The organism is Novosphingobium sp. PhB165, assembly GCF_004341845.1.
Classification (GTDB): Bacteria; Pseudomonadota; Alphaproteobacteria; order Sphingomonadales; family Sphingomonadaceae; genus Novosphingobium.
On sequence record NZ_SLVB01000006.1, the window covers coordinates 56262 to 167952 of the forward strand.

General features: G+C 65.9%; 108 protein-coding genes and 1 pseudogene (1 of these 109 running past the window's edge). 45 read left to right on the forward strand and 64 right to left on the reverse strand.

What is annotated here, in order from left to right; genetic code table 11:
- Positions 1-3: 3 nt before the first annotated feature.
- Positions 4-432 (reverse strand): TIGR01244 family sulfur transferase, encoded by a 429-nt coding sequence (locus EDF56_RS17290; protein ID WP_132390544.1) that lies wholly within the window; start codon positions 430-432, stop codon positions 4-6.
- Between the two features lie 296 nt (positions 433-728).
- Here EDF56_RS17290 and EDF56_RS26640 point away from each other — a divergent pair, with 296 nt between their 5' ends.
- From EDF56_RS26640 to queC, 6 genes are all read left to right on the forward strand, one after another.
- Positions 729-1481 (forward strand): cold-shock protein, encoded by a 753-nt coding sequence (locus EDF56_RS26640; protein WP_132390546.1) that lies wholly within the window; start codon positions 729-731, stop codon positions 1479-1481.
- Positions 1482-1627: 146 nt separating this feature from the next.
- The gene (locus EDF56_RS17300) at positions 1628-2818 is read left to right on the forward strand and encodes an aspartate aminotransferase family protein (protein ID WP_132389741.1); all 1191 of its coding nucleotides are present in this window, start codon (positions 1628-1630) and stop codon (positions 2816-2818) included.
- Positions 2818-3744 (forward strand): ornithine carbamoyltransferase, encoded by a 927-nt coding sequence (gene argF, locus EDF56_RS17305; protein WP_132389743.1) that lies wholly within the window; start codon positions 2818-2820, stop codon positions 3742-3744. The genes EDF56_RS17300 and argF overlap by 1 nt, the downstream gene beginning before the upstream one ends.
- On the forward strand, positions 3741-4649 hold the full coding sequence (locus EDF56_RS17310) for an Hsp33 family molecular chaperone HslO (protein ID WP_132389745.1): 909 nt from the start codon (positions 3741-3743) through the stop codon (positions 4647-4649). The genes argF and EDF56_RS17310 overlap by 4 nt, the downstream gene beginning before the upstream one ends.
- A 55-nt stretch (positions 4650-4704) precedes the next feature.
- Positions 4705-5160 carry a hypothetical protein gene (locus EDF56_RS17315; protein WP_243652665.1) on the forward strand — a complete coding sequence of 152 codons (456 nt, stop codon included), beginning with the start codon at positions 4705-4707 and terminating at the stop codon, positions 5158-5160.
- A gap of 39 nt (positions 5161-5199) precedes the next feature.
- Positions 5200-5898, forward strand: coding sequence for a 7-cyano-7-deazaguanine synthase QueC (gene queC / locus EDF56_RS17320; protein WP_132389747.1), 699 nt, complete (start codon positions 5200-5202; stop codon positions 5896-5898).
- Between the two features lie 163 nt (positions 5899-6061).
- Here queC and EDF56_RS17325 read toward each other — a convergent pair whose 3' ends face one another.
- From EDF56_RS17325 to EDF56_RS17415, 19 genes are all read right to left on the reverse strand, one after another.
- Positions 6062-7105 carry an OmpA family protein gene (locus EDF56_RS17325; RefSeq protein WP_132389749.1) on the reverse strand — a complete coding sequence of 348 codons (1044 nt, stop codon included), beginning with the start codon at positions 7103-7105 and terminating at the stop codon, positions 6062-6064.
- 191 nt (positions 7106-7296) lie between these two features.
- The gene (locus tag EDF56_RS17330; RefSeq protein ID WP_132389751.1) at positions 7297-7755 is read right to left on the reverse strand and encodes a DUF2793 domain-containing protein; all 459 of its coding nucleotides are present in this window, start codon (positions 7753-7755) and stop codon (positions 7297-7299) included.
- Positions 7756-7801: 46 nt separating this feature from the next.
- Positions 7802-9994 carry a phage tail protein gene (locus EDF56_RS17335; protein WP_132389753.1) on the reverse strand — a complete coding sequence of 731 codons (2193 nt, stop codon included), beginning with the start codon at positions 9992-9994 and terminating at the stop codon, positions 7802-7804.
- A 9-nt stretch (positions 9995-10003) separates the two neighbouring features.
- Positions 10004-10396 (reverse strand): C40 family peptidase, encoded by a 393-nt coding sequence (locus EDF56_RS17340; protein ID WP_132389755.1) that lies wholly within the window; start codon positions 10394-10396, stop codon positions 10004-10006.
- Positions 10393-11217 (reverse strand): DUF2163 domain-containing protein, encoded by an 825-nt coding sequence (locus EDF56_RS17345; protein ID WP_132389757.1) that lies wholly within the window; start codon positions 11215-11217, stop codon positions 10393-10395. Before EDF56_RS17345 ends, EDF56_RS17340 begins: the two co-directional genes overlap by 4 nt.
- The gene (locus EDF56_RS17350) at positions 11214-13559 is read right to left on the reverse strand and encodes a DUF2460 domain-containing protein (protein WP_132389759.1); all 2346 of its coding nucleotides are present in this window, start codon (positions 13557-13559) and stop codon (positions 11214-11216) included. The genes EDF56_RS17345 and EDF56_RS17350 overlap by 4 nt, the downstream gene beginning before the upstream one ends.
- Positions 13560-13579: 20 nt before the next feature.
- Entirely contained in the window at positions 13580-14155 is a 576-nt protein-coding gene (locus EDF56_RS17355; protein WP_132389761.1) for a tail tape measure protein, read from the reverse strand.
- Positions 14145-14342, reverse strand: coding sequence for a phage tail assembly chaperone (locus EDF56_RS17360; protein ID WP_132389763.1), 198 nt, complete (start codon positions 14340-14342; stop codon positions 14145-14147). Before EDF56_RS17360 ends, EDF56_RS17355 begins: the two co-directional genes overlap by 11 nt.
- Positions 14339-14650: a gene transfer agent family protein gene (locus EDF56_RS17365; RefSeq protein WP_132389765.1), complete on the reverse strand. Its 312-nt coding sequence runs from the start codon at positions 14648-14650 to the stop codon at positions 14339-14341. Before EDF56_RS17365 ends, EDF56_RS17360 begins: the two co-directional genes overlap by 4 nt.
- Positions 14647-15054 (reverse strand): phage major tail protein, TP901-1 family, encoded by a 408-nt coding sequence (locus tag EDF56_RS17370; protein ID WP_132389767.1) that lies wholly within the window; start codon positions 15052-15054, stop codon positions 14647-14649. Before EDF56_RS17370 ends, EDF56_RS17365 begins: the two co-directional genes overlap by 4 nt.
- Before the next feature lie 194 nt (positions 15055-15248).
- A complete protein-coding gene (locus EDF56_RS17375; protein ID WP_132389769.1) occupies positions 15249-15638 on the reverse strand; it encodes a DUF3168 domain-containing protein in 390 nt (129 codons plus the stop codon).
- A gap of 3 nt (positions 15639-15641) precedes the next feature.
- A complete protein-coding gene (locus EDF56_RS17380) occupies positions 15642-15824 on the reverse strand; it encodes a hypothetical protein (protein ID WP_132389771.1) in 183 nt (60 codons plus the stop codon).
- The gene (locus tag EDF56_RS17385; RefSeq protein ID WP_132389773.1) at positions 15821-16369 is read right to left on the reverse strand and encodes a hypothetical protein; all 549 of its coding nucleotides are present in this window, start codon (positions 16367-16369) and stop codon (positions 15821-15823) included. Before EDF56_RS17385 ends, EDF56_RS17380 begins: the two co-directional genes overlap by 4 nt.
- 121 nt (positions 16370-16490) lie before the next feature.
- Positions 16491-17630: a phage major capsid protein gene (locus tag EDF56_RS17390; RefSeq protein WP_132389775.1), complete on the reverse strand. Its 1140-nt coding sequence runs from the start codon at positions 17628-17630 to the stop codon at positions 16491-16493.
- A 66-nt stretch (positions 17631-17696) separates the two neighbouring features.
- A complete protein-coding gene (locus tag EDF56_RS17395) occupies positions 17697-18032 on the reverse strand; it encodes an HK97 family phage prohead protease (RefSeq protein WP_243652703.1) in 336 nt (111 codons plus the stop codon).
- Positions 18033-18181: 149 nt separating this feature from the next.
- Entirely contained in the window at positions 18182-18490 is a 309-nt protein-coding gene (locus EDF56_RS17400; RefSeq protein ID WP_132389779.1) for a DUF6127 family protein, read from the reverse strand.
- Positions 18487-19659, reverse strand: a complete 1173-nt coding sequence (locus EDF56_RS17405; RefSeq protein WP_132389781.1) for a phage portal protein — start codon at positions 19657-19659, stop codon at positions 18487-18489. The genes EDF56_RS17400 and EDF56_RS17405 overlap by 4 nt, the downstream gene beginning before the upstream one ends.
- A gap of 295 nt (positions 19660-19954) precedes the next feature.
- Positions 19955-21283, reverse strand: coding sequence for a terminase family protein (locus EDF56_RS17410; protein ID WP_132389783.1), 1329 nt, complete (start codon positions 21281-21283; stop codon positions 19955-19957).
- Positions 21276-21782, reverse strand: a complete 507-nt coding sequence (locus EDF56_RS17415) for a hypothetical protein (protein WP_132389785.1) — start codon at positions 21780-21782, stop codon at positions 21276-21278. Before EDF56_RS17415 ends, EDF56_RS17410 begins: the two co-directional genes overlap by 8 nt.
- A 189-nt stretch (positions 21783-21971) precedes the next feature.
- Here EDF56_RS17415 and EDF56_RS17420 point away from each other — a divergent pair, with 189 nt between their 5' ends.
- The 3 genes from EDF56_RS17420 (at position 21972) to EDF56_RS17430 (ending at position 24093) form a co-directional block, all read left to right on the forward strand.
- Positions 21972-22610, forward strand: a complete 639-nt coding sequence (locus EDF56_RS17420; protein WP_132389787.1) for a YqaA family protein — start codon at positions 21972-21974, stop codon at positions 22608-22610.
- A gap of 71 nt (positions 22611-22681) precedes the next feature.
- The gene (locus EDF56_RS17425; protein ID WP_132389789.1) at positions 22682-23221 is read left to right on the forward strand and encodes a nuclear transport factor 2 family protein; all 540 of its coding nucleotides are present in this window, start codon (positions 22682-22684) and stop codon (positions 23219-23221) included.
- A gap of 323 nt (positions 23222-23544) precedes the next feature.
- Complete coding sequence (locus tag EDF56_RS17430; protein ID WP_132389791.1) at positions 23545-24093, forward strand: NAD(P)H-dependent oxidoreductase; 549 nt, start codon at positions 23545-23547, stop codon at positions 24091-24093.
- 24 nt (positions 24094-24117) lie between these two features.
- On the opposite strand, the gene EDF56_RS17435 is transcribed toward EDF56_RS17430, so the two are convergent.
- From EDF56_RS17435 to EDF56_RS17450, 4 genes are all read right to left on the reverse strand, one after another.
- A complete protein-coding gene (locus EDF56_RS17435) occupies positions 24118-25578 on the reverse strand; it encodes a PQQ-dependent sugar dehydrogenase (protein ID WP_165912233.1) in 1461 nt (486 codons plus the stop codon).
- 192 nt (positions 25579-25770) lie between these two features.
- On the reverse strand, positions 25771-27009 hold the full coding sequence (locus EDF56_RS17440; RefSeq protein ID WP_132389795.1) for an aminotransferase class I/II-fold pyridoxal phosphate-dependent enzyme: 1239 nt from the start codon (positions 27007-27009) through the stop codon (positions 25771-25773).
- Positions 27010-27020: 11 nt separating this feature from the next.
- Positions 27021-27260 (reverse strand): acyl carrier protein, encoded by a 240-nt coding sequence (locus tag EDF56_RS17445; RefSeq protein WP_132390550.1) that lies wholly within the window; start codon positions 27258-27260, stop codon positions 27021-27023.
- 114 nt (positions 27261-27374) lie between these two features.
- The gene (locus tag EDF56_RS17450) at positions 27375-27737 is read right to left on the reverse strand and encodes a response regulator (RefSeq protein ID WP_132389797.1); all 363 of its coding nucleotides are present in this window, start codon (positions 27735-27737) and stop codon (positions 27375-27377) included.
- A 79-nt stretch (positions 27738-27816) separates the two neighbouring features.
- On the opposite strand from EDF56_RS17450, the gene EDF56_RS17455 reads away from it, so the two are divergent.
- Genes EDF56_RS17455 through EDF56_RS17475 form a run of 5 tightly spaced genes read left to right on the forward strand, consistent with a single transcriptional unit; the run spans position 27817 to position 31123 of the window.
- Positions 27817-28092, forward strand: coding sequence for a DUF3572 domain-containing protein (locus EDF56_RS17455; RefSeq protein ID WP_279389721.1), 276 nt, complete (start codon positions 27817-27819; stop codon positions 28090-28092).
- Positions 28089-28769: an HAD family hydrolase gene (locus tag EDF56_RS17460; protein WP_132389801.1), complete on the forward strand. Its 681-nt coding sequence runs from the start codon at positions 28089-28091 to the stop codon at positions 28767-28769. The genes EDF56_RS17455 and EDF56_RS17460 overlap by 4 nt, the downstream gene beginning before the upstream one ends.
- Entirely contained in the window at positions 28766-29239 is a 474-nt protein-coding gene (locus EDF56_RS17465; protein WP_132389803.1) for a RidA family protein, read from the forward strand. The genes EDF56_RS17460 and EDF56_RS17465 overlap by 4 nt, the downstream gene beginning before the upstream one ends.
- Positions 29220-29990: a glycerophosphodiester phosphodiesterase family protein gene (locus EDF56_RS17470; RefSeq protein ID WP_132389805.1), complete on the forward strand. Its 771-nt coding sequence runs from the start codon at positions 29220-29222 to the stop codon at positions 29988-29990. Before EDF56_RS17465 ends, EDF56_RS17470 begins: the two co-directional genes overlap by 20 nt.
- Positions 29987-31123, forward strand: a complete 1137-nt coding sequence (locus tag EDF56_RS17475; RefSeq protein WP_132389807.1) for a GNAT family N-acetyltransferase — start codon at positions 29987-29989, stop codon at positions 31121-31123. The genes EDF56_RS17470 and EDF56_RS17475 overlap by 4 nt, the downstream gene beginning before the upstream one ends.
- A gap of 36 nt (positions 31124-31159) precedes the next feature.
- Here the strand turns inward: EDF56_RS17475 and EDF56_RS17480 are convergent, their stop codons facing one another.
- A complete protein-coding gene (locus tag EDF56_RS17480) occupies positions 31160-31495 on the reverse strand; it encodes a sel1 repeat family protein (RefSeq protein ID WP_132389809.1) in 336 nt (111 codons plus the stop codon).
- A gap of 329 nt (positions 31496-31824) precedes the next feature.
- Between EDF56_RS17480 and dksA the strand changes: the two genes are divergently transcribed.
- The 4 genes from dksA (at position 31825) to EDF56_RS17500 (ending at position 35088) form a co-directional block, all read left to right on the forward strand.
- A complete protein-coding gene (dksA, locus tag EDF56_RS17485; protein ID WP_132389811.1) occupies positions 31825-32283 on the forward strand; it encodes an RNA polymerase-binding protein DksA in 459 nt (152 codons plus the stop codon).
- A gap of 272 nt (positions 32284-32555) precedes the next feature.
- Positions 32556-32924 (forward strand): PilZ domain-containing protein, encoded by a 369-nt coding sequence (locus EDF56_RS17490; RefSeq protein ID WP_132389813.1) that lies wholly within the window; start codon positions 32556-32558, stop codon positions 32922-32924.
- 121 nt (positions 32925-33045) lie between these two features.
- The gene (locus EDF56_RS17495; protein WP_132389815.1) at positions 33046-34629 is read left to right on the forward strand and encodes an ABC transporter substrate-binding protein; all 1584 of its coding nucleotides are present in this window, start codon (positions 33046-33048) and stop codon (positions 34627-34629) included.
- A gap of 69 nt (positions 34630-34698) precedes the next feature.
- On the forward strand, positions 34699-35088 hold the full coding sequence (locus EDF56_RS17500) for a DUF4112 domain-containing protein (protein WP_132389817.1): 390 nt from the start codon (positions 34699-34701) through the stop codon (positions 35086-35088).
- Between the two features lie 464 nt (positions 35089-35552).
- On the opposite strand, the gene arfB is transcribed toward EDF56_RS17500, so the two are convergent.
- The 4 genes from arfB to pabB are packed head-to-tail and all read right to left on the reverse strand — an operon-like array spanning position 35553 to position 39624.
- Entirely contained in the window at positions 35553-35969 is a 417-nt protein-coding gene (gene arfB, locus EDF56_RS17510) for an alternative ribosome rescue aminoacyl-tRNA hydrolase ArfB (protein WP_132389821.1), read from the reverse strand.
- The gene (locus EDF56_RS17515) at positions 35966-36619 is read right to left on the reverse strand and encodes an RNA pseudouridine synthase (RefSeq protein ID WP_132389823.1); all 654 of its coding nucleotides are present in this window, start codon (positions 36617-36619) and stop codon (positions 35966-35968) included. Before EDF56_RS17515 ends, arfB begins: the two co-directional genes overlap by 4 nt.
- A gap of 1 nt (position 36620) precedes the next feature.
- Positions 36621-37790: a pyridoxal phosphate-dependent aminotransferase gene (locus EDF56_RS17520; RefSeq protein ID WP_132389825.1), complete on the reverse strand. Its 1170-nt coding sequence runs from the start codon at positions 37788-37790 to the stop codon at positions 36621-36623.
- Between the two features lie 13 nt (positions 37791-37803).
- Positions 37804-39624, reverse strand: a complete 1821-nt coding sequence (gene pabB / locus EDF56_RS17525; RefSeq protein WP_132389827.1) for an aminodeoxychorismate synthase component I — start codon at positions 39622-39624, stop codon at positions 37804-37806.
- Positions 39625-39806: 182 nt separating this feature from the next.
- Between pabB and EDF56_RS17530 the strand changes: the two genes are divergently transcribed.
- Positions 39807-41405 carry a helicase HerA-like domain-containing protein gene (locus EDF56_RS17530; protein ID WP_132389829.1) on the forward strand — a complete coding sequence of 533 codons (1599 nt, stop codon included), beginning with the start codon at positions 39807-39809 and terminating at the stop codon, positions 41403-41405.
- Positions 41406-41409: 4 nt separating this feature from the next.
- Positions 41410-44082, forward strand: a complete 2673-nt coding sequence (locus EDF56_RS17535) for a M1 family metallopeptidase (RefSeq protein ID WP_132389831.1) — start codon at positions 41410-41412, stop codon at positions 44080-44082.
- A 336-nt stretch (positions 44083-44418) separates the two neighbouring features.
- Here the strand turns inward: EDF56_RS17535 and EDF56_RS17540 are convergent, their stop codons facing one another.
- From EDF56_RS17540 to EDF56_RS17560, 5 genes are all read right to left on the reverse strand, one after another.
- Complete coding sequence (locus EDF56_RS17540) at positions 44419-45837, reverse strand: ATP-binding protein (protein WP_243652666.1); 1419 nt, start codon at positions 45835-45837, stop codon at positions 44419-44421.
- Between the two features lie 81 nt (positions 45838-45918).
- Complete coding sequence (locus EDF56_RS17545; RefSeq protein WP_132389833.1) at positions 45919-46653, reverse strand: response regulator; 735 nt, start codon at positions 46651-46653, stop codon at positions 45919-45921.
- A gap of 26 nt (positions 46654-46679) precedes the next feature.
- A complete protein-coding gene (locus EDF56_RS17550; RefSeq protein WP_132389835.1) occupies positions 46680-47354 on the reverse strand; it encodes an EF-hand domain-containing protein in 675 nt (224 codons plus the stop codon).
- Between the two features lie 251 nt (positions 47355-47605).
- A complete protein-coding gene (locus EDF56_RS17555) occupies positions 47606-48022 on the reverse strand; it encodes a cupin domain-containing protein (protein ID WP_132389837.1) in 417 nt (138 codons plus the stop codon).
- A 68-nt stretch (positions 48023-48090) separates the two neighbouring features.
- Complete coding sequence (locus tag EDF56_RS17560; RefSeq protein WP_132389839.1) at positions 48091-49923, reverse strand: aminopeptidase P family protein; 1833 nt, start codon at positions 49921-49923, stop codon at positions 48091-48093.
- Positions 49924-50230: 307 nt separating this feature from the next.
- Between EDF56_RS17560 and EDF56_RS17565 the strand changes: the two genes are divergently transcribed.
- Complete coding sequence (locus tag EDF56_RS17565) at positions 50231-52327, forward strand: S9 family peptidase (protein WP_132389841.1); 2097 nt, start codon at positions 50231-50233, stop codon at positions 52325-52327.
- 7 nt (positions 52328-52334) lie between these two features.
- Positions 52335-52733 carry a thioesterase family protein gene (locus EDF56_RS17570; RefSeq protein ID WP_132389843.1) on the forward strand — a complete coding sequence of 133 codons (399 nt, stop codon included), beginning with the start codon at positions 52335-52337 and terminating at the stop codon, positions 52731-52733.
- On the opposite strand, the gene EDF56_RS17575 is transcribed toward EDF56_RS17570, so the two are convergent.
- Both EDF56_RS17575 and ald read right to left on the reverse strand, forming a co-directional pair.
- Positions 52720-54450 (reverse strand): diguanylate cyclase, encoded by a 1731-nt coding sequence (locus EDF56_RS17575; protein WP_165912234.1) that lies wholly within the window; start codon positions 54448-54450, stop codon positions 52720-52722. The genes EDF56_RS17570 and EDF56_RS17575 overlap by 14 nt on opposite strands.
- 85 nt (positions 54451-54535) lie before the next feature.
- On the reverse strand, positions 54536-55651 hold the full coding sequence (ald, locus tag EDF56_RS17580; protein ID WP_132389847.1) for an alanine dehydrogenase: 1116 nt from the start codon (positions 55649-55651) through the stop codon (positions 54536-54538).
- A gap of 135 nt (positions 55652-55786) precedes the next feature.
- On the opposite strand from ald, the gene EDF56_RS17585 reads away from it, so the two are divergent.
- The gene (locus EDF56_RS17585) at positions 55787-56242 is read left to right on the forward strand and encodes an Lrp/AsnC family transcriptional regulator (protein ID WP_132389849.1); all 456 of its coding nucleotides are present in this window, start codon (positions 55787-55789) and stop codon (positions 56240-56242) included.
- A 49-nt stretch (positions 56243-56291) separates the two neighbouring features.
- On the opposite strand, the gene EDF56_RS17590 is transcribed toward EDF56_RS17585, so the two are convergent.
- Entirely contained in the window at positions 56292-58046 is a 1755-nt protein-coding gene (locus EDF56_RS17590; protein WP_132389851.1) for a cation:proton antiporter, read from the reverse strand.
- Between the two features lie 235 nt (positions 58047-58281).
- Between EDF56_RS17590 and EDF56_RS17595 the strand changes: the two genes are divergently transcribed.
- The gene (locus EDF56_RS17595) at positions 58282-59916 is read left to right on the forward strand and encodes a M20/M25/M40 family metallo-hydrolase (RefSeq protein WP_132389853.1); all 1635 of its coding nucleotides are present in this window, start codon (positions 58282-58284) and stop codon (positions 59914-59916) included.
- Between the two features lie 352 nt (positions 59917-60268).
- On the opposite strand, the gene EDF56_RS17600 is transcribed toward EDF56_RS17595, so the two are convergent.
- Positions 60269-62725, reverse strand: a complete 2457-nt coding sequence (locus tag EDF56_RS17600; protein ID WP_132389855.1) for a DNA translocase FtsK — start codon at positions 62723-62725, stop codon at positions 60269-60271.
- A gap of 121 nt (positions 62726-62846) precedes the next feature.
- Positions 62847-63419 carry a thiamine phosphate synthase gene (locus EDF56_RS17605; RefSeq protein WP_132389857.1) on the reverse strand — a complete coding sequence of 191 codons (573 nt, stop codon included), beginning with the start codon at positions 63417-63419 and terminating at the stop codon, positions 62847-62849.
- On the opposite strand from EDF56_RS17605, the gene EDF56_RS17610 reads away from it, so the two are divergent.
- Entirely contained in the window at positions 63418-64080 is a 663-nt protein-coding gene (locus EDF56_RS17610) for a YggS family pyridoxal phosphate-dependent enzyme (protein WP_132389859.1), read from the forward strand. The genes EDF56_RS17605 and EDF56_RS17610 overlap by 2 nt on opposite strands.
- A gap of 153 nt (positions 64081-64233) precedes the next feature.
- Here EDF56_RS17610 and EDF56_RS17615 read toward each other — a convergent pair whose 3' ends face one another.
- Together EDF56_RS17615 and pyk are read right to left on the reverse strand one after the other, a co-directional pair.
- Positions 64234-64863: a LysE family translocator gene (locus EDF56_RS17615; RefSeq protein WP_132389861.1), complete on the reverse strand. Its 630-nt coding sequence runs from the start codon at positions 64861-64863 to the stop codon at positions 64234-64236.
- Positions 64864-64872: 9 nt separating this feature from the next.
- Complete coding sequence (gene pyk, locus EDF56_RS17620) at positions 64873-66357, reverse strand: pyruvate kinase (protein ID WP_132389863.1); 1485 nt, start codon at positions 66355-66357, stop codon at positions 64873-64875.
- Positions 66358-66434: 77 nt separating this feature from the next.
- Between pyk and EDF56_RS17625 the strand changes: the two genes are divergently transcribed.
- Entirely contained in the window at positions 66435-66746 is a 312-nt protein-coding gene (locus EDF56_RS17625) for a DUF1244 domain-containing protein (RefSeq protein ID WP_132389865.1), read from the forward strand.
- Positions 66747-66789: 43 nt separating this feature from the next.
- Here EDF56_RS17625 and sugE read toward each other — a convergent pair whose 3' ends face one another.
- Positions 66790-67107 (reverse strand): quaternary ammonium compound efflux SMR transporter SugE, encoded by a 318-nt coding sequence (gene sugE / locus EDF56_RS17630; RefSeq protein WP_132390554.1) that lies wholly within the window; start codon positions 67105-67107, stop codon positions 66790-66792.
- A gap of 328 nt (positions 67108-67435) precedes the next feature.
- Between sugE and EDF56_RS17635 the strand changes: the two genes are divergently transcribed.
- Positions 67436-67672, forward strand: coding sequence for a DUF2312 domain-containing protein (locus EDF56_RS17635; RefSeq protein WP_132389867.1), 237 nt, complete (start codon positions 67436-67438; stop codon positions 67670-67672).
- A 112-nt stretch (positions 67673-67784) separates the two neighbouring features.
- Here the strand turns inward: EDF56_RS17635 and EDF56_RS17640 are convergent, their stop codons facing one another.
- Entirely contained in the window at positions 67785-68507 is a 723-nt protein-coding gene (locus EDF56_RS17640; protein WP_132389869.1) for a CPBP family glutamic-type intramembrane protease, read from the reverse strand.
- A 218-nt stretch (positions 68508-68725) separates the two neighbouring features.
- Here EDF56_RS17640 and EDF56_RS17645 point away from each other — a divergent pair, with 218 nt between their 5' ends.
- The 5 genes from EDF56_RS17645 to ruvA are packed head-to-tail and all read left to right on the forward strand — an operon-like array spanning position 68726 to position 71548.
- On the forward strand, positions 68726-69490 hold the full coding sequence (locus EDF56_RS17645) for a YebC/PmpR family DNA-binding transcriptional regulator (RefSeq protein ID WP_132389871.1): 765 nt from the start codon (positions 68726-68728) through the stop codon (positions 69488-69490).
- Between the two features lie 13 nt (positions 69491-69503).
- Positions 69504-69854 carry a DUF3147 family protein gene (locus EDF56_RS17650; protein ID WP_132389873.1) on the forward strand — a complete coding sequence of 117 codons (351 nt, stop codon included), beginning with the start codon at positions 69504-69506 and terminating at the stop codon, positions 69852-69854.
- 4 nt (positions 69855-69858) lie between these two features.
- On the forward strand, positions 69859-70335 hold the full coding sequence (ruvC, locus tag EDF56_RS17655) for a crossover junction endodeoxyribonuclease RuvC (RefSeq protein ID WP_132389875.1): 477 nt from the start codon (positions 69859-69861) through the stop codon (positions 70333-70335).
- A gap of 34 nt (positions 70336-70369) precedes the next feature.
- On the forward strand, positions 70370-70879 hold the full coding sequence (locus tag EDF56_RS17660; protein ID WP_243652667.1) for a nucleoside deaminase: 510 nt from the start codon (positions 70370-70372) through the stop codon (positions 70877-70879).
- Positions 70880-70939: 60 nt separating this feature from the next.
- A complete protein-coding gene (gene ruvA / locus EDF56_RS17665; protein WP_132389877.1) occupies positions 70940-71548 on the forward strand; it encodes a Holliday junction branch migration protein RuvA in 609 nt (202 codons plus the stop codon).
- A gap of 41 nt (positions 71549-71589) precedes the next feature.
- On the opposite strand, the gene EDF56_RS17670 is transcribed toward ruvA, so the two are convergent.
- Positions 71590-71970, reverse strand: coding sequence for a GIY-YIG nuclease family protein (locus EDF56_RS17670; protein WP_165912235.1), 381 nt, complete (start codon positions 71968-71970; stop codon positions 71590-71592).
- Between the two features lie 95 nt (positions 71971-72065).
- On the opposite strand from EDF56_RS17670, the gene ruvB reads away from it, so the two are divergent.
- Positions 72066-73106 (forward strand): Holliday junction branch migration DNA helicase RuvB, encoded by a 1041-nt coding sequence (ruvB, locus tag EDF56_RS17675; protein WP_132389879.1) that lies wholly within the window; start codon positions 72066-72068, stop codon positions 73104-73106.
- 494 nt (positions 73107-73600) lie between these two features.
- Here ruvB and EDF56_RS25995 read toward each other — a convergent pair whose 3' ends face one another.
- The 3 genes from EDF56_RS25995 to EDF56_RS17690 all read right to left on the reverse strand — a co-directional run bounded on the left by EDF56_RS25995 (position 73601) and on the right by EDF56_RS17690 (position 78391).
- Positions 73601-74161, reverse strand: coding sequence for a hypothetical protein (locus tag EDF56_RS25995; protein WP_165912236.1), 561 nt, complete (start codon positions 74159-74161; stop codon positions 73601-73603).
- A gap of 483 nt (positions 74162-74644) precedes the next feature.
- The gene (gene acnA, locus EDF56_RS17685) at positions 74645-77317 is read right to left on the reverse strand and encodes an aconitate hydratase AcnA (protein WP_132389883.1); all 2673 of its coding nucleotides are present in this window, start codon (positions 77315-77317) and stop codon (positions 74645-74647) included.
- Positions 77318-77497: 180 nt separating this feature from the next.
- Complete coding sequence (locus tag EDF56_RS17690; RefSeq protein WP_132389885.1) at positions 77498-78391, reverse strand: DMT family transporter; 894 nt, start codon at positions 78389-78391, stop codon at positions 77498-77500.
- Between the two features lie 200 nt (positions 78392-78591).
- Between EDF56_RS17690 and EDF56_RS17695 the strand changes: the two genes are divergently transcribed.
- The 3 genes from EDF56_RS17695 (at position 78592) to EDF56_RS17705 (ending at position 80917) form a co-directional block, all read left to right on the forward strand.
- The gene (locus EDF56_RS17695; protein ID WP_132389886.1) at positions 78592-80118 is read left to right on the forward strand and encodes a L,D-transpeptidase family protein; all 1527 of its coding nucleotides are present in this window, start codon (positions 78592-78594) and stop codon (positions 80116-80118) included.
- A 186-nt stretch (positions 80119-80304) separates the two neighbouring features.
- Positions 80305-80586 carry a hypothetical protein gene (locus EDF56_RS17700; RefSeq protein ID WP_132389888.1) on the forward strand — a complete coding sequence of 94 codons (282 nt, stop codon included), beginning with the start codon at positions 80305-80307 and terminating at the stop codon, positions 80584-80586.
- A gap of 31 nt (positions 80587-80617) precedes the next feature.
- Complete coding sequence (locus EDF56_RS17705; RefSeq protein ID WP_132389890.1) at positions 80618-80917, forward strand: hypothetical protein; 300 nt, start codon at positions 80618-80620, stop codon at positions 80915-80917.
- A gap of 10 nt (positions 80918-80927) precedes the next feature.
- Here the strand turns inward: EDF56_RS17705 and EDF56_RS17710 are convergent, their stop codons facing one another.
- The gene (locus EDF56_RS17710) at positions 80928-81380 is read right to left on the reverse strand and encodes a YaiI/YqxD family protein (RefSeq protein WP_132389892.1); all 453 of its coding nucleotides are present in this window, start codon (positions 81378-81380) and stop codon (positions 80928-80930) included.
- 101 nt (positions 81381-81481) lie between these two features.
- Between EDF56_RS17710 and EDF56_RS17715 the strand changes: the two genes are divergently transcribed.
- A complete protein-coding gene (locus EDF56_RS17715; protein ID WP_132389894.1) occupies positions 81482-81943 on the forward strand; it encodes a nuclear transport factor 2 family protein in 462 nt (153 codons plus the stop codon).
- Between the two features lie 382 nt (positions 81944-82325).
- On the opposite strand, the gene recQ is transcribed toward EDF56_RS17715, so the two are convergent.
- Positions 82326-84110, reverse strand: a complete 1785-nt coding sequence (gene recQ, locus EDF56_RS17720; protein WP_132389896.1) for a DNA helicase RecQ — start codon at positions 84108-84110, stop codon at positions 82326-82328.
- A 150-nt stretch (positions 84111-84260) separates the two neighbouring features.
- Here recQ and EDF56_RS17725 point away from each other — a divergent pair, with 150 nt between their 5' ends.
- Entirely contained in the window at positions 84261-85106 is an 846-nt protein-coding gene (locus EDF56_RS17725) for an SDR family NAD(P)-dependent oxidoreductase (RefSeq protein ID WP_132389898.1), read from the forward strand.
- A 39-nt stretch (positions 85107-85145) separates the two neighbouring features.
- Here the strand turns inward: EDF56_RS17725 and EDF56_RS17730 are convergent.
- Positions 85146-86334 (reverse strand): annotated as a pseudogene (locus EDF56_RS17730) (cation:proton antiporter).
- Positions 86335-86780: 446 nt separating this feature from the next.
- Between EDF56_RS17730 and EDF56_RS17735 the strand changes: the two are divergent.
- Positions 86781-87083 carry a hypothetical protein gene (locus EDF56_RS17735; RefSeq protein ID WP_243652668.1) on the forward strand — a complete coding sequence of 101 codons (303 nt, stop codon included), beginning with the start codon at positions 86781-86783 and terminating at the stop codon, positions 87081-87083.
- Between the two features lie 13 nt (positions 87084-87096).
- Here EDF56_RS17735 and metH read toward each other — a convergent pair whose 3' ends face one another.
- From metH to EDF56_RS17760, 5 genes are read right to left on the reverse strand one after another with little or no spacing between them, the layout of a single operon-like run.
- Positions 87097-89721 carry a methionine synthase gene (gene metH, locus EDF56_RS17740; protein WP_132389900.1) on the reverse strand — a complete coding sequence of 875 codons (2625 nt, stop codon included), beginning with the start codon at positions 89719-89721 and terminating at the stop codon, positions 87097-87099.
- A gap of 16 nt (positions 89722-89737) precedes the next feature.
- Positions 89738-90274, reverse strand: a complete 537-nt coding sequence (locus EDF56_RS17745) for a GNAT family N-acetyltransferase (protein ID WP_132389902.1) — start codon at positions 90272-90274, stop codon at positions 89738-89740.
- 16 nt (positions 90275-90290) lie between these two features.
- Positions 90291-91340: a homocysteine S-methyltransferase family protein gene (locus tag EDF56_RS17750; protein ID WP_132389904.1), complete on the reverse strand. Its 1050-nt coding sequence runs from the start codon at positions 91338-91340 to the stop codon at positions 90291-90293.
- Positions 91341-91359: 19 nt separating this feature from the next.
- Complete coding sequence (gene metF, locus EDF56_RS17755) at positions 91360-92271, reverse strand: methylenetetrahydrofolate reductase [NAD(P)H] (RefSeq protein WP_132389906.1); 912 nt, start codon at positions 92269-92271, stop codon at positions 91360-91362.
- Positions 92268-93284 carry a metalloregulator ArsR/SmtB family transcription factor gene (locus EDF56_RS17760; protein ID WP_132389908.1) on the reverse strand — a complete coding sequence of 339 codons (1017 nt, stop codon included), beginning with the start codon at positions 93282-93284 and terminating at the stop codon, positions 92268-92270. The genes metF and EDF56_RS17760 overlap by 4 nt, the downstream gene beginning before the upstream one ends.
- Before the next feature lie 168 nt (positions 93285-93452).
- Between EDF56_RS17760 and EDF56_RS26000 the strand changes: the two genes are divergently transcribed.
- Both EDF56_RS26000 and EDF56_RS17765 read left to right on the forward strand, forming a co-directional pair.
- Positions 93453-93629, forward strand: coding sequence for a hypothetical protein (locus EDF56_RS26000; protein ID WP_165912237.1), 177 nt, complete (start codon positions 93453-93455; stop codon positions 93627-93629).
- Positions 93630-93862: 233 nt separating this feature from the next.
- Positions 93863-95518, forward strand: coding sequence for an NAD+ synthase (locus EDF56_RS17765; protein ID WP_132389910.1), 1656 nt, complete (start codon positions 93863-93865; stop codon positions 95516-95518).
- A gap of 49 nt (positions 95519-95567) precedes the next feature.
- Here the strand turns inward: EDF56_RS17765 and EDF56_RS17770 are convergent, their stop codons facing one another.
- Complete coding sequence (locus EDF56_RS17770; protein ID WP_132389912.1) at positions 95568-97133, reverse strand: peptidase S10; 1566 nt, start codon at positions 97131-97133, stop codon at positions 95568-95570.
- 170 nt (positions 97134-97303) lie between these two features.
- Between EDF56_RS17770 and gltX the strand changes: the two genes are divergently transcribed.
- Entirely contained in the window at positions 97304-98635 is a 1332-nt protein-coding gene (gene gltX / locus EDF56_RS17775) for a glutamate--tRNA ligase (RefSeq protein ID WP_132390562.1), read from the forward strand.
- A 172-nt stretch (positions 98636-98807) separates the two neighbouring features.
- Here gltX and EDF56_RS17780 read toward each other — a convergent pair whose 3' ends face one another.
- From EDF56_RS17780 to EDF56_RS17790, 3 genes are all read right to left on the reverse strand, one after another.
- Positions 98808-99590 carry a 3-hydroxybutyrate dehydrogenase gene (locus tag EDF56_RS17780; protein WP_132389914.1) on the reverse strand — a complete coding sequence of 261 codons (783 nt, stop codon included), beginning with the start codon at positions 99588-99590 and terminating at the stop codon, positions 98808-98810.
- Positions 99591-99616: 26 nt separating this feature from the next.
- Positions 99617-100771, reverse strand: a complete 1155-nt coding sequence (locus tag EDF56_RS17785) for a patatin-like phospholipase family protein (protein WP_132389916.1) — start codon at positions 100769-100771, stop codon at positions 99617-99619.
- An 86-nt stretch (positions 100772-100857) separates the two neighbouring features.
- Positions 100858-103608 (reverse strand): [protein-PII] uridylyltransferase, encoded by a 2751-nt coding sequence (locus EDF56_RS17790; protein ID WP_132389918.1) that lies wholly within the window; start codon positions 103606-103608, stop codon positions 100858-100860.
- Positions 103609-103792: 184 nt separating this feature from the next.
- On the opposite strand from EDF56_RS17790, the gene lgt reads away from it, so the two are divergent.
- From lgt to EDF56_RS17805, 3 genes are read left to right on the forward strand one after another with little or no spacing between them, the layout of a single operon-like run.
- On the forward strand, positions 103793-104692 hold the full coding sequence (lgt, locus tag EDF56_RS17795) for a prolipoprotein diacylglyceryl transferase (RefSeq protein WP_132390564.1): 900 nt from the start codon (positions 103793-103795) through the stop codon (positions 104690-104692).
- A gap of 7 nt (positions 104693-104699) precedes the next feature.
- Complete coding sequence (locus EDF56_RS17800) at positions 104700-105752, forward strand: SAM-dependent methyltransferase (RefSeq protein WP_132389920.1); 1053 nt, start codon at positions 104700-104702, stop codon at positions 105750-105752.
- Between the two features lie 36 nt (positions 105753-105788).
- Positions 105789-106298 (forward strand): hypothetical protein, encoded by a 510-nt coding sequence (locus EDF56_RS17805; RefSeq protein WP_132389922.1) that lies wholly within the window; start codon positions 105789-105791, stop codon positions 106296-106298.
- Between the two features lie 27 nt (positions 106299-106325).
- Here the strand turns inward: EDF56_RS17805 and EDF56_RS17810 are convergent, their stop codons facing one another.
- The 5 genes from EDF56_RS17810 to EDF56_RS17830 all read right to left on the reverse strand — a co-directional run.
- Positions 106326-108092, reverse strand: a complete 1767-nt coding sequence (locus tag EDF56_RS17810; RefSeq protein WP_243652669.1) for a bifunctional metallophosphatase/5'-nucleotidase — start codon at positions 108090-108092, stop codon at positions 106326-106328.
- Between the two features lie 191 nt (positions 108093-108283).
- A complete protein-coding gene (locus EDF56_RS17815) occupies positions 108284-109096 on the reverse strand; it encodes a TauD/TfdA family dioxygenase (RefSeq protein ID WP_132389924.1) in 813 nt (270 codons plus the stop codon).
- 70 nt (positions 109097-109166) lie between these two features.
- Positions 109167-110270, reverse strand: coding sequence for an acetamidase/formamidase family protein (locus tag EDF56_RS17820; RefSeq protein ID WP_132389926.1), 1104 nt, complete (start codon positions 110268-110270; stop codon positions 109167-109169).
- A gap of 41 nt (positions 110271-110311) precedes the next feature.
- Positions 110312-111094 (reverse strand): 4,5-DOPA dioxygenase extradiol, encoded by a 783-nt coding sequence (gene ygiD / locus EDF56_RS17825; protein ID WP_132389928.1) that lies wholly within the window; start codon positions 111092-111094, stop codon positions 110312-110314.
- 267 nt (positions 111095-111361) lie between these two features.
- Positions 111362-111691: the 3' portion of a VOC family protein gene (locus tag EDF56_RS17830; RefSeq protein WP_132389930.1), read on the reverse strand. 156 nt of this gene lie beyond the right edge of the window; only the last 330 of its 486 coding nucleotides appear in the window; the start codon falls outside the window, past its right edge — the gene reads right to left on this strand; its stop codon occupies positions 111362-111364.

The following is a 111691-nucleotide window of genomic DNA, read 5'->3' on the forward strand; positions in this document are numbered from 1 at the left end:
GGGTCAGCTGCCGGCGGCGAACATTTCGATCAATTGGCGAACGGGCGTGACATCGTAGCCGGCGGCCGCGGCTTTCGACGCGATTACGGCAGGATTGTCGCCCGCCTTTGCCCGGGCCAGAGCCCACAGCAGGGTCGAGCGGGTGCCCGAACGACAATAAGCCAGTACCGGACCGTCCACGCCATCCAGCGCTTCGATCATGGCGTCGACTTGCGCCTGGCTGAAGCCGGCATGCGTCACCGGGATCGCCACGTAGTCGATGCCGGCGTCCCGCGCAGCAGCTTCGATATCGGGCCCCGGAACCTGATCGTCGCTTTCGCCTTCGGGGCGATTGTTGATGATTCGCACGATTCCGAGGGCCTTGGCCTCGGCAATGGCTTCGATCCCGATTTGCGGGCTGGCAAAGACGGTTTCGGAGACCTGGCGGAACATCATGAACTCTCCCTCGCGACGGCGATCGGGAGGCGGGTGAGCCCGAAATTCCCCGGCGTCAAGAACATACTTTCGGGCAAGATACGAAGCGCCGACAATCGAAATGCGGCCTTTCGGTTACACGTCGGCAAATTCGCGCGTAATTGTGTTCGCCATGGGCATACGACTCGTGTATGACCCGACATTGCAGGGTGTAGGGAGAGTTGCGTCTCTTCCACTCGTCTGGCAGCCGGTACGGTTCGTCCACGTGCCCGGCTGAATGCTTTTTGTGGCGCAGCGAAGGTACGTTCGTAGACATGGGTTTTGACAGAGGTCGTCGCGGAAGGGGACGCGACAAGCGGGATCGGTTTGGAGAGGACGAGTTCGACCCGTTCTTTGCCGGACAAGATCGTTTCGGTGGCGGTGACCGTTTCGGCGGCGGCGGCGATCGCTTCGGCGGTGGTGACCGTTTCGGTGGCGGTGATAACGCTGGTGGTGGTCCCCGTGGTGGCGGCTTCGGCGGCCCGCGTGGCGGCGGCGGTGGTGGCTTCGGTGGTCCCCGCGGCGGCGGCGGTATGCCGGCTCAGGTCGTTGGCCAGGGCAAGGGCGTCGTCAAGTTCTTCAACGGAGCCAAGGGCTTCGGCTTCATCCAGCGCGACGAAGGCGGCGACGATGTGTTCGTGCACATCAGCGCAGTCGAACGCGCGGGCCTTGAAGGTCTTGCTGAAGGTCAGCAGCTGGAATTCCAGCTTGTGGATCGCGGTGGCAAGATCTCGGCAAGCGATCTCGTGGTCATTGGCGACGTGATTGCGGTTGAGAAGCGCGAGCCCGCGCCGCAGCGTCAGCTGACCGGCGAGAAGGCCAGCGGCACTGTCAAGTTCTTCAACTCCATGAAGGGCTTCGGCTTCATCACTCGCGACGATGGCCAGCCTGATGCCTTTGTGCACATCAGCGCGGTTGAGCGTTCGGGCCTGTCGGGCCTCAACGAAGGTGATCGCGTGGAGTTCGACATCGAGGTCGATCGACGAGGCAAGTACTCGGCGGTCAACCTGGCGGCGCTCCAGGGCTGATCAAGCCTGCAAATCCTCCGGTGGGTTAATCGGAGGACTGCACAAGTATCGCAGCGCTCAAATGGCGGTCCGCATAGGGCCGCCATTTGTCGTTTGCCGATTCCAGATATTTTTCGCTTCACTGATTTATTTCGAGGAATAACGTCATGTCGATCACTCCGCTGATGCCTGTGTACCCCCGGTGCGGCGTTCGGCCCGTTCGCGGCGAACACTGCCATCTCATCAGTGAAGACGGTCGCCGATTCCTCGATTTCGCAAGCGGCATTGCGGTCAATCTGCTCGGTCATTCGCACCCCGGCCTCGTCGGCGCGATTCAGAAGCAGGCCGAGACACTGATGCACGTTTCCAATCTCTACGGTAGCCCGCAGGGTGATGCGATCGCCAAGCGTCTTGTCGATCTGACCTTTGCCGACACCGTGTTCTTCACCAATTCGGGTGCGGAAGCCGTCGAGTGCGCGATCAAGACGGCGCGGGCTTACCACCAGCATGTCGGCAACGATGAGAAGTACGAGCTGATCACGTTCAACAACGCCTTCCACGGGCGGACGATGGCGACGATCAGCGCTTCCAACCAGGAAAAGATGCACAAGGGCTTCCTGCCCCTGCTGCCCGGCTTCAAGTACGTCGAATTCGATGATCTTGAGGCTGCCAAGGCCGCGATTGGCCCCAATACCGCAGGTTTCCTGGTCGAACCGATCCAGGGTGAAGGCGGTATCCGTATCGCGTCGCCCGAATTCCTCCAGGGCTTGCGCGCGCTGTGCGACGAACATGACCTGATCCTGATTCTGGACGAAGTGCAGAGCGGCGTCGGTCGCGCAGGTACGCTTTATGCCTATGAGCAGTACGGCATCGTTCCCGACGTTCTGTCTACTGCCAAGGGCATTGGCGGCGGGTTCCCCGTTGGCGCTTGCCTGGCAACGGAAAAGGCCGCGCGCGGCATGGTCATCGGCGCCCACGGCTCGACCTACGGTGGCAATCCCTTCGCCATGGCGGCAATCGGCGCGGTGCTGGATGCTGTCGCCAACGAAGATTTCCTCGCCGAGGTTCGCAGCAAGGGCGAGCGGCTGATGGCGCGCCTTGAGCAGTTCATCGGCAACTATCCGGAGCTGTTCGATTCGGTTCGCGGCCGGGGGCTGTTCATCGGCCTCAAGCTCAAGGTCGAGCCGCGCGCTTTCGTCGCCCACATGCGCGACAATCACCAGTTGCTGACGGTCTCTGCCGGAGACAACGTGGTGCGCATCCTACCGCCGCTGGTCATCGATGACAGCCACATGGACGAATTCATGGAGAAGCTTTCTGCCGCTGCGGCAAGCTACCAGCCGGAAGAGGTTGCGTAATGGCACGCGATTTCCTCGGCCTCGGCGATGCGGGCGGCGACATGGTCGCCGCGATGATCAATGATGCGATTGACCGCAAGGCGGCGCGCAAGGGCTGGCCCAAGGGCCGCCCGGATGCCGATGCCCCTCTGGCAGGTCATGTGCTGGCCATGATCTTCGAGAAGAATTCGACGCGTACCCGCGTTTCGTTTGACATGGCCATGCGCCAACTCGGTGGCAGCGCGCTGATCATGGAGGCAGGGAGCACCCAGATCGGCCGTGGCGAAACGATTGCCGACACCGCACGCGTGCTCAGCCGCATGGTCGATGCGATCATGATCCGCACCGACGATCACGCGAAGATCGAGGAACTGGCCCATTACGCCGATGTTCCGGTCATCAATGGCCTGACCGACCTTTCGCATCCCTGTCAGATCGTCGCGGACCTCCTGACCATCGTCGAACATGGGGCCTCGTTGCCGGGCCTTCAGATGGCCTGGCTGGGCGATGGCAACAATGTCGCCAACTCGCTGATCGAGGCGGCCGGACTGATGAAGTTCACCATCCGCATCGGCGGTCCGGCGGGCTACGAGCCCGACGAAGCCTTCGTTGCCCGCGCACGTGCCGCCGGCGGCGAGGTCATTCTGACCAGCGATGCCGAAGAGGCCGTCGCAGGCGCGCAAGTCGTGGTCACCGATACCTGGGTCTCGATGGGACAGGCCGGCGGTGAGAAGCACATTGCCGCCATGCAGCCCTATCAGGTCAATGCCGCGCTCATGGCCAAGGCTGCGCCGGGAGCGAAGTTCCTGCACTGCCTTCCCGCGCATCGCGGTGAGGAAGTGACGAACGAAGTGATCGACGGGCCGAATTCGGTCGTGTGGGACGAGGCGGAGAACCGCATCCACGCGCAGAAGTCGGTCCTGCTTTGGGCGCTGGGCAAGCTGTGAACGAAGACATCCTCATCCGAACCGACGATACCGGCTTCGACCGGGCACTGGCTTTCACTGTCCCCTCGCGCAATGCGCGTGGGCGGGTCTTGAGGCTTGGCCCGGTGCTGGAGACGGTGCTTTCGGCACACGCCTATCCCAAGGTGGTCAAGCACGTCCTTGCCGAAGCACTCGTCCTGACGGCGCTGATGGGTTCGTTGCTCAAGGATGAGGATGCGCAGCTGACGTTTCAGGCGCAAGCCGAAGGCGGAGCCGTGGACTTGCTGGTCTGCGATTACCGCAATGGCGAGGTGCGCGGCTATCTGCGCCACGACCCGGATCTGGCCGAACGCCTTGACGAGGACTGCTCGCTGGAGGCCATCTTCGGAAAGGGCTTCCTGGCAATCACCTTCGACCTTGCAGTTTCCGGCACGCGCTATCAGGGCGTCGTCCCGCTTGAAGGCGCTTCGCTGGCCCACGCCTGTGAGAGCTACTTCGCGCAATCCGAACAGGTGCCCACCCTGATCCGTATCTCAGTGCGTTCCAATGGACCGCGCTGCGTGGCGGGCGGGCTTCTTGTCCAACATCTTCCGGATGGGGAAGAGGGCAAGGAACGCCTGCATGCCAAGGACCAGCATCCCGATTGGGAGCATGTCGCGGTCATGGCGGGAAGCGTGCGGAGCGAGGAACTGGTCGATCCGGTGCTCAATCTGGAGCAGCTTGTCTGGCGCCTTTTCCATGAGGAGGACGAGGTTCGGGTCGAGCCGCTGCTCCTGCTCCAGCGCGGGTGCCGCTGCACCGTGGAGTACTACCGGGAAATCCTCTCGCGCTTCCCCGAGAGCGAGCGTGTCGATATGCGCGACGAGACCGGCCAGATCCCGGTAGATTGCGCTTTTTGTTCGAAAATCCTGCATATCCCGGCCTGATCGACTCATACTCGCTGGTTGTGAAAGCCGATCGGGATGTTCTAAGGCTTACCCCATGGACAAAACGGACGGCCCGATGTCGGAGAAACATGCTGCTTCCAACCTGAAAAGGGTGGCCAAGGCAGGTCTTATCGGATTGGCGTGCATCGGTCTGGCAGCCGTGTCGTTGCCGGCCGCGGCGCAGAAGAAACCATTGGCGATGCTCGACCAGCTCGAACGGGGAACCTGGGAGTTTCGCGGCCTCAGAGACGGTGCGAGAAAGCTTTGCGTGCGCAACGGGCGGGACCTTATCCAGCTGCGCCATCCCGGTGAGGATTGCCATACCGTGGTGGTTGACGACAGGGCCAACGAAGTCACCGTCCAATACACATGTACAGGTCGGGGCTTTGGGCGCACGCATGTTCGACGCGAAACCAATGCCTTGGTCCAGATAGACAGTCAGGGCATCGCCAACGGTCAGCCATTTGCCTTCGTGACGGAAGCCCGCCGGGTGGGCGACTGCGGCGGCTGACGGTTGTCATCGCGCCTGCGAAGGCTTAGCGCGGAGACCATGCAAGACTCTTCCCCAAATCCGTCGGCGCGCAAGGCGGTTGTCCTTCTCTCCGGAGGCCTCGATTCGATGGTTTCCGCAGCTCTTGCCCGTGAGGCTGGATTCGCGCTCAATGCCCTGACGATCGACTATAATCAGCGCCATCGCCGGGAAATCGACGCTGCACGGCAGATCGCGGAAACGCTGGGAGCCGAGCGTCACGTCATCCTGCCGCTTGATCTGCGCCAGTTCGGCGGTTCGGCGCTGACGGACGATATAACGGTTCCCAAAGAAGGGCTGGAACCGGGCATTCCGGTCACCTACGTCCCGGCTCGCAATCTGGTGTTCCTGTCGCTGACTTTGGCCTGGGCCGAGGCGATCGGTGCAGCGGACATCTTCATCGGTGTGAATGCGCTGGACTATTCCGGCTATCCCGACTGTCGCCCAGAATTCATTTCGGCTTTCGAAAACATCGCCACTCTGGCGACGAAGGACGGCGATGAAGGCACGAAGTTCAAGATCCACGCGCCGCTCCAGTTCCTGGGCAAGGCGGACATTGCCCGCGAGGCGGACCGTCTTGGCCTTGAGGCCGGGATGAGCTGGTCGTGCTACGATCCGCAGCCCGATGGCAGGGCTTGCGGGCTATGCGACAGCTGCCGTCTCCGCAAGGCAGGGTTCGCGGATGCAGGGCTTATCGATACGACACTTTACGCGGCCTGATTTCCGCCCTCGGTTTTAGAAAAAAGAAACGCCCCGCTCGCTTGAGTGGGGCGTTTCTTTTTGCCCTGTCATCCAGCGGGAAAGTGTCCGCAGATGAAGTGCGGGCAAAAGAAAAGGGGGCCGGATTGCTCCGACCCCCCAATCTTGTCCGTTGCCGGATCGCTTACATGCCCGAACCCGGACCGTAAGTGATTTCGACGCGACGGTTCTGCAGTTCGCGAACACCGTCTGCGGTGGGAACGCGCGGTTGCGTTTCACCGAAGGCCTGGCTCGAGATTGCGCCGTCGGGGATGCCGTGGCTGGTGAGGTAGGCGCGGACCGAGTCGTTACGACGAGCCGAGAGGCCCATGTTGTACTTGGCGCTACCCGAACGGTCGGTGTGACCGGCCAGCATGATCGGCACGCTGTTGCAGTTGCCGTAAGCCGTGATCGCGCTGTCCAGAATGGTGCCGGCCTCAGGCGTGATGTCGGCCTTATCCCAGTCGAAGAACACGATGTACGGGCCCTTGTTGCACACCACAGGCGGCGGCGGGGGCGGGGGCGGGGGCGGCGGGGGCGGCGGCGGCGGCGGGGGCGGCGGCGGCGGAGCAGCCGGTTCGCCGAAGTTGTAAGCCAGCGTCGCCATCAGCGAGTGCGAGCGCCAACGGGTCTTGAGATCGTCGCCAGCAGTGGTGACAACCTTGACCTTGTCGACGTTCATGAAGCGATACTTCAGGCCGATGTCCACATTCCGGCTGAGCGGAGCGCGGATGCCTGCCAGTGCCTGCCAGGCGAAACCGGTGTCGGAATCGTCGACATTGTCGAGATCGACGCGAGCAACGCCCGCACCGCCGCCGACGAAGCCCTGAAGGCCATCATCCTTGCCGAAGTCGAGCAGGCCGTTGACCATGAACGACAGGTTGCTGGCGTTACCGGTACCCTTGAGCGGACCAGCTGCGTCCGTGTAGGTGCCGATCTTGGCCTGGCGATAGCTGGCTTCGGTTTCCAGACGGAAAGCACCGAAGTCATAGCCGATCACGCCACCACCGTCGAAGCCGGTCTTGAAGTCGTAATCGCCAGCGTGGCTGACGCCATTGATCGTCGCGTTAGCGTCTTCGACGATCATGCCGCCGAAGTCGAGTTCCAGATACCAAGCGTCGTCGCGCGCGAACGCGGGCGTGGCGATAGCTGTCGAAGCCAGCGCCAGTCCGATGACGAGTTTCCTCATACGTTTCCCCTACTAAGAGATTTGGAGCCACCGAGTGCCGTAAGTGTCTACCCCCTCAACAAACAGCGTGCAAGCGCACAATGACGACATGTGTTGCAAGAATGTCGCGTTTTCGGGGCCTTGGTGCCGTCTTGTGACTCCGTTCTTCGAAATCGACGGCATCGAATTGACCCTTATTGCATTGGCGCTGGTCACACCGAAGGCAGGATACCCACGGCTTGCAGGGACGCCACCAGATTGGCGATGGCAGCCCGAGCCTCCCCATCAACTGTTGAGCCACCAACTGGTTCCGTGGGCGGAGAAGCTTTTCTCCAGGAGCCCGAAAACAGCCGATCCTGCCCGGTGGAGCGGTCGAATACACGCATTCCGTCACGCGGCGTTATGAAGGTCCATCCGCCGCTCTGATAACTGGCCAGCATGCCGTCGTTACCGGCCCAATCGCCCGAGGCCTTGCTGGCGACGATCCAGGTATCGCCATCGGTCGGATTTTTCGGCGGCGAGACGCTTTCGCCGCCAATGGCGCAGTGCAGAAGCACATCGGTGCGAACAAAGGCCTCGTTGACGAAAGTCTCCTTGCGGGTCTGGGCCGTATAAAGCAGCGGCAGGGCGAATCGCGGCGTGGTGCTGTCGAATGCGATGGGGTCGGTCATGAGCTGATTTTCCGCACTGGTGGATGGAAGATAGTCGCGCGCAGGGTCAGTTCAGCACGCACAGGTCCAGGCTGGCGGACCGCGCATAAGTGCCCACCTGGGCGACGCGGAGCCATTGTCCGGGAGACTGCGCCGCCAGCCCGGCGCGCATATCGGGAGCGAGGTCGGTCGACGGCGCGCTGGTTGTCCACATTGCGAGCGGCGCATCGACGGGACCGAATGTGACCAGATAGCTCTCCGCCTCTTCGACCAGCGGAACGTCGACGCCGTCTTGCCAGAGCTGGATGCCGCGCGCGCGGCGTGTCCATTCCAGCCGCCAGCTCCCATCCGCAAGCACGGTCCGGCGAGGATGGACCGGCGCGAGCGGACGGAGAGTGAGACCGGACAGCGCAATCGGCGCGCGCACCCCATCGGCATCGCCCCGGCCGATTGCGACGACGCTGCGCGCGGCGGCCGTTCCCAGCAACGCCGGATCGAGCGCGACGGCGCGGCCGTCCACCAGCAAGAAACCCTCGCCCAGCGCATGACCGGCGATCCCGTCTTCCGTGCCGCCGCAGCCGCGCGCGAAGCCTTCGAGCTGCCATGAACCGTCTCCCAGCGATGTCGCCTGCGCGAACTGGATCAACTCCCCGCCTACCAGCGCGAGATTGGCGCCCTCGGCCAGTTGGCGCGCATTGACGGAGGCAAGCTGCATCGCGGGATCGGCCATCCTGACGACCAGCCGTGACGTGCGATCGAAGATGAGCGGGCTCTGGGCTCCCAGCGCGGTCAGCGTCGTGCCAATGGCGCTGCGGGTGCGTCCGCTTGGCCCCATCGACTGCAACTGGCCGTCGCCCCGGTCGGCGTAAAGCGCTGCTCCGGTCCAATTCGCCTGTGCCGAGGAAAGGGCGGCGAAGGGGCGGGCAATGCCGGCAGTACCCGAGGCCGGATCGTAAGGCAGTTCGAAAGCGGTGAGGAGGGTCTCGGCCAGCGGCAGGTCGGCTTGCGGATGGCTCCGGCCCGGATCGGTGGCGAGCGCGGGAACCATTGCCGTTCCCGATGGGGCAACGCGTTCGGCGGCGATCTCGACGCCGGTGTCCCGCCACTCCCATTCGCGCACACGCCAGGTCCCCGCGATGCCGGGGAGGGTGACAAGGGAGCCGGGCGCGACCGCCGCGTCGAGTTCGCCGGTGCGCCAGGAGAGGGTGTCGCGGCTCCAGTCGAGCCGTCGCGAGGTCCGCTCGACCAGAGCCCGGGCATCGGCAGCCTCAAGCGCGGCGGGAAGCTCGATCACGCGCGGCTCTCCCGGCGACGGCCGCCCGGTGGCGTACTGGATCCCGGGCAGATAGTCGCGCGCCGGTTCGTAGTAGCGCAGCGCGGCCAGCGGCTGCTCGGTGACGGGCGCGCGGCTGCGGGAGAACCCGGTGGCGGCGCCGAATTCACCGTCCTCCACCGCCGTCGTCGCTTCGCCCAGCGCGATGGGGGATGATTGCAATCGATCGCGGCCGATCACGATGGTCGTTCCCGCGCAATCGACATCGAGCGGATAGACCGGATCGAGCGCCGAAAGCGCATCGACCAGCGGTCCCTCGTTCGAGAAGCCTAGGAAGCCGTCCAGCGGGACAGCGGCATCCGTATCGTCGATCACCTCGCCCAGGATCGCTGCCAGATCGAACCCTTCGTCGGCGATCACTTCAAACGTCAGCGAGGGGATGTGATTGTAGAAGTCCGACAGGTCGAGGTCCTCGAACACCACATAGGCAAGGTCGCGGTGTGCCGGGCAGCGGCTTCCTTCGGCGGTGAGCAGCAGCGGATCGGGATCCTGATCGCCCGCGCCGGTGTGGATGCGCAGGGTTCCGGTGGTCTTGAGATCTCCCGCCTCGCCCCGGAGAAGCTTGCCATCGGCCCAGATCCGGCCAAGATCGAGGATCGGCCGGCTAGACAGCGCGACCGCGAAACTGGCGGTATAGCTATAGTTGGTGACCGATGCTGCGCCCTTGCCGCCCCCCAGCACTTCGCTGTGCTCGACAAGGTCGGCGGCCCAGATCATCTGCCCGGCAACGCGCATGCGCCCGAAGTGGCGGGCGATCGGTTGGCCATAGCTCGATGTGGTGACGTCCAGCTCCTTGAGCCGCGCGCCTTGCCGGTTGGGCGATCCGAACAGCGCGGCATCGACCTGGCTGCCGACCAGCGAGCCCACCGCGCCGCCGATCGGCCCGCCGACCATGGTTCCGACTGCACTGAAAACGAGGGTTGCCATGTCGATTCCTCAAGGATGAAGGCGCCAATGGCCGAGGGTCGGCCATTCGGGCGGCAAGGGGCCATGGACGACACGGCGCAGCCCGGCATGGGCATGGACGATGGTGTCGCTACCGGTCGCAATGGCGATGTGATGCTGGTAGGGGCCGGGGCGAAGCAGCAGGATATCGCCGGGTTCGGTTTGACCCCGCGCCGGATGAAGGCCCGCCGCGACAGCGATTCCCGCAATTGCGTCGGCGTCACCACCCCGCATCGGATAGCCGTTCGGCAGCCGTACGGACTCTCCCAGCGCGGCTGCGAGAACGCCCAGACAGTCGAGGCCCAGCCGGGGATCGCGTCCGTGAAGCCGAAACGGCACCCCGACCAGACTGCGGGCGGCGTCCGCCAGTTCCGCGCCGGTCACGAAGCTGGCGTGGGATAACTGGTGAGCAGGTCGTTGCCCGGAAGGTAGGGCTCGCCGCGAAAGTTGGCGGCATTGCCGAAGCGAGCGGCGCACGTGTCCAGCGTGTGGTCACAGCCTTCACGGACGAGCGCGCGCGCGCCGACCGGGATTCCGCTATCGAGCGGCGTGTCGAGCACCAGCGCACCATCGCCCTCGACCGCCATGATCCCCATGGCCTCGCCCGCCATGGGCCCGTCGAGCCAGCGCAGTGTCCCGCCGGAATGGCGTGCCGGAGAGGTCGCCGCATCGACGCGAACTGCATTTACGGCGATATCGAGGCTCGCCACGCGCATTTCATCGGTGAACCCCGCTGCGCCGAGATTGCAGCCCGGACCGCAGAACGCGGCACGGCAGGCCGGGCTTGTGCGTGGTACCGGATCGCGTTGCAGTTCGGCCTTGCGCGAGACGAGTTCGGCCGAGAACTGACCATCTTCGGTGCTGATCGAGCCGAGTGTCCCGGCATAGAGCAGCAGCGATTCACCGGTTTCCCAGTCGATCAGGCCGATCCGCACGGTGGCGCCGTCAAAGCGTCCGGCGGTCAGATCGGCGGCGGAGATCGCCTCGTGCGTGAGTGCGCCCTGCACTTCGGCGCTGTCGGCTTCGAAGCCTGCCGACTTACGGATCGAGGAGGGGACCATCCCCGGCGAGGCAAGGTGGAGCACGCCGTCGAACCACAAGTCGGCGTCGTGCGCAGTGAAGCCGAGCGTCACGCCATCGCGGCGCAGCAGGCGCCAGAAAGTCGCGACGGTTTCAAGGTCGGATGAAAACCAGGTTCGCGTCATGATGCCTCCCGGATCTCGACCACCGGCACGCTGGGTGCTTCGCCCGCCGCGAAGGCGGCGCCGGCGATTTCAAGGCTGTCCTCCGCGAAGCGGACCGGCACGTCGAATTCGAAGCCTGCCTTCACGACCGCCCCTGCCCGTGGCGCCGTGTTGAAGCGGACCACGCCAAGGTCGCCGAGCGTCCAGTTGCCCGCCTGCAAGACCCCGTCGACGGAAACGAGCAGGGTTTCGAAATCGGGGCGCGTGATGCGCCGGACTTGCGCGGCCTCGTCGCTGCCGTAGCGTTTCACCAGCGGGAAATCGGATTGGAGGCCGTCGCCGGTTCCCAGTTCCTGATCCGCCGCCGTGCGCATGCCGATCATGCCGTTCGAGCTGAAATCGCTCGGATCGCGCAAGCGAAAGCCCCGCGCGGGGCCTCTGCGGGCGCGGAAGAAGGCGATCAGCACGCCCAGTTCGGCATCGGAGCGGACGCCGGGCCCGACATCGAAGCGCAGCCGCGCGTTCGACCACAGGCTGTTGCGGCGTTCGAAGCCCGAGGCGGTGACCGAGATCGTGGTCGAGAACTCGGGAATTACGGTGGCATCCCGGCCCAGAGCGATGGGGTAGGGCACATCGTCGAAGGCCTGCATGGCGTCGGCTCCTGAACTGTCGGTCGGAATGGGCGGCAGGCGGACGAAGCCGTCGCGACAGACTTGCGGCAGCGCCCAGACCACGATTTCGTGGGGCTTGCGGCCCAGCGCCTCGTCGATCCCGGCGTCGATGCGGCGCCATTGATCGGCGCTTGCGGCATCGGGCACGAAACCGGCGAGATAGTCCTGCGCTTCGGGTGGGTAGCCGAGGCGCTGGTCGATGGTTTCATAGGCGTTCCGGCGCGCGGCATCGGCCCCTGCGGTCAGCCAGTCGTAATCCTCGACCTGAAGCCGGTCGAAGGCGGGAGCGGCCCAGCCCAGCGGCAGGTTGGCACGCCGGAGTTCGGGCATGGCGGGATCGAGTAGCGTTGGCGTGAATACCAGTGCCAGCGCCTCGGCCGGCTTGCCGGCCGCGGCAGTGCGGACGGCAGCGACAAGATCGGCCGTCGATTTCGCCAACAACGCGCCCGCCGCATCGAGCAGCCCCTGTTGCGCCGCGTCGAGGGAGCCGCGCATATCGGTGATGGCCGGTGGCGATCCCCCGAATGCGGCGCGGGCGGCACTGTCATAGAGGCAGATCCTCCCATCCGCGAATGTCCACCACCAGGGTTCGCCAACCTGAAAACGGACCGGCGCACCGGCCCCGGTCATCAGCCCGACAAAGGCCGCGCCGACGGACTGGAGCCAGCTCATGGCCGGTGCGCAGGCGGGTGACAGCAGCGTCGAAGGCGGGTCCCAGCCGGTGCGGGCGGGATTCCCGTTGAGGTCGCGCTGTTTCCAGCTTTCCGGTGCGTGCTGGTCGAGCACTTCGTAGGAGAGCGAGGCGACAGGGCTGAGCCCTCGGGCGATGCATTCGGCGAAGAACGCACGGTGCCATGCGCGGGTCGGCGTATTGAGCGGATCTCCCGCGCCGCCGACGAAGTAGCCGCCCCCGGTGTATGCGAGCCGGAAGTAGTGGCTCATCCCGACATAGTGGACAATGGAACCCCGATAGCCGAGCTGGATCGCGCTGCGCACCAGCCGGGCGGGCGTCTGCACGCCCTCGTCATCGAAGCCCGTGGCGATGGCGAGGCCGTGCGGGGGCACGATCACATCGCCGATCTCCAGCATGGCGCGGGCGCCGTCGGCGCGGATTTCGCTGAGTTCGAACCAGCCCTCGGCTTCGGCGGCCAGCGGATCGGCGCTGCCATCGTAGCCGGGAGGGGCGAACGAAATGAACATCCGGTCGATATCGCGCGGCCAGACCGGATCGGCCTCTGACGGTAGCATGAAGCCGCCGTCCAGCGCGGAGAACCGCAAGGTAACGATCGCATCGTCGCCGCTGCCCTTGGCGTAGTTCCAGAGGCGCACGTACCAGGTGCGCGCATTGCCCGCCTGATCGCGGCCCTCGACGGTCAGCGTCGGGCCGTAGACGTCGCTGAGTGGCAACACGCCCGAGGAGCGCCAGCGGAAGCTCAGCGAGGTGTGCGAATAGTCGCGGTCGGTCCGGTAGGACAGCAGCGGATGATCGTACTTGTCCGCGCTCTCCCAGATCAGCCCGCCGAGGTCGCCCTTGCGCAGGAACGAGGCGTCCACGCGCAGCGAATCCGGGCCGGTGGAGACGACGGCGGCCATCATCGGGCGTGGGAAATTGACGGTCCAGAAGCGCGGGTCGAAGCGCTGGATCCAGTCGCTTGCCTGCCCCTCGCGGGTCTTCGCGAGCCAGAATGCCATGTCGGGTCCTTCGATGCGGATCAGCGGGTGGAGATCGCGCGGCGCACCGCGCTGGCGACCTGGCGCGAGGAGCGCCGGAGCGACTGCGGCACGCTGCTTCCACGCGGTCCGGTGAGGTTGATGGCGACTTTGACGTCGCGATTGCTTGAGGCGCCGGTGCCGGTCTCGATCCGCCCGGCCGAGGTCGGCACGAACATCTCGGGTCCGCGTTCGCCCACCACGTAGCCGCGCCCCGGCGAGACATTGCCGCCGGTGGCGCGGCCCGGTAGGCCGAGCAGGCCGGAGAACAGCCCCGACAGGCCTGACGTGGTGCCGGAACCCGTGGACGTGCCGCCGCCGAGCGAGCCGAACAGCCCCTGCATCGATTGGGCGGCGATGCCCGAAAGGGCGCTTGTCGCCACTCGCTTGAGATCGTCGAAGCCAAGGTTGCCGCGCTGGATCGCGCTGGTCAGGCCCTTTTCCAGCGCCTGTCCGGCCTGGGTGAAGCCGCCGACGAGATTGCCGTCGATGCTCGATCGCATCGTGGCGATATCGCGGGTGAAGCCATCGGTACTGGCTCGTACGTTCACCAGCAGGCTATCGATTTCATCGCTCATGATCGCGCTCCATCAGGGTTTCGAGCAAGGCCCGGTCGATTCCGGCGGGTTGGTCACCGCCGGACAGGCCGAGTGCGGCGGCGAGTTCGGCGGGAGTGGCATCCCAGAATTCCGGCGGTCGCCACCCCAGCGTCCGCGCCGCGAGAGCACAGAGCGCCAGCGCGGCATTCGCAAAATCGCAGTTCACGCGGTGCCCTTGAGGATCTGCCCGAGCAGCATGCGCAGCGGCGCGGCGCAGGCGGCGAGGCCCTGCGTCACCACGGCCTCACCCACCATATTGCGAGTCAGCCCTTCGCGGCGGGCGAGGCAGTGCCAGAACAGAGCGGCCAGTTCGGCAAGGCGAAGCTGGCCGGCGCCCGCCCGCTCGACGAGGGCGAAGAGCGGGCCGAGTTCGTCCTCGGCCGCGACCAGCGCGGTGAACGTGGGGCGCAGGAGATGCGCGGTGCCGCCGATCTCCAACGTGGCCTCGCCGCGCAGCGGGTTGACCTGAGTCATGCCGGGATGACCGAGCCCGAGCTTTCGAGCTGGATGGTGTAATTGCGCTCGCCATTGAAATCGCCGGCATAGTCGAGCCGCTGGACGAGGAACTTGCCGCGCAGGCGGTCGCCGTCCTCGAAGCTCAATTCGTAATCGTCGAGCGTGCCGGCCAGGGCATTGGCGCGGATTTTGGCCTCGGCGGCGCTGCCGAGGAAGATCCCCGCGGCGCTCACCGAAACCGAGCGGGCACCGGCACCCGAGAGCAGCTCGCGCCAGCCTCCGCTGTCCTTGCTGGTGATGACGACGGTGTCGCCGGTGACCGACATCTGCGTGGTGCGCAGGCCGGCGACGGTTTGATAGGCGGCGGGGGTGGCGCCATCGGAGATCTTGAGCAGGAAAGCGCTGCCGTTCTGGGCGGGCATGGTGTGGCTCCTTGTGGTGGGGCGGTGTTACGGGGGGCTTCGACAAGCTCAGCCTGAGCGGGGCGGGAGAGGGCTTAGACAGGCTCAGCCTGAGCGGACGGGGAGGGGCGCTTCCTGCCTCGTTCATGGAGGGGCCCACTGACTCCGCTCATCCTGAGCTTGTCGAAGGATCACCCCCAAGCTGTCGAAAAGAGTCAGCCCGCCAACAGGCGAAAACGATATTCGAGCAGGATCGCCCGGCGACTTTCACCACGCTGTTCGGCACGGGCGCGCAGGAACACGATGCTGACGACCTCGAAGTCCGGCTGATCGCGCGGCAGGCTTTCCACCCGCGCCTCGATGCCCGCGACAAGGCTGGCCGCCGTATCCGGCGTGTCGCCCCGACATTGCAGTTCGAGCGCCACGCGAACCTCGCGGCCCGGCGTGGTCTTGCAACTCCAGTCAGTGCTGGCGCTGGAAGCGATGGCCAGCCAGGGCAGACTGGTGCGCGAGGGCGCCTCCTCCACCACGGCGTTGAGTTCGGCGCCGAGCACGGGATCTGCGGCAAGCCAGTCGATCAGCGCGGCGCGCAGGGCGATTTCCATGGGCTATCCTTTCGCGAAAAGCGGCCAGACGAGATCGGCCCGGCGCCAGCGGCTCTCATCCTCGCGTGCGGTGAACTCCTGCGTTTCGGCGTGTGCGGCGGCCAGAGCGGCGGCGCGGGCGGTGAGGCGCTGGGCGAGGTCGTCGAAGGCCTTGTCGGCGTCGGCCGCGATCATCGGCGTGCTCATGCCAGCCGCATCCGGCGCCATGGCCGCCACAGTGCGGCGACGGAGGCGGGCGGCAAGGGTGCCGCGCCTGCACTCTCGCGCTCGCGATGCTGATGCGCGGCGAAGCGGATGATCCCGTGGCGCAGCGCGTTGGGCAGGCCGTCCCAATCGGCGGCGAGCCCGGCGGTGAAGCGCACGGCCACCCGCGTCGCGCCCGAAAGTATCGGCAGGCGTACGCAGCCGCTGCCATCGGCGCAGAGGTCGACTTCGTAGGTTCCGGCCGGCAGCGCAAAGCGAGTGCCATCGGCGTCGATGCTATCGACTGCGGTGATCGCCTGCACCGGACGGGTCGCAAGCGTGTTCCAGCCCGGACGGGCGGGCAGCACTTCCTCGCACTGCGCGGTGAAGGGTAGCTGTGCGGTAAAAGCCTCGAAGATGTCGAGCGCGCTGGCGAGCAGGCCCGAAAGCGGTGCGTCGTCGCGCGCGGTGGTCACGCCGAGCCACTGCTTGAGCTCGGCAAGCGCCGAGGAGGGCAGCACGGCCGGCGTAAGGATGACCCGGTTCATGGGCTACTCCGATCAGGATGGAATGGGGTGCAGGAGGCGGCGCGCTGCCGCCTCCTGCGAGAAAGCGGCGCGCCAGGGAGGGGCTCCCCCGACAAAGTCCGCTTTCATGAGGCCGCCTTCGTCAGGCCGAGATCTTGAGCAGCTTGATCGCGTCCGAATCGAGCACCTGCCCGCCGATCCGCTTCGTCGCGTAGAAGTTGACGAAGGGCTTGTTGGTATAGGGATCGCGCAGGATCGAGGTGGTGCTGCGTTCCGCGATCAGATAGCCCGCGCGGAAGTTCCCGAAGGCGATGGGGAAGGCACCGGCCGCCACATCGGGCATGTCCTCGGCTTCGACGACCGGATAGCCGAGCAGGCGGTTCGGCTGGCCGTCCATCAGGCCCGGCTGCCAGAGGAACGAGCCGTCCGCCGCCTTCAGCTTGCACACCACCGCCAGCGTGGCCGAGTTCATCACCCAGCTTGCGCCCTGCCGGTGACCGCCCTTGAGCGAATGGACAAGGTCGATCAGCTTGAGTTCGGGCGCGGTGTCGAAGCCGGTGGCATTGCCCGAAACCATGAACTGCAAGGTGCCGAACGGGCGCACCGCATCGGTGGTGGCGGCGCTCGGCGCGGCAAGGAAGCCCTTGGGCTGGTTGGTGCCGGTGCCGTTGATGAAGGCAGCGCCTTCGGCACGGGCGAATTCCATCGCGATCTCGTCCGCCAGCCACGACTGGATGTCGAACATGGCATCGTCGAGCATGGCCTGGCTGGCGGCCGGATTGGCATAGAGTTCGCCGGTGGGCGGGGCGATTTCGGCAAGGCTCGGCGTGGCGGTTTCGGGGCGCGTGGCGGTCTCGCTGACCCAGCCCGAGGCGGTGCCCCCGGTGTTGATGAGCTTGCGATAGCCTGCCGTGCCGGTCTGGACGACTTGCGCGATCGAGCGGATCGGGCTGATATTCTTGAGGCGGCTGGCGATCAGCGCATCGATCTCGCGCGGGACCGCATAGCCGCCGTCCGAGGCGACCATGCCCGACATCGACTTGAGTTCGGTCTCGCGGCCCATACGCAAGTAGCCGTCGACGAAGCCCTTCACTTCGATGCTGGCGGTGCTGGTTGCCCCTGCGATCAGCGGGCGGGCAGCGGCGCGGCTGACGCGGTCGAGCCGAGATTTCACATCCTCGACATCGCCGCGCAGGGCGTCGACGGCGGCATCGGTGGCGTCCTGACGGGCGACGAGATCGAACGAGGAGTCGAGTGCTTCAACCGGGGAAGTGGATTCCATGGGGCATTCACCTTTCGCGATGGTGCCGCCGGTGCGGCGGCGGAAAGCAGGAGAAATTGGGGAAGGTCAGGAAACGAGATGGACCCGCGCGCCGTGCTGCATCGGGTGAGTGACAAGGCTGACTTCGAACAGTTCGAGGTCGAGCAGGTCGCGGCCTTCGGCCCCCGTGCGGCTGGAAAGCGCGCGATAGCCGAACGACAGACCAGTCACGCTGCCGCGCCGGAGTGCGAGGCCCGCCGCGCCGTCGGGATTGTCGATCGCCGCGATGACGCGCAGGCCGCGTGCATCCTCGGCGGCGGTCTCGACCCAGCCCACGCGCAAGTCCGACCGGTGCTGCCAATAGAGTGGAAGCGGATCGCGGCGCTCCGCCAGCGTGCGGGCGAAAGCGCCGGGCCGGATCATGTCGCGCCCGGCGTCGCGGGTGTCGAACAGTGCGGCGTAGCCTGCGAAACGGAGGGGAAGGCGAGGTTGCTGGACCCGCTCATCCTGAGCTTGTCGAAGCCGCTCATCCTGAGCTTGTCGAAGCCGTTCATCCTGAGCTTGTCGAAGGATCATCGCAGCAGCCCCGTCGTGCCGCAGCGCACGGCAAGACCAAGCAGCAGCGCGGCCAGCACTGCGCGCACCATCCAGCCGATCGCGGCAGCCTGCGCGCTGGCCTTGGCGTCGCGCCAGGCCTGCAGCAGTTCGCGCAGTTCGGAGAGGTCTCCCGGCGCGGTGGCGTCATCGAGGCCGATGCGCATGAGCATGCGGCGCGCGCCGACCTCGCTCGCTTCCTCGACGATGGCGCGCAAAGTCACCAACTCGCTGCCTTCGGCGGCCGCCTGCGCCAGCAGACCGGCCAGCATGTCCTTTTGGTTCATGATTTGTTCTCCTGATCCTGGGACGTGGATGTGCGCTCGGGCAGGCCGAGCAGGGCGCGCTTCTCGGCGTCGTCGAGGAAATCGGCGGCGCTGACTTGCGCCCAGAGCCGCTCACGGTCCTCTGACAGCGCGGGCACCCGGTCGAGGTCGATGGCGAGCGCGGCATCGGGGAACCACGGCGAGAGACCCTCGCAAAGCGCGGCAAAGATCTTGCTCGCCAGCGGCAGCAGCGTCAGTCGCCAGAGCGCGCGGTTGGCCTCGCGGTAATTGGCGTAAGTGGCGTCGCCGGGCAGGCCGAGCAGCATCGGCGGCACGCCGAAGGCCAGCGCCACGTCGCGCGCGGCGGCGGCCTTGAGCGTGGCGAAGTCCATGTCGGCGGGTGTCAGCGCGATGGCCTGCCACTTCAGTCCGCCTTCCAGCAGCATCGGCCGCCCGGCATTGGTCGCGCCGGCATAAGCGTGGGTCAGTTCGGTCCTGAGGCGGTCGAACTGCTCGGTGGTCAGCGTGTTGCCGCCCTCCGCCTCGTAGACCAGCGCGCCGGAGGGGCGGGCGGCGTTTTCCAGAAGCTGGCGGTTCCACTGCGCGGCGGCATTGTGCGTGGCAATCGCCTCGTCGGCGGCGGCGAGGCAACCGGCGCCGTAATGGTCGTCCGCCGGGTGGAAATGGCGGATGTGAATCACATTGGGCGCGGCGTCCTCGTCCAGCAGCGGGATGGCGAGACGCTGTCCGGCGACGTCATAGGCGTATGCGGAGGGCCAGCCGTCCTCGCCGGCGACAATCGTCACGCGCTCGGGCCGCAGGGCGAACAGTTCGACGGGCCGACCGCGCGCGTCCTTGAGCACCTGCACATAGGCATTGCCGTGGAGCAGCAGGTGGCAGGCCAGCGTTTCCAGCAGCGACTGGCCGGCGCTGGTCTCGCTCACGAGGGCGAGCAGCTTCGGGTCAGCCAGCTTGAGCGGCGCGCCGCCGATCCCCTCGGCCACAAGACGCACGGCGCGCTGGGCCACGGGGTTTTCGAGATAGGCGCGGCGCACGGCCGAACTGTATTCGAAAGGAGCACGCCCGCCGCCGCAGTCGGCGAAGAACCATGGCGAAGCCGGCCCTCGCGCCAGGGGCACGCGGGTACTCTCGCCCTTGAAGGCGGCGACGAGCGTTTCGATGAAGGACACTAGGGGTTCCTTTCAATGGGTGTCTGGTGGAGCGGTTGAGGCCGCTGAATGGGGTCAGGCGGAGGCGCGGAGACGCGGAGAAGAGAAGTGAGATTTGGCGCGCAAAGGCGCGAAGGCGCAAAGGTGTCGTTCTGCGCCGCAGGCGCCCGTATCCCGGAAATGCTGCGGCAATCGCACGGTAAACAAATGAAAGCGGCTTCGCCGCAAACGCGACACCTTTGCGCCTTCGCGCCTTTGCGCGAACTCTCTGTTTGTTCTTCTCCGCGTCTCCGCGCCTCCGCGCGAACCGATCTCTTCAGGGCAACCTGACTTGCGGGTCCGACGCCTTGCCCAGCATCAGCTCGTGCAAAGCCCAGACCAGCGCATCGGCACGGTCAGGCGAGCGCCCCGGACCTTGGTACGAACCACCGGAAACAAGACCGCACATCTCGTCCTCCAGCGCCGGAAACAGCCCGGCATGACGCACCCGCCCGGCCTCGTAGAGCGCGGCGACCGGCTCGGCGCGGGCGACTTTGCCCCGGCTGGCGTGAACCAGCCGCAGCGGCAGTGAAATCTCCGCCGCCCGCAGGACCGAGGCGACCATGGCCCCACCCTGATTGGCTTCCGCCACCACCCGGTCGGCACGCCAGGCCGCCGCCGCTTGCGCCACGGCGCGGGCCCAGCGCTCGGGTCCGGCCTTTTCGACCGAGGCGTCGGCAAGCACATGCGCGATACCCTCGCCGGAAAGCCCGACGACAACGATCCCGCAGGCATCGCCGCCCGCTGAAGCCGGCGGATCGACGCCGACAACCACCCGCCCGCATTCCGGCGCGGAATCCTCGCGGCATTGCTCCAGCAGCGCGCGGCTCCAGAGCGCGCCCTCGATGTCGGCGATCAGTTCGCCGTCGATCTCCTGCCGCCCGAGCAGGCTCTGCCCGAACGACCGGCGCATCGCGGCAAGGAAACGCGCGGGCAAGTTGGCGGCATTGTCGAACGTGCTCCCCCGCGTCACGATCACATCGCCAGATGCCGCTTCGGCCATGAGCCGCATGACCAGCGGCATGCTGCGCGGCGTGGTCGTGGCAACCACACGCGGATCGCGGCCCAAACGCAGGCCCATGAGCAGGTTGTCCCAACTCGAAAGGGCCCGCTGCGCCGCATTGTCCCACTTGGCGATCTCGTCGCACCAGGCGTGGCTATGCTGCGGGCCGCGCAGCGATTCGGGCTCGGCCGCCGAATAGAGCGTGGCCTGCGCCCCGTTCGGCCATGTCAGCCGCCGCAGCGAAGGCTCGAACCGGGGCCGCCGCCATGGCGCGCCCACCGAGAGCAGCCCGCTCTCGCCTTCGACCATGACCGCGCGCGCCTCGCCCAGATTGGCGGCGACGAGCGCGATCTGCGCGCCGGGATCCGCCTCGGCAATGCTGCGCACCCATTCGGCGCCGCAGCGGGTCTTGCCGAAGCCGCGCCCGGCCATGACCAGCCAGACCCGCCAGTCGCCTGCCGGGGCAAGTTGCGAGGGACGTGCCCAGACCGCCCAGTCCCAGCGCCATTCGCGGCGCTCGGACCGGTCGAGCCGGGCCATGAAGCCCTCGATCTCGTCGTCCCCGGCTTCGGCCAGCCATTGCAGCGGATCGGCCTCAGCCATTGTCCGCGCCCTCCTGTTCGGCACTGCGGCGCGCGGTGACTTGCTCGCGCAGTTGCGTCAGCTTGGCCTGGATCGAGGCCCGCACCGCGCCCAGATCCTCATCCTCGCGCATGGCCCTTTCGCGCGCCACGGTCTCGCGATGGAGGCCGAGCAGGCGCAGGGCATTGGCATTGTCGAACTTCACTTCGCCGTCCTTCGGCTCGCCGAAGCGCAGGCGGTGGAGCAGTTCAAGCTCAAGGTTTTCATAGCCTTCGAGCAGCGCACCGCGCCATTCGCGGGCAAAATCGGGTTCCAGCCTGCGCACCTTGTAAGGACGGCTGGGGTGGACACCGGCCGTGGCGGCCGCGGCACTGACATTCGAGGTTTCGGCCAGCGCGGCGAGAAATTCGGCGCGCCAGTGGCGGTTGGACTTGTCCTCACCCTTGGCGAGGGCGGCGCTGATCTTCGTCCGGCGCTTGCCCAAGGCAGCACCGGACGCAGCCCTTGTCGGCTCGACCATCTGGGACATCCCTGCTGTTGACGGAAAATCGCGCGTTCCGTTGTCGCCCTGGCGACTCGAAACTTTGCGATGTTCCTGATATGTACCAATCTGGCGTAACGCTGTCAATAAGAAATAACCAAATAGGTTATCGCTTGCCGCATGACGGCACCCCCACTAAGCACGCGGCACGATTTGCCGGAGAATTCGATGCTGCGCCGCCTTTACGACTGGACCATGGCCAAGGCCGCGCACCGCCACGCCGAATGGTGGCTGGCGCTGTTCGCCTTCATGGAAGCCAGTTTCTTCCCGGTGCCGCCGCATCCGCTGCTGGGCCTGATGTGCCTGGCCGAACCGAAGAAGGCGATTCGCTTCGCGCTGATCGCCACGGTGGGCTCGGTCGCGGGCGGCTTGCTCGGCTATGCCATCGGCCACTTCGCCTATGCAGCCTTCGGCGAAACGCTGCTGCGCGCGTTGGGCCTTGCGGCCAGCTTCCCCAAGGCGGCCTGCTATCTGCGCGAATATGGCGCAGAGATCATCATCGTAAAGGGCGCCACGCCGATCCCGTTCAAGCTGCTGACGATCACGGCGGGCTTCATCGGCATGAACCTGCTGGTCTTCCTCGGCGCCTCGGTAATCTCGCGCTCGATCAGCTTCCTGATCGTGGGCGTGCTGTTCCGCCTGTTCGGCGCGCCGATCAAGGCGGTGATCGACAAGCATCTCGGCAAAGTGACGGCGGCTTTCGTAGTGGCGGTGGTCGCCGGTTTCCTCGCGGTCTCGTTCCTCGGCGGCGGCAGCAAGCAGACCAGCCAGAAGTGCGACATGATCGCGGCTGCGAACAAGGCCTGATCGGCTTTATCGGGTTCGGGATTCTCGGCTAACCTCGCGCGGAACTAAGGCCTGCGCGAGGGAGAAACGCCGTGACCGACCCTGCTTCACGGTTGACCGAACTGGTCGATCGTCATGACATCCATCAGGTCATGCTGCGCTATGCGCGCGGGCTGGACCGGCTCGACAACGCGCTGGTCCGCTCGTGCTACTGGGACGACGCGATCGAGGATCACGGCCATTTCGTTGGCACGCCGGGCGATTTCATTCCCTGGGCCGACGGCACCACCCTGCGCTTCGCGGCGACGCAGCACGCGATCCTCAACCATTTTTGCGACTTGCAGGGCGACGAGGCCTTTTGCGAGACCTACTACCACTTCTCCGGCGTCGCGGCGGATGGGCCGCATTTCATGTCGACCGGGCGCTATGTCGATCATTTCCGGAAGCGGGACGGCGAATGGCGGATCGCCAATCGGGTGACCATCGTCGAAGGCGTCTACGACGTGCCCCGCGCGGCCTTCGCACCCGACCCGGCGAGCGCCTATACCGCCGAGGCGCCGTGTCAGGCCCGTCGGGACCGGAACGATGTGAGCTATCACCGGCCGCCGGTTCCGCGCCGTCCTGCCGGGTGATGGAAGATTTCGCGCGGAGGCGCGGAGACGCGGAGAAGAACAAGATCAGGATCACGCAGAGACGCAGAGGCGCAGAGATGTCGTGTCTGCGGCGAAGCCGCTTTTTCTATCGACCTCGCCACTTGCTGGGGGTCGGGGTGACAGAAATATGCCTGCGGCGCAGGCAGACATCTCTGCGTCTCTGCGTGCACCATCTCACTTTTCTTCTCCGCGTCTCCGCGCCTCCGCGCGAAACTCTCAAGCCCTATGTTTGCAGGGACTTCAAAGTGACTCCTTTTGCATCGATACTCACTGCCGGCAGCTAACAGCCGTAAGGAGTCGTCATGTCGAAGATCGCCGTTGTCGTCGGAAGCCTGCGAGCCGAATCCTTCAACCGCCAGTTTGCCAAGGCGCTGGTCCGCCTGCCGGCAGGCGCCGGCCATGAATTTACGTTTGCGGATATCGGCTCGCTGCCGCTCTACGATCAGGACCACGACGGCGATCAGGCCGAATCGGTCAAGGCGCTGAAGGCACTGATCAAGGGCTCGGACGGCGTGATCTTCGTGACGCCGGAATATAACCGCTCGATCCCCGGCGTGCTCAAGAACGCCATCGACAACGCCTCGCGCCCTTATGGCCAGAACGCCTGGGCCGGAAAGCCGGCGGGCGTGATCGGCGTTTCGATCGGCGCGATCGGCTCGGCGCTGGCGCAACAGCACTTGCGCAATGTGCTCGCCTACCTCGACATGCCCACCCTCGGCGCGCCCGAGGCCTTCATCCAGTGGAAGGACGGCCTCGTGACGGCGGACGGCACGATCGGCGAACAGTCCGCAGGCTTCGTGAGTAGCTGGCTTGAAGCATTCCTCAAGCTGGTGGATCGCCACAAGGACTGACGATCCCTTCGGGTGAGTGCCCCGTCAGGCCGCGCTCACCCGGAACAGGTCTCCATCGCTGTCGAGAATATAGAGCGTCCCTTCGGCATCCAGCGCGAAGCCGATCGGGTGATCGATGGTGCCCACATCGGGCTTGAAGTCTTCGTTTCGCACTTCAAGCGCGCTGGACTGGACGGTGGTTCCGGCGACGAACTTTGCCAGCGGGATCGACCAGATCCGACCGTCCGCATCGGCGAAGACGTACTGATTGGCGATTCCGGGGATCGAGCCCGTGTAGGCAATTCCGCCGACAATGCCGCGACTCTGCCGCTTATCCGAACCAAGCGGGATTGACAGCGAAGGCATGACAAGTCCCGATAATGCAGCGCCGCCCGCATTCACTTCCTGCGTGCCCTCATAGAAGGGCCAGCCGAAGTTCAGGCTTGTAAGCGAGGCGGTGAGCGAGAGTTCGTCGAACACGCTGCCGCCGCGATCGGAGACGGCAAGTCTCCCGTCGGGCAGCGTTGTCACTCCCGAAGGGGCGTGCAGGCCGTTGCCAACGGTATTGCGCAAATACAGATCCGGGGGAACGCTCGCCCCGGCATAGGGATCGGGGTTTACCACGAAGCGGATAAGCTTGCCCGCGTTCGAGGAAGAGGACTGGGCCAGAGTGCCGGCCGGATCGCCGATGGCCACGAAGGCCGCACCATCCGGACCTGTTCCGATGGCTACACTCGTGCCGTTGGAAATATCGGCGAGATCGCCATAGGACGGTGAATACCAGCAGCTTACACAGGCCACCGACGCGCGGCCCGATTGCGCAGTGAGAGCATAGAGCGACTTGCTGGCTCCGGATGCAGCCGCGCGCGTCAATCCAAGCAGCGTCAATCCCGGAACCGGAGCGCTGACGCTGTTCTTGAAGACGTAATATTGAGACGCGGCACCAGTGGTGCCGTTGATCTTCAGGATCTCGTTTGCTTTCAGGGCGACGGCGATATCGGAGCCCGAACCGAGGCTTGCGATGCCGACCGGATCGACAAGGCCCGTGGCGACGCGTTTGACCGTGATACCTTCACGGTCGTTGGTCACGGTGATCGCGAGGGCGAGCGTGCTGTCCAGCTTGCCGTCGCTGGCCTTGAGCGTCACTTCGTAGACATTGTCGCCATTGGCGTCGCCCGGAAGGTCATAGTTGGGCGGCTGGACGAAGGACAGCGCGCCACCCGCCCCGAGCGTGAAGGCGGCCGCATCGGCGCCGCCTGCGATGGAATAGGTTACGCTGTCGCCTTGGGCGTCGTTGGCGCTGGCCGTATAAGCGGTTCCGGCGGTGTTTTCGACGACGCTGGCAGTACCGGCCGACGTGAATGTCGGCGCGGTGTTCGTGGTGGCACTGCCGCCGCTGCTGCCCCCACTATCGCTGCCGCCACCGCAGGCACTCAGCATCAAAGTGAGCGCAATTGCCGTTGCAGCGCTTCGGCCCGCCCAGCCGAAACCAGTTTGAAAGCGCATTGTCGTCATTCCCCAAGTCGCATCGCAGGATGACTAAGCTTTTGCGAATCCAAGGCAAGTGGAAGCACGACATGTCAGAATTTTAACGCGCGGCCTCGGATGCAGCCTTTTGAGGACAAAGAAAAGCCCGGGCACAGCGAAGCAAAACGCCGCGCCATGCCCGGGCCCTAGCCCGACTTGCTCAGGAGCGTGTCAGCCGAGAATGCCGGCCGTCTTGCCCGCGCGGGTGAACATGCCGATGATCTGCTGGACCTGCTCGGCCGAGTGTTCGGCGCAGAGCGAGCAGCGCAGCAGCGTCATGTTGGCAGGGGTTGCCGGCGGACGCGCGAGGTTCACGTAGAGGCCCTCGTGCAGCAGCGCTTCCCACATCATCGCGCCGCGTTCGAGGTCGGGCATGATGACCGCGATGATCGCGCTCTGCGGCTCCTCGGTGCCGAGCTGGAAGCCGGCATCGGTCAGGCCCTTGTGCAGGACCTTGGAGTTTTCCCAAAGGTGCGCGCGCTTGTCGGCCGCGTGCATCAGCTTGCGCACCGAAGTCGCGGCGGTGGCGACGACGCTGGGCGGCAGGCTGGCGGTGAAGACGTAGGGACGGCAGACCAGGCGCATGATCTCGAACTTCGAGTGGTTCGAAACGCAGAAGCCGCCGACGGTGCCGACCGACTTGGAGAACGTGCCGATCACGAAGTCCACGTCGTCAAGGCAGCCCTGATCCTCGGCCACGCCGCGCCCGTTGGGCCCGATGAAGCCCATCGAGTGCGCTTCGTCCACCAGCACCATGGCGCCGTACTTCTTGGCGACCGCGATCATCTCCTTGAGCGGGGCGATATCGCCCAGCATCGAGTAGACGCCTTCCAACACGACCAGCTTGCCCGCGCCCTCGGGGATGCGGCGCAGGCGCTTTTCCATGGCCTCGATATCGTTGTGCTTGAACGGCACGACTTCGGCATCGCCCATCTTGCAGCCGTCCCAGATCGAGGCGTGGCTGTCGATGTCGAGGACGATGTAATCGCCCTTGCCGGCGATGGTCGAGATGATGCCGAGGTTGGCCTGATACCCGGTCGAGAACACCATGGCGTGCTTCATGCCGTAGAAATCGCATAGCGCTTCCTCGACCGCCTTGTGCCCGGCGTAAGTCCCGTTGAGGACTCGGCTGCCGGTGGTGCCGGCGCCGAAGTCGTCCAGCGCCTGCTTGCCGGCCGCGATCACGTCCGGATCGAAGGTCATGCCCATGTAGTTGTAGGTGCCGAGCAGGATCGTCTCGCGACCGTTGCACAAGGCGACGGTGGGCGAGATCACCTTTTCCATGACGAGGCCGAAGGGATCGGTCACGCCGGTGGAGAGCAGGCCCTGGCGCATCTCGATCAGGGGATCGAACTTGCTGAACAGGTCGGTGTGCGCCTGCGTTTCGTTTTCACTGAGCATGTCGGTCATCGCGGAATCCTTCAGCCGTTAAGCTTGACCACGGCGTCGACGAGCTGGCCGTAGTTTTCGATCTCGGCCTGCTGGTTCATCGAGATGATGATGTCGAATTCGTCCTCGATCGCGGCGACGAAGTCCATGACGGTCAGGCTGTCGAACTCGAGGTCGTCGGTGAAGCGGGTCGCGTCGGCGATCTCGACGCCCTTCTTGTTGAAGGGTTCGATCAGCGCGGCGATGCGGGCCGAGGTCTCTGCGCGGTCCATGGTCATTTCAACTCCGGTAATTTCGGGCGGCGCTCTGGCCGACAATTGCGGCGCAAAAGCGGCGCCGGGGGGTAAAGTCAAGCTTGGCGGGACTGGCAGTGTGGCGGACTTGCATCACACCAGCGCCCGCACGGCCTGCATGAACGGGCCGATCGACACCGGCTTGGCGAGATATCCTTCGGCCCCGGCCTCGCGGATGCGTTCCTCGTCGCCCTTGCCGGCATAGGCAGTGACGGCAAGCACCGGGATTGTCCGCAGCACGGTATCCTTCTTGGCGGCCTCGATCAGGTCGAGCCCGGAGACATTGGGCAGCTGAATATCCATGATGACGAGGTTCGGCACGAATTCCCGCGCCCGTTCGAGCGCGTCCAGCCCGTCTGCCACGGGTTCCACGGAATAGCCCTGACTCCGAAGCACGTCGCAAAAGAGCTTCCGGTTGAGGTCGTTGTCCTCGACAACAAGGATTCGCTTTGCCATTCCGCGCCTGAACCCCATCTTGCGGCAGAGTACCGCTCCAAGATGCGTACCGCTCTAGGACAGGCAAGCGAGGCTGACAATTCTCGGAAGTTCACCTTCCTCACCGCAGGACCCACAGGCGCTGGCGCTGACCGCGCTCGGCTGGGTCCTGACCGATGGCGACCGCGCCTCGCGTTTCCTTGCATTGACGGGGCTGACGCCCGATCATCTGCGCGCCTCGCTGGGGGAGATCGGCACGCTGACGGCGGTGCTCGATTTTCTGTGCGCGCATGAGCGGGATCTTGTCGCGGCGGCCGAAGCGCTGGATGTAAGGCCCGAGGAACTGGCAGCCGCGCGCGAAAGGATCGGCCGATGACCCGCCCGCTGCTCATCACCGATTGCGACGAAGTGCTGCTCTACATGGTCTCGCACTTCCGCGACTGGCTGGCCGAGGACGAAGGCGTGTCGTTCGACATGTCGCGTGGTGATTTTTCCAGCGCGATGCGCCGCACCGTCGATGGCGAAGTGCTGGCGCAGGCCGAGATGTGGTCGCTGCTCAACAAGTTCTTCGACGGCCAGATGCATCGCCAGACGGCGGTAGAGGGCGCGGTCGAGGCGATTCGGGCGATTTCCGAACAGGCCGACGTCGTCGTGCTCACCAACCTCATGGATTTCCGGCAGGAGGCACGCCAGCGCCAGTTGGCCGATCACGGCATCGACCTCAGGGTCTTTACCAACCAGGGGCCGAAGGGGCCGGCGCTCAAGGCGATCCTTGAGGAATATGCGCCCAGCCGCGCGGTCTTCGTGGACGATCTGGCCCAGCACCATGGCTCGGCCGCCGAAGTGACGCCGGGAATCGGCCGCCTCCACCTTTGCGCCGAGCCGCTGCTGGCGCCGCATATCGCCTGCGCCCATGCGGCCGGGCACGCGCACGCCCGTATCGACGACTGGCAGCGTGCCGCGCCCTGGCTGCTCGACTGGCTTACCCGGCCCGACACCGACCACAACCAAAACCACGCCCCATCAAACCGACAGGGAACTGCTTCACGATGACCGAGATCGAAACCCGTCTTGCCGACCTGGGCCTGATCCTGCCCGAGCCTGCCGCCCCCGTTGCGGCCTATGTGCCGGTGGTGATCGCAGGCGGCCTTGCCCATGTCTCGGGCCAGCTTCCTTTCGTCGAGGGCAAGCTCGTCACCGGCCGTCTGGGAGAGGACGTCACCCTTGAAGACGGTATCGAGGCGGCGCAGGCCTGTGCGGTGATGATCCTGGCCCAGCTCAAGGCCGCGCTCGGCTCGCTCGACCGGATCGAGCGCGTGGTCAAGCTGGGCGCCTTCATCAATTCGACCGGCGACTTCACCGATCAGCCCAAGGTTGCCAATGGCGCTTCGGAACTGATGGTCGCAGTCTTCGGCGAGGCCGGTAGGCATGCCCGCAGCGCGGTCGGCGTGCCGGTTCTGCCGCTGGGCGCTGCCGTCGAAGTCGACGCGATCGTGTCTCTTCGTGCTGCTCGCCTCGATTGATCGATGGCTGGCGCCGCCCCCCGACCCCAAGCGGGTCGGGTGGGTCGGCGCGCATGACTTTGCGCACCGGGGCCTGCATGACGCGGGTGTCCCGGAGAATTCGCTTGCCGCTTTCGAGGCTGCCCTGCGCGGCGGTTTCGGCATCGAACTCGATGTGCAGCGGGCGAGCGACGGAACCGCGGTGGTGTTCCATGACGACGTTCTCGACCGCCTGACCGGGGAGAGCGGCCCGGTTTCCCGGCGCAGCGCCGCGCAACTGGCGACGATTCGCCTGACCGGCAGCGAACAGACGATTCCCAGCCTGCGCCGCGTGCTCGACACTGTCGCCGGGCGCGTGCCGGTGCTGATCGAGGTGAAGTCGGGGCTGGGGACGCGGGTTACCGCGCTGTGCCTGGCGGTGCGCCGCGTGCTCGAAGGCTATGCTGGCGATCATGCGGTGATGAGCTTCGATCCGCGCGTCCTGCACTGGTTCCGCGTTCACTCGCCGCACACGGTGCGCGGGCTGGTCGTCAGCGAGGGCGAGGATCGCGCCTTGCCCGGCACGATTCGCCGTCACCTCTCGCTGTGGAAGGGGCGGCCGGACTTTCTCGCCTACGACGTGCGCGACTTGCCCAGTCGCTTCGCACGCGGCCAGCGCGAGCGCGGGCTGCCCGTGGCGAGCTGGACGATCCGCACCGACCAGCAGCAGGAACGCGTACGGCTCCACGCCGATGCCGCGATCTTCGAACAGGATGGTGAGCCGGCGGCATGAGCGAAGGCGAATTCACGGCCCGGATCAACGGCGGCGTGGACACGCTGCCCGCCGCCGAATGGGATGCGCTGGGTCACCACGGCAATCCCTTCGTCAGCCATGCGTTTCTGGCCGCGATGGAGGCTTCGGGCAGTGTCGGCGGGCATAGCGGCTGGACGCCGGTGCCGATCACCATCGAGGGCCCTGACGGGCGGCTGGCGGCGGCGCTCCCGGCCTATCTCAAGGAGCATAGCCAGGGCGAATATGTGTTCGACCATGCCTGGGCCGATGCCTGGCACCACGCGGGCGGGGCCTATTATCCCAAGCTCCAGATTTCGGTCCCGTTCACACCCGCGACCGGCCCGCGCCTGCTGACGCCGCATCCCGAACTGATGCTGCCGCTGCTGCGCGCGGCCGAAACGCTGTGCCGTGAGAACGGCCTGTCCTCCGCCCACGCGACGTTCATCGAACCCGCGCAGGTCCCCGTGTTCGAGGCTGCCGGATGGCTGCTGCGCGAGGATATCCAGTTTCACTGGGAAAACCGCGACTACACAAGCTTCGACGAATTCCTCGGCGCGTTGTCCTCGCGTAAGCGCAAGGATATCCGCAAGGAGCGCGAGAAAGCGCAGGAGGGCGTCGAGATCCGCGCGCTCACCGGCGCCGATCTGGGCGAGGAGCACTGGGACGCCTTCTGGGGCTTCTACCAGGACACCGGCGCCCGCAAGTGGGGGCACCCCTATCTCACGCGTGAGGCGTTTTCGCTGCTGGGCCAGACCATGGCGGACCGGATCCTGCTGGTCCTGGCCTATGCCGACGGGCGGCCGATTGCCGGCGCGCTCAATTTCATCGGCAGCGAGGCGCTCTATGGGCGCTATTGGGGCGCGCTGGTCGACAAGCCCTTCCTGCACTTCGAGCTGTGTTACTATCAGGCCATCGACGCGGCTATCGCGCTGGGCCTGTCCCGCGTCGAGGCCGGGGCGCAGGGCGGCCACAAGCTCGCGCGCGGCTATGAGCCGGTGCGCACGGTGTCGGCGCACTACATCGTGCATGCCGGGCTACGCGAGGCGATTGCCGACTATCTCGAACAGGAGCGGGCGGGAATCGCGCAGGACCAGATCTGGCTGGGCGACCGCACCCCGTTCCGCAAAACCTGAGAGGAAAATTCCCTCTCAGTCACAAGAACTTGCCGTTCAGGCCGCCTTGCGCGTGCTGGCGGCCAGCCACTGCCGGGCGCGGCGCTGGGCTTCGGCGATTTCGCGTGCGGTCATCTCATCGGCGATTTCGGCGCGGCATCCGGAGGCGTCCTCGTGGCCGGCAACGGCGGCGAGGTTGAACCACTTATGCGCCTCGATCAGATCGCAGGGAATGCCCTGGCTGCCGGTCGAGTAGGCGACGCCGAGATCGAAGTAAGCGGAAAAGTCCCCCTGCGCCGCAGCGGCAAGGCGATCGGCCATCAGCAGGCCTTCGGCATTGATGTCGGCCTCACACGCGGTGATGCCCTGAACATTGATCCAGACCGTTTCCATCGTCTGCTTCCCCCCAATTGTCAGGCCCCTGACGTCCGATCGTTTCAGTGACCTTTCGATAGACGCAAGCTGACGTATTCGTGGTCAACAAAGCGTTAACGATAAATCGAAAATCTTGACTGGCGCGGCGTGCCGCCAATTCGTCGCCCAATTCGCAGGGATGCCGAACGGGCGTTCCGTACTTTTTGTGGACGGTCTTGGTTATGACCTTGTGTAGGCCGATGGGCGGCCCTATAGGCCCCGCACCACGGTTTGCCGGGAGGTCACTGGAAAAATCCGGGGCCGCAGGGCGTAGGCGAGCCGGGGGGATTCGTGCGGAGATTCTCTGGATGGCAACGGCCCTAGCTGACGAAATTGATGTCCTCGCCAAGGCCAAGCGCTTGCTTGGCGGTTCTTATGTTCCCGCTGAGAACGAGCCTTACATGTGCGAGGCTCAGCAGGATTACTTCCGGCGATTGCTGCTGGCCTGGAAAAAATCGATCCTTGATGCTTCTGCCGGTACGCTGGCCCAGCTTCAGGACGGTCCGATCCGGGAGCCCGACCTCAACGATCGCGCATCGAGCGAGACCGATTGGGGAATCGAGCTGCGCACCCGCGATCGCCAGCGCAAGCTGATCGCCAAGATCGATTCGGCACTGCGCCGGATCGAGGAAGGTGAATACGGTTATTGCGAAGTGACGGGCGAACCGATTGGCCTCGGACGCCTTGAAGCACGCCCGATCGCCACGATGACGGTTGAAGCGCAAGAGGCACACGAGCGCCGCGAGAAAGTTTCGCGCGACGATTGATGCGCCAAATCGGGCGGCCCGATGCGCGTCCGGCGCAGCGGGCCACCTGTTTATCTGCTTGGTCGCGCCGTTTCTCGTCGCTGTTCCCATCGACCCATGTCCACATTTTAACCGTGCTCCGGCGCGGCAGCGGCCATATGGATGGGGGCATTAAGGCTTTCTTGGTGACTGCCCCCTAGAACCCAGGGGCAATCGTGTTAGGTTTGTCGGGTATTTGCGCCCGTCCTGCCGTGCACGGCCCGACGGACGCCTCGAATTCCGGACGAGAGTACATGAGCGAAGGTGAGAATCGACAGATCGCACGCGACAGCCTGTTCCTGATGGCTGACCTGCGCGTCGACGGACTGGACGGCGAATGCCGGATCAAGGTTCGCAATCTCTCTGCCGGGGGCATGATGGGCGAAGGCGCGGTTCGCGTCGTTCGCGGTTCGGCAGTCAAGGTCAATATCCGCAATATCGGCTGGGTTCCCGGCGCGATCGCCTGGGTTCAGGACAACCGTTTCGGCGTTGCTTTCGGCACCGAGATCGATCCCAAGCTGGCGCGCGTAACGGTCGGCGCGGCCGAGGATGCCACGCCGCGCTTCGTGCGCACGCATGAGGCACTCTACTCCCCCGATACCGCCGCCATGCGCAAGATCTGAGCCGTTCGGCCCGCATCGTTGCTGCGGGAAGCAGGGCGGATGTCCCTCGGGGCGTGCTTTTTCCCGGGCAAGGGCGCAGCAGCCATTTGCGACCCTGCCGAAATCGACTAGTCCGAACCCCATGAGCGTTTCGCGCAAAGGCTTCCCCGCGTTCGGCCTTCTGGCTGCGCTGGCGCTTGCCGGTTGCGGATCGTCGAGCAATTCAGCGCTGAACGTGGCGGTCGTCGGCAAACCGGGCGATCCCTTCGAGACCGGCTTGCAGCTTCCCCTCGCCGGCCAGCTCACCCGTGCATCGACCACCGAAGGTCTGGTCTCGTTCGACGAGAAAGGCCGCGTCATCCCGGCGCTGGCCGACCGCTGGATCGTGACCGATGACGGCCTGAGCTACATTTTCCGCCTGCGTGACGGCAATTGGCTGACCGGCGACCCGCTTTCCGCCGCATCGGCCAAGCACGCGCTCGATTCGGCGCTGGAGGCGCTCAAGGATACGCCGCTCGCGCTCGATCTGTCGGCCATCGACGAAACGCGGGCGATGGCGGGGCGAGTCATCGAAATCCGGCTGGCCCGGCCGATGCCGTACCTGTTGCAGCTTCTTGCCCAGCCCGAACTCGGCCTTGTGCACAAGGAGCGCGGGGCGGGCCCGATGCGGCTGGAGCGCGAGCAGTTCCTCGCGCGGATGGTCCCCATCGATCCTTCGCACCTTGGCCTGCCGGCCATCGAGAACTGGGCGCGGCGCACGCGCCATGTCAACTTGCGGGCGCTGGATGGACCGGGCGCGGTCACCGCCTTCAACGACGGCGATGTCGACATCGTCATGGGCGGGGAAGTTCAGGATTTCCCGCTCACCCGCTCGGTCGGGATCCTGCGTGGGACGATCCAGCTCGATCCCGTCGTCGGCCTGTTCGGGCTTCAGGTGATGAACGATCGCGGATTTCTGGCCGATCCGTCCAACCGCGAGGCGATTGCCATGGCGATCGACCGCGACGCCCTGATCGCGCCGTTCGGGCTTGGCGGCTGGACCGCAACGACCCGCATGGTCACGCCCAGCCTCGACGGCGACCTTGGCACTATTGGCGAGCGCTGGGGCAATCAGTCGATCGACGAACGTCGCGCTGTGGCGGCGGGCAGGGTCCGGCATTGGGAATCCAGCTCGGGGGAAGCCAGCTCGCCGGTAATCGCACCGGCCCCGGCGGAACCGTCGCGGTCGGCGCGCAAGATCTTCCAGCATGCGCCCAAGGCTCCGACGCCGGCCGATCTTGCCGAACAGGCGCCGCGTCTTGCGATCTGGCTCCCCGTGGGTCAGGGCGCGGACACGCTGTTCGACAAGCTTGCCGGAGACATGGCCACGATCGGCATTCGTCTGGTGCGCGTGGGCGATCAGGCTTCGGCCGACCTCGCGCTGGTTGACGATGTCGCGCGTTATCCGCGCGCCGCGTGGTTCCTCAATCGTCTGTCGTGCCATGCCCGGCGGGGCCTTTGCTCGGCCGATGCGGACGCGCGCGCGGCCGAGGCGGCGGTTGCCCAAAGCCCGCAGGACCGCGCGGCGCTGCTGGCCGAAGCGGAGGCCGAACTGACCGCCGCGAATGTGTTCATTCCCTTCGGCACGCCGATCCGCTGGTCCCTGGTGCGCGGCAGCGTCGATGGCTTCGCGCCCAACACCTGGGGTTGGCACCCCTTGATGCCGCTCTCCTGGCTGCCCAAATAAGCAGGACGGCAATCGTGCCGTTCGAGGAGATTGGCGACTTTGGCGACTGGACAGGCTTCTGCCCGCCGCATGGATATGGACCTTCCGCTGGGGTCCGATCCGGTTTCGATCAGCCGCCGCGTGGAGATGATGGAGCGCGTGCTCGAAGGCGCGTTCACGCTTCCCGGCATTCGCCGCAAGGTCGGTCTTGATGCGGTCATGGGGCTTGTGCCCGTGGCTGGAGACGTCGTTTCCGCGCTGCTGGGCATGTATATCGTCTGGGAGGGACGCAATCTCGGCATGTCGAAATGGCAGCTTGCGCGCATGAGCGCCAACGTCGGCATTGACGCACTGCTCGGGGCGATTCCCGTGGCGGGCGACCTGTTCGACTTCGTGTTCCGCTCGAACAGCCGCAACCTGAAGCTCATCCGCAAGCATATCGCGAAGAATCATCCGCATGCGCAAGTGATCGAGGGGTGACGAGAGTCCCGCTCTGGTTGCCGGCACTGGTGTTGCCGCTGGCGGCGTGTGGGTCCTCGGCCCCCGTTCCCGCACCGGTCACTTCGGATGAGGCGCGCGCTCTGGATCAGGCGGCGGAAATGCTGGATTCGCGGCCGTCCGAAGCGCCTTCGGAAGCGGCTGCGACGGCCGAGCCTTAAGCGTGCCGCTTTGACCTCAATCCCGCTGACTTTCGCCTCCCCCTCAGGCTGAGCCCGTCGAAGCCACATGTGGCGAGGTGCGAGGTTGCTATCCTTCGACAAGCTCAGGATGAGCGGGGGCGGGGAAATGGGCGACCAGACACCTGCCTCAGCGAAGTGCCGCAATCGCTTCCGTCGACATTCTCCTCCCGCTCAGGCTGAGCCTGTCGAAGCCCCATGCGGCGCGAGGTTGCCTATCCTTCGACAAGCTCAGGATGAGCGGGGGATGGGGAAATGGCGAAGCGCCTAGTCGAAGCTGACTTTGCCGCGCCCGGCCTTGACCGATCCGCGCAGCTTCTTGCCCTTCAGGCGCTGCTCCTTGCCCACGCGGTTGAGGCGGCTCTTGGCGCGCTTTTCGGGCAGTTTGTGCGCATCGCGCAGCATTTCGGCGAGCCGCTCGCGCGCGTCGGCGCGGTTGGCTTCCTGCGTGCGGAAGCGGCGGGCGGTGAACATCAGTTCCCCGCCCGAGGTCATCCGGCTACCCGCCAGTTCCTTCAGCCGCGCGAACACCGGCGGAGCCAGACGCAGCGCGTAGACGTTGAGCCGCAACTGAACCGCCGTCGCCACTTTGTTGACGTTCTGGCCGCCCGGCCCGGAGGCGGCGATGAAGCTCTCGCTCGCCAAGGCCTGCGCGCGACCGACGGTCTCTTCAACCTCGCTCATTCATCGCTGAAGCCGAGCGCGGCGAAGTCCGCCGGCAGCGGTGCCACGGCCACGACCGGTTCCTTGTCGCCGCGCGGCACGGTGAGGCCTGCCGCGTGGAGCATGGTGCGCGGCGCGCCCTTGCTGGAACCGTAAACCGGATCGCCCAGCAGCGGGTGGCCAAGGCCCGAAGCGGCATGGACGCGGATCTGGTGCGTGCGGCCGGTCTCGGGGCGGAATTCGACCAGCGTGAGGCCGTTCCGCTCGTCCAGCTTGCGCCAGTGGGTGACGGCAGGCTTGCCCTTTTTGGCCGGGATCATGCGCCAGCCGTCCTTGGCCGTGCTCACCTTGGAGAGGTTGAGCGCGATCGTGCCTTCCTCTTCGCTAAGCGTCCCGGCAATGATCCCGAGGTAGCGCTTCTTGACCGTCTTCTCCTCGAACGCGGCGGAGAAGCGCTTCAGCGCCTTGGGATTGCGGGCCAGCAGGAGGCAGCCCGAGGTATCGCGGTCAAGCCGGTGCACCGGCATCGGCAGGCGCTGGAAGCCGAGCGTCAGCTCATCGAGCCGGTCTTCGAGGCTGGGACCGCCGGCGCGCGGGCGGTCGAGCGGAAGGCCGCCGGGCTTGTCGATGACCAGCGCCTCGCCGTCCTCGAAGAGGATTTCCAGTTCCATGTTACGTCAATGCTTTCTCTATGCGCCGTAGCGCTTCTTCGAGCCGCGCGTCGTCTGCGGCGAAACTGATGCGGAAGCCGTCGCGGCCGCCGAAGGCCGAAGCCGGGACCAGCGCCACGCCGTGTTCCAGCAAATGCAGCGCCAGCTTCATGTCGTCGCCGCCGAAGCGGTCCATCAGCGGCGAAGCGTCGATCATGCAGTAGAAGGCGCCATCGGGCGTGGGTGTCGACAGACCGGGAATCGCGTTGATCGCCGCGACGACCTTATCACGCCGAACTCGGAAACGCTCGCGCCAGTCGGCCAGAAAATCCTGCGGTCCCGCGAAAGCGGCAACGGCGGCGGCCTGGCTGATCGAGCAGGGATTGCCCGAGGAATGCGACTGGAGCTTTTCCATCGCCTTGATCAGCCATTGTGGCCCGGCGGCGACGCCGATGCGGAAGCCGGTCATCGCGTGACTCTTGGACACGCCGGAGACCGTCAGGATGCGGTCGGCAAGGTCCGGGCAGAGGTTGGCGAGCGTCGCGTGCGGGCGGCCGGTATAGTTGATCGGCGCGTAGATATCGTCGGACAGCACCATCACGCGCGGGTGGCGGCGCAGCACTTCGCCGATGCCGCGCAGCATGTCCTCAGGATAGTAGGCGCCGGTCGGGTTGCCGGGGCTGTTGAGCAGCACCCAGAGCGTGCGCGGGCCGATCTGCGCTTCCAGATCTGCGGGCGTGAAGCGGAAGTTGTCCTTGGCGGCGGTCAGCAGTGGCACGACCTTGCCGCCCGCGAAGCGAATGATCTCGGGGTAGCTGACCCACCACGGCGAGGGTACGATCACTTCGTCGCCTTCGCTTACCGTCGCCAGCATGGCGTGGAAGATCGCCTGCTTGCCGCCCGCGCTCACCGTCACTTGCGAAGTCGGAACCTCGATGCCGAGATCGCGGGCGAAGTGCAGCGCGGCGGCCTGCTTGAGCTGCGATGTGCCGCCGACCGCCGTGTAGCGGGTCTGCCCGCCGTCGAGCGCGGCCTTGGCGGCTTCGATCACGTGCGGGGGCGTCGGGAAATCGGGCTCGCCGACCGAGAGCGAGATCACGTCGATCCCGGATTCGCGCAGTTCGATGGCGCGGTCGGTCATCGCGGTCGTCCCGGACGGGGCGATGCGGGAAAGGGCAGCGGATGTATGCATCAGGCGGGCAGCATCACTTGAGGAGTTGGGCAGGCATAAGGCCGCGCAGAGAATTGCCGATCAGGAAGCCATCGGCGAGATCGTCCAGCGTTAGCTCCGCTTCGACAGCACGGCCCTGCTCGATCAGCGAGCGGCGTAGCACGCCGGGCAGCAGGCCCAGCGCGATGGGCGGCGTCAGCAGCATGCCTTCGCGCTCCACGAAAACGCTGGTGAAGCTGCCTTCGGTGATGAGCCCGTCATCGCGCAGGAACAACACTTCCTGCGCGCCGGCGGCCTTCGCCACGGCAAGGCCCGCTTCGTAAAAGCCGCGGTCGCTGGTCTTGTGGCGCAGCCGCCAATCGCCGCTGTCGACCGGCAGCGGCAGCACGCCGACCACCATGGGTTCGGCGCGCGAGGCCGGAATTTCCGCCAGTTCGAGCGCGTAGGCCCCCGTGCGCGAGGCGACGAGACGCAGCTTCGCGGGTGCATCGGCATCGAAGCAGAGCGCCTGGATAGCGTTGCGCACGGCGTGGCGATCGAAGCTGAAGCCCAGCGTCTCGGCGCTGGTGCGGACCCGCTCAAGATGCAGTTCGAGCAGCGGGATGCCCTGTTCGGGCGTAAAACGCATCGTTTCGATCAGGTCGAAACTGGCGGGCGAGGTTACCCCTGCCGAATCTCGCACGAAACCCCCTTTGACCAGGCATTCCCGCCATTCGGGAAGCGCTTGTGAATCCGCGACCACCGCCGAACCGACACCCAGAACCGCGCGTCCTGTCGTCACGTTGCCAGCCGCCCCATCGCCGCCTGTCGGGCGCCCCGTCAGCCGTAAAGTGCGGATTGCCACATTGAACGCGGCATCGCCAGAGGGTTCGATGAAACCGATTGAACCGCAATAGGGCCCGCGCGCGTCGCGCTCGACTTCGGCGATCAGTTCCATCGCCCGGATTTTCGGGGCGCCGGTGATCGAACCGCAGGGGAACAGCGCCCGCAGCAAGTCCACCGCGCCCTTGTCCGGCATGAGGCGCGCGCGGACGGTCGAGACCATCTGGTGTACCGTGGGATAGCTCTCGATCGCGAAAGGCGCTTTCACGTCCACGCTGCCGGCCTCGGCCACGCGCGACAGGTCGTTGCGCATGAGGTCGAGGATCATGAGGTTTTCGGCCCGATCCTTGGGGCTGGCGGCCAGTTCCTCGCGCAGGCGGGCGTCCTCCTCCGCGTCGCGGCCGCGCGGGCGGGTGCCTTTCATCGGGCGGACGGTGACCGTGCCGCTGTCGAGCGCGAAGAACAGTTCGGGCGAGAAACTCAGCAACCATTCGCTGCCGTCGCAGATCACCGCGCCATAGCCGGCAGCGGCGGCCGGGCGGATCGCGGCGTAGAGCGCCAGCGGATCGCCGTGCCAGGGCCCGGCGAGTGGGTAGGTCAGGTTGACCTGATAGATGTCGCCTGCCTCGATGGCGGCATGGACCGCGTCGAAAGCGCGCGTGTAGTCCCCGATCGAGACGTCCGGTTCAAGCGGGCCGATGCCGACGGGCCCCGGTGTGGCCTGCCGGGCAAGCCACTGCGGAACCTCAGCGGCGGGGATCGTTTCGAAATCCTTGAACGCGGCGAACCAGACCAACGGCCCTTCCACCTTACGCAGGCCGGAAAGCCGGGGTTCGAGCGCCAGTCCCGCTTCGTAGGCGAGGTAGCCGGCAAGGTGGAAGCCCTCGGCCACCAGTGCCTCGATCCGGGCGAGTGCGGGCTGCACTTCGCTCTCGGTGCGGGCCACGACGATTTCCACCGGATCGCGGTAGATCCGCGCATCGGCGGCGTCTTCGTGGCGCGCGTCATCAAGGAGTATGAATGGTTTGGGCATGTTCGCGTTGCTGCCTTTAGCGCCCGATGCCCGGCGGCACCAGTCCGCTGCGCAGGCCCGGCCTACTCGAAACATTGGCTGAAACATTGCCTCCGGGCGATCAAGTCCGTGCCCGGGCAGAATCCCTCTCGCCCTTGCCCAAGCTGCGCACTATCACCTTCGAAGGGCGCAAGGAGGCATGAATGGACGAGATTTTCCTGGGACTCGGCTCCAACGGTGAACGGCAAGTCCTCCAGCTGAGCCGCGCCAACCGCCACGGCCTTGTCGCCGGGGCGACCGGCACCGGCAAGACAGTCACGCTCCAGACCATCGCCGAACAGTTCTCCGCCGCCGGGGTCCCGGTTTTCCTTGCCGACGTGAAGGGCGATCTCTCGGGCATTTCCATGTCGGGTAGCCCGCAGTTCAAGAATGCCGCCGTGCTGGAAGCGCGGGCCAGGGAAATCGGCATGACCGAATATGCCTATTCCGACAATCCGGCGATTTTCTGGGACATTTACGGTGAGCAGGGCCATCCCGTCCGCACCACGATCTCGGAGATGGGGCCGCTGCTGCTGTCCCGGCTGATGGACCTCAACGATACGCAGGAAGGCGTGCTCAACGTCGTTTTTCGCTATGCCGACGAGCAGGGCCTGCTGCTGCTGGACCTTGCCGATTTGCAGGCCATGCTGGCCTATGCGGCCGAGAATGCGGCCGCGCTTTCGGCCAAGTACGGCAATATCACCAAGGCCAGCGTCGGTACCATCCAGCGCCAGCTTCTCACGCTCGACAGCCAGGGCGCGGCGCAGTTCTTTGGCGAACCGGCGCTGGAAATCGCCGATTTCATCCGCTGCGACGATAAGGGGCGCGGCTACATCAACGTGCTCGCGGCCGACAAGCTGATGCGCAGCCCCAAGCTTTACGCCACGTTCCTGCTGTGGCTGCTGTCCGAGCTGTTCGAGGTGCTGCCCGAGGTCGGCGATCCGGAGAAGCCCAAGCTCGTGTTCTTCTTCGACGAGGCCCACCTGCTGTTCGACGATGCGCCCAAGGCGCTTCAGGACAAAGTCGAGCAGGTCGTCCGTCTTGTCCGTTCGAAGGGTGTGGGCGTCTACTTCATCTCGCAGAATCCCATCGATATTCCCGAGCAGATCGCGGGCCAGCTCGGCAACCGCGTGCAGCATGCGCTGCGGGCTTTCACCCCCCGCGACCAGAAGGCGATCAAGGCGGCGGCGGACACCTTCCGCATCAATCCGGCGCTCAATGTCGCTGAAGTGATTACCGAACTGAAGGTCGGCGAGGCGCTCGTCTCCACGCTCGATGGCGAGGGCGCGCCGACGATCGTCCAGCGCACGCTGATCGCGCCGCCGCGTTCGCGGCTGGGGCCGGTCGAGCCCAAGGAGCGGGCGATCATCCAGTCGATCAGCCCCTATGTGGGCAAGTACGACACCCCGGTAAACCGCGAAAGTGCGGAGGAAGTGCTGGCCGCCAAGGCTGCCGACGCCGCCGCCACCGCGCAGGAAGTGGCGGATAAGGGCGCGGCCGAGGTCGGCAAGCAGGAACGCAAGAGCCCCAGCCTGTGGGACGGGCTGGGCGGCAAGGTTGCCAAGGCAGCGGCGGGCGCGGCGGCGGCGAGCGCCGGTTCGATCCTCGCGCAGTCGATGCAGGGCCGGAAAAGCCGCGCGAATCCCCAGGCTTCGGCTGCCAGCGCGGCGGCCGGGACAGTGGGCGATGCCTTTGGAAAAGCGATCGGTTTTCCGGGGCTTGGCCGCTTCGCGCGCAACCTTATCGGCGGCTTGATGCGCTGACTTGATGCGGATTATCGGTTGTCTGGTCCTGTTTCTGGCGCTGCTTTCGGCGCCGGGCGGGGCTTTGGCACAAGTGGCGGAAAAGGAGGCCGCTCCGGTCGTCGCACAGGAAAAGCCGGACCTTCCCTTCGGCCGTCTGGGCGATTCGGTCCGGCCGCTGGCCTACCGGTTGGACCTGACCGTAGACCCCGCGAAACCGCGCTTTTCGGGCCATGTCGAGATCGACGTGAACATGACCCGAAGTGCACCTAAAGTGTTCCTGCACGGACGCGACCTCGATGTGGCGAAAGTCGAGGCCCATGTCGGCGGCCAGACGCTGGTCGGCCAATGGCGGCAGCTCGATTCCAACGGCCTTGCCCAGGTCCTGTTCGACCGGGACCTGCCCGCCGGACCCGTCACCCTCGCTTTCGATTACACGGCGGCCTTCGGACAAGGCCCTTCCGGCCTGTTCCGCGTCGAAGTGGAGGGCGCCTGGTATGCCTGGAGCCAGTTCCAGTCGATCGACGCGCGCGCGGCCTTTCCCGGTTTCGATCAGCCCGGCTTCAAGACTCCCTTCGCCGTCACCTTGCGCACCCCGCCTGGGCTCGTCGCGATCAGCAACGGGCCCGAGATCGGCACGCCTGCTGTCGAGGGCGGGCTTGCCGTCCACCGCTTCGCGCCGGTGCCGCCGCTGCCGACTTATCTCGTTGCCGTCATGGTCGGGCCTTTCGCGGTGCTTTCGGGCGAAGTTCCGCCCACCCCGCAGCGCGCCGAGCCGCTGCCGCTGCGCATCGTCTCCACCCGCCAGAATGCCGACCGGCTTGCCTTTGCGCTGGAGGGCAGCAAGCGCATCGTCACCCAGTTGGAAAGCTACTTCGGCGAGCGCTTCCCGTTCCCCAAGCTGGACCAGATCACCAGCCCGATCCTGCCCGGCGCCATGGAAAATGCTGGGGCCGACCTCTACCGCGACGACATTCTGGTGATGGACGCCAATGCGCCGGTCCAGCAGCAGCGCCAGTTCGGCATGATCGTCGGCCATGAGCTGGGCCACCAGTGGTTCGGAGACCTCGTCACGCCCGACTGGTGGGACGATCTTTGGCTCAACGAGAGCTTTGCCAACTGGATCGGCTACCGTTCCGGGCAGGAGTGGCGGCCCGATCTCGGCATCGCCGGGGACGCGCTCGGCGTGGGCTATCAAGCCATGGATATCGATGGGCTGCTGGCCGGCCGCCCGATCCGCCAGCCGATCGAGACCAGCGACCAGATCGATTCGGCCTTCGATTCGATCACGTATGGCAAGGGCGGCCGGGTGGTGGGCATGATCGCCGACTGGCTGGGCGAGGATCGCTTCCGCGAAGGCGTGCGTCGCTACATCGCCGCGCATCGGCAGGGCACCGCCACCAGCGCCGACTTCTTCGCGGCGCTGGCCGAAGTGGCGGGCGACCCACGGCTGGTCCCGGCCATGCGCAGCTTCGTTGAGCAGCAGGGCGTCCCGCTCCTGGCGATGAAACAGCAGGGGGACCGCGTGGCGATCACCCAGCTGCGCTACACCACCGCCGGGATCGCCCCGCCCGAGGGCCGCTGGATCATCCCGATCTGCCTGCGCCGGGCTGGGGCGGAACGTATGTGCACGATCATGGACCGGCCGACCCAGACGTTCGTGGTGCCGGGCAACGGCCCGGTCTTCCCGAATGCCGGCGGGGCCGGATATTACCGCTTCGAACTGACCGGCCAGCACTGGCAATCGCTGATCGCCGGGGCCGGCAGCCTGCCCGCTGGAGAGGCGCTGGCGCTGGTCGATTCGCTCGATGCCTCGATCCGGGCGGGGCGCGGCAATGTGGGCGAGATGGCCCAGCTTGCGCATGCGCTGATCCGCCATCCCGATCCGCACGCCGCCGATGCGCCGTTCGAGGCGCTCTCGGGCTATGTGATGCAGGGCCTTGTCAGCGCGCGCGGGCGGCAGGGCTTCAACGTCGTGCGTGAGCGGCTCTATGTGCCGCTGCTCAAGGAATTCGGCTTCGATCCGCGCGCGGGCGTCTATGCCGGAGAAGCGCCGGCGCACAGCCAGCGACGCGTGCAGGTGGTCGAGGCATTGCTCGCGACCAGCCGCGGCGGCAAGCTTCGCGACCAGTTGGCGCAAGCGATGGAAGCTTATCTCGGCGGCGATAGCGCCGCGCTCGACCCGGCGTGGATGGATCACGCGCTCGATGTCTACCTGTTCCAGCAAGGCGCCCCGGCCGCGCGGACGCTGGTGGAGAAAGCGCTGACCTCCGAAGACCCGGTGTTCCGGCCTGCCGCGCTGGCGGCGGCGGCGCGGACGGGCGATACCAAGCTGGCGGCATGGCTGCTCGATCTTCAGGACCCGCGCCTGCGCGAGGGCGAGCGGCTGAGCTTCCTCGACGGCGTGATGGCCCGCAGCGCCACGCGCGACATCGGTTACCAGTGGGCGGTGACGCATCTGGACGACCTTGTCACCGCGAGCGGGGGCCAGTTCTTCGCGACGCGCCTGCCGCAGATGCTGGGACGCTACTGCTCGGTCGACAAGGCGGCGCAGATCACGCGCGATTTCGGGCCGAGTCTGGCGGGCACGCCGGGCGCGCTGGAACTCGCGCGGGCGAGCGAGCGGGTGCGCAACTGCGGATTGCTGGACGACCTTGTGGGCGCGCAGATCGACGGGGATTTCGTGACTATGAAGTAGGGGTGGCGTCTGCTTCTCGTCCTGCCTTCCCCCTAAACCAGCGTCATCCTGAACTTGTTTCAGGATCCATCGCGCCGATCGAACCGCCGTCTGAACGGAGAAATGGATCCTGAAACAAGTTCAGGATGACGGGGAGTGGGCGGTGGGAGCCATCGGGCTCAGAACTGCAATTCCGCGCAGTTCCTTCGGCGTTTCGGCGTACGTCCGATCCCGCTCAGGCTGAGCTTGTCGAAGCCCTCATGCGCGGCGGATGAGAAGAAGATCGGGATCCCCGCCTTCACGGGGACGACGGGGGGATAGAAAGGCTTTGGGCGGACTGGAAACCGGCCTTCGGCCTCACCCCACCGGCAGTTCCAGCTTTGCTCGCAGGCCCTGCACGGTACCGTCCGCCGCGAGCCGGTTCGACAGGGTCAGCGCGCCGCCGTGCTGTTCGGCAATGGCGCGGGCGAGGGCGAGGCCGAGGCCGGCGCCGCCGGTGGCGCTGTTGCGCGACGGGTCGCCGCGCGTGAAGGGGTTCATCATCGCCTCGATCGAATCCTCGGCGATGCCCGGGCCGTCGTCGTCGATCACGATCACGGCGTGGCGGCCCTCGCGCGAATCCTCGCGGGTTAGTGAAACGCGGGCGCGCTCGCCGTAGCGCAGGGCATTGCCGATCAGGTTGCGCAGCGCGCGGCGGATCCACGTCGGGCGCAGTTCCAGCGCCACGCGCTCGGTCTCGCCCACTTCGACCGGCTCGCCCATGTCCTCGTACTCCTCGATCACCGAGAAGATCAGCGCGGACAGTTCGGTGCGTTCGCGCGGGTCGCTCGGGCGGCCGACGCGGGCGAGCGAAAGGATGTCGTCGAGCGTGCGGACGATGTCCTCGATGGTCGTGGCCATGCGGCCGCGTTCGACGTCGTCGGTCACCGATTCGATGCGCACGCGCAGCGCCGCCAGCGGGGTCTTGAGATCGTGGCCGATGGCGCCGAGCATCACGTCCTTCTCGTCGAGCAGGGCGGCGATGCGCGATTCCATGGCGTTGTGCGCCACGATCAGGCGCTGCATGTCCTCGGGCCCCGAGGGCGGAAGCTGGCCATCAAGGTCCTGCGTTTCCGCGAAGCGTTCGAGGCGGCGGGTCAGCGCGGCGAGCGGGCGGGTGATGCGCCGCAGGATCAGCGCCACCGCCGCCATCAGCACGATGTAGATGCTGATCGTCTGGATCAGGATCGGCCCCAGCAGCACGTTTTCGGGGCGCGGCGCGCGCACGCGGGCGACGATCCAGCTGCCCTCGTCGCTGGTGCGCACGCCCACGACCATGAGGTTGGAGCGCATCAGGCCCGATGTCTCGTCGTGCGAGAGGCCGTAGCTGGCGGCACGGCGCAGCAGGCCGCGCCGGGCATAGCGGTCGCTCCCGGCCGCCCGGTGGACGACGACGACTTCGCGGACGGCGAAGTCCTGCTCGGCCAGGATTTTCGCGAGATCGGCTTCGGCTTCGGCATCGCGGGCCTCGCCGGGCATGGCGGGCGAGCTGGTGCTGTATTCGAGGTGGTAACCCTTGGGCGGCGGGCCGGAGAGCGGCCCCGGCGTGTCGTTCGGGCGGCCGTTCTGGTGCCGGACGAGCCCGCGCGGGCCGCGCGTTTCCATGATCAGCCGGAACACGGCGGCATTGAGCATGCCTGCCTCATAGCCCTCGCGCTGGGCGCGGTAGACGAGGAAGGCGCCCAGTCCCTGCACCAGCAGCAGCGCTGCCGCCACGGCGAGCAGCATTTGGCCCATCAGGCTGTGGGGGCGCGGCAGGCGCAAGCGGTTCAAGGTCATTTCCGGGCGAAAAGGGAAAAAGCGGTCATCGGTTCGGGCTCAATCCGCCGGCACGGCCATGCGGCGGACATCGGCGGCCAGCATGTAGCCGCCGCCCCAGACCGTCTGGATCAGCTGCGGATTGCGCGAATCAACCTCGATCTTGCGGCGCAGGCGGCTGACCTGATTGTCCACCGCGCGGTCGAACAGATGCGCCTCGCGGCCCTGCACCATGTCGAGCAGGCGGTCGCGGTTGAGCACCTGGCGGGGGTGTTCGAGGAAGGCCATGAGCAGGCGGAATTCGACCGAGGAGATCACCACGACGGCGCCTTCGGTATCGGTCAGGCGGCGCTTGAGCGGATCGAGCTGCCAGCCTTCGAAGGCGAAGACCTCGTTCTCCGGCGCGGGCGCGGCGGTGCGGGCGGCGCGGCGCAGGACGCTGCGGATGCGGGCGACCAGTTCGCGCGGCTCGAAGGGTTTCACCACGTAGTCGTCGGCGCCGATTTCGAGGCCGACGATGCGGTCGGTCGCCTCGCCGCGCGCGGTGAGGAAGATCACCGGCACGTCCTGCGCCTCCACAAGGTGGCGGCAGAGCGACAGGCCGTCCTCGCCGGGCATCATGATGTCGAGCAGGACGAGATCGGGCTTTTCGTCGCGGAGCAGGCTGCGGGCCTCCGCCGCGCTGCGGGCCTGACTGACGGCAAACCCCTGGCGCGAGAGGTACTCGGCCAGGGGCTCACGAAGCGCCGCCTCGTCGTCAACGAGCAGCAGGCGGGCGGGCGCGGTATCGTTCATCTGCATCCAGTCACGGATTTAGCCGGTCAATTGCCCGGCGTGGTGGCCGGAGCCGGGGCTGAAGGAGCGGGGCGGTTGCCTCCACGATGCCAGTCCGGGTGCTGGGCCCGCATCTGCTGGCGCGCGGCCTGCCGCTCTTCGCGGGTGACCTGACCGTCCTTGTTGGTGTCCATCTTGTCGAAGCGGTTCATGGCGGCGGCCACGAATTCGGCCTTGGTCACGGAGCCGTCCTTGTTGGCGCCGGCCATGCCGGCCATGTCACCGCGCCCGCCGAAACCGCCGGGGCCGCGGTCGCCGCCCGGTCCGCGCCCGCCGTGATCGCCGGGGCCACGCTTGCCCGGGCCCCAGTTACCGGGGGCACCGTTTCCGGGCCCCCGATCGGCCATGAATTCGGCCTTCGAGATCGAGCCGTCACCATTGGTGTCGAGGCGCTTGAACTGCTCTTCGCGCATTTGCGCGCGGCGGGCGTCGCGGTCGGCCTGATCGATCTTGCCGTCCTTGTTGACGTCGAGCCGGGCGAACGCCGCTTCGGCAGCGGCCTGCGCTTCGGCGCGGGTGACGGTGCCGTCGCCATTGGCGTCGGCCTTGAAATCGTGTCCGGGGCGACCGGCACTCTGGGGCGTCTGGGCAACGGCCACGCCGCTGATCGTCAGCGCGGCGGCGGAGAGGCCGATGGCAAGCTTGGTCAGGCGATTCGTCATATCGGTTCTCGTCTGTTCCCGTCAGGAATACGGCGCGAAAATACAGCGAAAGCCGCGGGGCGGGGGAAGGGAGGGGAAGAACTGCCCCGCAGCTTTCAGCCTTGTTTTTTAAGCCTCGCTTGTCGCGCAGTTGTGCCGGTCCGCCCGATTATTGTCGTTAATTGTCACAAGTCTGGCACCGGGTTCATGCGGACGCAAGGAAACAGAGGCCACTCCCCCAAATCCGGCCATGGCCGGATTCAAACAGACTCTCAGCGCGGCCGGTTCTCGGTGCCCATCCCGGCCGTCACGAACAGCGCGCTGGCAGGGGCGGAGATGTCAGCGGTGTGCCACGCTCCGGGAGGATTGATCGCATATTGCCCGGCGGAGATCGTGACGGTCCGCTTGTCGCCGTCCGCCAGTTCCTGATGGAGCGTGATCGTCCCGGTCAGGCAGACCACCAGCTCGTCGCCCGCAGGGTGCATTTCCCACGAGGTCCAGCTTTCGGTGAATTCGTACATCGAGACGAGCCGTCCCTCGGCGCCGTCGGCCTCGGTGCGGGCCGCGTAGTCGGCGTACCATTCCATGCCGGTGAAGGCAGGTTGCGCCTCGGCACGGGCACCGAGGCCAAGGTGGACGGGATAGGTTTCGAGGCTGAGGGCCCCGGTTTGCGGCGACTCGTCGGTCATGTGGCGCGCTCCTTCCGGCAATGCGCTTGCCGGAAGGAGGCTACTGCCGTGAATGCTCCGCTACAAGCTCAGAGCGGGGCGCACTGCTCTTCGAGCCAGGCCAAAGTCGCTGCATCGTCCGCGCCCGCAAGCTGCGGGGCGATCACGTCGCGCACGCGGGCGTGGTAGGCGTTCCACCACGCGGTTTCCTCGGACGAGAGCAGCGCGGTGTCGACAAGGCGGCGCTCGATCGGCGCAAGCGTCAGCGTCTCGAAGCCGTAGTACTCGCCGTCCGCACCCGCGAATTCGCGCGTTTCGACCAGCACCAGGTTCTCGATGCGGATGCCGTATTCGCCGGCCTTGTAATAGCCCGGCTCGTCGCTGAGGATCATGCCGGGGATCAGTTCCTGCGCGGTGCCGGCCTGACCGCCCGCCGCCTTGGCGATGCGCTGCGGGCCTTCGTGGACCGAGAGGAAGCTGCCGACGCCGTGGCCGGTGCCATGGGCATAGTCGAGCCCGACCGACCACAGGAACTGGCGCGCCAGCACGTCGAGCTGGCTGCCGTTGGTGCCCTTGGGGAAGACCGCGCGGTCGATGGCGATATTGCCCTTGAGTACGCGGGTGAAGCGGTCCTTCACTTCGGCGAGAGGTTCGCCGGTGCCGATCCACACGGTGCGGGTGATGTCGGTGGTGCCGCAGGGATACTGGCCGCCCGAATCGACGAGGTAGACGCTCTCCGGCTCCAGCGTCAGGCTCGATTCCTCGGTGACGCGGTAGTGCGGGCTGGCGCCGTTCGGCCCCGCAGCGGAGATCGTGTCGAACGAGAGATCGCGCAAGTCGCCGCAGCGCTGGCGGAATTCGAGCAGCTTGGCGGCCGCGCTCATCTCGGTGATCTCGCCCTTCGGCCCTTCGACCGCGAGCCAGTGGAGGAAGCGTGCCACGGCCACGCCGTCGATCGCCTGCGCCTCGCGCTGGCCCTGCTGCTCGACCGCGTTCTTCACGGCCTTGGGCAGGATCGTCGGATCGCGTTCCTCGATCACGGTGGCGCCCGCCTTGCGCAGCGTCTCGAAGATCGCGGCCACGGCATTGTCGGGATCGACCGCGACGCGCTTGCCGGAAAGCTTCTCCAGCCCGGCGATGAAGGCATCGCGCGGCAGCACCGTCACCGCATTGCCGAGATGGCGGCGCAGTTCGGGCGTGACCTTCTCGTCGGCGATGTAGAGATCGGCGGTGCCGTTTGCGTGCGCGACGACGTAGGACAGCGCTACCGGCGTGTGATCCACGTCGGTGCCGCGAATGTTGAGCAGCCATGCCACCGAATCGAGCGCGGAGATGACCGTGGCGTCGAGCCCGCGCGCGGTGAGCCATTCGGACACTTCGGCGCGCTTGGCCTTGCTCGACCGGCCGGCAAGGCCGTCGTCATGGACAATCGCGGGCGCGGGCGAGGGCAGCGGCTGGTCCTGCCACACTGCGTCGATCGGATTGCCGTTCACGGGGACGAGCGTGGCGCCCTTCGCGGCGAGCGCGGCCTGCGCGGCTTCGGCCCACTTCGAGCCGTGGAGCCAGGCGTCGTAGCCGATCTTCGCACCCTTGGGGGCATGCTCGCCCAGCCAGCGCGCGGGGCTGGTTTGTGGCACGCTTTCATAGGCATAGAACTTGCCGTCGACCTGTTCGCGCACTTGCAGCGTGTAGCGGCCGTCGACGAACATCGCGGCGCTCGGAGAGAGCCGCGAATCGGTCAGCACCACGGCGGTCCCGGCGGAGCCGCCGAAGCCGGTGAGCCAGGCGAGCCGCTGCGCATAGGCGCCGACATATTCGCTCATGTGCTCGTCGCTGATCGGAATCACGAAGCCATCGAGGCCGCGCGACTTGAGTTCCTGGCGCAGGGCATCGAGCCGCGCCTCATGGGTATTCATCAACATGGATTCGGTATCCGGCTTGCGGGGGTCATGGGGCCAACATAGGGCCCGTGCTGCGGAAGGGAAAGCATCGGGGCTGGCAATTGCTGCGCAGAAAGTGGGCACGAACACGTGGTGAAATGCCTGCATCCACTCCTTCGTCGTCCCCGCGAAGGCGGGGACCCCGCTTTCTTGGCGGGCGTGGCGAGAAGGAAGCGGGGCCCCCGCGACGGGATTGGTTTGGGAGGCTGGGTGGTTGATGGCGGCCAAGGCTCCGTTATCGACAAGCGCGACACTTTCCCTTTCGCGAGGCAGGCCCTAGATCGTGCCCATGGCAGATTCCACCCAGACCCTTGCAGGTCCTCCACAGGCGGCGAAGAAGCCGCAGAGCTTCACCCGTCACGGCGTGACCGTCGAGGACGATTACGCATGGCTGCGCGATGCCGGCTATCCGGAAGTCACCGACAAGGAAGTGCTCGCGCATCTTGAGGCCGAGAACCAGTGGTTCGAAGGCCGCATGGCCGGCCAGCAGGGCAAGATCGACGCGCTGTTCAAGGAAATGCGCGCGCGGATCAAGGAAGCCGACAAGTCGGTGCCGCAGAAGGACGGCGATTACCTCTACTGGATCGAGTTCGAGGAAGCCGCCGAGTACAAGAAGTGGTGGCGCCGGCCGGTCGGCGCCAGGGATGACGGTTCCGCCGACGAGCTGATCCTTGACGAAGTGGCGCTGGCCGAGGGCAAGGACTACTTCAACCTTGGCGCCATCTCCACCAGTGCCAACGGCAAGCTGCTGGCCTATTCGGTGGACGACAACGGCTCCGAGCGCTTCACCGTCCATATCAAGGACCTTGTCACCGGCGAACTGCTGGCGGACGAGATTCCGGGCACGCTGTCCGCGCTCGTCTGGGTCGCGGACGACAAGGGCCTCGTCTACTCGCTCGCCAACGAGCAGTGGCGCACCGACAATGCCCGCCTGCACTGGCTGGGCCAGCCGCTGGAAAGCGATGTCGAGCTGTACCACGAGGATGACGAGGGCTTCCGCGTCGGCTCCTCGCTCTCGGCCAACGAGAAGTGGCTGCTGATCGGCAGCAGCGATCACGAAACCAGCGAAACCCGCCTCGTGTCCGCCGCCGATCCGCTGGGCGAACAGATCCTCGTCAAGCCGCGCCGGAAGGGTGTGGAGTACGATGTCGATGAGCGCGAGGGCGTGCTCTACATCCACACCAACGACACGCACGAGAACTTCCGCCTTGCCACCGCGCCGCTCGCCAATCCCGGCGAATGGACCACGCTGATCGAAGGCACCGACGCGTTCTACCTGACCGGCACCGACCTGTTCCGCGACTTCTACGTGGTCGAGGGCCGCAAGACGGTGGGGGCCGGGGCCGGGCTCGACCGGATCGAGGTGCGTTACTACGACGATCCCGCCCGCGTGGAGCCGATCTCGTTCCCCGAGGCGAGCTATTCGGCCGGTCTCGCCAACAATCCCGAATGGCATGTGACGACGCTGCGTCTGACCTACGAATCGATGGTCAGCCCCTCGACGGTCTATGATTATGACGTGGCCGCGCGCACGTTGGACGTGCTCAAGGTGCAGGAAATCCCCTCGGGCTACGACGCCGCGCTCTATGCTACCGAACGGCTGGAGATCGTCGCGCGCGATGGTACGCCGGTGCCGGTTTCGGTGGTCTATCGCCGCGATCGCGTCGGGGCCGGGCCGCTGCATCTCTACGGTTACGGCGCTTACGGCATCTCCATCGATCCGGGCTTCTCGACCACGCGGCTCAGCCTTGTCGATCGCGGCTTCGCTTATGCCATCGCGCATATCCGGGGCGGCGACGACATGGGCCGGGCCTGGTACAAGGCGGGCAAGCTCGAAAAGCGCACCAATACGTTCAATGACTTCGTGGACGTGGCCAAGGGCCTTGTCGAACGCGGCTTTACTGCGCCGGGCAAGATCTCGATCTCCGGCGGATCGGCGGGCGGCGAGCTGATGGGCGCGGTGATCAACTCCGATCCCGATCTGTTCGGCGCGGTAGTGGCGCATGTGCCCTTCGTGGACGTGCTCAACACGATGCTCGACGATACCCTGCCGCTGACTCCGGGCGAGTGGCCGGAGTGGGGCAATCCGATCGAGGACAAGGCCGCTTTCGAGCTGATCCTCAGCTATTCGCCTTACGATCAGGTCAAGGCGCAGGCCTATCCGCCGCTGATGGTGACGGCGGGCCTTAACGACCCGCGCGTGACCTATTGGGAACCGGCCAAGTGGGTGGCGAAGCTGCGTGAGGTGAAGACCGACCGCAACGAGCTGATCCTCAAGACCAACATGGGCGCGGGCCACGGCGGCAAGTCCGGCCGCTTCGAAAGCCTGAAGGAAACGGCGGAGGAATTCGCCTTCATCCTCTGGCAGCTTGGCATCGAAGGCTGAGGGCGCCTTGAGCGACCGGTTCTCGACCACCTTTACGGCGCGGGCCCATGACATCGACGTCATGGGCCACGTCAACAATGCGGTCTGGGTGCAGTGGATGGAGGCCATCGCCGTCGCCCACTGGGAGGCCGATGCCACGCCCGAGCAGGTCGAACGCTACGTCTGGGTCGTGACCCGGCACGAGATCGACTATCGCGGCAATATCGCCGAGGGTGAGACGGTCACGGCGGAGACTTTCATTCCCGAAGGGCCCACCGGCGCGCGGTTCGACCGGCGTGTCGAGTTTCGCAACGGTGCCGGCAAGGTGATCGTTGCGGCGAAAACGACCTGGGCGATGATCGACAGGCAAACCGGGCGGATCATGCGCGTCCCGCCGGAAGTCGCCGTGCGCTTCAGTGCAGGTTGACGACCGTGGGATCCGGGGCCGGCTCGGGATCTGACGCAAGCGAAGCAGGCGCCGCGAACGTGGTGCTCTCGGTGCGGTTCCGCCCGGCCGCCTTGGCTTCGTAAAGCAGGCGGTCGCAAGTGCGGTAAAGATCGGTGAAGCGCATCGGCGGCGCGGCGGTGACCATGCCCATGCTGGCGGTGACCGGCCGGTCCAGCATCGGCACTTCGGCAGCGATCCGGGTCGGGATCGCCTGCCGCCGCCGCTCCGCCCGCTCGGCCCCGTTGCGGCCGCGCAGCAGCAGCAGGAATTCCTCGCCGCCGAGACGGACCGCCACGGTATCCTCGTCGGGCATCAGTGCGACCGCCACCGCGCGCAGCACGGTATCGCCGGTGGCATGGCCGCGCGTGTCGTTGATCTGCTTGAAATGGTCGAGGTCCAGCACCGCCATGGTATCGAACCCGTCGAGCACGAGGCGGGTATAGCGCTCCTCGAACCCGCGACGGTTGTAGAGCCCGGTCAGCGGATCGCGCTCGGCCAGGCTTTCGAGGATGCGGGCCTGGGTGATGGCGCGGTCGCGCTGGTCCTTGATCGCCATGAAGCGGTCCGCCGCGCCCAGCGTGGTGACGAGCACTTCGAACGCGATGGAGAAGTGCTGGATGCCCATCAGCCCCATCGGCGTATTGGTCGCGCCCAGCATAGAGGTGATGCGCACCACGCCCATCGTCATAAGCGGCGCCCAGCCGACGATCTGGAACCAGACCGTGCGGCTGCCGCGCAAGGCCGCCGTCGCCATCGTCCAGCCGAGCAGGAAGATGAAGGGCAGGAACGAGGCGTAGTAGACCGTGGCGACGCTGGGCAGCAGCACGCCGCTGGCGACATTGTAGTAGACCGCCCAGAACAGCACCCAGGGGATCGTCGCCGTCAGCAGCATTTTCTGCCGCTTGCCCAGCATGCCGGGTTCCAGCAGGTTGTCGAAGAAGCGGGCGCCGCCGATGATAATCAGGCTCCAGCTCAGCGAGGACAACAGGCAGAGCTGGTTGAGCGACAGCGACGCGAAGCGGTTGACGATGCCGCTGGCGACCGCCGTCTGAAGCAGCATCGCGAAGACGCCGAGCGCGTGCCACAGCGCGAAAGGCTGGCGCAGCACGCGGTAGATCGCGAAATTGAGCGCCAGCGGCATGAACATCAGGCCGCAGAGCGCGGCCAGCACCAGTTCGTCCCGGCTCACCGCCGCCTCGCTGGGGGGCGGCATGATCCGCGCGTCGGAGAGCAGGCCCTTGTGGCGCGGGCCGGTCACTTCAAGGACATAGGCGGCCACCGGCTTGTGGCTCGCGCCGGAAAGGCGGGGAAGCGGCATGCGCATCGTCCACGAGGTGGAGGAGAAGCTGAGGTCCTCGGGCCGGATCTCACGCGTGACGCTACTGCCGTCGGTGCCGATCACGGTCAGCCGCATGGCGGCGAATCGGGTGAGGCGCGTGATCAGCACTTCGCCGGGGACCGGGGTGCTGCCCGCCATGTCGAGCCGCACGAAACTGGCCTGGCTGCCGTCTATCGGCCAGGCGCTGCGCCGGCAGTCCCACCGCGCGGGATCGCGGGCCAGCGCGGCTCCGGACGCGGATTCCGGGGCCAGTGTGGTGCAGACCGAGCCGGGGGCGAAAGTGGTGCCGCCAGAAACCCCGGCAGACGCGTCGGCTGGAGCAGCGACCGCAAGCAGCGCGAAGATCGCCGCCGCCAAGCCGATGAGAAAGTGCCGTGCCCGCCAGAACATATTCGCCCTGTAGAGCACGGCGCTCAAAATGTGGTTAACAGGTAGGCAAAAATTACCCGAGCAGACTTGCTGTGGGCACATATTCGTAGCCGAGTTCGCTGGCCACGGCTTCGAAGGTGACTTTGCCGGCATGGACGTTCAGGCCCTCGGCAAGGTGCGGATCGGCCTTGAGTGCGGCCTTCCAGCCAAGGTTGGCGATCGCCAGCGCATGCGGCAGCGTTACGTTGTTCAGCGCGTAAGTGCTGGTGCGGGCCACCGCGCCGGGCATGTTGGCGACGCAGTAGTGAACGATCCCGTCCACCACGAACGTAGGCTCGGCATGGGTGGTGGGGTGGCTGGTCTCGAAGCAGCCGCCCTGGTCGATGGCCACGTCCACCAGCACCGCGCCGGGCTTCATGGTGGAGAGCATCGCGCGCGATACCAGCTTGGGCGCGGCGGCGCCCGGGATCAGCACCGCGCCGATCACCAGATCCGCATCGGCCACGCTCTCGGCCAAGTTGGCGGTGCTGGAGAAGCGCGTCTTGGCGCGTGCTTCGAAGTAGATGCCCAGACGTTCGAGCACGTCGGGGCTGCGGTCCAGAATGGTCACGTCGGCGCCGAGGCCGACCGCCATCTGCGCGGCATTGAAGCCGACCACGCCGCCGCCGATCACCGCGACTTTGCCCGGCATCACGCCCGGCACGCCGCCCAACAGCACGCCGCGCCCGCCGTGGGCCTTCTCCAGCGCGGTCGCACCCGCCTGGATCGACATGCGGCCCGCCACCTGGCTCATCGGCTTGAGCAGCGGCAACTGGCCGCCGGGGCCGGTCACCGTCTCATAGGCGATGGCGGTGACGCCGGACTTCACGAGGTCCGCCGTCTGCTCCGGATCGGGCGCGAGGTGCAGGTAGGTATAGAGGATCTGGCCTTCGCGCAGCATGGCGCGCTCGGCGGCCTGCGGCTCCTTGACCTTCACGATCATCTCGCAGCCTTCGAAGACCTCGCGGGCCGTGGCGACGAGCTTCGCACCCTGCCGGGCATAGGCCTCATCGCTGGCGCCGATGCCAAGGCCGGCGCCCTGTTCGACCCAGACCTCGTGGCCATGGGCGACCAGTTCGCACACGCTCTCCGGCGTGAGGCCGACGCGATATTCGTGATTCTTGATTTCCCGGACGGTACCGACGCGCATGATTTCGACTCCGCAAAACTTTCCTGCCGACCGAAATACACCCGCCTCCGCGCAAAGTTTCACCGAATTGGGCTTTGCTTCAAGCGAGAACAGGAATATTTCCCTCTCTTGAAACAAACGACAAGAGATTTTCCCATGGACCGGGCAGACCGCGCACTCCTTGAAGCGTTGCAGGCTGACTCCTCCCGCTCGATCGCGGATCTGGCCGTGCTGGTGAATCTCTCGTCCTCCGCCTGCCACCGCCGGATCCGGGTGCTGGAGGAGCAGGGGATGATCCTTGGCTATGCGGCACGCGTCGATCCCCGGCGGCTGGGGCTCTCGGTGGAAGTCTTCGTGGAGATCACGCTGACCAGCCAGAGCCGGGAAGCCATGGAACGCTTCGAACGCGCGGTGGGCGATTTCGACGACATCCTCGAATGCCACCTGATGTCGGGCGCGGCGGATTACCAGCTACGCGTGGCGGCCGTGGATCTCGATCATTACGACCGGATCCACCGCAATTGTCTGGCGCGGTTGCCGGGGGTTTCGTCGATGCGGACGAGCTTTTCGCTGCGGCGGATCAAGCGGTTCGAGGGGTATGCAGTGCCTTGAGGCTGGTTCCTCCCCTTACGCAGGGGAGGAACCCGCCTAGCGCATCGCCTCAATGCGCATCCCGCAGATCCTGCGTGATGATCCGATCCCGTGCCGCGCGGATATCGCCCGTTTCGTACTGGATCGACAGCCGTTCCTTGTCGCTGGCGCGGTACATGCTTTCGGCATTGTCGATCTGCTCGCCCGATAGGCCGAGGTCTTCCAGAGCCTCGCGCGCCATCAAGACGGCCGATTCCATCACTTCGCGCACCATGAAGGTGACCGGGGCATCCATCAGCCGGATCATCGTGCGCCGGTCGAAGACGCGGGCCATGATGCGGGCATTGGGGAACGCCTCGTGCACGCCCAGCAGGAAGCTTTCGGTAAGCTGGTCGCCATCAATGCAGAACACCAGCATCTGCGCCTCGCCCGCGCCCGCCTGCCGCAGCAGGTCGATACGCGTGCCGTCACCGAACCAGACTTTGGCGCCGAAGCCGCTGGCCACGTCGATCATCTCGATATCGGTATCGATCAGAGTGACGGCGATCTCGGCGGCGATCAGCACTTGCGCCACGGTCTGCCCGAAGCGGCCATAGCCGACGACGAGCGTGCTGGCGCCGTCCAGGCGCGGGCCTTCGCGGGTTTCCTTGCTGGTAGGCATCTCGCGGATGCGCGCGGTGGCCATCATCAGGAACGGGGTGGTGACCATCGAAAGCGTGATGATCGCGCTGAACAGGCTGGCGGCGCTGGGGTCGATCAGCCACGCATCCTTGGCCTGCGCGAAGAGCACGAAGCCGAATTCACCGCCCTGGCTGAGCAGGAGGCCCAGTGCCAGCGCGCTGCGCCAGTTCATCCGGAAGGCCAGAGCGATCAGGAAGATCACTCCGCTCTTCACCGCGATCAGCGCCAAGGCCATGGTGGCGACGAACAGCGGCCTTTCGGCGATGGCGGAAAGGTCCAGCATCATGCCCACGGACATGAAGAATAGGCCCAGTAGCAGCGTGCGGAACGGCTCGACATCGGCCTCCAGCTCGTGGCGGTAGGGCGTATCGGCCAGCATGACGCCGGCGACGAAAGCGCCCAGCGCGGTCGAGAGGCCCAGCGCCTGCATCAGCGCGGCCGAGGCGATCACCGTGAACAGCGCGGCGAAGACGAACATCTCGCGCTCGCCCAGATTGCCGATCAGGCGGAACAGCGGGCGGATCACGAAGCGTCCGGCGGCGATCAGTCCGGCGATGGCCGCCAGCGTGATGAGTGCCAGTTCCCAGCCCGGCGTGCCCGCGGGCAGGTTCGGGTTGCGGTTCATGGCCGCCGTGATCGTGATCAGCGGGATGATCGAGAGGTCCTGGAACAGCAGGATCGCGAAGGACCGCTCACCGAAGGGCGTATGCAGGCGGCCCTGGCTTTGCAGCAGCGGCAGCACCTGCGCAGTGGAGGACAGGCCCAGCGGCAGGCCCAGCGCCAGCGAGGCCGCGACACTGAAGCCGGTGCAGAAATAGATCACCGCCGAGATCGCCAGCCCGCAGAGCGCCACTTGCAGCAGGCCGAGCCCGAAGATCTCGTTCCGCAGCCGCCAGAGCCGCCGGGGCGCGAGTTCGAGGCCGACGATGAACAGCAGGAACGTGATGCCCAGTTCGGCGATGCCCAGCTTGTTCTCGGGATCGCCGACCAGATTGAGGATGAAAGGCCCAAGGACAGCGCCCGCCAGCAGGTAACCCAGCGTGGCACCCAGGCCGAGGCGGCGGAACAGCAGGACGAAGGCAAGCGCGGTGCCGAGCAGCAGAAAGCCGTCGCGCAGCAGGAATGCCTGGGAATGATCTTGCATCGGGTCCTTTCGGGGGCAGGCACGCTGTATCGGCAATGGGGGGGCACGGCGTGATCCGGCCCGGCCGCAGGTTAGGGGTTTCCGCCGCAAATACCAAGGCTGGCTTCGCGGCCGTCGCCGCTCGTATGTCCCTGCTTGACCTTGCGCGGCAATCCCGCTTTTCGTCGGGAATCAAGACTGCCGGGCCGAACGAAGGGCCATCGAGCGGTCGGGCGCATTCAAAGGGGCATATCCGATGCGAGCACTTCTACTGGCCGGGGCCGCCATGGCTCTGGTGACGGCACCGCTGTCCACGGCGGGCGCACAGTCCGGCGAGGCTCAGGCCTCGGCACAGATCGACAAGGTCATCGACGAGGGGCTGAGCCACAGTCAGGCGATGGCGAGTGCCTCCGAACTGATGGACGGCATCGGCCCGCGCCTCACCCATTCGGAGAACATCGAGCGCGCGCGGGACTGGGCCGTGGCCAAGTTCGCCGCTTATGGCCTCTCCAACGTCCACAAGGAGCCTTACCGCTTCGGCATGGGCTGGAACCTCGATTCGTGGTCGGCAGCGATGGTTTCGCCGCGTCCTCTGGTGATGCGGGCGATCCCCGTGGCGTGGTCTCCCGCCACCGCCGGCACGCTGCGCGCGCCGGTGATCCTCGCGCCGATGACGCGCAAGGAGAACTTCGACGCATGGCGCGGCAAGCTGGCGGGCAAGATCGTCATGGTCAGTCTGCCCGGAACCGGCAGCGAGCCCGACAAGCCTGCCTTCCGCCGCCTTGAGGCCGGCGATATCGCCAAGAACGACCACTTCGACCTGCCGACGGGTGAGGACGAGGATGACGCCCGCTTCATCAAGCGCGTGATGTTCGCGGGCGAACTGTCGGAATTCCTCAAGTCCGAAGGCGCGGTGGGCATGGTGCGCATGAGCGTGCGCGATGGCGGGCTGGTCCACGGCGAAGGCTATAACCTGGCGCCCGATCACGGGCTGGCGCTGCCCTTCATGGAGCTGGCGGCCGAGGACTATCGCCGTCTCGCAAGGCTGGAAGTGACCGGCCAAGGGACCGGGACGGCACCCACGATGGAAATGGCGATCGCCGCGCGGTTCGACCGCAGCAACCTCGACGATGCCAACGTGATCGCCGACATTCCCGGCCGCGATCCCAAGGCGGGCTACGTCATGGCGGGTGGCCACTTCGATAGCTGGATCGCCGGTGACGGCGCCAGCGACAACGGCGCGGGTACTGTCGTGGTGATGGAGGCGGCGCGTATCCTGGCCAAGATGCCCAAGCCCCGCCGCACCATCCGCTTCGCGCTGTGGACAGGCGAGGAGCAGGGCCTGCTCGGCTCGATCGCCTATATCGAACAGCACATGGCGACGCGCGGGCTCGATCCCAACGTCCTGGGTCTGGAGCGCATGCAGCGCTGGACCACGGCCTGGCCGATCGCGACCAAGCCCGGCTATTCGGAAATGAAGGCCTATTTCAACCTCGACAACGGCTCGGGCAAGATCCGGGGCATCTATGGCGAGGGCAATATCGCCGCGATCCCGACGCTCCAGAAGTGGCTGAAGCCCTTCGCCTCGATGGGCGCAGACAGCGTCGTCGCCGGGCGGACCGGGGGCACCGATCACCAGTACATGCAGGCGATCGGGCTGCCCGCGTACCAGTTCCTTCAGGATCCGCTCGACTACGGCAGCCGCGTCCACCATTCGAGCATCGACACGGTTGATCACATGAAGGCCGACGATATCCGTCAGGCGGCGACGATCATGGCGGGCATGCTCTGGCAGGCGGCGAATTCGGATACCGAACTGCCCCGTCCGCCGCTGCCGACGCGGCCTAGCAAGCCCGATCCGTTCGTGGTGAAGGATCCCAACGCGCAGTAAGGGGGCTGGGGCTTCCTCCCCTGCAAGGGGAGGTGGCAGTCCGCAGGACTGACGAAGGGGTGTCCGCGCCAGAGTGGATACCCCTTCGCCGCCCATTCAAACTTCGGTCCGACGGGCAATCCCCACGGATAAAAATCCCGTCGCCCCCGCGAAGGCGGGGGCCCCGCTTTTCTTGAGTTCACGCAGAGACGCGGAGGCGCCGAGAGACCGTGCGGTCATCCGCCGTTCCCTCTGCGCCTCCGCGTGCTGAAAAAGAAGAAGCGGGATCCCCGCCTTCGCGGGGATGACGGGGTGCTCTCGCGCAAACGGCGATGAAGGGCGGGAGGCCTAAACGCTCCCGCCACAACCCGCGTTAAAGCGGGCTGCCGTTCTCATCCCGATAGATATCGCGCCGCCCGACATGGTTCGCCGGGCCGACGTAGCCGTCCTGCTCCATGCGCTCCACCCATTTGGCGGCGGTGTTGTAGCCCACACCCATCTGGCGCTGCAGCCACGAGACGGAGACCTTCTGGTTCTCGAACACCAGCTGGCACACCTGACGGTACTTGCGCTCTTCCGGCGCGTCGGAGGCAGTGGCGTCGAGGTCGTCGAAGCCGAACGAGCCTTCTTCCGGCTCGTTGGTGACGGCATCGACGTAGTCGGGCTTGCCCTGCGCGCGCCAGTGATCGGCGACATGCTCGACTTCCTCGTCCGACACGAAGGGGCCGTGGACGCGCTTCACCGGGTCGGAGCTGGGCTTGTAGAGCATGTCGCCCTTGCCCAGCAGCTGCTCGGCGCCCTGTTCGCCCAGGATGGTGCGGCTGTCGATGCGGCTGGTGACGGCGAAGGACACGCGGGTAGGCAGGTTGGCCTTGATGACGCCGGTGATGACGTCGACCGAGGGGCGCTGCGTCGCCATGATCAGGTGGATGCCCGCCGCGCGGCTCTTTTGCGAGAGGCGCTGGATCAGCACTTCGATTTCCTTGCCGACGGTGACCATGAGGTCGGCCAATTCGTCGACGATGAGGACGATCTGCGGCAGCGTCTCGTAATCGAGCTGGCGGTCTTCGTAGAGTTCCTCGCCCGTCTCCGGGTCGAAGCCGATCTGGATGCGGCGGCCGAGCGGCTTGCCCTTGGCGGCGGCGGCGCGGACCTTCTCGTTGAAGCTGGCGAGGTTGCGGACGCTGATCTCGCTCATCTGGCGATAGCGGCGCTCCATTTCCTCGACCGCCCACTTGAGCGCGCGCACGGCCTTGGGCGGCTCGGTCACCACTGGCGAGAGCAAGTGCGGAATGTCGTCGTAGCTCTTGAGTTCCAGCACCTTGGGATCGACCAGGATCAGACGGCACTGCGCCGGCGTCAGGCGGTAGAGCAGCGAGAGCAGGATGGTGTTGAGGCCGACCGACTTACCGGAGCCCGTGGTACCGGCGACCAGCAAGTGCGGCATCGTTGCAAGGTCCGCCACCACTGGCTCGCCGGCGATGTCCTTGCCGAGGATGATCGGCAGCATGCCCTTGTGATTGGCGAAGGCCTCGGAGGCGACCATTTCCTTGAACGAGACCATCTGGCGGTCCGCGTTCGGCAGTTCGATGCCCATGACGGTGCGGCCGGGGATCGACGAGACGCGGGCCGAGATCGCGGACATGTTGCGGGCGATATCGTCGGCCAGACCGATCACGCGGCTGGCCTTGATGCCGGGCGCGGGCTCCAGTTCGTACATGGTGACGACCGGGCCGGTGCGCACCGCGGTAATCTCGCCCTTCACATTGAAGTCGTCGAGCACGGTTTCCAGCAGGCGCGCGTTGCGTTCGAGGCTGAGCTTGTCGATCTTGGGCTGCGAGTTCGGCAGCGGATCGTTGAGCAGTTCAAGGCCGGGCAGCGCGAACTTGTCGAACATGTCCTTCTGGCGATTGCCGATGTTGAGCTGCGCGGGCGAGGCGGGGGCCTTGGGATCGCTGATCTCGGGCGCCTTGCGCGGCTTGGCGGCCGGTTCGCGGGCGCCCGCTGCGGCTGGCTCATCGCCGAAATCATCGTCCATGAACGGGGCAGACTGCGCTTTCGGGGCCTTTTCGCGCGACTTCTCGCGGACCTTTTCCGTTTCGGCGCTGCGCGGCGATACCTCGTCCCGCGCGGGCAGGCGGCCGATGCGGCCGGGCAGGGTGAGCAGGCGGCCCCAGTCCCAGGCGAAGACGCTGCCCGCGAGCATCAGCCCGGCGCCAAGGCAGACCACGGCGATCGCGAAAGTCAGCCATCCGGCGAACATGCCCGGCAGCAGCGCGGCCAGCGAGGTGATCGCCCAGGCCCCGAGCAGGCCGGAAATCCCGCCCATCGATGCGGGCAGGGTGCCGCCCGGCTGGACGAAGGTCAGGCCCAGCACCGAAGAGGTCGCGCCGGCTTGCGGGAAGGCAAGGCTCAGCACCGTGGCGATCAGCATCATGGCCAGCGCCAGCACGAAGACCGGGCGCCACCAGCGCTGATTCGAATGCTCGACCTCGCTGTCTTCCTCTTCCACCAGCAGCCAGAGCTTGCGCGCGAAGACGTAGAGCAGCGGCACGAACAACGCCGAAACCGGGCCGAACAGCAGCAGCACGCGCTCCGCCACCCAGGCGCCCGCCGGGCCCGCCCAGTTCTCTGCCGGGCCGCCGGCGGCGGTGGAGGCGGAGGGGTCGGTCTGGTGGTAGCTCAGCAGCGCCACGGCAAGGAACACCATCGCCGCGAAGAGCAGCAGTGCGCCGCCCAGTTCGGTCGCACGGCGCAGAGACCGCTTGAGCACTGCGCGCCAGTCCGGTTTGGCGATTCGCCGTCCGGGTGCGATGGGCCGTGTCGCCATTGGAATTTCCCTTGATTTCGGCCCGCAATATTGCGTCGGCGGGGGACTCGCCGTCAAGAATGGACCGGGAACAAGCCTGTGGGTGTTTGCTTTTGCGCGCCCGGGCGGGGGATGATGGCGCCTAGCCGAACGCGGCGATGGCGGCCCATTTGCGGTTGGGCAGGGTGCGGGCACGGCGTGACGTCATGCCGCCAAGCGCGATGACTGGGACCCGCGCATGGGCGGCGAGCAAGTGGAACCGCGTGGGGCCGAGGGTCGCTGCGCCGGGGTGCGAGCGGGTGGTGAAAACCGGCGAAATCAGCACGATGTCCGCCCTTGCGCGGTGGGCTTTGGCGAGTTCGTGCAGCGAATGGACCGTGACGAGCCGCAGCGTCGCGGGGCCGCTCGCCAGCCGCTCCTGGGCGCCGTAGACGCCGTCGGCGCGCCATTGTCGGGCCTCGCGGGGCGTGCCTGACAGCACGATCCAGTGGCCGAAGCGGCGCGCCGCGCGCCGGAGCGCCTCGAAACGGGCACGGCGTTCGGCGGGCGGCAGGTGGTAGTGCCGGAATACCAGCCCCGATCCGCGCGGCAGCCGCGCGAGCGCTTTTTCCAGCGCCGCGTCGTTCCGGGCGTCGCTGATGAGCCAGATGTCGGGCCAAAAGTCTGGATGTGGTGGCTGGCGGTTCGGCACGGGGACGCTATAGCAGCGCGCCATGGATCAGCCAGCTTCTCCTCTTCAGGCCGTTCGCGCCCAGATCGCTCATGCCGCCGGCATCGCCGGCCGCCAGCCTGAGGCCATCGAACTCGTCGCCATTTCCAAGACCCATCCGGCCGAAGCCATTCTGCCGCTTATTGCCGAGGGCCAGCGCGTGTTCGGCGAGAACCGCGTGCAGGAAGCCGAGGCCAAGTGGCCGGAACTGCGCGCGGCGCATCCCGATATCGCGCTTCACCTTGTCGGCCAGCTTCAGTCGAACAAGGCGGATGAGGCCGTGGCGCTGTTCGATTGCATTCACTCGCTCGACCGGCCTTCGCTGGTCTCGGCGCTGGGCAAGGCGATGGACAAGTCCGGGCGTCAGGTTCCCTGCTTCGTGCAGGTGAATATCGGCGCGGAAGAGCAGAAGGGCGGCTGCCCGATTGCCGAAGTGCCTGCCCTGCTGGCTTTGGCGCGCGAGGCGCAGATCCCGCTTGCCGGTCTGATGTGCGTGCCGCCGGCCGGGATCGAGGCGGCGCCGTTCTTTGCGCTGCTCGCCAAGATCGGCCGGGATAATGGCGTTTCCGGCCTGTCGATGGGGATGAGCGAGGACTTCGAGACCGCGATCATGCTCGGCGCGACGCATGTGCGTGTGGGCAGTGCGCTGTTTGGGGCGCGGGGCTGAACTTCTATTTTCCTCCCCTGCAAGGGGAGGTGGCAGCACGAAGTGCTGACGGAGGGGTGTAACCGGTTCCTTGGTGTTCGACCGAGAGGCTGACACCCCTCCACCACCCTTCGGGCGGTCCCCCTCCCCTTGCAGGGGAGGGCTGTGGGCCAATCAAGCCATCCGAAACGCCAGCAGCGACAGCCCGAAGCCTGCGAACAACCCGCCGGTCAGCCGGTTGAAAGCGCGCTTCACGCCTGCACGGCCGAGGTGGTGGGACAGCGCACGGCCGCTGAACGCGTAAACCGAGTACCAGAACGCCTCGATCACCGCGAAGACGGCCACCAGAATGGCGAACTGCGTCGCCTGCGGGCGGGCCGGGTCGATGAACTGCGGCAGGAAGGCCGCCGCGAAGACGATGGCCTTGGGATTGCTGATCGAGATCGCATAGCCGCCGCGCAGCAGCGCCAGCCATGAAACCTCCGGCCGCACCGTCTGGGCAACGTCGTCATCTTCGGAAACCGGCGCGCGCCATGCCTTGACGGCAAGGAACAGCAGATAACCGGCACCGACAAGGCGCAAAGCCGTAAACGTGCCCGGCAGCGCATGAAGCAGCGCGCCAAGGCCGACGGCGGAGGCTGTCAGCAGGGTAACGAGACCCAGCAGGCAGCCCGCCATTGTTGCGATGGTGCGCTTCACGCCCAGTTCCACGCTGCGCGAAAGCACGTGGAGCATGTTCGGGCCCGGCGTCGCGCTCAGCAGGAAGACCGCGACCGCGTAGATCCAGAGGGTGTGAAGCGCCATCGAGGTTCCTTAGTTGGGCGTGTCCAGCTCGTTGCCGGTCAGGGTGACGACATGGAGCAGGTTGGTGGAGCCGGGCACGCCGAACGGCACGCCGGCCAGCGCGACAAGGCGGGTGCCGGCGGCGCCGAAGCCGTGGCGCAGCGCCATGCGCTTGCCCTTGGCGATCATCTCCTCGAAGCTGCCGATGTCCTTGGTGGTGACGGCATGCGCGCCCCACAGCAGGGCAAGGCGGCGCGCGGTCTTGGGCGAAGGCGTCAGCACCAGCATCGGCGCGGCGGGACGCTCGCGCGCCACGCGGCGGGCGGAACCGCCCGAACCGGTGAAGACGATGATGCCCTCGATCGGCAGGGTATCGGCAATCGTTGCGCAAGAGGCCGAAAGCGCGTCCGCCGTGGTCGCGTCGGGCGGGGTCTGGGCAAGGTGGATGCGTTCGCGATAGGTGGAATCGGCTTCCACCGTAACGGCGATGCGGTCCATGATCGTCACGGCCTCGACCGGCCACTGGCCCGCCGCCGTCTCGGCCGAGAGCATGACCGTATCGGCGCCGTCGTAGACCGCATTGGCCACATCGGACACTTCGGCGCGGGTGGGCGAGGGGCTGGTGATCATCGATTCCAGCATCTGCGTGGCCACCACCACCGGCTTGCCGACCGCGCGGGTCTTGGCGATGATGTGCTTCTGGATCGGCGGCACTTCCTCGGGCAGCAGTTCGACGCCGAGATCGCCGCGGGCGACCATGATGCCGTCCGACAGTTCGATGATGCCGTCGATCGACTGGACCGCGGCGGGCTTCTCGATCTTCGACATCAGCGCGCAGTGGCCGCCGATCAGGCGGCGCGCTTCGGCCACGTCCTCGGGACGCTGGACGAAGGAGAGGCCGATCCAGTCGGCGCCCTGTTCCACCGCGAAGGAAAGGTCGCGGCGATCCTTGTCGGTCAGCGCGGGCACCGGCACGATGGTATCGGGCACGTTCACGCCCTTGCGGTCCGAAATCATGCCGCCGACTTCGGCGGTGCAGAGGATCGAATCGGCTTCGGGCTTGATGACGACAAGGCGCAGCTTGCCATCGTCGATCAGCAGGCGCTGGCCCTTTTCGAGAATGCCGAACAGTTCGGGATGCGGCAGGCAGACGCGGTTTTCGTCACCCGGCGTGGGATCGCGGTCCAGCGTGAAGTGGGCGCCGTGGCGCAGGAACACTTTGCCTTCCGCAAACGTGCCGACGCGCAGCTTGGGGCCTTGCAGGTCGCACAGGATCGCCACCGGCCGCATCAGGTCCTTCTCGACCCAGCGGATATTGGCGATCGTCTCGCGGTGGGTGTCATGGTCGCCATGGCTCATGTTGACGCGGAACGCGTCGGCACCGGCCTTGAGCAGCTTGGCGATGGTCTCCTTGTCGCGGCTGGCGGGGCCCAGCGTGGCAAGGATCTTGACCTTGCGCTGGCGCTTGATGCCGCGATGATGGGGCGAACGGCGAAACGGGGGAGTGGTTGCCAAGGTCAGTGTGCCTCTTCCTGTATTGGTGCGACCTATGGCAAAGCCTGTCTGACAAACCAAGGACCAAGCGACGCGCCATGCACGAAAACAACTCTATAGACGATCTTGATGACGCCGTGGCGGCAGCGGCCTTCCGCCGCCTGGTCAGGCACTTGCAGACGCGCCACGATGCCGAGAACGTCGATCTGATGGGATTGGCTGGATTCTGCCGCAATTGCCTGGCCGACTGGATCCGCGACGCCGGCTTCCCGGGCGACAAGGCGGCGGCGCGCGAAGTGATCCACGGCATGCCGTTCGACGAATGGAAAGCCGCCTATCAGTCCGAAGCGACGCCCGAGCAGCTCGCGCGGATGGAAGAGAGCCTGAAGAAGAACGGCGGATCGCACTGAAATCGGTGTAGAGACTAGTCCGACAACATCGGAGCAGGCGGCGTCAGGAACTGGCGAGCTTCATCAGCACCAGCCCGATCAGGATCAGCCCGGCGGCGGCAAGCCGCAGCGGGCTGGCCGCCTCTCCGAGCACCGCGATTCCCACCACGAAGGCCCCCAGCGCGCCGATCCCCGTCCAGACCATGTAGGCAGTGCCGAGCGGCAGCGTGCGCATCGCCCATGCCAGCAGGCCGAAGCTGGCGAACATCGCGGTGATCGTGATCACGCTGGGCCAGAGGCGGCTGAATCCCTCGGACTGCTTCATCGCCGAAGCCCAGACGACTTCGAACAGACCGGCGATGACGAGGACGATCCAGGGCAGGGTTCCGGGCATTCGGGGCAACCTTCAATTCCAGCGGACGGCCGTCCGGACGGAGGGCCATTCAAATGAACAGGTTGCCGGGCCGTCCCGGTCTTGAGACTTCGCGCAACCGCAAGGACGCGCGAAACGGGAACGTGGTCACCGTCCCGGCCAGATAGGCGAGCCGGGCCGGGAAGGCAACGGCGAGGAGCGGCGGGAGATGGGCCGAGGACTTATCCCGCACTACGCACAGGATTTCCACAGCCCCCCGCTTTGCCCAAATCTCACGCAGCCGCTATCAGCGCCCGCCTACCCAGATTCATCACGATATTTTCCGGAGTTTTACCCGATGGCCGAAACCACCGACGATCGCCTGCGCCTCCTCATCGAGCGTATCGAGCGCCTCGAAGAAGAAAAGAAGGGCATCGGCGACGACATTCGCGACGTCTACAACGAAGCCAAGGCCGTGGGCTATGACGTCAAGATCATGCGCCAGATCGTCCGCATCCGTAAGATGAAGCCCGACGATCGCCGCGAAATGGACATGATCCTCGATACCTACAAGGCCGCTCTCGGCATCGACTGATCTTGTTCGGGCCTAGGCCCGGAAGCGGCACCGGCCCTCTCCCCCACCCGACCTCCCAAAATTCTACCCCGGTAGGGGAGATCGGGAGGGGGAGAGGGCCGGTGCCGCAAAATCAAACGCCGAAATGCACCAGTACCAAGGTCGCCGCATTGGCGCCGGCGTGCTGGAGCATCGCGGCAGGCAGGCCGATGCGCTGGCGCGTGAAGCCCAGCATCAGCGCCGCCCAGAGCTGCGGCAGCACCATCGGCAGCGACAGCATCGAGACGCTGGGGTAGTTCATCAGGTGGACGCCCGCGAACAGCAGCGCCACGATCCAGAATATCGCCGGATAGGCGGCAACATAGCCCGCCGGAGGTTCGCGCCGCTTGCGCAGGCGAATCCATCCTCCCAGCGCGGCCACCGCCAGCACCAGCAGCAGGGCTATCAGCGCCACCGGGCCCACGGCTTTCGCATAGACCGCCAGAATCGCGAAGAGCACCGCGCAGGCCAGCAGCCACAGCGCGCGCGGCCGTCCGGTCTGCCAGCCTCGGAAGATCGATTCTTCCACCATCGGCGCGACGGCGACGGCGAAGGGTAGCAGCCAGCCCGAAGGCAACTTGTCGAAAGCGTCGGGCGAGGGCAGGTGCATCGCCTGCTGCCACAGGCTCAACAGCGGCAGCACCACCAGAAAGAGCCCGGCGACGTGGAGAATCTCCATCGTACCGAGCGCCGTCCACCCCTCGCGCGTGCGCAGGCCGATCGGCGTCAGCAGCGCCGGTCGCTTCAGGAATGTCGGAAGTTCGCGCAGCACGCCGGGCATGCGGGACGGGGCGGGGATGTCGATCCGGGTGGCCATGTGATGGACTGTTACTCCGGGCTTCCTTGCCAATTCGTTGTGCGATGCCGCACATCCTATCGGGCAGGCTCCCGTGCGGGCCGACTTGCCGGAACGGGCGGTTGCCCTTGGGTGCCGGGCTGTTGTAAGGCGCCCGACACATCATTCACCGGACCTCATTCACCGGGCCTCGCGGAACGATCCGTGGGCAGGCAAACGAGCGAAGCAAGAGCGGACCCATGGCAGGCCATTCCAAATTCAAGAACATCATGCATCGCAAGGGTGCGCAGGACAAGAAGCGCTCGGCGCAGTTCAGCAAGCTCAGCCGCGAAATCACTGTCGCCGCGAAGATGGGCATGCCCGATCCGGACATGAACCCGCGCCTGCGCGCCGCCGTCAACGCGGCCAAGGCGCAGTCGATGCCCAAGGACAACATCCAGCGCGCCATCGACAAGGCCAGCAAGGGTGACAGCGAGAACTACGAGGAAGTGCGCTACGAGGGCTACGGCCCTGGCGGCGTCGCCATCATCGTCGAGGCTCTGACCGACAACCGCAACCGCACTGCCACCAACGTGCGCACCGCGTTTGCCAAGAACGGCGGCAATCTCGGCGCTTCGGGCGCGGTTTCGCACGGGTTTGAGCGTCTCGGCCTGATCGAGTACCCCGCCAGCGTGGGTGACGAGGACAAGGTTCTCGAAGCCGCCATCGAAGCCGGCGCCGACGATGTCGAAAGCGATATGGGCGATGGCGACGAAAATCCGGGCAGCCACCAGATCTGGGTCTCGATCGATTCGCTGCACGAAGTTGCCCGTGAGCTGGAAAAGGTCCTTGGCGAAGCCGAGGGCGTGAAGCTGGCGTGGAAGCCCAACCTCAGCGTCGATGTCGATGCCGATTCGGCCGGCACGCTGATGAAGCTGGTCGATACGCTGGAAGACGACGACGACGTCCAGACCGTCTGGGGCAACTACGAGATCTCCGACGAGGTCATGGCCAAGTTGGCCTAAGGCCTAGCCTGAAGTGCTGGCCCTGATCGCCCGTGCGCTGATATCCGGCGCGATGATCGTGGCGATCGCCGAGATCGGCAAGCGCTTGCCCGCGATGGCCGCGCTTGTCGCCTCGCTTCCTCTGGTTTCGGTGCTGGGCATGATCCTGCTGTGGCATGCCCGGCCCGATGCCGAGAACATGGCGGTCCATGCCGGGGCGACCTTCTGGTACGTCCTGCCCTCGCTGCCGATGTTCCTGCTGATCCCGGCTCTGCTGCGGCATGGCGTGGGGTTCTGGCTGGCGCTGCTGGCCGGCTGCGCGCTGACCGTCGCGCTCTATCTGCTGATGGTGCATTTCGGCCCGCGCCTCGGCCTCAAGGTCTGACATCATGATTATCATCGGCCTCGATCCGGGCCTCACCTGCACCGGCTGGGGCATCGTGGCCAAGAGCGGCAGCCGCCTCAGCCACGTGGGCAATGGGCAGATCCGTACCGACACCAAGCTGTCGATGGCCGAGCGTCTGGTCGAACTCGACGCCGCGCTCACCGACGTGATCCTCCATCACCGCCCCGATTCGGGCGCGGTGGAGGAGGTCTTCGTCAACGTGAACCCGCAGTCGACGCTGAAGCTGGGGCAGGCGCGCGGCGTTGCCATGCTCAGCCTCGCGCGGGCGGGGATGCCGGTGGCGGAATATTCCACCAAGGTCATCAAGAAGGCGCTGGTCGGCACCGGCGGCGCCGACAAGAAGCAGATCCAGCACATGCTCAAGGTGCTGCTGCCCGGCGTGAAGCTGGCGGGCGAGGACGCCTCGGACGCGCTGGCCGTCGCCATCACCCACGCCAACATGCTGGGCAGTCACCGGTAACGGAACCGGCCCGGGGCAGCTCCGTTGCCCCATGATGGACAAGATTGACAAGACCCGGACCGACGCAAGCTGGATGCGCGAGGCGCTGGCCCTCGCCATGGACCGCAAGGGCACCGACCCCGCCAATACGCCGATCGCCGCGCTGGTGGTGCTGGACGGCAAACTGGTCGCCTCGGGCGTTAACCGTACCGCCGAATGCTGCGACGCCACCGCCCATGCCGAGATCGAGGCCTTCCGCGCCGCAGGCAAGGCGCTCGGCCGGATGCGGATGGAAGGCGCGACGCTCTACTCCACGCTCCAGCCTTGCGGCATGTGCACGATGGCGGCGGTCTGGGCCGGCGTGAGCCGCATCGTCTACGGCGCCGGCCGCGCGGACGTGCACCCGATGTATTTCGAGGCGCGGCACCTTTCGACCTTCGATTTCGTCGCGGACGCCTGGAAGGACGATCTCAGCCTGACCGCCGGCGTACTCGCGGCGGACTGCGCGGCGCTCTACTACCGGCCGTGGGATCACGTGCCGGAGGACCGGCAGGCCAACGATTGAGGCTGACCGTCGAGGATTGGGGCTAGCCTCGCGATTCCGTTCCTGCCATAGGAACAAACCATGATCGCCAAGCTTACAGGTCTGCTCGACGACACCGGCCCCGACTGGGCGATCATCGACGTGAACGGCGTCGGTTATCTCGTCCATTGTTCGGCGCGCACGCTCGACCATCTCGGCATCCGGGGGGACAAGGTCGTCGTCCATACCGAGATGCAGGTTTCCGAGACCGACCAGCGCCTGATCGGTTTCACCAGCGGGGCCGAGCGCAACTGGTTCCGTCTGCTGACGGCGGTGCAGGGCGTCGGCTCCAAAGTGGCGCTGGCGATCCTGTCGGCGCTGACGACCGAGGAATTGCAGCGTGCCTGCGCGGGCGGCGATAGCGCCATGGTCGCGCGCGCCAATGGCGTGGGGCCGAAGCTGGCCAGCCGCATCGTCAACGAGTTGAAGGACAAGGCCGGCGGGATGCCAACGGTGCCGGGCATGCCCGGTCTCTCGGCCGTGGCGACGCCCGTGGGCAATTCCAGCGCGGATGCGGTTTCGGCGCTTCAGAACCTTGGCTTCAAGCCTGCGATCGCTTCGATGGCGGTAGGCAAGGCGGTGGAGGAACTGGGCGAGGAGGCGGGCCTGAACGACCTCGTGCGCGTGGCGCTGAAGAGGGCTGCGGGGTGACGGGCACTCACACTTGTACCCAACGTCATCCTGAACTCGTTTCAGGATCCATTCTTCGCATTACCCGGAACTATCGGCGGCAAACCCAGACTCACCGCCAGATCGCGCCACGCCGGGTTCTCGGCATTGACGAGATTGATCTTCCACTGCCGGTGCCAGCGCTTGAGCTGCTTCTCGCGGGCAATCGCGCGCTCCATGTCGCCCAGCAGTTCGAAATGGACGAGCCGGTGAACGGCATATCGCGCGGTGAAGCCCGGCAAAGCGTCGTTTCGATGCTGCCACAGGCGGCGGATGAGGTTCGAGGTGACGCCGATGTAGAGCGTGCCGTAGTGCCCGCTCGCAAGGATATAGACGCAAGGCTGGCGCTCGTCCCGCATGGCGCCGGGTTTGCGGCCCGATGGATGCTGAAACAAGTTCAGCATGACGGGATTGCAGAGATTTCACCCTTTCCTTGCCAATATACGCATCGTCACCCTGAACGTGTTTCAGGGTCCATTTCGCGGCAGGCGCCGAGTTCATGACCGATAACCCCATACTCACCTCCGCCCGCCAGCCTGAGGACGCCGACGCGGCGCTAAGGCCGAAGACGCTTGCCGAATTCGTCGGGCAGGCGGCGGCGAAGGACAATCTTCGTGTCTTCATCGAAAGCGCCAAGTCGCGGCGCGAGGCGATGGACCATACGTTGTTCTTCGGCCCCCCCGGGCTCGGCAAGACGACGCTGGCGCAGATCGTCGCACGTGAACTGGGCGTGGGGTTCCGCGCCACCAGCGGCCCGGTGATCGCCAAGGCGGGCGATCTTGCCGCGCTGCTGACCAATCTCGAACATGGCGACGTGCTGTTCATCGACGAGATCCACCGCCTCAATCCCGTGGTCGAGGAAGTGCTCTACCCGGCGATGGAGGACCGCGCGCTCGATCTTATCATCGGCGAGGGGCCGTCGGCGCGCTCGGTGCGGATCGATCTGCCGCCGTTCACACTGGTCGGCGCGACGACGCGGCAGGGCCTGCTCCAGACCCCGCTGCGCGACCGTTTCGGCATCCCGGTGCGCTTGCAGTTCTATACGGTCGAGGAACTGGAGAAAGTCGTCACGCGCGGGGCCAGCCTGCTCGGGATCGGCATGGACAAGGGCGGAGCGACCGAGATCGCCCGGCGCGCGCGCGGTACGCCGCGCGTGGCGGGGCGCCTGATGCGCCGCGTGCGCGATTTCGCGCATGTCGCCGGATCGGACGTGATCACGCTTGAGATCGCCGACGATGCGCTGACGCGGCTGGAAGTCGATTCCATCGGCCTCGACGCGCAGGACCGGCGATATCTCCGAATGATCGCGGATATCTACAAGGGCGGCCCGGTCGGCGTCGAGACGCTGGCGGCGGGGCTGTCCGAACCGCGCGACACGATCGAGGAAGTGATCGAGCCCTACCTCATCCAGTTGGGCCTCATCGCGCGCACGGCACGCGGGCGTTGCCTGAACGATCGCGGCTGGACGCACCTTGGCATGACCCCGCCGCAAAGCCCGCAGGGGCCACAGGGCGGCCTTTTCGATTCGCAGGTCGATTGAGAACGGGGCGGGATTTTTCCGGAAAACTGTCGGCGGGATTTACATTCGGACGGCACAACAGTCCCGCATCGGCACAGTCTTGCAGTCAACTGCTAAAACTAACGCGATTTAACGCCCTCGGGCCTCTGAATCCCGGTTAATGGCATTGTTCCTTTAACCGGTCTCTGCGCTTGTTAGTGACAAGTCGGTCTCATGCGGCAGTGGCCGCTGCCCCCGGAGGTCCGAAGGAGCGAAAAGAGAGACGGTATGTCGGTTCGGATGGCCTTGGCGAAACTGTCTGCCTGCGCGGCGGGCTGCGCTATCATCGGCGGGGGCGCGGTCCACGTCGCGGAGACGCAGGCAAGCGGCGTGGAGTATCACAAGCTGAAGCAGGCCAAAGTCGCGAAAGTGACCAAGCCCGCCCGCCGCGTCATTCCGCCCCGCGCCCCGGCCCATGCGCGCCGCGAGATTCCCCGGCCGACCGAGCCTGTCATGGCAACCGCGATGCCGCCGGTTTACGTTCCGCCCGCCCCCGTGGCGGCGCCGATGGTGGCCGGGGGCAGCGGCGCCGTGCCGGTGGTGGTCGGCGGCGGCGGTTCGAGTGGCGGCTTTGGCGGCGGTTTCTTCGGAGGCTTCTTCGGCGGCGGCGGTTCGGGCGGCGGCAGCGTCGTCATCAGTTCCACCTCCAGCGGGGGATCGACATCGTCGTCCTCGGGCGGGTCCAGCTCCAGTTCCAGCACCAGCGGTGGTTCCACCTCGTCGTCGACATCGACGGGCGGGCTGACCTCGACCACCACCAGCTCCACGGGCGGTGTCACGTCGACGACGTCCAGCTCGGGTAATGTCTCGACCAGCACGAGCACGTCGAGTTCGGGTAACGTCTCGTCGAGTACCTCGTCGTCCTCTTCGACGTCTTCCTCCACGTCCTCGTCCAGTTCGACCTCTTCGTCGACCTCGTCGAGTACCAGTTCCTCGTCCTCCGGGGGCCACACCAGTTCGTCGTCCGGCGGTCGGCCGCCGCACGACGTTCCGGCGCCGCCGATGCTGATCCTGTTCGGGGCCGCTGCGGCGGCCATTGTCGGCCGCCAGCGGCTGGCGGGTAGAAAAACGGCCTGACCGGGCGGTCCGCGCCACCGCGGATGCCTGGCGAGGGGGGTGGGCGTCGGGGGGCGCTCACCCCTTTTCGTGTCTGGGGTTGTGGGGAAGAACAAGCGGGGCCCCCGCCTTCGCGGGGGCGACGAGCGGGGAGGTTGGAGGCACGCTCCGTGCCGGACTCTCGGTCTGCTGCGAAGGCATCGTCATCCTGAACTTGTTTCAGGATCCATTTCTCAGCCTATCCCGAACGGCCGCGTGAAGAGCGCGGCGATCGCGATTTACCGATCGAGGCACAGCGCCGGCGGCCCGATGGATCCTGAAACAAGTTCAGGATGACGAGGTGGTTGGAGGGGGAGGCTGCTCTGCACCGCCCCACCATCACCTCCACCACCCAAAGAAAAACCCCGCCCCGCACAAGGCGGGACGGGGCTTCTTCTTGAGCCGGTAAGGCTGCGGGCTGTCGCTTAGGCGGCCAGCTTGCGCAGCACGTACTGCAGGATGCCGCCGTTGTTGAAGTATTCCACTTCGTTGGCGGTATCGATGCGGCACAGCGCGGTGAAGGTGAAGGTCGAGCCGTCCGTGCGGGTCACTTCGACTTCCACGTCCTGGCGCGGCTTGAGGCTGGCAACGCCCTTGATCGTGAAGGCGTCGTCACCGGTCAGGCCCAGCGACTGGCGGGTGTCGCCGTCCTTGAACTGAAGCGGCAGCACGCCCATGCCGACCAGGTTCGAACGGTGGATACGCTCGAAGCTCTCGACGATCACGGCGCGGACGCCCAGCAGGTTGGTGCCCTTGGCCGCCCAGTCACGCGACGAACCCGTGCCGTACTCCTTGCCGGCCACGACCACCATCGGCGTGCCCTGCTCCTTGTACTTCTGCGCGACGTCGTAGACCGGCAGAACCTCTTCGCCGAAGCGGCTCATGCCGCCTTCGATGCCCGGAACCATCTCGTTGCGGATGCGGATGTTGGCGAAAGTGCCGCGCATCATCACTTCGTGGTGGCCACGGCGCGAACCGTAGGAGTTGAAGTCCGCCTTGGCGACCTGGTGCTCCATCAGCCACTGGCCTGCCGGGCTGTCGGCCTTGATCGAGCCGGCCGGCGAGATGTGGTCGGTGGTGATCGAATCGCCGAGGATCAGCAGCGGCTTCGCCTCGATGATGTCGTTCACGGGCGCCGGGGTCATTTCCATGCCCTCGAAGTACGGCGGGTTGGCGACATAGGTCGAACCGGCGCGCCACGAGTACGTGTCCGAACCGACCACGTTGATCGCCTGCCAGTGCTTGTCGCCCTTGTAGACGTCGGCATAGCGGGCCTGGAACATGCCACGGTCAACGCAGGCATTCATCGTCGAGCTGACTTCGAGGTTGGTCGGCCAGATGTCCTTGAGGTAGACGTCCACGCCGTCCTTGCTCACGCCGATCGGGGTGGTGGTGAAGTCTTCCACCACAGTGCCCTTCAGGGCGTAGGCGACGACCAGCGGCGGCGAGGCCAGGAAGTTCGCGCGCACGTCCGGCGAGACGCGGCCTTCGAAGTTGCGGTTGCCCGAGATGACCGCCGAGGCGACCAGGCCGTTCTCGTTGATCGCCTTCGAGATCGGCTCTGCGAGCGGGCCCGAGTTGCCGATGCAGGTGGTGCAGCCGTAACCGACGAGGTTGAAGCCGATGTTGTCGAGGTGCGACTGGAGACCGGCCTTTTCGAGGTAGTCGGTGACGACCTGCGAACCGGGAGCGAGCGAGGTCTTGACCCAGGGCTTGGGCTTCAGGCCCAGCTCGTCGGCCTTCTTGGCGACGAGACCGGCGGCGACCAGCACGCTCGGGTTCGAGGTGTTGGTGCAGCTGGTGATGGCGGCGATCATGACGTCGCCGTCACCGATGTCGAAGTCCTTGCCTTCGACCGGAACGCGCTGCGCGGCCTTCTTGTAGGTGTCGGCCATGTCCTTGTTGAACACGTCGTCCACGTCGGGAAGCGCGACCCAGTCCTGCGGACGCTTCGGGCCGGCCAGCGAGGGCACGACGGTCGACATGTCGAGTTCGAGGGTCGAGGAGAAGATCGGGTCGGCAGCGGCCGGGTCGATCCAGAAGCCCTGTTCCTTGGCATAGGCTTCGACGAGGGCGATCTGCTCTTCCTCGCGGCCGGTGAGGCGCAGGTATTCGATGGTCTTGTCGTCGATGCCGAAGAAGCCGCAAGTGGCGCCGTATTCAGGGGCCATGTTGGCGAGCGTCGCGCGGTCGGCCAGCGACAGCGACGCAAGGCCGGGGCCGAAGTATTCGACGAAGCGGCCGACCACGCCGTGCTTGCGCAGCATGGCGGTGCAGGTGAGCACGAGGTCGGTGGCGGTGACGCCTTCCTTCAGTTCGCCGGTCAGCTTGAAGCCGACGACTTCGGGGATCAGCATCGAGACCGGCTGGCCAAGCATCGCGGCTTCCGCCTCGATGCCGCCGACGCCCCAGCCCAGCACGCCCAGGCCGTTGACCATGGTGGTGTGGCTGTCGGTGCCGACGCAGGTGTCGGGATAGGCGACCAGATTGCCGTTCTGGTCTTCGCTCGACCACACCGTCTTGGCGATGTTCTCAAGGTTGACCTGGTGGCAGATGCCGGTGCCCGGGGGAACCGCGTAGAAGTTGGCGAGCGACTTGGAACCCCACTTGAGGAAGTCGTAACGCTCCATGTTGCGCTGGTATTCGATCTCTACGTTCTCTTCGAACGCCTTGGGGTGACCGAATTCGTCCACCATCACCGAGTGGTCGATGACGAGGTTCACGGGGACCAGCGGATTGATCTTGCTGGTGTCGCCGCCGAGCGTGGCGATGGCATCGCGCATGGCGGCAAGGTCAACCACGCAGGGAACGCCGGTGAAGTCCTGAAGCAGAACGCGGGCCGGGCGATACTGGATTTCGTCACCCGTGGTCGGGTTCTTCTGCCAGTCGGCAATCGCCTGAATGTCCTTGGTCGAGACGGTGAAACCGCCGTCTTCGAAGCGCAGCAGGTTTTCCAGCAGCACTTTCATCGAGAACGGCAGGCGGCTGACGTCGCCGATCGTTTCGGAGGCTTTCTGGAGAGAGTAGTAGGCGACCTGCTTGCCGCCGACGGTCATGGTGCTGCGGGTACCGAGCGTATCCTGTCCGACCTGGGTCATTTGGGTATTATCCCCTTCTGTATGGAGCCTGTCGCCAAAAGCGCGGCCCCCTCGTCGGAACCGAACTGGCCAGGTCCCGAAAAGGATCGCCGTGCTGCATCGCGACAAAGCGGAGTCTGCGGCCCCGCCGATGCGCGCTTGCGGCCCTCAGGTCAAGGGGGGGGCGGCTGCCGACCTCGATCACGCGTTTGCGTTTCTTGCACCTATCCAGCAGCCCACGACGATCAGCACCGTGCCGGCGATCGTGGCGAGGCCCAGTTGCTCGCCGAACATCAGCCAGCCGAGCAGCGCGGCCCAAAGGAAGCCGGTATATTCGATCGGCAGCAGCACTTGCGTTTCTGCCCGCGCGTAACCCCATGAAAGAAACAGCAGGGCGGCCGTCGCCAATGCCGCACCGGCAAGGATGAAGCCAAGGCTGTGGAGGTCCGGGATGACCGTAAGCCACGGAGAAAAAGCAAGGAAAATCAACGCCACGCCAAGGTTCTGGAACATCGCGACTTCCACCGGTTTGGCCAGCAGCGCCTGCTTGCGCTGGAGCACCAGATTGACCGCGTAGAACACCGAGGAAAGCAGGACCGCTACGGTCCCCTCGATCGCCCGGTCCGAATAGGCGCCCGCGCCCAGCCGTCCGGCCAGAATGACCACCACGCCGGCCACGCCGAAAAGCGATGCCACCACGGCCTGAGGCCGGATTTTCTCGCCCAGCAGCAGCGCTGCGAAGTAGAGCGCGATGATCGGCGAGACGAAGGAAAGCGCGATTCCCTCGGCCATAGGAATTCGTGCAAGGCCATAGAAAAAGAGTGCGGCCATCGCCGAGGTGATCGCTGCGCGCTGCGCGTGGACCACCAGCACATGGCGAGAGGGCTTGGGACGGCCCGCCGCCAGCCAGAGCGGCAGGGTCAGCAATGTGCCGAAGAGATTGCGCAACAGCAGCGCGGTAAACACGCCCACGGCCAGTGAAGCGTCTTTGATCGTTGCGTCCATCATGCTGAACGTCGCGATTCCGGCGGTCACGGCCATGACCGGCATGGCGGACGGACGAGCGTCGGAAACGGCGGGGACGGATGCGGACATGATGCTCAGCCTCTCGTCCCGGCCGGCGCTTTGCGCAAGGGCCAGTTCGCTTTACGCAAGGAAACGCGCAAGCAATTCATCGCAGCGACAGGCGAAATCCTTGAACATGACATTATATGGATGCAAAGCGGAATTCCGGCGGTGCGTGCTCTGCGCGCCGCGTTTTTTCCGTGCATGATGACGGGCAGGTTCAGGACAAGATGGCGAGTTTGATGCGGTTCGGTTGCAGCGTGCTGGCGGTTGTCGCGGCAACGGGGCTCGTGGCACAGCCGGTGCTGGCCCAGAAGGTTGATGGCACGCAGGCCGCAAAGCCCGTGAAACCGCCAAAGCCCAAGGCTTTGTCGACGCCGACGTCGATCCTGCCGGTTTCCCAATCGACGGCGGCGCCGAAGCCGGTGCCGACGTCGACGGCCCAGCCCAAGGCCACGCCTTCGGGCGTTCCGACTGCGACGCCGACCGGGGTGCCTTCGGGAACGCCGACTGGAACGCCGACCGGCGCCCCCACCGCTGCCGCCGCGACGGCGCAGCCGGGCCAGCACGATACCTTGCTGGCCGAACCGGTGATGTCGTGGTCGCTGTCCGACGCCAAGGCGCTGCTCCAGACCATCGAGTATATCGGCAAGGAAGGCCTGATCCCGGCGGACTACCAGCCCGCCGCGCTCAGGGCGGCGATCGCCAAGGGCGAGGGCGACGATCTCGACACGCTGGCCAGCCATGTGTTCGGCTGGCTGATCGAGGATCTGCGCGACGGCCGCACGCCGATGCCCGCGCGCGTCCAGTGGTTCGCGGTCGATCCCGATCAGGACGTGATGCCCACCGCGCAGATCATGGCGCAGGCGCTTTCCGACCACAACGTGGCCGGCGTCGTCGACAAGCTTGCGCCCACCAATCCGGACTATGCCCTGCTCAAGGCCGAGTACAATGCCACGCCGGTCGCCAACAAGGCCAAGCGCGCGCTGATTCAGGCGAACATGGACCGCTGGCGCTGGTTCGCCCGCGACCTTGGCGACGTATACCTGATGACCAACGTGCCGGAGTTCCAGCTCCGCCTCGTGGTCCGCAACAAGATCATCCGCACCTACAAGACCGTGGTCGGCAAGCCCGGCCGCACTGCGACGCCGCAGCTGGCTGAAACGGTGACGGCGGTGGTCTTCAACCCCACCTGGACGGTGCCGCAGTCGATCGTGAAGGGTGAGGGGCTTGGCGCCAAGGTGCTGAACAACCCCGCCTGGGCGAAGTCGGCCGGCTACAAGGCGACCAAGAGCGCGGACGGCACGATCACGGTCGTCCAGCAGCCGGGCGCCAGCAATTCGCTGGGCCTGATGAAGATCGACATGCCCAACCCGCACGCGATCTACCTGCATGACACGCCGTCCAAGCAGTACTTCAATGCCGACGTGCGCGCCTTCAGCCATGGCTGCATCCGCACCGAACGCGCGGTGGAGCTGGGCATGACCATGGCCATCCTCGGCGCGCAGAAGAGCGCGACCGAAGCGGCGGAAATCTCGCGCTCCGGCCAGTATACCAAGGTGGAAATGACGCGGACGTTCCCGGTCTACGTCGCTTATTTCACTTTCGCGCGCGCGATCGACGGCCAGCTTACGGCCTTCAACGACATCTACGGCCGCGACAAGCCGGTGCTCGACAGCTTCGCCGCCCCGCGTCAGCTCAAGACCACCCAGCGCGCGAGCGAGGAAGAAGTCATCAAGCTGGACAACCCACTTTAAGGGACAAGGCCCGGGCTCGCATGAGTCCGGGCCTGCCTCCTCATCGTCCGACTTGACGAAATGCCGGTGAATGGCGAAGCGACCCGCCGCAACCTTAACGCGCTGGCGATTGCCGGAATTCGGGGCTTGCCTCACCCGTCACGGGTGCCCACCTAGGCGAACGATGACTGCCCAGGGATACCGATCATGAGCGAGAACACCGACCGCATTGGCGGGGCGACCGCCCGGATCGTCGAACTCGAAGCCGAACTCGAAGCCTCGGGCACCACCACGCGCGCGGAGGCTGAACTGGCCCGCGCCAAGGTGCTGCTGCACGAATGGGTGGACAGCGTCGTCGCCGTGGTCGCCACCCCGGGCGTCGGCCGTGCGGTGCTGATCCACGACAACGGCACCGAATCGCGCATCGCCTCTCCCGACCTTCCGTTCCGGCTGGCCGTCCCGGTTTCTTTCGACACGCGCGAGAGCTAATTCTTCCCTGCCCATTGGCAGGAGTGCGACGATGGTCTGGGATTTGCGGCGGGCCTTGCTGCGCAAGGAAGAGTTCGAATCGGGGCGCCTTACTGACTTCGAATTCCGCGAGACCGTTCGCACGCTCAAACTGATGGCGCGTGCCTTCGCGGCCGACGAGGCGGCGATTCTGGAGGCCCTGATCGAGCACGGCTTCGAAACGGCGCTTCTCGGCTTTCCCGAAATGCTGGGCGAGGAGACGCGCGATGCCCTTTGCCACCGCCTGCGCAAGGAAGCCCGCCAGGCGCTGATCCGGGAGCGCGGAGACCCCACCCCGTATCGACTGGGCTAGGAAGCGGCCTTCACATGCGCCGCCGCAGTTTCACCAGCACTTCGTCAAGGCTGGAGAGGAACCGCGAACGATCCGTCTTGCTGAACGGCGGCGGGCCGCCGATCACGTCGCCACCGGCGCGCAGATCGGCCATGATCGCCCGTGTGGCGATGGCGCTGCCGATCGAGGAGAGGGTGAATGGCTTGCCATTGGGCGCGACCACCTCGGCGCCAAGCTTGAGGCAGCGATCGGCCAGCAGGATATCGGCGGTGATGACCACGGTGCCGGGCGCCGTGTTCTCCACGATCCAGTCGTCGGCGGCATCGAAGGCATCGCTCACCACCTTGCGCGTGATCAGCGGATCCTGCGGAACGCGGATGGGGCTGTTGCTGACGACCACCACCGGCACTTTGTGGCGGGCGGCGACTCTGTAGGTTTCGTCCTTCACCGGGCAGGCGTCGGCATCGATCAATATGCGGATCATGCCGCTCCATAACGCCGGGGCGGGCAAATGGCGAATGGGCATGGACGCGGCTTTGCAGATGGCGGCCGGCCTGCGACAGATATCGCAAAGGGGAGAAGGGAATGACCGAAACCGAACGCCTCGCCGCCATCGAGGCCATCCGGCAGGCCAAGGCGCGCTACTGGCGCGGTGTCGACCTGGGAGACGGCGATCTGGTCCGCTCGGTCCTCGCCGAGGATTGCGAGCTGGATTATCACGGCTGCTGTACCGATCCCCAATCGGGCGTGGACCATCTTCCCGCGATGAACCTCACCTTGCGCGGCCGGGATGCGTGGGTGCCGGACGGCATGGCGCGCTTCGGCATCGTCAGCGTGCATCAGGGGCATCAGTCGGAAATAGAGGTGACGGGGCCGGATAGCGCCCGGGGAATCTGGAGTTTTACGGACCGCATGTTCTTCCCGGCCGGCGGCGCGTTTTCGCGTCTCACGGGCTATGGGTTCTATCACGAGGACTATGTGCGGGTGGATGGGGTCTGGTTGATCAAGGCCACGCGCATCACTCGGATCAGGGTGGAGGTGGAATAGGCGCGTCGATCCGGGATGTGTGGTTGAATGCGAAGGCCGCTGCATGTCTGGTGGGCCGCTCATCTCCCAAGAACCGACGTCATCCTGAGCTTGCTTCAGGATCCATCGGGCGGCTTGCTCGGATACGGAAGCAATGTGCGGCGATTGCGCATGGAGCCCAAACATCGCGCTTGCGGACGAATGGATCCTGAAACAAGTTCAGGATGACGGTTTGCGAGGCGGAGGCCTTCTTTCCGTTTTCGCTGCCCTTCGATCCGGCTCCGGCTGATCAATGCCGCTCAGGCTGATCAATCCCGCTCAGGCTGATCAATCCCGCTCAGGCTGAGCGGGGTGGGGGAGGCGGGGGAGGGAGCAGGCATTACGCGTGCCCCGCGCCGAGCGCTCAATGCTGGCGAATAACGCTCAGGAATTCCTCGCCATAGGCTTCGAGCTTGCGCGCGCCCACGCCGCCGATCGCGCCGAGTTCGGAAAGCGAGTTGGGGTGGACCGTGGCCATTTCGCGCAAGGTGGCATCGTGGAAGATGACATAAGGCGGCACGCCGGCCTGCTGGGCAAGATCGCGGCGGAGCGCGCGCAGGGCCTCGAACAGCGGGTTGCCGACCGGGTTGGCGCCGGTATCGCCGCCACCCCGCCGCTTGCGCTCGCGCTTGGGCGGCACGACGATGGCCACCGGCACTTCGCCCTTGAGGATCGCGCGCGCATCGCCGCCGAGGGCGAGGCCGCCGTGCTCGGTCGGCAGCAGGCTGCCGCGGGCCTGAAGCGCGCGGGCGAGCGGCTTCAGCAGCGGCTTCTCATCCTCGGTCAGGATGCCGAACACCGAAAGCTGGTCATGCGCACGCTGGAGCACGCGGTCGTCGCTGATGCCGCAGAGCACCTTTTCCAGATGGCCAAGGCCATAGCTCTGCCCGGTGCGATAGACCGTCGAGAGTAGCTTGCGCGCCAGTTCGGTCACGTCGATCACGCCCGCCGGTTCCAGGCAGTTGTCGCAATTGCCGCACGTCTGCGCGGGCGTCTCGCCGAAGTGGCGCAGCAGCACGGCGCGGCGGCATTCGGCGGTCTCGACAAGGCCGGCAAGGGCGTCGAGCCGTTGGCGTTCGCTTTGCAGGCGGTGCGGCTCGATCTCGGACAGGCGCTGGCGGGCGCGTGCGAAGTCGTCCGCGCCCCAGAACATCACGGCGACGGAAGGGTCACCGTCACGCCCGGCGCGGCCGGTTTCCTGATAATAGGCCTCGATCGACTTGGGGATCCCGGCATGGGCGACGAAGCGCACGTCGGGCTTGTCGATGCCCATGCCGAAGGCGACCGTGGCCACCATCACCATGTCTTCGGAAGCGACGAAGGCCGCCTGATTGCGGGCGCGCACATCGGGATCGAGCCCGGCGTGATAGGGCAGCACGCGCCGTCCGGTGGCGGCGGCGAGCGTTTCGGCCAGCTGCTCCACGCGGGCGCGGGTGGGGGCATAGACGATGCCCGGGCCCGGATTCTCGTCGATCACCGCCTTGATCTGCCGCATCGCATTCTCGCGCGGGCGGATGGCGTAGCGGATGTTGGGACGGTCGAACCCGGCGACGATCAGCCCGTCGGCCGGGATGCCGAGCTGGGCCAGGATGTCGGAGCGGGTGTGATGGTCCGCCGTGGCCGTCAGCGCGAGGCGCGGGACGGTGGGGAAGGCATCCAGCAGCGGCTTCAGCAGCCGGTAGTCTGGCCGGAAATCATGCCCCCATTCGGAAACGCAATGCGCTTCGTCGATGGCGAACAGCGAGACCCGGGCCTGCTCCAGCAATTCCCGGAAATAGGACTGGCTGGCGCGTTCCGGGGCGACGTAGAGCAAGTCCAGCTCGCCCGCGCGGAAGCGGTCCATGGTGAGGCCGCGATCGGCGTCGGCGCTGGTCAGCGTGGCGGCGCGGATGCCGTTGGCGGTGGCCGAGCGCAGCTGGTCGTGCATCAGCGCGATCAGCGGGGAGACGACCACGCAGGTCCCTTCCTGCATGACGGCGGGCAATTGATAGGTCAGCGATTTGCCCGCGCCGGTCGGCATCACCGCGAGGGTGGATCGGCCTTCGAGCACACGGGCGACGACATCTTCCTGCACACCGCGAAAGGCGGAAAAGCCGAAAGTCGCGTGAAGGGCATCACGGGCATCGGGCAGAAGATCGGCGTCAGGCACGGCCGGGCTTATGGCAGAGGCAGGGGGCTGCTGAAACCGCTTGGCCGATGATTTCCTCCGATTCCGCCTCAATCCCTTGCGATTTTGCCGTGGGGGTAGTCGAGTTCGAGTTACAAAACGGCAAGTTTCAAGATTCTAGGAGAGGCAAACATGGCGCAGCGAGTGGCAGTGGTGACCGGGGCAAGTTCCGGCATTGGGCTGGAAACGGCGCGGGCGCTGGCCGCACAGGGTTTCCGCGTGCTCGGCGTGGGCCGCGATGCCGGGCGCTGCGCGGCGGCGCAGGCGGAACTGGGCTCGGGCGTGGAGATGCTGCGCGGCGATCTGTCGCTGCTGGCGGAAGCGGACCGGCTGGCGGACGAGATTGCCGCCAAGGTGGACCGCATCGACGTGCTGGTGAACAATGCCGGCGGCATGGCGCGCGAGCCAATCACGACGTCGGAGGGTTTCGAGGCCAATTATGCCAGCAATTTCCTGGGCCCCTATGCGTTGACGGCAAGGCTGCTGCCACTGCTGCGCAAGGCGGCGACGGATGCGCCGGCAGGCAGCGTGCGGATCGTCAACACGGCGTCCGACGGCAGCGAGATGATCCCCGCCATCAACCTTGGCGATCTCCAGAACCTTGGCAACTGGAGCCCCGGCGCCGCCTATTGCAGCGGCAAGCTGGCCAATGTGCTCCACGCCCGCGCGCTGGCGCCGCGCCTGGCGGATGACGGCATCGTCGCCCATTCGGTTCATCCGGGTACGGTGGGGAGCAACTTCTTCTCGCACACGCCGGACAGCGTGCAGGCCGCTTACGGCGATGCGCCCAAGCTTTCGTCCGAGCAGGGCGCGGATACGGTGATCTGGCTGGCTTCGGCCGAGGAGCCGGGTCGTTCCAGCGGCGGCTATTGGTACGAGCGGGCGCCGCGCAAGCCGAACCCGCTGGTGGAAGACCCGGCCTTTGTCGAGGCGTTCTGGCAAGCGGCAGAGGCGCTGGCGGGAAGGCCCGGAGTCTGAAAACGGAAAGGCCGGGATGGTTGTCCCGGCCTTTTTGTTTCAGCCCTTTATCAAGCCGAGCCGCACAAGGCGCGGCTTGACGATCGGCACGGTGAGCATCGTGCTCATCACCGCCATCAGCAGCAGCGGTGAAGGTCTCCGCCGTGATGATCTTCTTGTCGAGCAGTACGTTGACGAAGATGATCATGATCAGCGCCTTGGTCTGGAGCATCCAGCCGATGATCGAGGCTTCGCCCTTCTTCCAGCCGAGCAGCTTTCCGGCGAGGTGAATGCCGCCCAGCTTGCCGACCACCGAGGCGACAAGGAACAGCAGCGCCGCGCCGATCACCATCACGCCGCCCATTCCCCAGTTCGTGCGCAGGCCGGTGCTGAGGAAGAACACCGGCATCACCGTGAGCAGCAGGAATTCGCGGAAACCATCGAGCTTCTCGCGCGTGAACCAGTGGGCATCGAGTACCACGCCCGCCAGGAACGCGCCGACCATGAAGTGCAGGCCGGACCAGTCTGCCGCGAAGCCCACCAAGGCCAGCCAGATCAGCGAGACATACCAGCGGTCTTCCTCGCGGATGCGCTTGAACAGGGCGCGGACGATGAGGGAGGCGACGGCGAAGGCGACGAGGAACAGGCCCTGACGGCCAACGCGCTCCCAGTCGACGAGGATGAGGGCCAGCACACCCCAGATCGCAATGTCGTCCAGGCTGGCATAGCGCAGCAGGCGCTGGCCGAGCGGCTCGCGGAAGATGCCCAGCTTTTCCATCAACAGTACCAGGATCGGCAGCGCGGTAACCGCGCAGGCCATGCCGATGCCGAGTACGGCTTGCGGATAAGTGCCCTCGGGCCCGATCCAGCCGGGGGTCTTGAGCAGCAGGGCGGCGGCGACCGAGCCAAGCAGCAGCGGCGTGAGTAGGGCGCAGGCGGCGGTCAACGTCGTTTCGCCGCGATGCTTCCACGCGTCCGACAGGTCCAGTTCCACGCCCGCCACGAAGACGAACATCATCACCGCCCACCATGCCACGCCATTGAGCGCGGTCATCACTTGCGGGTTGAAGACGAATGTGTGGAAGTCCGGCGCGATGCGGCCCAGCACGCCCGGCCCCAGCAGGATACCGCCAATGATCTGGACGACCACCAGCGGCGCCCAGTGATCGGTACGGAAGAGCCGCCAGATCAGGTACGGCGCGCCCAGTATTACCGTCAGTGCAATCAGATAGATTTCAGTCAGGCCCATTGTGCCCATCGTCCCCCTTGTTCTTTGGGCCAATGCATGACGTGCGGGCGATAGTTGCGCAATGGGCGGCGGAAGCGTCCGGAGCGGGACTTGTGGAAGTCTTTTCAAGGCACTGCGCGGTCGGCGTGAAAATTCGTGCACGGCAGGCAATTACGTTCCCCGGATTTCTACGCGGAACGGCCTTAGCGGCTGGGCGGGACGGCGGCTGGTAATCGAAGGCAGACGGCGGGCACAAACGATTTCACGCCCGCCATGCCTAAGGGTCAGGACCTATTAATCACGCCATTCAAGTGTCCCGAAGGGATTTGATCAAAATGGCCCAGCGCAGCGTCAGGAAGCCTTGAAATATGGACATATTCCTGCGCCTTCCTTCCTCGCGCTGAGCCATTTTGCTTCAAACCTCGCAGGTGTGATTAATAGGTCCTGACCCTTGGGGAGACCCTGCTATGGGACGTTACTTGTACGATGCGTCGGCGCGTCTTGAGGCCACGCTGGGCGCCAGCGCGAACGAGTGCCGGGAGGCCATGCTGAGCGAGCTGGAATTCATCGAAACCGCACGCATGCTCAAGATGCTGGCGCGCGAGATGGGGCAGGACGAGGGCATGGTGGTCGAGCGGCTGGCCCGGCATGGGCTGGAAGCCGCGCTCGACGTGCTGGCGGGCGCGCAGGCTATCGGCCTGAGCGAAGCCTGTCTGTGCCATTATGCCCGCTGGCGCGACGGCCGGTCAGCACGCCGCAAGGCGCACTGACCGGAGCTTGGATTCAGTCGAGATTCGGGCGCAGCCAGCGCTCGGCGGTCGGCAGGTCGATTCCGCGCCGCCCGGCATAGTCTTCCAGCTGGTCGCGGCCGATGCGGGCGACGCCGAAGTACTGGCTGTCCGGGTGGGCGAAGTAGAAGCCCGAGACGGCGGCCGTCGGCAGCATGGCCTGGCTCTCGGTCAGCACGATCCCGGCATTGTCCTGCGCCTTCAGCAGGTCGAACAGGATCGGCTTGAGCGAGTGGTCCGGGCAAGCCGGGTAGCCGGGCGCGGGGCGGATGCCGCGATATTCCTCGCGGATCAGCGCTTCGTTGGTGAACTGCTCGTCCGGTGCATAGCCCCACAGTTTGGTGCGGACGTGCTGGTGCAGGCGCTCGGCAAAGGCTTCGGCGAAGCGGTCGGCAAGGGCCTTCAGCAGGATGTCCGAATAGTCGTCATGCGCGGCCTGGAAGCGGGCGAGGTGCGGCTCGATGCCGTGGATGCCCACGGCGAAACCGCCCAGCCAGTCGTCCTGCGTGTCGATGAAGTCGGCAAGGCAGAAGTTGGCGCGATCGCGCGACTTCTTCACTTGCTGGCGCAGCATCGGCAGGCGGGTGCCGTCTTCGAGAAGTACGTCGTCACCGTCGCGGTGGGCGGGCCAGAAGGCGCAGACGCCCTTGGCGGTCAGCCACTTCTCGTCGATGATCTTCGTGAGCATCGCCTGCGCATCCGCGAAGAGGTTGCGGGCGCTTTCGCCCACCACTTCGTCGTTCAGGATCGCCGGGTAGTTGCCCGCCAGTTCCCAGGCGCGGAAGAACGGCGTCCAGTCGAACGTCGCGGCAAGGTCGGCAAGGTCCCATTCCTCGAACGTGTGGAGACCCGGCTGGACCGGCGCACCGGGCTTGAGCGCGAAGTCCGGCTTGAAGCCATTGGCGCGGGCGTCGGCGATGGGGAGCAGTTCGCTCTGCCCCTTGCCGGCGCGGGCGACGCGGACCTTTTCGTATTCGTCGGCGACAGTGGTGACGAAGCCTTCGGCCTGCGTATCGGACAATAGCTGCGAGGCGACGCCGACCGCGCGGCTGGCGTCGAGCACGTGGATCACCGGGCCCTTGTAGGCCGGATCGATGCGCAGCGCGGTATGGACCTTGGAGGTCGTGGCGCCGCCGATCAGCAGCGGGATGGTCATCTCCGCACGCTGCATTTCCTCGGCCACGGTCACCATCTCGTCGAGCGAGGGGGTGATGAGGCCGGAGAGGCCGATGATGTCGGCATCGTTCTCGTTGGCGGATTCGAGGATCTTCGACCACGGCACCATGACGCCAAGGTCGATCACCTCGTAGCCATTGCACTGAAGCACGACGCCGACGATGTTCTTGCCGATGTCATGGACGTCGCCCTTGACGGTGGCCATGATGATGCGGCCCTTGGCCTTGGCGCCGGCTTCCTTCTCCGCCTCGATGAAGGGGATCAGGTGGGCCACGGCCTTCTTCATCACGCGCGCGGACTTCACGACTTGCGGCAGGAACATCTTGCCGCTGCCGAACAGGTCACCCACCACGTTCATGCCGCCCATCAGCGGGCCTTCGATCACTTCGATCGGACGGCCGCCGCGCGCGAAGATCGCGGCGCGGGCTTCCTCGGTATCCTCGACGACATAGGCGTCGATGCCCTTGACCAGCGCGTGCTCCAGCCGCTTGACCACATCCCAGCCGCGCCATTCCTCGGCGGCCTTCTCGGCAACGGCGTCCTTGCCCTTGAAGCTTTCGGCAAGGTCGATCAGGCGTTCGGTGGAAGTCTTGCCGTCCTCGCCCACGCCGGGACGGCGCATCATGATGACGTCTTCGCAAGCCTCGCGCAGGGCGGGGTCGATCTGGTCGTAGACGTCGAGCTGGCCGGCGTTGACGATCGCCATGTCGAGCCCGGCGGGGATCGCGTGATAGAGGAAGATCGAATGCATCGCGCGCCGCACCGTCTCGTTGCCGCGGAACGAGAACGAGAGGTTGGACAGGCCGCCGGAGAAGTGGACATGCGGGCAGCGCTGGCGGATTTCCGCCACCGCCTCGATGAAGTCCAGCCCGTAGCGGTCATGCTCCTCGATGCCGGTGGCAACCGCGAAGACGTTGGGGTCGAAGATGATATCCTCGGGCGGGAAGCCGATGCCGGTGAGCAGATCGTAGGCGCGCGCGCAGATCTCGATCTTGCGCTCCTTGGTGTCTGCCTGCCCGGTCTCGTCGAAGGCCATGACGACCACGGCGGCGCCGTAGTCCATGCACTTCTTCGCCTGCGCGAGGAACGGCTCGACGCCTTCCTTCATCGAGATGGAATTGACGATCGGCTTGCCCGACACGCACTTGAGGCCCGCCTCGATCACGTCCCACTTCGAGGAGTCGACCATGACCGGCACGCGCGCGATATCGGGCTCGGCGGCGATCAGCTTGAGGAAGGTGGTCATCGCCTCAAGCGCGTCGAGCAGACCTTCGTCCATGTTGACGTCGATCACTTGCGCGCCGTTTTCCACCTGCTGGCGGGCGACTTCGACGGCGGCGGGATAGTCGCCGGCCATGATCAGCTTCTTGAACTTGGCCGAGCCGGTGACATTGGTGCGCTCGCCGATATTGACGAAACGGGCGCCGGAAGGTGTGGAGGTCATGGAGGTTCCCGTTGGATCAGTGGGCCTGCACGGACACGAGCGGGCGTGCCAGTACAAGGTCGTCATAAGTCTTGCCGCCGACATCGAAGCGGCGGGTGCCGATCTGTTCGAAGCCGTGCTTGGCGTAGAAGGCGAGGGCGCGCAGATTGTCGTCCTTGACGCCGAGCAGCAGGCGCTTGTGCCCCTCTGCGGCCTCGACCACCGTGCGCATCAGGGTGCCGCTCATCAGCGAGCCCTGAAAGCGTGAGAGCAGGTAGATGCGCTTCAGCTCGATATCGCCTTCCTCGGCCTGTTCGAGTTCGGGCGCGCAGATCATTGCATATCCCACCGGCGCATCGCCGGGCTTCACCTCGGCCAGCCAGGCCTTGGCGCCCTTGGCGAAGTAGGCGCGGTAGGTCTCGGCCGAGTGGGCGACGCGGCAATGCTCGATGATGCCGGCGCCATCGACGGCACCGGCAAAGGCTTCGAGAAACGTCGCTGCGCCGACCAGCGCGAGCGCGTCGGCATCGTCGGGACCGGCCTGACGGATGCGCCAGAGGGGGATATCGTTCATGACCTGCCGTCTCGCCTCACTCAGCCGCGATCGCGAAAGGTTCGAGACCGGCCAGACGCGTTTCCGGCTTCAGCGCCGGGATCGCGCGCGGGGCCATGCCGCTGATCTTGCGGGCGATGGCAGCGATATGCGCGGGCGTCGAGCCGCAGCAGCCGCCCAGCGCGTTGACCTGCCCGGCCACGGCCCATTCGCCGACGAAGCCGGCAGTGGTGTCGGGCATCTCGTCATATTCGCCGAGTTCGTTGGGGAGCCCGGCGTTGGGATAGATCATGATCAGCGTGTCGGCGATTTCCGACAGCGACTTCACATGAGGACGCAGCTGGGTCGCGCCGAACGAGCAGTTGAGCCCGATGGTCAGCGGCCGCGCGTGGCGCACGGCGTACCAGAACGCCTCGACCGTGTGGCCCGAGAGGTTGCGGCCGGAAAGGTCGGTCAGCGTCATCGACAGCATGATCGGCACTTCGCGGCCCAGTTCGTCCTCAAGCTTGCGCACGGCCATGATGCCGGCCTTGGCATTGAGCGTGTCGAACACCGTTTCGATCAGGATGAAGTCGGCGCCGCCTTCGACGAGGGCAGCGGCCTGCTCCTTGTAGACATCGACCAGCGTGTCCCAGTCGATCTCGCGATAGCCCGGATCGTTGACGTCGGGGCTGAGCGAGAGCGTCTTGTTGGTCGGCCCGATCGCGCCGGCGACGAAGCGGGGACGTCCATCCTTGGCCTCGAACTCGTCCGCCAGGCGGCGGGCAAGCTTGGCCGATTCGACATTGATCTCGCGCACGAGATGCTCGGCACCGTAGTCGGCCTGGCTGATGCGGTTGGCCGAGAAGGTGTTGGTCTCGGCAATGTCCGCACCGGCCTCGAAATAGGCGCGGTGGATCGCTTCCGGCACCTCGGGCTTGGTCAGTGCGAGAATGTCGTTGTTGCCCTTCTGCTCATGGCTGAGGCCAAGGTTGCCGGCATAGTCGGCTTCCGCGAGCTTCCAGTTCTGGATCTCGGTGCCGAAAGCACCATCGGTGACGAGGATGCGCTTGGCAGCTTCGGCGAGAAATTTGTCACGGGCGCTCATCATGCGCACTCCCTAACTCTTAGGACTGGGGCCTCAGGCCGAGCAACTGGCAGATGGCGTAAGTCTGCTCGGCGCGGTTGAGGGTGTAGAAATGGAAATCGCGGACGCCGCCTTCGTAAAGGCCGCGGCACAAGTCGGCGGCGGCGACGGCGGCGACCAGTGCGCGCGGACCGGGGCGCTCGTCAAGGCCTTCGAACATCGCTTCCAGCCAGACCGGAATCTCGGTGTTGCCGGACATGCGGCGGATCGCGGCGAAGCTGGTCACCGGCATGATGCCGGGCAGGATCGGTGCATCGATTCCGGCAGCCTGCGTCTTGTCGAGAAAGCGGAAATAGGCATCGGCCGAGAAGAAGAACTGGGTGATCGCGCGGTTCGCACCGGCATCGATCTTGCGCTTCAGGTTGTCGAGGTCGCTCTGGGCGCTTGTCGCCTCCGGATGGACTTCGGGATAGGCGGCCACCGAGATGTCGAAATCGTGGCGCGCCTTGAGGCCGGCCACCAGGTCGGCGGCGCTGGCATAGCCTTCAGGGTGCGGGGTGAATACGCCGCCCTGGCTGGGCGGCGGATCGCCGCGCAGGGCGACGATGTGGCGCACGCCCGCTTCCCAGTACTGATCGGCGATCTCGTCGATCTTGCCCTTGCTCGCGCCCACGCAGGTGAGGTGCGCGGCGGGCACGAGGCTGGTTTCGCGGACGAGACGGGCGACAGTGGCATGGGTGCGCTCACGCGTGGAGCCGCCGGCGCCGTAAGTCACCGAGACGAAGCTGGGCGTCAGCGGGGCGAGCTGGGTGATCGCGTCCCACAGCTGTTCGTCCATCTTCTCGGTCTTGGGCGGGAAGAATTCGAACGAGACGGAAATGTCGCCCGGCAGGCACCCGAAGGCGGGGGCGAGGTTGGGCCGTTGGCCTGCCGGTCGTTGAACGGACGTCATGAGGTCGCGGTCTTTCTGTCGTTGGATTCGGTGTCTTGGGCGAGGGACGCGGCAGGCGGCGACTGGTCAAGCCGCCGCGCGGTCCAGATCTTCACGGTGAGCGGATCGCCGGGCAGCGTGACCGGAGCATCGGGCGCGAAGCCCGCGTCCTTCAGCAGGCTCGCCATCTGCTCATCCGCGAAACCGAGGCGTGCGTGGGCATGGCGCTCACGCAAGTCTTCCCGCTCGTGCGCGGCAAGATCGACCACGGCGATTCGCCCGTCCTTGCGGGTGACGCGCGCGGCTTCGGCCAACACCGCGCCAGGTTCCTGTGCATAATGAAGCACCTGGTGGAACAGTACGGTGTCGAAATCGCCCTCGGCAAAAGGCAGGCCGAGGAAGTCGCCTTGCACCAGCGAAAGCCGCTCGGGTGGCAAAGATTGCAAGCGTGCCCGCGCAATACGCAACATATCCGGACTCTTGTCGAGCGCGGTGACGTGACTCGACTTGCCTGCCAGCAGCTCGGCCATGCGGCCGGTGCCGGTGCCGACATCGAGCAGCGCACCCAGCTTGCCGCGTCCCAGTGCGGTGAGCAGGGCCGTCTCGACCGGACCGTCGGCACCATGGAGCTGGCGCAGCGTGTCCCACTCTTCCGCGTGGCGCGCGAAGTAGGCTTGCGCGCTTGCCTCGCGCGCGTCGCGAATGGCTGCAAGCTGGCGGCGATCCTCGGCGCAGCGCGCGGAAAACGTGGGATCGTCACGCTCGGCAATGGCCAGAAGGCGGGCGGCAGCAGCCCCCATCGGCGGCTCGCCGTTTTCCTTTACGGCGCTCCCCAGGAACACCCAGCTGCCTTCCTTGCGGCGCGTTGCCAGACCCGCTTCGCAGAGGATTCGGATGTGGCGGGAGACGCGCGGCTGGCTCTGCCCGAGTACCTGGGCGAGCTCTCCGACCGCCAGTTCCATGTGCGCCAGCAGACGCATGATGCGCAGCCGCGTCGGCTCGGAAAGAGCCCTCAGGAGGGGGTCGATTTTCATGAGACCGCATATAAAGATATCTTTATATGTGTGCAAGCCCGAGGGATTCCGCCAGTTTTGGCCCCCTTACTTCCCATTTGCGTTGCACAAACGTCTCGTCTAAAGAATGGCACCGCAGGCTTGCCTGCAAGCGTTGGCCTGTGCGCCAAACAATGCAAGGGGATTCGCATGAAGAAGATTGCTTTTGCCGCGTTCGCGTCGGCTGCCGCTCTGTCGCTCGCTGCTTGCGGTGGCACCAAGCCCGCCGCTGACGCCACTTCGGAATCGGTTGAGACCGTTCCCGAAGAGACCATGGCCGCTACCACCGACGGTGCGACCGACGCTGCTACCGCGGCTGCCGAGTAATTCGGCCGGGGGCACGACAATCGCCCGACGTTCAATCGTCAGGTGAAGTGCCGGCCCCCAGTACTTTCCCACCCCAGACCCGAATCAGTCGCAAGACTGCCAAGTGTCGAAGGAATCAGTGGAAAGTCCGTCTACAGACGGGAAAAGCCCTCCTTACCGGGAGGGTTTTTTATTGCCTGCGCTACAGGCATCTCCTGTTGCAGCAAGCCCGGTGCCGGGGCATCAAGCCTTTGATGCCGGATACGCTCAAGATCACGCTGGCGCAGCTCAACCAATCCGTTGGCGATCTCGACGGCAATGCCGAAAGCGTGCTGGCCGCCCGCGCACAGGCGAAAGACGCGGATCTCGTCGTCTTTCCGGAGCTGCACCTGGTCGGCTACCCGCCCGAAGACCTGATTCTCAAACCCGCGCTGATCGAGCGCGCCGCCGCGCGGTTGCAGACGCTGGCCGAGGCGAGCGCGTCTAACGGACCGGCCATGCTCGTGGGCTCCGCCTTCGTGCTCGATGGTGCGCTGCACAACGGGGTTGCCCTGCTCGACCAGGGCAAAGTCATGGCGGTGCGGCTCAAGCATGAGCTGCCGAACTACGGCACGTTCGACGAAATGCGCCTGTTCCAGCCCGGCCCGCTGCCCGAACCGGTGATTCTGCGCGGCACCCTGATCGGCGTGCCGATCTGCGAGGATATCTGGCGTCCCGAAGTCTGCCGCCACCTTGCCGATTTCGGCGCCGAAATCCTGATCTGCATCAATGGCAGCCCCTACGAAATCAACAAGGACGCGCTGCGTATCGAGGGTGTGGCCAAGCGCCGCGCGGTCGATACCGGGCTTCCGCTGGCCTATCTCAACCGCGTCGGCGGGCAGGATGAACTGGTGTTCGATGGCGCCAGCTTCGTGGTCAACGGCGATGGCGGCCTCGCCGTGCAGCTTGCGGATTGGCAGGAACAGGTCGTCGAGACGCGCTGGACCAAGACCGCGCAAGGCTGGCGCTGCGATCGCGGAAAGCTCGAATCGCTGGCGACGCACCCCGAAGATATCTACTGCGCGATGGTTCTGGCGCTGCGCGACTATGTGAATCGCAACGGTTTTCCCGGAGTCGTGCTCGGATTATCGGGCGGGATCGATTCGGCAACGTGCGCGGCCCTTGCCGTGGACGCACTAGGGCCGGAGCGGGTCTGGGGGGTGATGATGCCCTCGCGCTTCACCAGCCGGCAGAGCCTCGACGATGCCGCCGCCTGTGCCGAGGCGCTGGGGATTCGCTACTCGGTCATGCCGATCGGCGCGGCGGTGGACGGGCTCGATTCGATGCTGGGCGAGAGTTTCGAGGGCACCAACCGCGATATCGCCGAGGAAAACCTGCAATCGCGGATTCGCGGCACCGCGCTGATGGCGCTGTCCAACAAGTTCGGGCCGATGCTGATGACCACCGGCAACAAGAGCGAGATGAGCGTCGGCTACGCGACGATCTATGGCGACATGGCGGGCGGCTACAATCCGCTGAAGGACGCCTACAAGTCGACCGTTTTCGCCATTGCCGGCTGGCGAAACCGCCATGTCCCGCGAATCGGGCTCGGCCCTTCCGGCTTGGTGATTCCCGAATCGACCCTGCTGCGCGATCCCAGCGCCGAACTGCGGGACGATCAGCGCGATTCGGATACGCTGCCGCCTTACGATATGCTCGATCCGATCCTTCTCGGCCTTGTCGAAAACGACAAGAGCGTCGAGCAACTGGTCAACGAAGGGTTCGAGCGTGCGACCGTCCAGCACGTGGAGCGATTGCTGCATCTGGCCGAATACAAGCGCCGGCAGGCCTCGCCCGGCGTGAAGCTGACGGCGCGCAATTTCGGGCGCGACCGTCGCTATCCGATCACCCACGCCTTCCGCAGCGGATGAGGAAAAGGGCGGCGCAATCGCACCGTCCCCACACTTGGCCCGGTTATTTTCAGTGCGCGCCCTCGGCATAGAAGCGCTGCATGTCGAGGCGCATCTGGTGAAGCGCTTCGGGGTTCAGGTAGACCATGTGGCCCGCCGGATAGTAGTGGAACTGCAGGTTCTGCTGGAGCGGGGCGGGCAGCATCATGTGCTTGAGGTCCCGCTCGGTCGAGAAGAACGGCGTCGCCATGTCGAAATAGCCGTTGAGCGAGAGCACGCGCAGATGCGGGTTGGTGCGCATCGCGCTCGACAGGTCCACGGTCACGTCGGCGACGTTCTGGTGGCGGCCATAGCCGTTGCCCGGCGCATCGTGCGACCAGTCCCACTTGAACGGGCCGCCCTCGCTGGCGCTGAGGCGGTAGTCGAGATCGGTCTTGTAACCCAGCTTGTTGCCCAGAACGTCGAGGAAGCTGGCGATGTAGAGGCCGCTGATCGCCGTGTCCGAGGCATCGTACTCGGGGCCTTCGCCGGCGGAATCGGCGTCGACGCCAAGGTAGCGTCCGTCGAAGCGGCCGATCGTCTCCCGCTCGCCGCGCAGCAGTTCCTTGCGGAAGCGGTTGAGGTCGATCCGCAAGTTGGCCTGCTTGATGTAGTCCACTGAAATGCCGGTGAAGCGGCTGATCTGCTGGGCCACTGCGTCGGCTTCGGCCGGAGCGATGTCCTGCCCCTTGGCCAGCGCGCTGGCATAGGGGCCATTGGCGAACTGGCGCGCCTGCTCGACGAATTCGGCAACCGTGGCCGGGCGGTCGGCAACGCGGTTGTGATACCAGGCGACGGCGGCATAAGTCGGCAGGTAGCCGACATAGACCTGATCGTAGCCCGACTGGCGCACGCCGTAGTTCATGATCGAGGACAGCAGGACCACGCCGTTGAGCGCCATGCCGCGTTCTTCAAGCTGATAGGCGAGCGCGCCCGAGCGGGTGGTGCCGTAGCTTTCGCCGAAGATGTACTTGGGATCGCCCCAGCGGCCGTTCTTCGAGACGTAGCGGAAGATCGCCTTGGCAAAGGCGTCCACGTCCTGGTCGACGCCGTAGAAATCGGCGGGCTTGGCATCGCCCAGCGGGCGCGAGTAACCGGCGCCGACCGCATCGATGAAGACCATGTCGGTGCTGCCGATCAGGCTGTCCGGATTGGGGCCGACATCGAAGGGCGCAGGGGCGACGGCGGTGGGATCGGTGGTGCGCACGCGCTCGGGGCCGAAGCTGCCCATGCGCAGCCACAGGCTCGCGGAGCCGGGGCCACCGTTGTAGAAGAACGTCAGCGGGCGATGCTTATCCGGCGCGGTATAGGCGGTGTAGAACACGCTCGCGGTCGGCTTGCCCTGCGCGTCGCGAATCGTCAGCGTGCCCGCCGTGGCGGTATAAGAAGTCGATTTGCCGTCGACCGTGACCGAACCGTTCGAAGTCTTGACCGCTTCATCGACGGGCGCGCTGGCCCAACCGGCGGCGACGGCTTCGGCGGTCTTGGCGGCGTGCTGCTTTTCCGCATCGGGCGCATCGGCCTTCTGGGCGAAAACGGGCTGGGCGAAAGCGAGGGAGAGAAGCGAGGCGAAGGCCAGCTTTGCGGGAAGCCGCATGGGGTAATCCTTTGATTTTGGCGGGTGCGAACCGGCATGCATTGGTAATGCATCAGTCCTGTCGGGCAAGGGGATATGTTATACATCTTTGACAGCCCGCCTCGGTATCCGCTGTCCTCTCCATCGCCGGGAAATTGACCTCTCGCCGCGCGCGCCGTAATCGCGCGGGCATGACCGTCACGCGTTTCGCTCCGTCGCCCACCGGGCACCTCCACGTCGGCAATATCCGCACGGCGCTGCACAACTGGCTGCTTGCGAAACAGGCAGGCGGACGCTTCCTGCTGCGCATCGACGATACCGACGCGGCGCGCTCGCAAGAGGAATATGTCGACGGCATCCGTGCCGACCTGTCCTGGCTCGGCATCGAATGGGCGGGCGAGGAACGCCAGTCGGCCCGCTTCGCCCTCTATGAGCGCGAGTTCGAGCGCCTGAAGGCCGCCGGGCGCGTCTATCCCTGCTGGGAGACGCCGCAGGAACTGGACCTCAAGCGCAAGGTGCTGCTCGGGCGCGGGCTGCCGCCGATCTACGATCGCGGCGCGCTCAACCTGACCGAGGACGAGAAGGCCGCGAAGATCGCCGCCGGAGACCTGCCGCACTGGCGCTTCCTGCTGGACCATGACGAGCCGATCACCTGGGAAGACGGCATTCGCGGACCCCAGAAGTTCGATCCCGCGCAGATCAGCGATCCGGTGATCCGCCGCGCCGATGGCTCGTGGCTCTACATGTTGCCTTCGGCCATCGACGATGTGGACATGGGCGTGACGCAGATCCTGCGCGGTGAGGACCATGTGTCCAACACCGCCGCGCAAGTGCAGATGTTCACCGCGCTCGGCGCGCCGGTTCCGGCATTCGCGCATGAAGCGCTGCTGGTGGGGACCGAGGGCAAGCTGTCCAAGCGACTGGGCTCGCTGGGCGTTGCGCATTTCCGCGAGATCGGCATCGAGCCGCAGGCAGTCGTGGCGCTGCTGGGACGGCTGGGGACGAGCGATCCGGTCGATCCCTCGCTCGATGCCGAGGCGCTGGCGGCGGCGTTCGATCTCTCGCACTTCGGCCGCGCGCCGGCCCGTTTCGACGAGGCGGAACTGGAGCGCGTCAATGCTGCGGTGGTTCATGCCCTGTCGTTCGAGGCGGTTGCCGCGCGCCTGCCAGAGGGCATGGATGCGGCGGGCTGGGACGCGGTGCGCCCGAATCTCACCCATGTTCACGAGGCGGCGGACTGGTGGAGCGTCGTCACCGGGCCGGTCGCGGTGCCGGAACTGGGCGACCAGGACCGTGCCTATCTTGTGCAGGCCGCCGATGTGCTGGCCGGGCTCGAATGGGATCAGGCTGTGTGGAAGGCACTGACCGGCGCGCTGAAGGATGCCACCGGGCGCAAGGGCAAGGCGCTGTTCCTGCCGCTGCGTCTGGCGCTGACGGCGATGGAGCATGGGCCGGATATGGGCGCCCTGCTGCCGTTGATCGGCAAGGATGCGGCGCTGGAGCGGTTGCGCGCGGCAGCCTGACCAAATCCAGCGCGGCCAGTCTGACCCGACCTAAACTCGCCAAATAAACCCCGTCATCCCCGCGAAGGCGGGGATCCCGCTTCTTTGCCAACCTCGCAAAAGAAAAGCGGGGCCCCCGCCTGCGCGGGGGCGACGGAACAGGTTTGGTTTCGAAAAACCGACGGCTGGAGCGTTACTCCATGAACCAGCCGTGGCTCGCCACCAGCGACTGCCCGGTCAGCGCATTGGTCTGGAAGCCCGCGAAGAACAGCGCGACTTCTGCAATATCTTCCACGGTGGTGAATTCGCCGTCCACGGTCTGGCCCAGCATGACCTTGCTCACCACGTCTGCTTCGGAAATGCCCAGTTCCTTGGCCTGTTCGGGGATCTGCTTGTCCACCAGCGGGGTGCGGACGAAGCCGGGGCAGATCACGTTCGAGCGCACGCCCTTCTTGCCGCCTTCCTTGGCGATCACGCGGGCAAGGCCGAGGAGGCCGTGCTTGGCAGTGACATAGGCGCTCTTGAGCGGGCTGGCCTCCTTCGAATGGACCGAGCCCATGAAGATGATCGAGCCCGAATTCTGCGCATACATGTGCGGCAGCACCGCCTTGGAGGTGAGGAAGGCGCCGTCGAGATGGATCGCCAGCATCTTCTTCCAGTCGGAAAAGGCGAACTGGTCGACCGGGTTGACGATCTGGATACCCGCGTTGGAAACCAGCACGTCCACCGTGCCCCAGGCCTCGACCACCTTGGCGACGCCGGCATTGACTTGATCCTCGCTGGTCACGTCCATGGCGACGGCCAGGGCATCGGTGCCGTACTTGGCCTTGATCTCGTCAGCGGCTTTCTGCGATGCCTCGAGGTTGAGATCGGCAATCGCGACCTTGCCGCCTTCCGAGGCATATTTGTGGGCGATGGCATTGCCGATGCCGCTGGCGGCGCCGGTGACGATGCAGGACTTGTCCTTCAGCTTCATGGAACGTCTCTCCTGGGAATGGGCTATTAGTGTCCGTTAAGGGGGCGGTCGGCCGCGAGGTCGAACGTCATGATCTCGTCGGGCTTCAGGTTGCGCCCGGTCCAGTCTGCCTTTTCCAGCGACCAGAGTGCATCGGCCTTGCCGGCCTCCCAGTGCTCGGTCACCGTCATGCGTGAAAATTCGTAGTCCTTGGACATCGTCTCATAGCCGCGCGGGCGGTTGATGAGGTGCATGATGGCCACCGCTCCCGCCGGGCGGCAGCCGAGCAGGTGGTGCAGGTCCGGATCGTCGCGCAGTTCCTCGGGCAGCTTGTGGGCCAGGCGCTGCGCGGCGGCGCGCATCTTCTGGAGCTGCTTGGACAAGTCCGTGTTCATGCGCGTGCGGCTGGAGTAGCGGATGTCCTTCTCGCGCTGGGCGATGTCGGCCATGGTCTTGGGCACGCCCCCGCGCGAGGGGAAAAGGTCCACCTGAAACACCGTCATCTCGCAGGGGGACCGGTTGTCGAGCACGTATTGCAGCGGGGTGTTGGAGACGAGGCCGCCGTCCCAATACCACTCGCCGTCGATCTCCACCGGCGGAAAACCGGGGGGCAGGGCGCCGCTGGCCATCACGTGTTCGGGGCCGATCGTGCGGTCGCTGGCATTGTCGAAATAAGCGAAATTGCCCGTCAGCACATTGACCGCACCCACCGCGAAGCGCGTTTCGCCGTGATTGATGCGCTCGAAATCGACCAGATCGAGCAGGGTTTGCCGCAAGGGCGTGGTGTCATAGTAGCTGAGCCGCCCGATATCGCTGGGCCACTCGGGCAGGGGCGTGGGCAGGCGCGGGGCGAAGAAACCGGGGATGCCGAAGGCGGCGGCCCAGCCTGCGGACGTCTCGTTGAAAGCGCGCCGCGCGAAGCCGTTGCCGACATCGAGCTTGTAGAGAAGCTCGTGGCTTACGCCGTTCCAGAAGGCACGGAGCTGCCGGATCCGGTCTTCGGGCGGGTTGCCCGCGATGATCGCGGCATTGATCGCACCGATCGAGATCCCGGCGATCCAGTCGGGCGCGTGGCCCGCATCCGCCAGCGCCTCGTAAACCCCGGCCTGATAGGCGCCCAGCGCCCCTCCGCCCTGTAGCACGAGCACCGACTGATGGCGGCCGAGATCGTCAGAAGAACTTGCAGCTTTGCGGGCGTTCATGGGCAGGGTCCTGCGCATGGGGATGTTGCGGTGCAACAAGTGGGCGCCTGTGCGGTTCCTTTCAAGCTGAAAATTCTTCCGCGCGTTCAGGCGACCGCTTCGGTCAGGCTCCCTTCGCTCGCCGCTTCCAGAAGGCGGCGTTCCAGCGCTTTGATGCGGGTGGCGGACGTCAGCTTCTCGCCCAGCAGGTCGGTCACGTAGAACGTGTCGGCCGCGCGCTCGCCATAGGTGTCGATATGGGCGGAATGGACCATCAGCTTCGATTCGAACAGCGCGTGGGCCAGCCGGTTGAGCAGCGCCGGACGATCGCGGGCATTGACTTCGACCACGGTGAGCCGGTTCGAGGCCTTGTTGTCCACCAGCACGCGCGGGCGCACTTCGAACGCGTCGGCGCGGGGCCGGGCATCGGGCCGGGCGACGAGCTGGGGCAGGATCTTGATGCGGTTGGCCAGCGCGTTCTCGATTGAGGCGCTGAGCCGGGCAAGCTGCGATTCCTCGCGGAACGGGCGGCCCAGCGGATCCTGAATCAGGAAGTTGTCGACCGCGCGGCCGGTGCGGGTGGTGTGGATGCGCGCGTCGATGATGTTGCCGCCCGCAAGATGGATGCCGCCGGCGATGCGGTAGAACAGGCCCGGATGGTCCGAGGCGATCACCGTGACCAGCGTGGCCCCGCGTGCCGGGTAATATTCGCTGAGGATCGACAGCGGTTCATCGCGCGAGGCGTGGAACTGCGCCAGATTCTTGCCGATGACGTCGTCCGGCTCGGCGATCCAGTAGGCATCGGCGAACTGGCCGCCCAGTTCCTCGACCAGCGCTTCGTTGCCGGGATCGTGCGCGATGACCGCTTTTTTCTTGGCGGCGACGCGCTTCTCGCGCCCGTATTCCACGTGGCCCAGCCGCAGGCGTTCCTCGGCGGCGCCATAAAGCTCGCTGATGAGCTGGCGCTTCCACGAGTTCCACGTGCCCGGCCCCACCGCGCGGATATCGACGATGGTGAGGATCGTCAGCTGGCGCAGGCGATCGACCGACTGCACCACGGCGACAAAGTCGGTGATCGTCTTGGCGTCCGACAAGTCGCGCTTGAATGCGGTGGCTGAGAGCAGCAGGTGCTGGAGCACCAGCCAGGAGACCAGCTCGGTCTCCTCCTCGTCCAGCCCGAAGCGCGGGCAGAGCCGCAGCGCGATCTCCGCGCCCAGTTCCGAATGGTCGCCGCCGCGCCCCTTGGCGATGTCGTGCAGTAGCACGGCAGTATAGAGCGCGCGGCGCGAGCGGACCTTGTGGATGATCTCGTGGCTGAGCGGATGGTCCTGCTTCAGCTCACCCTTCTCGATGCGCGCGAGCAGGCCGATGGCGCGGATCGTGTGCTCGTCCACCGTGTAGTGGTGGTACATGTCGAACTGCATCTGCGCGTTGACGCGTCCGAATTCGGTGACAAAACGGCCGAACACGCCCGCTTCGTTGAACGAGCGCAGCGCCGTTTCCGGGTTGTTGCGGCTGGTGAGCAGTTCCATGAACAACTCGTTGGCGCGCGGATCGCGGCGCACGTCCTCGCGGATCAGCGCGGAATCGCGGGAGACCAGGCGCATGGTTTCGGGGTGGATTTCCAGCCCCTCGCGGTCCGCCAGCACGAAGATTTCGATCAGGCGGACCGGATCGGCCTCGAACCAGTTGTCGGACGGGGCCATGATGCGGCCGCCGAACACCTTGTAGCCCTTGACCATGCGCGAACGGGCGCGGAAGCCCGCCAGCAGCCCGCGCGGCTGCTTCTTGGCGATCTGGTCGTCCAGCTGGGCGAGGAACACGCCGGTCAGGGTGCCGACCATCTTCGCCTGCAGGAAGAACATTTGCATGAACCGCTCGACCGCGCTTTTGCCGGGGCGGTCGGCATAGTTCATCCGCATCGCCACTTCGCGTTGCAGGTCGAAAGTCAGCCGGTCCTCGGCGCGGCGGGTGATCGTGTGGAGGTGGCAGCGCACCGCCCAGAAGAAGTTCTCCGCCCGGCGGAACGCGCGGTATTCCTTCTGGGTGAGCAGGCCCACGTCCACCAGTTCGCTGGGATCGCGCACCTTGTGGATGTACTTGCCGATCCAGTAGAGCGTGTGCAGGTCGCGCAACCCGCCCTTGCCCTCTTTTACGTTCGGCTCGACCACATAGCGGCTGTCGCCCATTCGCTTGTGGCGTTCCTCGCGCTCGGCCAGCTTCTCGACCACGAACTGCCGCTCGGTCCCGGCGACGACATCCTTCCAGAAGCGCGCGCGCACGTCCTCGTAAAGGTGCTGATCGCCCCAGACGTAGCGGCCTTCCAGCATGGCGGTGCGGATGGTGAGGTCCGACCGGCTCATGCGCACCATGTCATCCACGGAACGGCTGGAATGGCCGATCTTCAAACTCAGATCCCAGAGGAAATAGAGCATCGCCTCGATCACCTGTTCACACCAGGCGGTCTGCTTGATCGGGGTGACGAACGCGATGTCCACGTCCGAATGCGGCGCCATTTCGCCGCGTCCGTAGCCGCCGACGGCAATGATCGTCAGCCGCTCTCCGGTGGAACGGTTCATCGCCGGATAGACATGGGTGGAGACGTGATCGTGAATCACCCGCACAAGCTGATCGACCAGATAGGCCTGCGCTTCTGCCACTTCGTGCCCGGCCGAAGGCTTGGCGACCAGTCGGCGGGCGATTTCCGCCCGGCCGTCCTCCAGCGCGGCGCGCAGCAGGTCGACGATCTGCTTGCGGCCCTTGGCGGCGCTTTCGCGGGCGACAACGGCTTCGATGGCCTCGACCAGCGCGCGGCGGTCGATCACGGAACGGGGCGAAGGGATGCGGATCACGCTCATGTCAGGCGGTATCTAATCCTTCGCAGAGGGTAGGGAAAGGCGCGCGGAGACTGTGCCTGCGTTGATTTTGCCTGCAAGTTCCTAAAACGAGCCTACCATCGCTCCCAAGGCTATGCCAGAAGGCCGCAAAACACATTTGCCGCGCCGCTCCGGCACGGATCCCATGGATACGAGGTCGAACCACTTGTCCCTCACCGCACTTGCCGCAAGCGCCGTCGTACAGGCGCATGAGCCGATCTACTGGGCCAATCTCGGGCTCAAGAACTATCTGTTCCGGATCGGCAGTTTCGAGCTGCGCTGGTACTCGCTGGCCTATCTCGCGGGTATCATGCTGGGTTACTGGCACCTCTCGCGCATGATCAAGGCACCCGGCGCGCCGCTGGCGCAGCGCCATGCCGACGATCTGTTCTTCTATTGCACGCTGGGCATCATTCTGGGCGGGCGGCTTGGTTACGCCACGTTCTACACGGGCGGCGATACCGGCATTCCCAGCCTCTGGTCCGATCCCAAGGCGCTGCTGTCGCTCTGGCACGGCGGCATGAGCTTCCACGGCGGCCTGATCGGCGTGCTGCTGGCGATGGGCTGGGTCTCGTGGCGGGGCAAGCTCGATTTCCTGCGGGTGGCGGACTATATCGCGGTCTGCGTGCCGTTCGGCATGATGTTCGGCCGCCTTGCCAACTTCGTGAACGGAGAGCTGTGGGGCCGCGTGGTGACGAACCCGAACCTGCCCTGGGCGATGGTCTTCCCCGATGCCGGCCCGCTGCCGCGCCATCCCAGCCAGCTTTACGAAGCCGGTCTTGAGGGGCTGCTGATGATCGTCATCATGCTCACCCTGTTCTGGAAGACCCGCGCTCGCTTCCGTCCGGGCATGCTCGTCGGCGTGTTCACCACCGGCATCGCCTGTGCGCGTTTCACGGTCGAGTTCTTCCGCGAGCCCGACGCCCAGCTTCAGGATTTCGCGATGCGCACCGGCCTGTCGATGGGCCAGTGGCTTACGATTCCGCTGATCGTGCTGGGCCTGATCCTGATCGCCCGCTCGCTGGCGCGTCCGGCACTGGCCAGCGGCCGTCCCGTTCCGGCGTGATCCAACCATGACCGAAGGCCGTTCCGAGCCGCTGACCGAGATTTTCAAGCGGCTGATTCAAAGTTACGGCCCGATTTCCCTGCTGCACTACATGGGCGAGTCCAACGCGCGCTACTATGCGGGCAAGGACCCGCTCGGCAGCGCCGGGGACTTCATCACCGCGCCCGAAATCAGCCAGATGTTCGGCGAGATGATCGGCCTATGGCTGGCCGACGTGTGGAGCCGCGCGGGCAGCCCGAAAGTCCACTACGTTGAACTCGGCCCCGGACGCGGCACCCTGGCGCGCGACGCGCTGCGGACTATGGCCCGGTTCGGTCTCTCGCCCGAAGTTCATTTCGTCGAAGGTTCCACGGCTCTGCGCGCCTTGCAGCGCGAGGCGGTGCCGCAGGTGCAGTTCCACGACGATCTCGCCACGCTGCCCACCGACGCGCCGCTGCTGCTGGTGGGCAACGAGTTCCTCGATGCACTGCCGGTGCGCCAACTGGTGAAGACCGAAAGCGGCTGGCGCGAACGCATGGTCGATTGGGCCGAGGATCGCTTCCGTCCGGTTGCCGGGGACAGGCCGATGGACGCCGCCGTGCCGGACGAATGGCAGGATGCGGCCGAAAGCACGATCCTCGAAGTCTGCCCGGGTGCCGCTGCGGTCGTGCAGGAGATCGGCCACCGTCTTGCGGCGCAAGGCGGTACCGCGCTGCTGATCGATTATGGTTTCGCCCAAAAGCAGACCGGATCGACGCTTCAGGCCTTGCGTGAGCATCGCAAGGTCGATCCTTTCGCCGCGCCGGGCGAGGCGGACCTCACTTGTCTCGTCGATTTCGCCACCGCCGCCGAAGTGGCGCAGGCGAGCGGCGCCACATGGCTGGGCACGATCACCCAGGGCGCCTTTCTGCGCACGCTCGGCATCGAGATGCGGGCCGAGCGCCTTGCCTCTTCCGCACCGCAGCAAGGCGATGCTATCAAGGCGGCGTTGGACCGGCTGGTCTCCGACGAACAGATGGGCAGTCTGTTCAAGGTGATGGGCCTTGCCGGCCCCGGCTGGCCTGAAGGCGCCGGGTTCTGACGAACGGCTACTTTATGAATGGGTACGGGGGGCATCGTGCACGACAAGGTTAAGGGCGTAACCGCGCAGGATCTGAAGGGGCCGGACCGGCTTGAACGGACGCTGGGCTTTCTTTCGCTGGTCATGCTGGCGGTGATCGTCACCGCCGTTTTCCGCGGCAGGGAGGAATGGGCGCGGATTGCCGCCATCGTGTGGTTCCACCTTGCCACGATGCTGACCGCGCTGGCACTGACGCCGGTGCTGCTCTGGCGGCGGCGGGGCGACGCGCGGCACCGGGTGCTGGGCTATGTCTGGAGCGCCGCGATGATGGCGACCGCGATCGACAGCCTGTTCATTCGCGGTAACAACGGCCACTTCAGCGTGATCCACGTGCTCTCGGTCTTCGTACTCGTCATGGTGCCGGTGCTGGTGCTGGCCGCGCGCAGCCACCGCGTCGGCCGCCACCGCCGTACCGTGCGCGGGCTGATTATCGGTGCGCTGCTGGTGGCAGGGTTCTTCACGTTCCCCTTCGGGCGACTGCTCGGGCACTGGCTGTTCGGGGCCTGACCGCCGCCCGGACCATCAGGACATCGTTTATTTCGCCTGCGGCGTCCGGTCCTCTGCGGGGACCTGACGCACCGGCACGGCCGAGATCCAATCCTCGAACGCTTCGATATCGATCGGGCCGTTGACGCGGTCGGTGCCGTCCTTGAAGCCGGCAAAGCCGTCGCCGCCCTCGGCAAGGAAGTTCACCACCGAAACGCGGTAGCGCGTCGCCGGATCGAGCGGCTTGCCGTCAAGCGTGATCGCGGTGACGCGCGCGCCGGAGGGGCGGCGCATGTCGAACATGATCCGCATGCCCTGGCTGGGCGAGAGGATCTGCTTGTCGCCGGTATCGTCCAGCCCCTGTTCGAGAGTGGCGCGGATCTGCGCGCCGGTCAGGGTCATCGTCACCACCTGGTTGTTGAACGGCGTGACGGCGTAAAGCTGGCCGAAGGTCACCGTGCCGTCGGCGGCCGGAATCAGCGAGGTGCGGATGCCGAAGGGATTGACGAAAGCGATCTGCGCGCCCGATTTGCGCGTGGCGGCAAGCTGGGAATCGGCGATCATTGCGCCCAGCGCACCGCCGATGCCGACACCGCCTTCGCTCTCCTTCTCCATCGGGCCGGAGACATGGCCCATCGGCCGCTCGACCAGTTGCAGGGAGGCGTCCTTGTAGCGCTTCACATAGGCAGAGATGTCCGCGCGCGGCTGGAACTGGGGGAATGCCACGGTGGTCGGCACCGGTCCCTTGCCCGAGGTATAGGCTTCGGACTGGACGATCACGTTGTGCGCCTGCCGGTTCATCAGCTTGTGCGTGGCGGGATCGAAATCGAGCGTGATGTCGGTAACGAGCTTTCCGTAGACGCCCGCGCTGGTCAGCAGGATCGGGCCGGCGGCCGCGTTGGCGGTATAGTTGCAGATATAGGCCCAGTGGGTGTGGCCGGAGACGACCACGTCCACACCGGGCTTGAGCCGGTCGAGGATCGGCTGGATATCGCCGGCCGCCCCGTTGCAGCCGTTGGGATCGGGCGCGCCCGTGGTGCGCAGGCCCTGATGGATCAGCACGACCACGGCATCGGCACCGGCCGCCTTCAGCGCGGGCACGGCGCGGTTGATGGTATCGGCCTCGTCCTCGAACCGGAGGCCGGCCACGCGGTCCGGCGCGACCAGCGTGGGAATCGAATGCAGCGAAAGGCCGATGAAGCCGATGGTGATCTTGCGGTCGCCGCTGCCGAAGGTCTTGAGGCCGGTGCCGGGGAACAGCGTCGTGCCGTCCGGCATTATCGTGCTGGCGGCGAGGTACTTGTAATGCGCGCCCTCGAACTGTTCGAGCTGGCAGGGTTGGAGGCGGGTGTTCTTCGCGCAGCCGCCGTTTTGCAGGCGCAGCAGTTCCTGCCACCCCCGGTCGAACTCGTGGTTGCCCACCGCGTTGAATTCCAGCCCGATGCGGTTCATCACGCCGACCGAAGGCTCGTCCAGATAGAGCGAGGAGGCAAGCTGCGAGGCGCTGGTAAGGTCGCCCGCCGCGACCACCACGTTCTCCGGATGCTCGGCCTTGAGCGCGTCCACTGCCGAGGCGAGCCATGCCGCGCCGCCTGCGGGAACCGAGACCTGATTGCCCTTGGCATCGGGCGCCTCGACCGTCTGCTTCGGCGGTTCGAGGGCGCCGTGGAAGTCGTTGATGGCGATCACGCCGATTTCGATCGGGCCCTTGGTCGTGGGCGCGACAGCCTGATGGTGGGCCTGCGGCGTGGCGCAGGCGGAAACGAGAAGGGCGGCGACAAGCGGCGTGACGCGCGGGATGCGGGGCATGGTCATGGCTCGGCTCTATCGGATCGCCAGATGACGCGCCAAGGACGTTTTTGCATTTGCGAAGAAGATTGGCGAACCATCATGCCCGCTTCGGGCGGGAGCGCCTGTGCCGCCTTTCTGGGAGGCGACACAGGCGCGGTTGCCGCCGCCGGGCTCGTGAGGGCAAGCACCGTGGCGGCAATTGGATAACGGGCGCATCAATAGGGCTTGTCACCCGCGACGGTGACGCGGAAGCCGGATCGCACTTCGGGGAAGTAGTCCCACACCGCGAAGTGCTGGGTGCAGCGGTTGTCCCAGAACGCCACCGAGTGCTTTTCCCAGCGGAAGCGGACGTGGAAGTTCGCGTCCTTCACATGGTCGAACAGGAAATCGAGCACGGCCTTGCTTTCGGGTCCCGACAGCCCGTTGATTTTCGTCGTGTAGGACGAGTTCACGAACAGCAGCTTGCGCCCGGTCACCGGATGGGTGCGGATCACCGGGTGCGCGTTGCAGGGATAGGTCTTGGTCGAATCCGGGAAGATCGCCTTGTAGACGGGATTGGCGTCGTGAACGGCGGTCAGCGGATCGAGGAAGGCCTTCATCGCCGGCGAAAGCGCGTCGTACGCCGCGTACATGCTGGCGAACAGCGTATCGCCGCCGTCTTCGGGCAGGGTGTGCAGCGTCAGGATCGATCCCATCGGCGGCTCGGCATCGGCGGAAAGGTCCGAATGCCAGTTCTCGCCCGCGACGAACTTCGACTTTTCATCGGCATGGATGGCCACGATCTCGGGATGATCGGGGAGGCCCGCGACGCCTGAATGGATGGCGAGTTGCCCGAAGGCGCGGCCCAGCGCCTTGTGCGCGTCATGGTCCATGGGCTGGTCGCGGAAGAACACCACCTGATGCTTCATCAGCGCGTCGTGAATCTCGGCAAAGGCCTGATTGCCCAGCGGCTTGGTCAGGTCCACCCCGAAGATTTCCGCGCCGATGCGCTTGGTCATCGGGCGCACGTCGATCAGTTCATAGCCCATTTACGGCGGCTCCAGTGTAACGCTTCATATGGTTCGTGCCGGACGGGCCCGCCCGACACGAACGTCCTGTTCAGTCTTTCGCGACGGGATCGGCCACGCTGCCCTTGTGCGGGAAGATGCGGCGTTCGATGCGGCAGTGGATGCCCTGCGTGCCGTCCACCACTTGCGTCACGCCGAAGTCGGCGGCGACGCTCATCAGCGAATAGCCGTCGTTGCGCGACAGGCCCTGATGCTCGGTCAGGAGGTGCAGCATGTCCATCGATGCCGACTTCATCGCCTTGTCCAGATTCTCGCCAAAACCGTGGACGATCCAGCAGTCCGGCGTTTCCAGCAGCGGCGAGGGGAACGAGAAATCCTTGCGCAGCACGATCTGGAACAGCACGTCGAGCGAGGCTTCGATCGCGGTGCCGCTGATCTCACCGTCGCCCTGCGAAACGTGGGGATCGCCGATCGAGAACAGGCCGCCCTTGACCTGCACCGGGTAATACATCGTCGCGCCGGCACCGATGCGCCAGTTGTCGATATTGCCGCCGTGGAGGCCGGGCGGGATCGTGCTCACCGGATCGTTGACGGCGGGCGCCACGCCAGCAGTGCCTAAGTGCGGACGCGCCGGGATGGTGATGCCGGGCAGCGCGGTGGATCGGTCGCATTCCGGGCAGTGCGTGATGCGGCCGGGCACGACGTATTTTTCCTCCACGTCATAGGCATAGAGCGCGGCGGCGGTGTTGGCGGTGGGATCGAGCTTGTAGATCGTCACACGCTCGGTCTGGCCGAATTCCTCGTAGAGATGGCCCCAGTTGGCCGCGAGGTTGGACCCGTAGTTGAAGCGCGGCTTCATCTGGAAATAGCGCACTTCCAGCATGTCGCCCGGCTCGGCGCCCTCGACGTAGATCGGCCCGGTCATGATATGACAACCCGGCGCGCGGGTGGCCGGATCGATCTCGGTAAAGATGCGGCGGATCTCGTCGTCGAACATCAGGTCCGGATCGTCGCCCGCGTGGTGGGTGACCGCCTGCGCCATGATCAGGTCGCCGCTCTTCACGGTGAGCGCCGGCTTGATCTCGGGCGAGAAATAGCCCCAGTGCACCGTCTCGGGCGTGGCCCTCAAGTGGTGCAGCGCGCCGGGTTGGACGGTGTCCTTTTCTAGCGCGGGCTTAAGGCTGATCAGTGCCATCGAAACTCCTGTTACGCAGGGAAATCGGGGAAAAGGCGCGCTTATTCGGCGCCGATGAGCACGCTCGTCATGCTGAGCGACTTGTGCTGGATGAAGTGGGGCGCGAACTCGGCTGGCTCGCCCTCATGGCGCGCGCCCAGCACGTAGAGCAGCGGCAGGAAATGGTCTTCGCTCGGAACCGAAAGCCGCGCGGCATCGCCCAGCGCCGCGTAATCGATCACCACTTTGGGATCGTCCTCGGCGATGGCCTTGCACATGGTGGAATTGAAGTGCTCGGCCCAGGGATAGGGCGTGGCGAGCGGGTTGGCCCAGTCCATCGCCGGCAGGTTGTGCACGATGTTGCCGGTGCCCATGATCAGCACGCCTTCGTCGCGCAGCGGGCGCAGCATCCGGCCGACCAGCCAGTGTTCGGCAGGGCTCTTGCCCAGATCCATGCCAAGCTGGATGACCGGCACGTCGGCCTCCGGATAGGCGTGGACGAGCACCGACCAGGTGCCGTGGTCCAGCCCCCAGTTGGCGTCCAGCTTCACCGGCATCGGTTCCAGCAGTTCGCGCACGCGCTCGGCCAGTTCGGGGTCGCCGGGGGCGGGGTACTGCACGTCGAACAGGGCCTGCGGGAATGCGCCGAAGTCATGGATCGTGCGCGGCTGGGCCATGGCGGTGACGGCGGTGCCGTGCGTCTGCCAGTGGGCAGAGATGCACAGGATCGCGCGCGGCTTGCCGATGCGGCCGGCGATCGCGTTCCAGCTCCTGGTCACGTCGCTCTTTTCCAGCGCCACCATCGGGCTGCCGTGACCGTAGAAGACGATCGGAAGACGGCTCATTCGCGTATTGCTCCGTTGCTCTGAGACCCAAGGCTAGGGAGAGCGGGGGCGGATGGTCTTGCGGGAAAGCGCACAAGAACTTGTTGGTGGGGCGCGCTTCGCCTGCCTCAAAACACTCCGTCGCCCCCGCGAAGGCGGGGGCCCCGCTCCCTTTTGCTACATCTCAAGAAAAGCGGGGTCCCCGCCTGCGCGGGGACGACGAGGTTTGGTGATGATACGTTTGCGGTTTCCGGGGCGTCGTGGGTTCGGCAGCCCCGGAAAGCCGATTTATTCCTTGGTGTAGCTCGCTGGAATCTCGGGATTCTCACCGGCTTTGCCCCACAGGAGGATCTCATTGCCCCACGGATCGGCGAAGGCGTGGTTGTAGCCGTTGAACTCCTTCCAGTAGTGGTCGCGCCAGAGCACCTTGCCGCCCAGTTTCTCGGCGGTGGAGAGGATGCGTTCGTGGCTGTCGTCGTCCGAGACAAGTACCCAGATGCGGGCCTTGCGGCCCTCGGTCGCCAGCGTGCGCGGTTCTACGCCTTCGGGGTTCGGATGGGGTCGGGCGTTGTTCGCGTCGAACACGCCGAAGTGGAGGTTGCCGATCTGGCTGTCGGT

Excerpts from the sequence above, each read along its gene's own strand:
- EDF56_RS17290 (WP_132390544.1), bottom strand. The coding sequence starts at position 432 with ATGTTCCGCCAGGTCTCCGAAACCGTCTTTGCCAGCCCGCAAATCGGG.
- EDF56_RS26640 (WP_132390546.1), top strand. The coding sequence starts at position 729 with ATGGGTTTTGACAGAGGTCGTCGCGGAAGGGGACGCGACAAGCGGGAT.
- EDF56_RS17300 (WP_132389741.1), top strand. The coding sequence starts at position 1,628 with ATGTCGATCACTCCGCTGATGCCTGTGTACCCCCGGTGCGGCGTTCGG.
- argF (WP_132389743.1), top strand. The coding sequence starts at position 2,818 with ATGGCACGCGATTTCCTCGGCCTCGGCGATGCGGGCGGCGACATGGTC.
- EDF56_RS17315 (WP_243652665.1), top strand. The coding sequence starts at position 4,705 with ATGGACAAAACGGACGGCCCGATGTCGGAGAAACATGCTGCTTCCAAC.
- queC (WP_132389747.1), top strand. The coding sequence starts at position 5,200 with ATGCAAGACTCTTCCCCAAATCCGTCGGCGCGCAAGGCGGTTGTCCTT.
- EDF56_RS17325 (WP_132389749.1), bottom strand. The coding sequence starts at position 7,105 with ATGAGGAAACTCGTCATCGGACTGGCGCTGGCTTCGACAGCTATCGCC.
- EDF56_RS17330 (WP_132389751.1), bottom strand. The coding sequence starts at position 7,755 with ATGACCGACCCCATCGCATTCGACAGCACCACGCCGCGATTCGCCCTG.
- EDF56_RS17335 (WP_132389753.1), bottom strand. The coding sequence starts at position 9,994 with ATGGCAACCCTCGTTTTCAGTGCAGTCGGAACCATGGTCGGCGGGCCG.
- EDF56_RS17345 (WP_132389757.1), bottom strand. The coding sequence starts at position 11,217 with ATGACGCGAACCTGGTTTTCATCCGACCTTGAAACCGTCGCGACTTTC.
- EDF56_RS17350 (WP_132389759.1), bottom strand. The coding sequence starts at position 13,559 with ATGGCATTCTGGCTCGCGAAGACCCGCGAGGGGCAGGCAAGCGACTGG.
- EDF56_RS17355 (WP_132389761.1), bottom strand. The coding sequence starts at position 14,155 with ATGAGCGATGAAATCGATAGCCTGCTGGTGAACGTACGAGCCAGTACC.
- EDF56_RS17365 (WP_132389765.1), bottom strand. The coding sequence starts at position 14,650 with ATGACTCAGGTCAACCCGCTGCGCGGCGAGGCCACGTTGGAGATCGGC.
- EDF56_RS17370 (WP_132389767.1), bottom strand. The coding sequence starts at position 15,054 with ATGCCCGCCCAGAACGGCAGCGCTTTCCTGCTCAAGATCTCCGATGGC.
- EDF56_RS17375 (WP_132389769.1), bottom strand. The coding sequence starts at position 15,638 with ATGGAAATCGCCCTGCGCGCCGCGCTGATCGACTGGCTTGCCGCAGAT.
- EDF56_RS17380 (WP_132389771.1), bottom strand. The coding sequence starts at position 15,824 with ATGAGCACGCCGATGATCGCGGCCGACGCCGACAAGGCCTTCGACGAC.
- EDF56_RS17385 (WP_132389773.1), bottom strand. The coding sequence starts at position 16,369 with ATGAACCGGGTCATCCTTACGCCGGCCGTGCTGCCCTCCTCGGCGCTT.
- EDF56_RS17390 (WP_132389775.1), bottom strand. The coding sequence starts at position 17,630 with ATGGAATCCACTTCCCCGGTTGAAGCACTCGACTCCTCGTTCGATCTC.
- EDF56_RS17395 (WP_243652703.1), bottom strand. The coding sequence starts at position 18,032 with ATGATCCGGCCCGGCGCTTTCGCCCGCACGCTGGCGGAGCGCCGCGAT.
- EDF56_RS17400 (WP_132389779.1), bottom strand. The coding sequence starts at position 18,490 with ATGAACCAAAAGGACATGCTGGCCGGTCTGCTGGCGCAGGCGGCCGCC.
- EDF56_RS17410 (WP_132389783.1), bottom strand. The coding sequence starts at position 21,283 with ATGGCTGAGGCCGATCCGCTGCAATGGCTGGCCGAAGCCGGGGACGAC.
- EDF56_RS17415 (WP_132389785.1), bottom strand. The coding sequence starts at position 21,782 with ATGGTCGAGCCGACAAGGGCTGCGTCCGGTGCTGCCTTGGGCAAGCGC.
- EDF56_RS17420 (WP_132389787.1), top strand. The coding sequence starts at position 21,972 with ATGCTGCGCCGCCTTTACGACTGGACCATGGCCAAGGCCGCGCACCGC.
- EDF56_RS17430 (WP_132389791.1), top strand. The coding sequence starts at position 23,545 with ATGTCGAAGATCGCCGTTGTCGTCGGAAGCCTGCGAGCCGAATCCTTC.
- EDF56_RS17435 (WP_165912233.1), bottom strand. The coding sequence starts at position 25,578 with ATGCGCTTTCAAACTGGTTTCGGCTGGGCGGGCCGAAGCGCTGCAACG.
- EDF56_RS17440 (WP_132389795.1), bottom strand. The coding sequence starts at position 27,009 with ATGACCGACATGCTCAGTGAAAACGAAACGCAGGCGCACACCGACCTG.
- EDF56_RS17445 (WP_132390550.1), bottom strand. The coding sequence starts at position 27,260 with ATGGACCGCGCAGAGACCTCGGCCCGCATCGCCGCGCTGATCGAACCC.
- EDF56_RS17450 (WP_132389797.1), bottom strand. The coding sequence starts at position 27,737 with ATGGCAAAGCGAATCCTTGTTGTCGAGGACAACGACCTCAACCGGAAG.
- EDF56_RS17460 (WP_132389801.1), top strand. The coding sequence starts at position 28,089 with ATGACCCGCCCGCTGCTCATCACCGATTGCGACGAAGTGCTGCTCTAC.
- EDF56_RS17465 (WP_132389803.1), top strand. The coding sequence starts at position 28,766 with ATGACCGAGATCGAAACCCGTCTTGCCGACCTGGGCCTGATCCTGCCC.
- EDF56_RS17475 (WP_132389807.1), top strand. The coding sequence starts at position 29,987 with ATGAGCGAAGGCGAATTCACGGCCCGGATCAACGGCGGCGTGGACACG.
- EDF56_RS17480 (WP_132389809.1), bottom strand. The coding sequence starts at position 31,495 with ATGGAAACGGTCTGGATCAATGTTCAGGGCATCACCGCGTGTGAGGCC.
- dksA (WP_132389811.1), top strand. The coding sequence starts at position 31,825 with ATGGCAACGGCCCTAGCTGACGAAATTGATGTCCTCGCCAAGGCCAAG.
- EDF56_RS17490 (WP_132389813.1), top strand. The coding sequence starts at position 32,556 with ATGAGCGAAGGTGAGAATCGACAGATCGCACGCGACAGCCTGTTCCTG.
- EDF56_RS17495 (WP_132389815.1), top strand. The coding sequence starts at position 33,046 with ATGAGCGTTTCGCGCAAAGGCTTCCCCGCGTTCGGCCTTCTGGCTGCG.
- EDF56_RS17500 (WP_132389817.1), top strand. The coding sequence starts at position 34,699 with ATGGATATGGACCTTCCGCTGGGGTCCGATCCGGTTTCGATCAGCCGC.
- arfB (WP_132389821.1), bottom strand. The coding sequence starts at position 35,969 with ATGAGCGAGGTTGAAGAGACCGTCGGTCGCGCGCAGGCCTTGGCGAGC.
- EDF56_RS17515 (WP_132389823.1), bottom strand. The coding sequence starts at position 36,619 with ATGGAACTGGAAATCCTCTTCGAGGACGGCGAGGCGCTGGTCATCGAC.
- EDF56_RS17520 (WP_132389825.1), bottom strand. The coding sequence starts at position 37,790 with ATGCATACATCCGCTGCCCTTTCCCGCATCGCCCCGTCCGGGACGACC.
- pabB (WP_132389827.1), bottom strand. The coding sequence starts at position 39,624 with ATGCCCAAACCATTCATACTCCTTGATGACGCGCGCCACGAAGACGCC.
- EDF56_RS17530 (WP_132389829.1), top strand. The coding sequence starts at position 39,807 with ATGGACGAGATTTTCCTGGGACTCGGCTCCAACGGTGAACGGCAAGTC.
- EDF56_RS17535 (WP_132389831.1), top strand. The coding sequence starts at position 41,410 with ATGCGGATTATCGGTTGTCTGGTCCTGTTTCTGGCGCTGCTTTCGGCG.
- EDF56_RS17540 (WP_243652666.1), bottom strand. The coding sequence starts at position 45,837 with ATGGGCCAAATGCTGCTCGCCGTGGCGGCAGCGCTGCTGCTGGTGCAG.
- EDF56_RS17545 (WP_132389833.1), bottom strand. The coding sequence starts at position 46,653 with ATGAACGATACCGCGCCCGCCCGCCTGCTGCTCGTTGACGACGAGGCG.
- EDF56_RS17550 (WP_132389835.1), bottom strand. The coding sequence starts at position 47,354 with ATGACGAATCGCCTGACCAAGCTTGCCATCGGCCTCTCCGCCGCCGCG.
- EDF56_RS17555 (WP_132389837.1), bottom strand. The coding sequence starts at position 48,022 with ATGACCGACGAGTCGCCGCAAACCGGGGCCCTCAGCCTCGAAACCTAT.
- EDF56_RS17560 (WP_132389839.1), bottom strand. The coding sequence starts at position 49,923 with ATGTTGATGAATACCCATGAGGCGCGGCTCGATGCCCTGCGCCAGGAA.
- EDF56_RS17565 (WP_132389841.1), top strand. The coding sequence starts at position 50,231 with ATGGCAGATTCCACCCAGACCCTTGCAGGTCCTCCACAGGCGGCGAAG.
- ald (WP_132389847.1), bottom strand. The coding sequence starts at position 55,651 with ATGCGCGTCGGTACCGTCCGGGAAATCAAGAATCACGAATATCGCGTC.
- EDF56_RS17585 (WP_132389849.1), top strand. The coding sequence starts at position 55,787 with ATGGACCGGGCAGACCGCGCACTCCTTGAAGCGTTGCAGGCTGACTCC.
- EDF56_RS17590 (WP_132389851.1), bottom strand. The coding sequence starts at position 58,046 with ATGCAAGATCATTCCCAGGCATTCCTGCTGCGCGACGGCTTTCTGCTG.
- EDF56_RS17595 (WP_132389853.1), top strand. The coding sequence starts at position 58,282 with ATGCGAGCACTTCTACTGGCCGGGGCCGCCATGGCTCTGGTGACGGCA.
- EDF56_RS17600 (WP_132389855.1), bottom strand. The coding sequence starts at position 62,725 with ATGGCGACACGGCCCATCGCACCCGGACGGCGAATCGCCAAACCGGAC.
- EDF56_RS17610 (WP_132389859.1), top strand. The coding sequence starts at position 63,418 with ATGGATCAGCCAGCTTCTCCTCTTCAGGCCGTTCGCGCCCAGATCGCT.
- EDF56_RS17605 (WP_132389857.1), bottom strand. The coding sequence starts at position 63,419 with ATGGCGCGCTGCTATAGCGTCCCCGTGCCGAACCGCCAGCCACCACAT.
- EDF56_RS17615 (WP_132389861.1), bottom strand. The coding sequence starts at position 64,863 with ATGGCGCTTCACACCCTCTGGATCTACGCGGTCGCGGTCTTCCTGCTG.
- EDF56_RS17625 (WP_132389865.1), top strand. The coding sequence starts at position 66,435 with ATGCACGAAAACAACTCTATAGACGATCTTGATGACGCCGTGGCGGCA.
- EDF56_RS17635 (WP_132389867.1), top strand. The coding sequence starts at position 67,436 with ATGGCCGAAACCACCGACGATCGCCTGCGCCTCCTCATCGAGCGTATC.
- EDF56_RS17640 (WP_132389869.1), bottom strand. The coding sequence starts at position 68,507 with ATGGCCACCCGGATCGACATCCCCGCCCCGTCCCGCATGCCCGGCGTG.
- EDF56_RS17645 (WP_132389871.1), top strand. The coding sequence starts at position 68,726 with ATGGCAGGCCATTCCAAATTCAAGAACATCATGCATCGCAAGGGTGCG.
- ruvC (WP_132389875.1), top strand. The coding sequence starts at position 69,859 with ATGATTATCATCGGCCTCGATCCGGGCCTCACCTGCACCGGCTGGGGC.
- EDF56_RS17660 (WP_243652667.1), top strand. The coding sequence starts at position 70,370 with ATGGACAAGATTGACAAGACCCGGACCGACGCAAGCTGGATGCGCGAG.
- ruvA (WP_132389877.1), top strand. The coding sequence starts at position 70,940 with ATGATCGCCAAGCTTACAGGTCTGCTCGACGACACCGGCCCCGACTGG.
- EDF56_RS17670 (WP_165912235.1), bottom strand. The coding sequence starts at position 71,970 with ATGCTGAACTTGTTTCAGCATCCATCGGGCCGCAAACCCGGCGCCATG.
- ruvB (WP_132389879.1), top strand. The coding sequence starts at position 72,066 with ATGACCGATAACCCCATACTCACCTCCGCCCGCCAGCCTGAGGACGCC.
- EDF56_RS25995 (WP_165912236.1), bottom strand. The coding sequence starts at position 74,161 with ATGGCCGCCGCAGCGGCCCCGAACAGGATCAGCATCGGCGGCGCCGGA.
- acnA (WP_132389883.1), bottom strand. The coding sequence starts at position 77,317 with ATGACCCAGGTCGGACAGGATACGCTCGGTACCCGCAGCACCATGACC.
- EDF56_RS17690 (WP_132389885.1), bottom strand. The coding sequence starts at position 78,391 with ATGTCCGCATCCGTCCCCGCCGTTTCCGACGCTCGTCCGTCCGCCATG.
- EDF56_RS17695 (WP_132389886.1), top strand. The coding sequence starts at position 78,592 with ATGGCGAGTTTGATGCGGTTCGGTTGCAGCGTGCTGGCGGTTGTCGCG.
- EDF56_RS17700 (WP_132389888.1), top strand. The coding sequence starts at position 80,305 with ATGAGCGAGAACACCGACCGCATTGGCGGGGCGACCGCCCGGATCGTC.
- EDF56_RS17705 (WP_132389890.1), top strand. The coding sequence starts at position 80,618 with ATGGTCTGGGATTTGCGGCGGGCCTTGCTGCGCAAGGAAGAGTTCGAA.
- EDF56_RS17710 (WP_132389892.1), bottom strand. The coding sequence starts at position 81,380 with ATGATCCGCATATTGATCGATGCCGACGCCTGCCCGGTGAAGGACGAA.
- EDF56_RS17715 (WP_132389894.1), top strand. The coding sequence starts at position 81,482 with ATGACCGAAACCGAACGCCTCGCCGCCATCGAGGCCATCCGGCAGGCC.
- EDF56_RS17725 (WP_132389898.1), top strand. The coding sequence starts at position 84,261 with ATGGCGCAGCGAGTGGCAGTGGTGACCGGGGCAAGTTCCGGCATTGGG.
- EDF56_RS17735 (WP_243652668.1), top strand. The coding sequence starts at position 86,781 with ATGGGACGTTACTTGTACGATGCGTCGGCGCGTCTTGAGGCCACGCTG.
- metH (WP_132389900.1), bottom strand. The coding sequence starts at position 89,721 with ATGACCTCCACACCTTCCGGCGCCCGTTTCGTCAATATCGGCGAGCGC.
- EDF56_RS17745 (WP_132389902.1), bottom strand. The coding sequence starts at position 90,274 with ATGAACGATATCCCCCTCTGGCGCATCCGTCAGGCCGGTCCCGACGAT.
- EDF56_RS17750 (WP_132389904.1), bottom strand. The coding sequence starts at position 91,340 with ATGAGCGCCCGTGACAAATTTCTCGCCGAAGCTGCCAAGCGCATCCTC.
- metF (WP_132389906.1), bottom strand. The coding sequence starts at position 92,271 with ATGACGTCCGTTCAACGACCGGCAGGCCAACGGCCCAACCTCGCCCCC.
- EDF56_RS17760 (WP_132389908.1), bottom strand. The coding sequence starts at position 93,284 with ATGAAAATCGACCCCCTCCTGAGGGCTCTTTCCGAGCCGACGCGGCTG.
- EDF56_RS26000 (WP_165912237.1), top strand. The coding sequence starts at position 93,453 with ATGAAGAAGATTGCTTTTGCCGCGTTCGCGTCGGCTGCCGCTCTGTCG.
- EDF56_RS17765 (WP_132389910.1), top strand. The coding sequence starts at position 93,863 with ATGCCGGATACGCTCAAGATCACGCTGGCGCAGCTCAACCAATCCGTT.
- EDF56_RS17770 (WP_132389912.1), bottom strand. The coding sequence starts at position 97,133 with ATGCGGCTTCCCGCAAAGCTGGCCTTCGCCTCGCTTCTCTCCCTCGCT.
- gltX (WP_132390562.1), top strand. The coding sequence starts at position 97,304 with ATGACCGTCACGCGTTTCGCTCCGTCGCCCACCGGGCACCTCCACGTC.
- EDF56_RS17780 (WP_132389914.1), bottom strand. The coding sequence starts at position 99,590 with ATGAAGCTGAAGGACAAGTCCTGCATCGTCACCGGCGCCGCCAGCGGC.
- EDF56_RS17785 (WP_132389916.1), bottom strand. The coding sequence starts at position 100,771 with ATGAACGCCCGCAAAGCTGCAAGTTCTTCTGACGATCTCGGCCGCCAT.
- EDF56_RS17790 (WP_132389918.1), bottom strand. The coding sequence starts at position 103,608 with ATGAGCGTGATCCGCATCCCTTCGCCCCGTTCCGTGATCGACCGCCGC.
- EDF56_RS17800 (WP_132389920.1), top strand. The coding sequence starts at position 104,700 with ATGACCGAAGGCCGTTCCGAGCCGCTGACCGAGATTTTCAAGCGGCTG.
- EDF56_RS17810 (WP_243652669.1), bottom strand. The coding sequence starts at position 108,092 with ATGACCATGCCCCGCATCCCGCGCGTCACGCCGCTTGTCGCCGCCCTT.
- EDF56_RS17815 (WP_132389924.1), bottom strand. The coding sequence starts at position 109,096 with ATGGGCTATGAACTGATCGACGTGCGCCCGATGACCAAGCGCATCGGC.
- EDF56_RS17820 (WP_132389926.1), bottom strand. The coding sequence starts at position 110,270 with ATGGCACTGATCAGCCTTAAGCCCGCGCTAGAAAAGGACACCGTCCAA.
- ygiD (WP_132389928.1), bottom strand. The coding sequence starts at position 111,094 with ATGAGCCGTCTTCCGATCGTCTTCTACGGTCACGGCAGCCCGATGGTG.